This is a genomic window from Pseudoxanthomonas sp. CCNWLW251, from assembly GCF_037402255.1.
Taxonomy (GTDB): domain Bacteria; phylum Pseudomonadota; class Gammaproteobacteria; order Xanthomonadales; family Xanthomonadaceae; genus Pseudoxanthomonas_A.
The window spans coordinates 1,360,394-1,471,296 of record NZ_JBBEGA010000001.1; the positions used below are offsets into that span (position 1 = coordinate 1,360,394).

85 protein-coding genes and 1 pseudogene (1 of these 86 cut by a window edge) are annotated in these 110,903 nt (G+C 66.3%); 29 read left to right on the forward strand and 57 right to left on the reverse strand.

Annotation, left to right across the window (positions count from 1 at the left end; genetic code table 11):
* From xerC to WBN46_RS06440, 8 genes are all read right to left on the reverse strand, one after another.
* Positions 1 to 352: the beginning of a tyrosine recombinase XerC gene (gene xerC, locus WBN46_RS06405; protein WP_337730770.1), read on the reverse strand. The gene continues 524 nt to the left of window position 1, outside the view; only the first 352 of its 876 coding nucleotides appear in the window; the start codon lies at positions 350 to 352; the stop codon falls past the left edge of the window.
* Positions 353 to 492: 140 nt separating this feature from the next.
* Entirely contained in the window at positions 493 to 1,167 is a 675-nt protein-coding gene (locus tag WBN46_RS06410; RefSeq protein ID WP_337730771.1) for a DUF484 family protein, read from the reverse strand.
* On the reverse strand, positions 1,164 to 2,027 hold the full coding sequence (gene dapF, locus WBN46_RS06415; RefSeq protein WP_337730772.1) for a diaminopimelate epimerase: 864 nt from the start codon (positions 2,025 to 2,027) through the stop codon (positions 1,164 to 1,166). The genes WBN46_RS06410 and dapF overlap by 4 nt, the downstream gene beginning before the upstream one ends.
* Entirely contained in the window at positions 2,020 to 2,232 is a 213-nt protein-coding gene (locus WBN46_RS06420; protein ID WP_192200024.1) for a lipoprotein, read from the reverse strand. The genes dapF and WBN46_RS06420 overlap by 8 nt, the downstream gene beginning before the upstream one ends.
* Before the next feature lie 40 nt (positions 2,233 to 2,272).
* Positions 2,273 to 2,686, reverse strand: a complete 414-nt coding sequence (locus tag WBN46_RS06425; protein ID WP_337730897.1) for a YbaN family protein — start codon at positions 2,684 to 2,686, stop codon at positions 2,273 to 2,275.
* 195 nt (positions 2,687 to 2,881) lie between these two features.
* Positions 2,882 to 5,053, reverse strand: a complete 2,172-nt coding sequence (locus WBN46_RS06430) for a S9 family peptidase (protein WP_337730773.1) — start codon at positions 5,051 to 5,053, stop codon at positions 2,882 to 2,884.
* A gap of 158 nt (positions 5,054 to 5,211) precedes the next feature.
* Positions 5,212 to 7,317, reverse strand: a complete 2,106-nt coding sequence (locus tag WBN46_RS06435) for a prolyl oligopeptidase family serine peptidase (protein ID WP_337730774.1) — start codon at positions 7,315 to 7,317, stop codon at positions 5,212 to 5,214.
* 76 nt (positions 7,318 to 7,393) lie between these two features.
* Entirely contained in the window at positions 7,394 to 7,705 is a 312-nt protein-coding gene (locus tag WBN46_RS06440; RefSeq protein ID WP_337730898.1) for a hypothetical protein, read from the reverse strand.
* Between the two features lie 153 nt (positions 7,706 to 7,858).
* On the opposite strand from WBN46_RS06440, the gene WBN46_RS06445 reads away from it, so the two are divergent.
* Positions 7,859 to 8,437 (forward strand): lipocalin family protein, encoded by a 579-nt coding sequence (locus WBN46_RS06445; RefSeq protein WP_337730775.1) that lies wholly within the window; start codon positions 7,859 to 7,861, stop codon positions 8,435 to 8,437.
* Positions 8,438 to 8,621: 184 nt separating this feature from the next.
* Here the strand turns inward: WBN46_RS06445 and WBN46_RS06450 are convergent, their stop codons facing one another.
* Positions 8,622 to 9,593 (reverse strand): YafY family protein, encoded by a 972-nt coding sequence (locus WBN46_RS06450; RefSeq protein WP_337730776.1) that lies wholly within the window; start codon positions 9,591 to 9,593, stop codon positions 8,622 to 8,624.
* 356 nt (positions 9,594 to 9,949) lie between these two features.
* Here WBN46_RS06450 and WBN46_RS06455 point away from each other — a divergent pair, with 356 nt between their 5' ends.
* Complete coding sequence (locus WBN46_RS06455; protein WP_337730777.1) at positions 9,950 to 10,429, forward strand: hypothetical protein; 480 nt, start codon at positions 9,950 to 9,952, stop codon at positions 10,427 to 10,429.
* A gap of 231 nt (positions 10,430 to 10,660) precedes the next feature.
* Positions 10,661 to 11,542 carry a DUF481 domain-containing protein gene (locus WBN46_RS06460; protein WP_337730778.1) on the forward strand — a complete coding sequence of 294 codons (882 nt, stop codon included), beginning with the start codon at positions 10,661 to 10,663 and terminating at the stop codon, positions 11,540 to 11,542.
* A gap of 13 nt (positions 11,543 to 11,555) precedes the next feature.
* Here the strand turns inward: WBN46_RS06460 and hemC are convergent, their stop codons facing one another.
* The 4 genes from hemC to WBN46_RS06480 all read right to left on the reverse strand — a co-directional run bounded on the left by hemC (position 11,556) and on the right by WBN46_RS06480 (position 15,003).
* The gene (hemC, locus tag WBN46_RS06465) at positions 11,556 to 12,461 is read right to left on the reverse strand and encodes a hydroxymethylbilane synthase (protein ID WP_337730779.1); all 906 of its coding nucleotides are present in this window, start codon (positions 12,459 to 12,461) and stop codon (positions 11,556 to 11,558) included.
* Between the two features lie 38 nt (positions 12,462 to 12,499).
* Positions 12,500 to 13,231 carry a LytTR family DNA-binding domain-containing protein gene (locus WBN46_RS06470; protein ID WP_337730780.1) on the reverse strand — a complete coding sequence of 244 codons (732 nt, stop codon included), beginning with the start codon at positions 13,229 to 13,231 and terminating at the stop codon, positions 12,500 to 12,502.
* Between the two features lie 95 nt (positions 13,232 to 13,326).
* On the reverse strand, positions 13,327 to 14,013 hold the full coding sequence (locus tag WBN46_RS06475; protein WP_337730781.1) for an alpha/beta hydrolase: 687 nt from the start codon (positions 14,011 to 14,013) through the stop codon (positions 13,327 to 13,329).
* A gap of 36 nt (positions 14,014 to 14,049) precedes the next feature.
* Positions 14,050 to 15,003, reverse strand: a complete 954-nt coding sequence (locus tag WBN46_RS06480) for an energy transducer TonB (RefSeq protein WP_337730782.1) — start codon at positions 15,001 to 15,003, stop codon at positions 14,050 to 14,052.
* Positions 15,004 to 15,044: 41 nt separating this feature from the next.
* Here WBN46_RS06480 and WBN46_RS06485 point away from each other — a divergent pair, with 41 nt between their 5' ends.
* Positions 15,045 to 15,179 (forward strand): hypothetical protein, encoded by a 135-nt coding sequence (locus tag WBN46_RS06485; RefSeq protein WP_337730783.1) that lies wholly within the window; start codon positions 15,045 to 15,047, stop codon positions 15,177 to 15,179.
* Positions 15,180 to 15,346: 167 nt separating this feature from the next.
* Positions 15,347 to 17,551 (forward strand): EAL domain-containing protein, encoded by a 2,205-nt coding sequence (locus tag WBN46_RS06490; RefSeq protein WP_337730784.1) that lies wholly within the window; start codon positions 15,347 to 15,349, stop codon positions 17,549 to 17,551.
* Here the strand turns inward: WBN46_RS06490 and WBN46_RS06495 are convergent.
* The 6 genes from WBN46_RS06495 to WBN46_RS06520 form a co-directional block, all read right to left on the reverse strand.
* A complete protein-coding gene (locus WBN46_RS06495; RefSeq protein WP_337730785.1) occupies positions 17,526 to 18,377 on the reverse strand; it encodes an NAD-dependent protein deacetylase in 852 nt (283 codons plus the stop codon). The genes WBN46_RS06490 and WBN46_RS06495 overlap by 26 nt on opposite strands.
* Before the next feature lie 35 nt (positions 18,378 to 18,412).
* Positions 18,413 to 19,918: a tryptophan halogenase family protein gene (locus WBN46_RS06500; protein ID WP_337730786.1), complete on the reverse strand. Its 1,506-nt coding sequence runs from the start codon at positions 19,916 to 19,918 to the stop codon at positions 18,413 to 18,415.
* A 10-nt stretch (positions 19,919 to 19,928) separates the two neighbouring features.
* Positions 19,929 to 20,948 carry a cupin-like domain-containing protein gene (locus WBN46_RS06505; RefSeq protein ID WP_337730787.1) on the reverse strand — a complete coding sequence of 340 codons (1,020 nt, stop codon included), beginning with the start codon at positions 20,946 to 20,948 and terminating at the stop codon, positions 19,929 to 19,931.
* A complete protein-coding gene (locus WBN46_RS06510; protein WP_337730788.1) occupies positions 20,932 to 21,639 on the reverse strand; it encodes a SapC family protein in 708 nt (235 codons plus the stop codon). The genes WBN46_RS06505 and WBN46_RS06510 overlap by 17 nt, the downstream gene beginning before the upstream one ends.
* Before the next feature lie 124 nt (positions 21,640 to 21,763).
* Complete coding sequence (locus WBN46_RS06515) at positions 21,764 to 24,763, reverse strand: TonB-dependent receptor (protein WP_337730789.1); 3,000 nt, start codon at positions 24,761 to 24,763, stop codon at positions 21,764 to 21,766.
* Positions 24,764 to 25,114: 351 nt separating this feature from the next.
* The gene (locus WBN46_RS06520; RefSeq protein WP_337730790.1) at positions 25,115 to 26,125 is read right to left on the reverse strand and encodes a LacI family DNA-binding transcriptional regulator; all 1,011 of its coding nucleotides are present in this window, start codon (positions 26,123 to 26,125) and stop codon (positions 25,115 to 25,117) included.
* A gap of 4 nt (positions 26,126 to 26,129) precedes the next feature.
* Between WBN46_RS06520 and WBN46_RS06525 the strand changes: the two genes are divergently transcribed.
* The 3 genes from WBN46_RS06525 (at position 26,130) to WBN46_RS06535 (ending at position 28,805) form a co-directional block, all read left to right on the forward strand.
* Positions 26,130 to 26,390, forward strand: coding sequence for a hypothetical protein (locus WBN46_RS06525; RefSeq protein WP_337730791.1), 261 nt, complete (start codon positions 26,130 to 26,132; stop codon positions 26,388 to 26,390).
* A 144-nt stretch (positions 26,391 to 26,534) separates the two neighbouring features.
* On the forward strand, positions 26,535 to 27,944 hold the full coding sequence (locus WBN46_RS06530; RefSeq protein WP_337730899.1) for a glycoside hydrolase family 30 protein: 1,410 nt from the start codon (positions 26,535 to 26,537) through the stop codon (positions 27,942 to 27,944).
* Positions 27,945 to 27,968: 24 nt separating this feature from the next.
* The gene (locus tag WBN46_RS06535) at positions 27,969 to 28,805 is read left to right on the forward strand and encodes a polysaccharide deacetylase family protein (protein ID WP_337730792.1); all 837 of its coding nucleotides are present in this window, start codon (positions 27,969 to 27,971) and stop codon (positions 28,803 to 28,805) included.
* 38 nt (positions 28,806 to 28,843) lie between these two features.
* Here the strand turns inward: WBN46_RS06535 and WBN46_RS06540 are convergent, their stop codons facing one another.
* Entirely contained in the window at positions 28,844 to 29,860 is a 1,017-nt protein-coding gene (locus tag WBN46_RS06540; RefSeq protein ID WP_337730793.1) for a hypothetical protein, read from the reverse strand.
* Positions 29,861 to 29,918: 58 nt separating this feature from the next.
* Entirely contained in the window at positions 29,919 to 30,275 is a 357-nt protein-coding gene (locus WBN46_RS06545) for a hypothetical protein (RefSeq protein ID WP_337730794.1), read from the reverse strand.
* 410 nt (positions 30,276 to 30,685) lie between these two features.
* Here WBN46_RS06545 and WBN46_RS06550 point away from each other — a divergent pair, with 410 nt between their 5' ends.
* Both WBN46_RS06550 and WBN46_RS06555 read left to right on the forward strand, forming a co-directional pair.
* A complete protein-coding gene (locus tag WBN46_RS06550; protein ID WP_337730795.1) occupies positions 30,686 to 31,405 on the forward strand; it encodes a response regulator in 720 nt (239 codons plus the stop codon).
* Positions 31,402 to 32,814, forward strand: coding sequence for an ATP-binding protein (locus WBN46_RS06555; RefSeq protein ID WP_337730796.1), 1,413 nt, complete (start codon positions 31,402 to 31,404; stop codon positions 32,812 to 32,814). The genes WBN46_RS06550 and WBN46_RS06555 overlap by 4 nt, the downstream gene beginning before the upstream one ends.
* A 24-nt stretch (positions 32,815 to 32,838) precedes the next feature.
* On the opposite strand, the gene WBN46_RS06560 is transcribed toward WBN46_RS06555, so the two are convergent.
* The 3 genes from WBN46_RS06560 to WBN46_RS06570 form a co-directional block, all read right to left on the reverse strand.
* Entirely contained in the window at positions 32,839 to 34,908 is a 2,070-nt protein-coding gene (locus tag WBN46_RS06560; RefSeq protein ID WP_337730900.1) for a TonB-dependent receptor, read from the reverse strand.
* A gap of 540 nt (positions 34,909 to 35,448) precedes the next feature.
* Positions 35,449 to 36,042, reverse strand: a complete 594-nt coding sequence (locus tag WBN46_RS06565; protein WP_337730797.1) for a cytochrome b/b6 domain-containing protein — start codon at positions 36,040 to 36,042, stop codon at positions 35,449 to 35,451.
* Positions 36,039 to 37,121 carry a catalase family peroxidase gene (locus WBN46_RS06570; RefSeq protein WP_337730798.1) on the reverse strand — a complete coding sequence of 361 codons (1,083 nt, stop codon included), beginning with the start codon at positions 37,119 to 37,121 and terminating at the stop codon, positions 36,039 to 36,041. Before WBN46_RS06570 ends, WBN46_RS06565 begins: the two co-directional genes overlap by 4 nt.
* 153 nt (positions 37,122 to 37,274) lie before the next feature.
* On the opposite strand from WBN46_RS06570, the gene WBN46_RS06575 reads away from it, so the two are divergent.
* Both WBN46_RS06575 and WBN46_RS06580 read left to right on the forward strand, forming a co-directional pair.
* Positions 37,275 to 37,799, forward strand: a complete 525-nt coding sequence (locus WBN46_RS06575; protein ID WP_337730799.1) for a sigma-70 family RNA polymerase sigma factor — start codon at positions 37,275 to 37,277, stop codon at positions 37,797 to 37,799.
* Positions 37,796 to 38,554 carry an anti-sigma factor gene (locus tag WBN46_RS06580; RefSeq protein ID WP_337730800.1) on the forward strand — a complete coding sequence of 253 codons (759 nt, stop codon included), beginning with the start codon at positions 37,796 to 37,798 and terminating at the stop codon, positions 38,552 to 38,554. The genes WBN46_RS06575 and WBN46_RS06580 overlap by 4 nt, the downstream gene beginning before the upstream one ends.
* An 87-nt stretch (positions 38,555 to 38,641) precedes the next feature.
* On the opposite strand, the gene WBN46_RS06585 is transcribed toward WBN46_RS06580, so the two are convergent.
* The 17 genes from WBN46_RS06585 to WBN46_RS06665 all read right to left on the reverse strand — a co-directional run bounded on the left by WBN46_RS06585 (position 38,642) and on the right by WBN46_RS06665 (position 76,970).
* Complete coding sequence (locus WBN46_RS06585; protein ID WP_337730801.1) at positions 38,642 to 40,042, reverse strand: ATP-binding protein; 1,401 nt, start codon at positions 40,040 to 40,042, stop codon at positions 38,642 to 38,644.
* Positions 40,043 to 40,128: 86 nt separating this feature from the next.
* Positions 40,129 to 41,148, reverse strand: a complete 1,020-nt coding sequence (locus WBN46_RS06590; RefSeq protein WP_337730802.1) for an OmpA family protein — start codon at positions 41,146 to 41,148, stop codon at positions 40,129 to 40,131.
* Positions 41,149 to 41,159: 11 nt separating this feature from the next.
* Positions 41,160 to 44,570 (reverse strand): hypothetical protein, encoded by a 3,411-nt coding sequence (locus tag WBN46_RS06595; RefSeq protein WP_337730803.1) that lies wholly within the window; start codon positions 44,568 to 44,570, stop codon positions 41,160 to 41,162.
* The gene (locus WBN46_RS06600) at positions 44,567 to 54,085 is read right to left on the reverse strand and encodes an SdrD B-like domain-containing protein (RefSeq protein ID WP_337730804.1); all 9,519 of its coding nucleotides are present in this window, start codon (positions 54,083 to 54,085) and stop codon (positions 44,567 to 44,569) included. The genes WBN46_RS06595 and WBN46_RS06600 overlap by 4 nt, the downstream gene beginning before the upstream one ends.
* A 242-nt stretch (positions 54,086 to 54,327) precedes the next feature.
* On the reverse strand, positions 54,328 to 55,035 hold the full coding sequence (locus WBN46_RS06605; RefSeq protein ID WP_337730805.1) for a response regulator transcription factor: 708 nt from the start codon (positions 55,033 to 55,035) through the stop codon (positions 54,328 to 54,330).
* 155 nt (positions 55,036 to 55,190) lie between these two features.
* Positions 55,191 to 56,726 (reverse strand): PepSY-associated TM helix domain-containing protein, encoded by a 1,536-nt coding sequence (locus tag WBN46_RS06610; protein ID WP_337730806.1) that lies wholly within the window; start codon positions 56,724 to 56,726, stop codon positions 55,191 to 55,193.
* Positions 56,723 to 56,998, reverse strand: a complete 276-nt coding sequence (locus WBN46_RS06615; protein ID WP_337730807.1) for a hypothetical protein — start codon at positions 56,996 to 56,998, stop codon at positions 56,723 to 56,725. The genes WBN46_RS06610 and WBN46_RS06615 overlap by 4 nt, the downstream gene beginning before the upstream one ends.
* Positions 56,988 to 57,266 carry a hypothetical protein gene (locus WBN46_RS06620; RefSeq protein WP_337730808.1) on the reverse strand — a complete coding sequence of 93 codons (279 nt, stop codon included), beginning with the start codon at positions 57,264 to 57,266 and terminating at the stop codon, positions 56,988 to 56,990. The genes WBN46_RS06615 and WBN46_RS06620 overlap by 11 nt, the downstream gene beginning before the upstream one ends.
* A 36-nt stretch (positions 57,267 to 57,302) precedes the next feature.
* Entirely contained in the window at positions 57,303 to 59,588 is a 2,286-nt protein-coding gene (locus WBN46_RS06625) for a TonB-dependent receptor (RefSeq protein WP_337730809.1), read from the reverse strand.
* A 250-nt stretch (positions 59,589 to 59,838) separates the two neighbouring features.
* On the reverse strand, positions 59,839 to 60,867 hold the full coding sequence (locus tag WBN46_RS06630; protein ID WP_337730810.1) for a carbohydrate kinase: 1,029 nt from the start codon (positions 60,865 to 60,867) through the stop codon (positions 59,839 to 59,841).
* Between the two features lie 3 nt (positions 60,868 to 60,870).
* Complete coding sequence (gene fucP, locus WBN46_RS06635; protein WP_337730901.1) at positions 60,871 to 62,106, reverse strand: L-fucose:H+ symporter permease; 1,236 nt, start codon at positions 62,104 to 62,106, stop codon at positions 60,871 to 60,873.
* A 126-nt stretch (positions 62,107 to 62,232) separates the two neighbouring features.
* Positions 62,233 to 63,390, reverse strand: a complete 1,158-nt coding sequence (locus WBN46_RS06640; RefSeq protein WP_337730811.1) for a LacI family DNA-binding transcriptional regulator — start codon at positions 63,388 to 63,390, stop codon at positions 62,233 to 62,235.
* Between the two features lie 76 nt (positions 63,391 to 63,466).
* The gene (locus WBN46_RS06645) at positions 63,467 to 65,890 is read right to left on the reverse strand and encodes a GH92 family glycosyl hydrolase (protein WP_337730902.1); all 2,424 of its coding nucleotides are present in this window, start codon (positions 65,888 to 65,890) and stop codon (positions 63,467 to 63,469) included.
* 245 nt (positions 65,891 to 66,135) lie between these two features.
* Positions 66,136 to 69,276: a TonB-dependent receptor gene (locus WBN46_RS06650; protein ID WP_337730812.1), complete on the reverse strand. Its 3,141-nt coding sequence runs from the start codon at positions 69,274 to 69,276 to the stop codon at positions 66,136 to 66,138.
* Positions 69,277 to 69,620: 344 nt separating this feature from the next.
* Positions 69,621 to 72,980: a GH92 family glycosyl hydrolase gene (locus WBN46_RS06655; RefSeq protein ID WP_337730813.1), complete on the reverse strand. Its 3,360-nt coding sequence runs from the start codon at positions 72,978 to 72,980 to the stop codon at positions 69,621 to 69,623.
* On the reverse strand, positions 72,973 to 74,256 hold the full coding sequence (locus WBN46_RS06660; protein WP_337730814.1) for an AGE family epimerase/isomerase: 1,284 nt from the start codon (positions 74,254 to 74,256) through the stop codon (positions 72,973 to 72,975). The genes WBN46_RS06655 and WBN46_RS06660 overlap by 8 nt, the downstream gene beginning before the upstream one ends.
* A complete protein-coding gene (locus WBN46_RS06665) occupies positions 74,253 to 76,970 on the reverse strand; it encodes a glycoside hydrolase family 2 protein (RefSeq protein WP_337730815.1) in 2,718 nt (905 codons plus the stop codon). Before WBN46_RS06665 ends, WBN46_RS06660 begins: the two co-directional genes overlap by 4 nt.
* Positions 76,971 to 77,321: 351 nt before the next feature.
* Here WBN46_RS06665 and WBN46_RS06670 point away from each other — a divergent pair, with 351 nt between their 5' ends.
* The gene (locus WBN46_RS06670) at positions 77,322 to 79,676 is read left to right on the forward strand and encodes a GH92 family glycosyl hydrolase (RefSeq protein WP_337730816.1); all 2,355 of its coding nucleotides are present in this window, start codon (positions 77,322 to 77,324) and stop codon (positions 79,674 to 79,676) included.
* Here WBN46_RS06670 and WBN46_RS06675 read toward each other — a convergent pair.
* The 4 genes from WBN46_RS06675 to WBN46_RS06690 form a co-directional block, all read right to left on the reverse strand.
* Positions 79,673 to 80,404, reverse strand: coding sequence for a copper homeostasis protein CutC (locus WBN46_RS06675; protein ID WP_337730903.1), 732 nt, complete (start codon positions 80,402 to 80,404; stop codon positions 79,673 to 79,675). The genes WBN46_RS06670 and WBN46_RS06675 overlap by 4 nt on opposite strands.
* Before the next feature lie 14 nt (positions 80,405 to 80,418).
* On the reverse strand, positions 80,419 to 81,429 hold the full coding sequence (locus WBN46_RS06680; protein ID WP_337730817.1) for a N(4)-(beta-N-acetylglucosaminyl)-L-asparaginase: 1,011 nt from the start codon (positions 81,427 to 81,429) through the stop codon (positions 80,419 to 80,421).
* On the reverse strand, positions 81,426 to 82,436 hold the full coding sequence (locus tag WBN46_RS06685) for a glucokinase (protein WP_337730818.1): 1,011 nt from the start codon (positions 82,434 to 82,436) through the stop codon (positions 81,426 to 81,428). The genes WBN46_RS06680 and WBN46_RS06685 overlap by 4 nt, the downstream gene beginning before the upstream one ends.
* Before the next feature lie 414 nt (positions 82,437 to 82,850).
* Positions 82,851 to 83,786, reverse strand: a complete 936-nt coding sequence (locus WBN46_RS06690; RefSeq protein ID WP_337730819.1) for a LysR family transcriptional regulator — start codon at positions 83,784 to 83,786, stop codon at positions 82,851 to 82,853.
* Positions 83,787 to 83,885: 99 nt separating this feature from the next.
* Between WBN46_RS06690 and WBN46_RS06695 the strand changes: the two genes are divergently transcribed.
* The 4 genes from WBN46_RS06695 (at position 83,886) to WBN46_RS06710 (ending at position 87,648) form a co-directional block, all read left to right on the forward strand.
* Positions 83,886 to 84,215, forward strand: a complete 330-nt coding sequence (locus tag WBN46_RS06695; RefSeq protein ID WP_337730820.1) for a nuclear transport factor 2 family protein — start codon at positions 83,886 to 83,888, stop codon at positions 84,213 to 84,215.
* Complete coding sequence (locus WBN46_RS06700; RefSeq protein WP_192199976.1) at positions 84,212 to 84,994, forward strand: SDR family oxidoreductase; 783 nt, start codon at positions 84,212 to 84,214, stop codon at positions 84,992 to 84,994. Before WBN46_RS06695 ends, WBN46_RS06700 begins: the two co-directional genes overlap by 4 nt.
* Positions 84,995 to 85,140: 146 nt before the next feature.
* Positions 85,141 to 85,932: an alpha/beta hydrolase gene (locus WBN46_RS06705; RefSeq protein ID WP_192199975.1), complete on the forward strand. Its 792-nt coding sequence runs from the start codon at positions 85,141 to 85,143 to the stop codon at positions 85,930 to 85,932.
* 126 nt (positions 85,933 to 86,058) lie between these two features.
* Positions 86,059 to 87,648, forward strand: a complete 1,590-nt coding sequence (locus WBN46_RS06710; RefSeq protein WP_337730821.1) for a GMC family oxidoreductase N-terminal domain-containing protein — start codon at positions 86,059 to 86,061, stop codon at positions 87,646 to 87,648.
* Positions 87,649 to 88,039: 391 nt separating this feature from the next.
* Here the strand turns inward: WBN46_RS06710 and WBN46_RS06715 are convergent, their stop codons facing one another.
* On the reverse strand, positions 88,040 to 88,396 hold the full coding sequence (locus WBN46_RS06715; RefSeq protein ID WP_337730822.1) for a VOC family protein: 357 nt from the start codon (positions 88,394 to 88,396) through the stop codon (positions 88,040 to 88,042).
* Positions 88,397 to 88,410: 14 nt separating this feature from the next.
* A complete protein-coding gene (locus WBN46_RS06720) occupies positions 88,411 to 88,980 on the reverse strand; it encodes a TetR/AcrR family transcriptional regulator (RefSeq protein ID WP_337730823.1) in 570 nt (189 codons plus the stop codon).
* Positions 88,981 to 89,131: 151 nt separating this feature from the next.
* Here WBN46_RS06720 and WBN46_RS06725 point away from each other — a divergent pair, with 151 nt between their 5' ends.
* Both WBN46_RS06725 and WBN46_RS06730 read left to right on the forward strand, forming a co-directional pair.
* Positions 89,132 to 89,794 (forward strand): hypothetical protein, encoded by a 663-nt coding sequence (locus tag WBN46_RS06725; RefSeq protein WP_337730824.1) that lies wholly within the window; start codon positions 89,132 to 89,134, stop codon positions 89,792 to 89,794.
* Between the two features lie 38 nt (positions 89,795 to 89,832).
* Positions 89,833 to 90,330, forward strand: coding sequence for a GrpB family protein (locus WBN46_RS06730; RefSeq protein WP_337730825.1), 498 nt, complete (start codon positions 89,833 to 89,835; stop codon positions 90,328 to 90,330).
* A 333-nt stretch (positions 90,331 to 90,663) separates the two neighbouring features.
* Here WBN46_RS06730 and WBN46_RS06735 read toward each other — a convergent pair whose 3' ends face one another.
* From WBN46_RS06735 to WBN46_RS06745, 3 genes are all read right to left on the reverse strand, one after another.
* Positions 90,664 to 91,344, reverse strand: coding sequence for a L,D-transpeptidase (locus tag WBN46_RS06735; protein WP_337730826.1), 681 nt, complete (start codon positions 91,342 to 91,344; stop codon positions 90,664 to 90,666).
* Between the two features lie 157 nt (positions 91,345 to 91,501).
* On the reverse strand, positions 91,502 to 91,771 hold the full coding sequence (locus WBN46_RS06740; protein ID WP_337730827.1) for a hypothetical protein: 270 nt from the start codon (positions 91,769 to 91,771) through the stop codon (positions 91,502 to 91,504).
* Between the two features lie 407 nt (positions 91,772 to 92,178).
* Positions 92,179 to 93,108, reverse strand: coding sequence for a LysR substrate-binding domain-containing protein (locus tag WBN46_RS06745; protein WP_337730828.1), 930 nt, complete (start codon positions 93,106 to 93,108; stop codon positions 92,179 to 92,181).
* A gap of 98 nt (positions 93,109 to 93,206) precedes the next feature.
* Here WBN46_RS06745 and WBN46_RS06750 point away from each other — a divergent pair, with 98 nt between their 5' ends.
* The 6 genes from WBN46_RS06750 (at position 93,207) to WBN46_RS06775 (ending at position 100,171) form a co-directional block, all read left to right on the forward strand.
* Entirely contained in the window at positions 93,207 to 94,076 is an 870-nt protein-coding gene (locus WBN46_RS06750) for an NmrA/HSCARG family protein (protein ID WP_337730829.1), read from the forward strand.
* 33 nt (positions 94,077 to 94,109) lie between these two features.
* Positions 94,110 to 94,583 carry an AtaL-like protein gene (locus WBN46_RS06755; protein WP_337730830.1) on the forward strand — a complete coding sequence of 158 codons (474 nt, stop codon included), beginning with the start codon at positions 94,110 to 94,112 and terminating at the stop codon, positions 94,581 to 94,583.
* A 255-nt stretch (positions 94,584 to 94,838) separates the two neighbouring features.
* Positions 94,839 to 95,657, forward strand: a complete 819-nt coding sequence (locus WBN46_RS06760; RefSeq protein ID WP_337730831.1) for a transglutaminase family protein — start codon at positions 94,839 to 94,841, stop codon at positions 95,655 to 95,657.
* Positions 95,658 to 95,911: 254 nt separating this feature from the next.
* Positions 95,912 to 96,604, forward strand: coding sequence for a response regulator transcription factor (locus WBN46_RS06765; protein ID WP_337730832.1), 693 nt, complete (start codon positions 95,912 to 95,914; stop codon positions 96,602 to 96,604).
* Complete coding sequence (locus WBN46_RS06770; RefSeq protein ID WP_337730833.1) at positions 96,601 to 98,439, forward strand: ATP-binding protein; 1,839 nt, start codon at positions 96,601 to 96,603, stop codon at positions 98,437 to 98,439. The genes WBN46_RS06765 and WBN46_RS06770 overlap by 4 nt, the downstream gene beginning before the upstream one ends.
* A 148-nt stretch (positions 98,440 to 98,587) precedes the next feature.
* The gene (locus tag WBN46_RS06775) at positions 98,588 to 100,171 is read left to right on the forward strand and encodes a YadA-like family protein (protein ID WP_337730834.1); all 1,584 of its coding nucleotides are present in this window, start codon (positions 98,588 to 98,590) and stop codon (positions 100,169 to 100,171) included.
* Between the two features lie 399 nt (positions 100,172 to 100,570).
* Here WBN46_RS06775 and WBN46_RS06780 read toward each other — a convergent pair whose 3' ends face one another.
* Entirely contained in the window at positions 100,571 to 101,872 is a 1,302-nt protein-coding gene (locus tag WBN46_RS06780) for an MFS transporter (RefSeq protein ID WP_337730835.1), read from the reverse strand.
* An 81-nt stretch (positions 101,873 to 101,953) separates the two neighbouring features.
* On the opposite strand from WBN46_RS06780, the gene WBN46_RS06785 reads away from it, so the two are divergent.
* Positions 101,954 to 102,880 carry a LysR family transcriptional regulator gene (locus tag WBN46_RS06785; RefSeq protein ID WP_337730836.1) on the forward strand — a complete coding sequence of 309 codons (927 nt, stop codon included), beginning with the start codon at positions 101,954 to 101,956 and terminating at the stop codon, positions 102,878 to 102,880.
* A gap of 191 nt (positions 102,881 to 103,071) precedes the next feature.
* Positions 103,072 to 104,231: pseudogene (locus WBN46_RS06790) on the forward strand (IS30 family transposase).
* Positions 104,232 to 104,323: 92 nt separating this feature from the next.
* Here the strand turns inward: WBN46_RS06790 and WBN46_RS06795 are convergent.
* Positions 104,324 to 104,608: a hypothetical protein gene (locus WBN46_RS06795; RefSeq protein ID WP_337730837.1), complete on the reverse strand. Its 285-nt coding sequence runs from the start codon at positions 104,606 to 104,608 to the stop codon at positions 104,324 to 104,326.
* Between the two features lie 16 nt (positions 104,609 to 104,624).
* Here WBN46_RS06795 and WBN46_RS06800 point away from each other — a divergent pair, with 16 nt between their 5' ends.
* Both WBN46_RS06800 and WBN46_RS06805 read left to right on the forward strand, forming a co-directional pair.
* Positions 104,625 to 105,077 (forward strand): hypothetical protein, encoded by a 453-nt coding sequence (locus WBN46_RS06800; RefSeq protein ID WP_337730838.1) that lies wholly within the window; start codon positions 104,625 to 104,627, stop codon positions 105,075 to 105,077.
* Positions 105,078 to 105,855: 778 nt separating this feature from the next.
* Entirely contained in the window at positions 105,856 to 105,999 is a 144-nt protein-coding gene (locus tag WBN46_RS06805; RefSeq protein ID WP_337730839.1) for a hypothetical protein, read from the forward strand.
* A gap of 48 nt (positions 106,000 to 106,047) precedes the next feature.
* Here WBN46_RS06805 and WBN46_RS06810 read toward each other — a convergent pair whose 3' ends face one another.
* The 5 genes from WBN46_RS06810 to WBN46_RS06830 all read right to left on the reverse strand — a co-directional run bounded on the left by WBN46_RS06810 (position 106,048) and on the right by WBN46_RS06830 (position 110,346).
* Complete coding sequence (locus WBN46_RS06810) at positions 106,048 to 106,356, reverse strand: hypothetical protein (RefSeq protein WP_337730840.1); 309 nt, start codon at positions 106,354 to 106,356, stop codon at positions 106,048 to 106,050.
* 81 nt (positions 106,357 to 106,437) lie between these two features.
* Positions 106,438 to 106,842, reverse strand: coding sequence for a hypothetical protein (locus tag WBN46_RS06815; protein WP_337730841.1), 405 nt, complete (start codon positions 106,840 to 106,842; stop codon positions 106,438 to 106,440).
* A 571-nt stretch (positions 106,843 to 107,413) separates the two neighbouring features.
* The gene (locus WBN46_RS06820; RefSeq protein WP_337730842.1) at positions 107,414 to 107,878 is read right to left on the reverse strand and encodes a DUF4304 domain-containing protein; all 465 of its coding nucleotides are present in this window, start codon (positions 107,876 to 107,878) and stop codon (positions 107,414 to 107,416) included.
* Positions 107,879 to 109,605: 1,727 nt separating this feature from the next.
* The gene (locus tag WBN46_RS06825; protein WP_337730843.1) at positions 109,606 to 109,887 is read right to left on the reverse strand and encodes a hypothetical protein; all 282 of its coding nucleotides are present in this window, start codon (positions 109,885 to 109,887) and stop codon (positions 109,606 to 109,608) included.
* Positions 109,888 to 109,944: 57 nt separating this feature from the next.
* Positions 109,945 to 110,346 carry a VOC family protein gene (locus WBN46_RS06830; protein ID WP_337730844.1) on the reverse strand — a complete coding sequence of 134 codons (402 nt, stop codon included), beginning with the start codon at positions 110,344 to 110,346 and terminating at the stop codon, positions 109,945 to 109,947.
* Between the last annotated feature and the right edge of the window lie 557 nt (positions 110,347 to 110,903).

A 110,903-nucleotide genomic window follows, 5' to 3' on the forward strand; every position in this document is an offset into this window, starting at 1 on the left:
CCAGCCTGACGGCCTCGTCGGCATCCAGCACCTGTGGCAGCTTGCGCGCCGCCTTGGGTGCGCGCAGCGCCGCCGCAGGACTGGCCGCGATGCGGCCATGCTTGAGGAGCCATTGGTAATAACTGCGGCAGGCCGACAGGCGCCGCTGCAGGCTCTTCGGTGACAGTCCACGACGATGCTCGGCCGCGACGAAGCCACGCAGGAACTCCGCCTGCACCTCCGCAAGATCGAGCATGCCCTGTGCGTGCGCCCACTCCGTCAGCGCGGCGAGATCACGGCGATACGCATCCAGCGTATGCGCGGAGACGCGGCGCTCGACTTCGAGATGGGCCAGGAAGTCGGTGACGGACATGGTCCTTCCCTCCCCGTCATTCCGGCGAAAGCCGGAATCCATGTTGCCTGTGTGTTTGCTTCAGGCAGCCCGCCGCAAGAGCAGGAACGGAATGGATTCCGGCTTTCGCCGGAACGACGGCATGAGGCGATCGCCTCGCCTCAGCCATCGAACCGCTTCAATGCCGTCACCAGCGTCTCGCCCATCATGCGCAGGAACAGGGTGCCCATGCCGGGATAGAAGCGGTTGCCGTCACGGCTGCCCACGGCCACCAGGCCGATGCCGGGCAGCGGCAGCAACGCCGACGAGGCGACTTCCTCGGCGCGCGCGCCGTACAGCAGCACGTGTTTCTCGGGCTGCAGGCGGCCGCAGATCGGCTCGCCATCGCGCAGGCAGTCGCGGAACGGGGCCATGTGCGGATTGTCGGCCGGCACGATCTGCAACCAGTCGTTCTCCACCAGGCCGTCGACGGGCTGCAGCAGCACGATGCTGACGCGGTCGCCGTTGAAATCCTCGGCCAGCGAGGCCGCCATCGCCCGCAGCGTGTCAGCCGCCGTGCCCTGCTTCATGAGGGTGAGGGCAAGCTGATGGGTACGCACGGCCAGGCGCTCGTTTTCCTGCGCGTTGGCGAACAGGTCACCGAGGCGCTTGGACAATTCGCGGTTCTTGTCGCGCAGCACGTCCAACTGGTAGCTGGCCAGCGACGCGGTGGGGCCTTCATCGCGCGGCACCACCAGGCTCAGCGCCAGGTCGGGGAACTGTTTCAGGAAAGTGGGGTGCCGTCGCAGCCATGCTGCGATCTCGTGGGCGCCCAGCTTCTCTTGCGTGTCGCTCATGCTTTCCATTCCCCTTCGAATACGAATGCCGCCGGCCCGGACATGATGACCGGCGCGTCGTCGGACGGCCAGCGGATGCGCAGCTCGCCACCGGGCAATGCGATGGCCACGTCACGATCCACGCGCCCGCGCCGGATCAGCACGGCCGCCGCCGCGCAGGCGCCGCTGCCGCAGGCCAGGGTTTCGCCGACGCCGCGCTCGTATACGCGCAGGCGCACACGGTCGCGCGCGACCACTTCGGCGAAACCGACGTTGACCGACTCCGGGAAGTGGCGCGAGCGCTGCAGCAACGGGCCGTAATGCTTCACGGGCGCGGCATCGACGGATGGGACTTCGATGACCGCGTGCGGATTGCCCATCGACACTGCGCCGAACCGCAGGCGGAGTCCTTCGTCCACATCGGCGTCGTACTCCGGCTGGACATGGTCGAAACCGTGCAGCGGAATGCGCGCCGGCACGAATTCCGGCACGCCCATCGCGATCGCGTAGCGGTCGTCGCCGATGCGCTCCACCGCGTGCGTGGCCAGCGGACTGTCCACGTTGAAGGTGTCGCCACGCGCCGCGCCGTCGCGGACCAGCCAGGCGGCGACGCAACGGGCGCCGTTCCCGCATTGCTGCGAGGGCGAACCGTCGGAGTTCCAGATGCGATACGCGGCCACTGCGCCTGCGCTGCGCGGCCGTTCGACGGTCAGGATCTGGTCGCATCCCACGCCGACATGGCGATCCGCCAGCTGCGCCGCCAGCCGGGCATCCGGTGGCGGCGCGCCATCACGCAGGTCCAGCACGACGAAGTCGTTGCCGGCGCCGTGCATCTTGGTGAAGCGCATCGGCGTGGACCGTGCGTGGAGGGGCTCAGCCATTCCCGTCGGTGGCCGGCACCGTGGCCGGATCGATGGGCGGCTCGGCGGGCAAGGTGTCCGTGGCCGGCGTTTCGGGCGATGCGGCGGGGGCCACGGGGGCTTCCTCGACGGGCTTCTCCGGCAGGAACAGCGGGCCCTTGGCTCCGCAGGCGGACAGGGCCGCCATCAGGGCGGCAGCGGCGAAAAGACGGGCGTTCCGGTTCATGCCGCGAGTATAGCCACAGGCCGATGAATGCGCCGCGCCTTCACCGCGTGCGCGGGGGTTCCGGTCGCATCCACAGCCACGCCGCGACCGTCGCCATGCAGGCGACCGGCAGGGCGACCATCCACCACCGATGCGAGCCGGTCCACAGCATCAGTGCGAGCAGGATCGCCGCACTGGCCAGCATGGTCCAGGTGGCCATCCACTTCGCGCGTCGCGATACGGCACGGTGCAGATGCCAGTCATGGATCATCGGGCCGAAGCGCGGATGCGTCATCAGGCGGCGATGCAGCCGCTCCGAGCCGCGCGACGCCGCGTACGCGGCGATCAGCACGAACACCGTGGTCGGCAACCCCGGCACGAACACACCGAGGATGCCGAGGCCCAGGCTGGCATACGCCAGCAGCCACCACGCCCAGCGGAAGCGCGCGGGACGCCGGGCAGCGGGCTCGGGCAGCGAAGGAGACTTGTCTTCCACGGCGCCCTTGTACCCCAAATCCACCACCGGGCGCGAACACGCCCGGCGCGGCGGGAAACGCGGCGCGCCATCGACGCTTTCCGGCCCTGGAACATGGGCAGCGCCGGGGATGCGCCATGGTCCGCAACGAAAAGAGCCGGGTCTCCCCGGCTCTTTTCCTGCGCGTGCTGTCGCTTACTTCGAGGCGACGCCGAGCTGGTCCAGCATGAAGGCGAACATCTCGGCGCGTTCGCGGTACTGGCGGAAGCGGCCCGACTTGCCGCCATGGCCGGCTTCCATGTTGGTGCGGAACACCACCGGGTCCGTGCCGGTGTTCAGGTCACGCAGGCGGGCCACGTACTTGGCCGGCTCCCAGTACTGCACCTGCGAGTCCCACAGGCCGGTGCCGACGAACATCGCGGGATAGGCCTTCGCCTGCAGGTTGTCGTAGGGCGAGTACGTGAGGATGTAGTCGTAGTAGCCCTTCTCTTCCGGGTTGCCCCACTCGTCGTATTCGTTGGTGGTCAGCGGGATGCTGGGGTCCAGCATCGTGGTCGCCACGTCGACGAACGGCACCAGCGTCAGGATGACCTTGTACTTCTCCGGTGCCATGTTCGACACCGCGCCCATCAGCAGGCCACCGGCACTGCCGCCCATCGCCGCCACACGGTCCTTGGCTGCATAGCCTTCCTTGACCAGGTAGTCGGTGACGTCGATGAAGTCGGTGAACGTGTTGACCTTGTTGTACAGCTTGCCGTCGTCGTACCACCGGCGGCCCATTTCCTGTCCGCCGCGGATGTGCGCAAGCGCATAGACCACGCCACGGTCCAGCAGGCTGACATTGGTGATGCTGAAGTTGGGGTCCATCGACGCACCGTAGCTGCCGTAGGCGTACTGCAGCATCGGCGCCTTGCCGTCGCGGGCAACGTCCTTGCGGTACACCAGCGTCACCGGGATCTTCGTCTTGCCGTCACGCGCCGGCGCCCACACGCGCTCGGTGACGTACTTCGAGGCGTCGTAGCCAGGCACGGGCTGCTGCTTCAGCTGCCGGCGTTCGCCGGTCTTCGTGTTGATCTCGTAGGTCGTGGCCGGCGTGGTCATTGAGGTGTAGCTGTAGCGCAGCCAGTCGGTGCCGGTCTCGGGATTGGCGGACAGGCCCATCGAATACGCCGGCTCGTCGGCCTTGACGTAGTCGCTGCTGCCGTCGGCCTTGATCACGCGCAGGCTTTCCAGTGCGTTGGCGCGTTCGGCCACCACGCTGAAGCCGTCGAACAGTTCGAAGCCCTCGATGAAGACGTCATCGCGGTGTGCGATCCAGTCCTTCCAGTCCTTGCGGGAGACCGAATCGGTCGGCGCGATGACCAGCTTGAAGTTGGTGGCGCCATTGGCGTTCGTGCGGATCACCCAGCGGTCGCCGAGGTGGTCGGCCTGGTACTCGACATCGCGCTCGCGCGGCGCCAGCACGGTGAACACGCCCGGGCTGGCAGCCGGCGTGCAGCGCATCTCCGAGGAGACGGTGCTCTCCACACTGATGCAGATGAACTTGTCGTCGCGACTGCGGCCGATGCCCATGTAGAAGCTGTCGTCCTCTTCCTCGTAGACGAGCTTGTCCTGCGCGGCAGGCGTGCCCAGTACGTGCGACTTCACGCGCTTGCTGAGCAGGGTCTCCGGATCCTTGTCGACGTAGAACAGGGTGCGGCCATCGTCGGACCAGACCAGGTTGGGCTCGGCGTTGGTGATCGTGTCAGGCAGGATCTCGCCGGTTTCGAGGTTCTTGAAGCGGATGGTGTACTGGCGGCGGCCATTGGTGTCGTCGGCATAGGCCAGCAGGCGGTTGTCCTGGCTGACCTCGTAGTCGCCGACGTTGTAGTAGTCCTTGCCTTCGCCCAGCGCATTCACGTCCAGCAGCACCTGCTCGCCGGCGAAGTCCCCTGCGGCGTTGGCCGCCTGGATGGATACCGCATCCAAGCCCGGACCGTCCTTGCGGCGCGCATGCACCGGGTAGTCCTTGCCGGTCACGAAGCGGGCGTAATACCACCAGCCACGCTCGCGATACGGCACGCTGGCGTCATCCTGCTTGATGCGGGCGACGACCTCGTCGTAGAGCTTGTCTTCCAGCGGCTTCAACGGCGCCATCACCAAGTCGGTGTAGGCGTTCTCGGCGTTGAGGTACGCCAGCATTTCCTTGTTCTCGCGCTTGTCGTCGCGCAACCAGTAGTACTCGTCGTTGCGTTCGGCGCCATGCGGCGCCTTCACCACGTGCGGCTTCTTCGCCACGTCGGGCGGAGTGGCGGTGGCGGCGAGGGCGGAGGTGATCGGGGTGCTCATCAGGACGGTGGCGGCCAGCAGCAGGGAAGTCGGTTTCATGGATGGGGTCCGGGGATGCGGGATGCAATGGGAAGCGGTCTGCCCCCTCCTCCGCTTGCGGGGGAGGGTTGGGGTGGGAGCAAGCTCGTTGACTTACCGCGCCAAGAGCACCCCCATCCCCGCCTTCCCCCGCAAGCGGAGGAAGGGGCTGTGTACCGTTACTTGGCCAGCTGCTGCCAGAGGAAGGTGTAGGCGAGCGCGCTCATGTGCGCGGCCTGGGCGTTGTTCGCCGCACCGCCGTGGCCACCTTCGATGTTCTCGTAGTAGCGCACGTCCTTGCCCGCTTCCAGCATCCTGGCGGCCATCTTGCGGGCGTGGCCCGGGTGGACGCGGTCGTCGCGGGTGGAGGTCATGAACAGGGTCGGCGGATAGTCCTTCTTCGCGTCGAACAGGTGGTACGGCGAGAAGGTCTGGATGAATTCCCAGTCGGCGGTGTCGGGGTTGCCGTACTCGGCCATCCACGAGGCGCCCGCCAGCAGGTGGCTGTAGCGCTTCATGTCCAGCAGCGGCACCTGCACGACGACCGCGCCGAACAGTTCGGGATACTGCGTCAGCATGTTGCCGGTCAGCAGGCCACCGTTGCTGCCGCCCTGGATGCCCAGGTGCTTCGGCGAGGTGATCTTGCGGGCGATCAGGTCCTGCGCGACCGCAGCGAAGTCCTCGTACGCCTTGTGGCGGTTGGCCTTCAACGCGGCCTGGTGCCAGCGCGGACCGTACTCGCCGCCGCCGCGGATGTTGGCGACGGCATAGACGCCGCCCTTCTCCAGCCAGCCCTTGCCGACGCCGCCGGAATAGCCGGGGGTCAGCGAGATCTCGAAGCCGCCGTAGCCGTACAGCAGGGTCGGCGTGCTGCCGTCGTACTTCAGACCTTCAGGGCGAACGAGGAAGTACGGCACCTTGGTGCCATCCTTCGACGTGGCGAAGTGCTGTTCGATCTTCTTGCCCGAGGCGTCGAAGAACGCCGGCATTGACTTCAGCTGCTCAGGCTGCTTGCCGATCTCGGCCAACGACAGCGTGGTCGGGGTCAGATAATCGGTGGCCGTCAGCCACACCGCGTCGCTGTCGTCGCTGTCCACATCGTTGACGCCGATGGTGCCGAAGGACGGCGCGCCGACGAAGGCGCTGGTCTTCCAGCCCGAAGCCGACGGCGTGAGCACGCTCAGGCGGTTCTTCACGTCCTCCAGCACGTTGAGCACCAGGTGGTTCTTCGTCCACGTGAAGCCGGCCAGCGAGGTCTTGTCGGTCGGCGCGAACAGCACGTCGAAGTCGCGCTTGCCGGCCATGAAGTCATCGAACTTCGCGGCCAGCAGGCTGCCCGCGGCATGGGTCTTGCCGCCGACGGTCCACGGCTCGCGCAGTTCCAGCGTCAGCCATTCCTTGTGCACGCCCTTGTTGGCGGAATTGGGTGCATCGATCTTGGCCAGCGTGCCGTCGGCGCGACGCAGGTAGAGCTCGTCGTTGTAGAAGGCGATGGTGCGGCTGACGAAATCGCGCTGGAAGCCCGGCGTGTCGTCATGGTAGGCCGCGATGTACATGTCCTCCGCGGTGCCTTCGTACACGACGGCGGCCGATGCGAGCGGCGTGCCCCGCTTCCATTCCTTCACGATGCGCGGGTAACCCGAGCTGGTCAGGCTGCCGGCGCCGAAGTCGCTGTAGACGTAGACGGTGTCGGCGTCCTTCCAGCCCAGCGCACCCTTGGCCTCGGGGCGGTAGAAGCCGTCGGTCAGGAACTTCTTGTTGACCAGGTCGAACTCGCGGGTCTCGTCGGCATCGGCACCGCCGCGCGACAGCGCGACCAGGCAGCGCGCGTAGTCCGGCTTGCGGCAGTCGGCACCGTGCCAGACCCAGTTCTTGCCTTCGGCCTTGTTCAACGCATCCAGGTCCAGCACGGTTTCCCACTGTGGCTGGGCCTTGCGGTACTCGGCCAGCGTGGTGCGGCGCCAGACGCCGCGCTCGTGCTGCTTGTCCTTCCAGAAGTTGTAGTAGTACTCGCCGATCTTCTGCACGCCCGGGATCTTGGCGTCGGAATCGAGGATGGCGCGGATATCCGATTCCAGCTGCTTGAAGGCCGGGGTCGAGGCGATCTCGGCCTCGGCCCTGGCGTTCACACCCCTCACCCAGTCCAGCTGCTTCTGCCCTTCGACGTCCTCCAGCCAGGCATACGGATCGTTCGTCACGTCAGCCTCCTTGGCATGGGCAGGGGCTGACAGCGCGCCAGCGACAGCGAGGCCTGCGGCCAGGCAGGCATGGGTGAGTCTGGGCATCGGGTGCGGCTCCGGAGGTGCGTTTCATGAACATGGCACGCTAGCACAAGGCCCGGAGGGCACCCCCTGCCGAAGGTCAGGCCGCCCTGGGCAGGGCGACGCCCCTGTCGCGGATGCGGCGCGCCTGCGGGCTGCGACGACGGCGCGCCGTCCGATGCGCCCTGGCCCCACGGACCGGAAGCCGGAACCGGTGCAGGGCCCACCAGGCCACGGCAGGCATCCCGACCAGCCACAGGGGCAGCCAGCCCAACCAGTCGGTGCTGGCGCGGGCCAGCGGCAGCAGCAACACCAGCGCAACGCCTGACAGCACCACGCGGCGCAGGACACGATCCAGATGGACATCGGGGCGGTCCTGGCGGACCGCATGCGAAACCTGAAGCGAGGACATGGACATGGCGGAGGATTCCCTTGTGTGATGTCAGTACGACGTCACATTCACGCAGTGGCATCTCACGGGTTGCGACATCACCGGTTAACATCTCCGTCGCATCCTGATGACTAGCGTGTCCGTATGACAGGGAGAAGGGAGTCCCACATGCCCATGGCGTTGCCAATCCGCGTGGTCCGCATTGCACTGCTTGCGCTGCTGCTGGCACTGGCGGGCGGCTGTGCCAGCCGCGGCCCGGCGCGCGCGGCACCCGACGCGGTGGACCTGCCCCGCTTCATGGGCACCTGGCATGTCGTCGCGCATATCCCCTACTTCGCCGAGCGCGGACACGTGGCGGCGCGCTACGAGTACACGCTGCGCGACACCGACAAGGTCGGCGTGGCGTACCACTACCGCGAAGGCTTCAGCGAGCCCGAGCAACTGCGCGAGGCACGCGCGTCGGTCAAGGGGGAGTCCGGCAACCGCGAATGGACGCTGTGGTTCGTCGGCGTGGTGCCCGCCAAGTGGCGCATCGTCGAAGTGGCGCCCGACTACTCATGGGCACTGGCAGATTACCCCGGCCGCGACATGGGCTGGATCATGGCCCGCGATCCGCTCATGGACGACGTGCGCTACGAGGAACTGGTGAAGAAGGCGCGCGACCACGGTATCAACGCCCGCCAGCTGGTCCGCGTGCCCCAGGCGCCGGCGCAGGTGGGGAAGCCAGGCTTCGGCGAGCCGAAGGAGCCGTAGAGAGGTCCGCTGCAGGAAGCCCTGCGCGCGACGTCAGTCGCGATGGAAATCAGAGGGGCCGGGCGTGTCGCCTCGTGCGGGCAATCAAAGCTCCCTCGCCCACCCCTGCTTGCCCGGGATCCGGGACCCGTCCTCCACCGTCGCGACTCACGTCGCTCCCATAACCCTGCGCCCCGCCGCGAAACTACTTCTTCCCGTAGTTCGACAGCGCCAGTTCCAGCAGCGTTTTGGCCTGCTCGCGCAGCACGGCGGGCTCGACGATCTCCGCATCCGCACCGTAATGCAGGATGTCCATCAACAGCTCGCGCGAGACGCTGTAGGGAATCTTCAGTTCGTAACGGCCGTCCGGCAGGTGGCGGCCCTGCTGCTTGGAATGCCACTGCTCGTCGGCGACCCAGCGTGCGGCCTTGGCGCTGAAGAGGATGGTGGCCCAGCCCTTCGGTTCGCCCGAGAAGATGCCGTAGCTCGACGCCAGATGCTGGTTCAGCTCCTCGTTCGGCAGGTCGCGTGCCGGCTCGTCGCCCAGTCGCGCGTTGCCGATGCGATCCACCGCGAAGCTGCGCAGCGCGTTGCGTTCGTGGTCCCACGCATCGAGATACCAGTTGTCGCGGTAGTGGGTGATGCGCTGCGGCGATACCGCGCGTCGCGTGCGCTCGTCGGTGGAACGCGCGCGATATTCGAACTGCAGTTGCTTGCGCTCGAGTACGGCCGACGCCACGGTGCGGAAGCTGGCTTCATCCAGCGTGCGGCCGCGGTGCGGGATCACCCGCACGCGATCCACGGGCCAGTGGTCCACGCCCGCATGGTCGGCCAGCAGGCCTTCGATGCGCTTCTGCAGCGGCGCCAGTGCCCCGGAGAGCACGCCACCGCCTGTGCGGACCAGCAACTGCTGCGCGGCGAGCAACGCATACAGTTCTTCCGAACTCAGCCACAACCCCGGCAGTTCGAAACGATCGCTCTCGGCCGCGTGGTAGCGGAAGCCCGCTTCGCCATCGCCTTCGATCGGCGCCATCAGCGCATCGCGCAGGTAGGCGAGGTCGCGGTAGACGGTGGCGCGCGAACAACCCAACTCCTCCTGCAGCCGCTTCACCGTGACCGGATAGCGCGCCGCCTTCAGGATGCGGTGCAGGGCGGTGATGCGTTCGATCTTGTCCATGGGCAGCGTGGCAGCGGGGGGGGCGTGGCCGGATTATCGCCGACGGTTGGCCGTTTTCGCCGCCTGCCTGCCGTTGGAAGAGACACAGGGGACAAGCGCCGACGGCGCCTTGGGCCCGTGCGGTGCCTGGTGCCGTGGCGTGTCTTCGCCGCCGCGACGCCCTCAACGCACGGACCCAAGGCGCCGCCTCTTCCCGGGAGCATGCCGACCATGTCGCCGCGCGCCGTCCTGCCCCTGCTGTTCGCACTGGCCGCCTGCCAGCCCTCCCCGAACGGCGATACCGGAGCGCCCGCCGCCACCCCGCCACACCGCCCGTCGTCCCCGCGCGCGACGCCGTACGGGACGTGAAGGCGTCGATGCAGCGGTTCCTGGCCGCCCGCCGCTTCCACGCACGGATGCAGGTGGAGGGCGCCCGGCCGATGACCGGCGAGATGGACTACGTGGCGCCGGACCGCTACAGGATCGCGTTGCCCGGCGGCACGCAGACCGTCATCGGGAATGTGCTGTACATGCAGGTGAACGGCCGACGCACGCAGGTGCCACTGCCTCCGGAGACGCTCGCCCCGTGGCGCGACCCGCTCGCATTCCAGCAGGCCGGGCAGGGTTTGTCCGCCGAACACGTCGGCGACGACACCATCGCCGGCCACCCTGCCCGGCGTTACCGCGTACGCCACGACGACCCGGAAGCGGTGGCGTTCGACTATTGGATCGGTCCCGGCGGTCTGCCGCTGCAACTGCGCCACAGCGGTCGCGACGACGAGGGTCGCGCCTACACGGTGCTGTTGACGTATTCGCGCTACGACGACCCGGCGATCAGCATCGACGCGCCGCCTTGAGTGAAGGCGGAGGGCCACGACGGGAAGACGACGCGTCCCGGCGCAGGAATGCAGGCGACCGTGACACGCATCCTGAATCGAGCGCGTCCCCGTGGCAGAATGCATGTCGCAAACCTGAATCGGAACAAGCACTTGGGTTGTGGCGCCGTCGGCTCACATCTACCATGTAACCGCTTACATTCCCTCTCCATTTCCTCGAGACCCGCCATGTCACGCCCGACGCCTCCCTCCTTGCTGGCACTCGTCCTGATCGCCGGCAACGTTGCGCCTGCCCTGGCTGGCGAGGTGGTGCTGCCGCGTAACGAGAAGGGGGAAGCCATCCATGCAGGCAAGGGGTTCGGCAAGCAGGGCAGTGCGGCGCTGCCGGTCATCGCCATGGCGGTGCGCCCCATTCCCGAAGCGCCACCTGAGCCGGCACCGCCGACGCCCACGCTCACCGGTGGCGGTGAACTGGGCATCGCCGCCACCAGCGGCAACAGCAACACCGAGAGTTTCAACGGACGGTTGGACCTGACCTATACCGACGGCGGCGCATGGCGCCACAGCGCCAGCCTGTTCGGCCTGCATTCGCGCTCCGAATACACCCGGACCCAGGACGACGGCAGCGTCATCCGCGACAGCCGCACCACGGCCAACCGCTACACGGTCAACACCAACAGCGCCTACCTGATGGACGAACGCGGCACGCTTAACACCGCCGTGCGCCACGAAGAAGACGACTTCGGCACCTACAGCCGGCAGCAGTCCGTCAGTCTCAGCTACGGCAACCGCGTCCTCGAGGGTCAGCGCGGCCACCTCGACCTGCAGGTCGGTCCCGGTTATCGCCGCGCGTACGACACGCTCGATGACCGCACCGAAGCCGGCTTCATCGGCCGTGGCCTGATCGACCTGCGCTACGCGCTGAGCGAGAACACCGAGATCGTCAACAAGCTGCTGGTGGAATCCGGCGAATACAACACCTTCGCGCAGAACGACCTGGGCGTCTCGGTCACGATGAACTCGCACCTCGCGCTGAAGGCGGGTTGGCAGGCGCGACACAACAGCGATGTCGCACCCGACATCAAGAAGACGGACACCCTGACCACGATGAACGTGGTCTACCGCTTCAAGTAACCGCGCGCGCCGCTCAGGCGAGGAACGCGCCCGCGCCCTGCGCCAGCAGTTGGGCAGCGACGCGTTGCCCCAGCGCCTCGGGATCGCCGGCCGGGCCGGTATCTTCCGCGCGGATCACCTGCCCCTCCGCCGAACCCACCAGTCCCGACAGCGACAGCGCATCGCCCGTGCGCTGCGCAAACGCAGCCACTGGAACATGGCAGCTGCCGTGCAATGCCCGGTTCATGGCGCGCTCCGCCTCCACGCAAACGCGCGTCGCGGCATCGTCCAGCGCCGCGAACAGCGCATGCGTGGCGGGATCTTCCGCCCGGCACTCCACCGCGATGGCCCCCTGCGCGGGCGCCGGCAGCCAGCGCGGCGCATCCAGCCGCACGCGGATGCGCGAAGCGAATCCCAGGCGTTGCAACCCGGCGCACGCCAGCACGATCGCGTCGTAGTCGCCGGCATCCAGCTTGGCCAGTCGCGTATTGACGTTGCCGCGCAGGTCCAGCAGCTGCAGGTCCGGGCGCAATGCGCGCAGCTGCGCCTGCCGGCGCAGCGATGACGTTCCCACGCGGGCGCCATGGGGCAGCGCGGCGATGCCGTCGTAGTGATGGGAGATGAAGGCGTCGGCCGGATCCGCGCGCGGCAGGATGGCGGGCAGCGCGAAGGGACCTTCGAGCTCCATCGGCACATCCTTCAGCGAATGCACGGCGCAGTCCGCCTCGCCGCGCAGCATGGCCAGCTCCAGTTCCTTCAGGAACAGGCCCTTGCCCCCGATGGCGGCCAGCGAGCGGTCCAGCACCTCGTCGCCACGCGTGCTCATCGGCACCAGCTCGACCGTCAGCCCGGGATGGGCGGCGCGCAGCCGGTCGGCGACGTGTTCGCTCTGCCAGAGGGCGAGCGGGCTCTTGCGGGTGGCGATGCGCAGCAGGGTCATGCGGGCATTATCCCGCATGGCGCCACGTCCGCGCGCGTTCAGAGCGCCTTGACGGTCTCGCGCAGGCCCGCCACGCAGCGGCGACTCACTTCCAGCGGCTCCTTGCCATGGCGCAGGATGGCCTGGACATGGCCATCGCCGATGCGCTTGATCTCGACCAGTTCGTGGCGCGCGACCAGGCAGTTGCGATGGATCCGCACGAAGCGTCCACCGAATTCCTCTTCCAGCGATTTCAGCGATTCCTCGATCAGGTCCTCGCCGCGCGCGTGGTGCACCACCACGTACTTCTCCTCCGCCTGCAGGTAGTGCACTTCATCCACGGGAATCAGCCGCAGGCTGCCCCGCAGGCGTGCACACAGGTGGGTCCGCGGCTGGCTGCTCGATGACGCCGGCGCCTGGGTCTCGCGTCCGGCGATGAAGGTGCGCGCGCGTTCGAGCGCGGCGGCCAATCGCTCGGCGCGGATCGGCTTCATCAGGTAATCGATGGCGGCGGCCTCGAAAGCCGACAGCGCGTGTTCGTCGTAGGCCGTGCAGAACACCACGGCGGGGCGCGGGTCGAAGGCGGCCAGATGGCGGGCGGCCTCGAGTCCGTCCACGCCCGGCATGGCGATGTCCAGCAGGACCATGTCGGGGCGATGCTGCGAACAGGCCTGCAACGCGTCCAGGCCGTTCTCGGCCTCGGCGACCACGTCGATGCCGGGATGCTCGGCCAGCAACGCGCGCAGGCGCTCGCGGGCAAGGGGTTCGTCGTCGGCAATAACCACTTTCACGGCAAAGGCGTCCTCGGTGAACGTTGGCGTGATCCCCCGCGTCCTAGGTTACCCATGGCGGCGCCATGCGTCATCCTTCGGGGGGCGCGTGGGGATTACAACGCAAACCGCCGGCTCATCCAGTCACCCAGGTCACGGATTTCCTCCGCGCACACCTGGTGTGCCATCGGATAGCGGTGCCATTGCACGTCGAAACCCAAGTCACCGAGTGCGCGGGCGCTCTGTTCGGCATGGATGAGCGGGATCACCGGATCCCCCGTGCCGTGCGCCATGAACACCGGTTGCGCGGTGGCCGCAGCCACCAGGTGCGTGGCAGCCTGCGCCGCGCCCGGCAGGTAGGTGGAGAGCGCGATCAGCCCCGCCAACGGCACCTGCCTGCGCAGGCCGGCCGCCAGGGTGATGGCACCGCCCTGGGAGAATCCCGCCAGCAGCAACCGCTCCGGCGCGATGCCCCGCGCCTGCTCGCGCGCGATCAATGCCTCCACCTGCACCAGCGACTCCTCGATGCCGGCGCTGTCCGCCCGAGTGGGGAAGTCCATGCCCACGATGTCGTACCACGCACGCATGCGGACGCCGTTGTTGATCGTCACCGCGCGCACGGGCGCATGCGGGAAGACGAAACGCAGCGCCGGCCATTCCGGGCGCACCAGTTCGGGCACGATCGGGGCGAAGTCGTGGCCATCGGCACCCAGGCCGTGCAACCACAGCACGGACCACCGGGGCGCCGGGCCGGTTTCCTGTTCGACGGTATCGAGGATCGGAGAAGCGGAGGAGGTCGTCATGCCGCCATTCTCGCCGCAGACGCGGGCGGACACCAATCAGCCGTCGCTGGCCCCTGCGGCAGGCAACCGGAAGCGCACCGTGCGGCGTGATGCATGCGCCTGGCCGGTCGCCTCGAAACGCCAACGTTGCGCGACCGCGAGCGCGGGCGCATCGAACATGCCCGCAGGCGTCGATGACACCAAGCGCACGTCGCGCACGCTGCCGTCGGGCTGGATGGTGAAAGCGACTTCCGCCTGCCCTTCCACGCGCGCGCGCAGCGCAGGCAGCGGATATCGCGGCTGTGCGTCCTGCAGCAGGCGCGGCGCCCGGTTCTCCTGCACGACGCGCGACGGCACAACGGAAGGGCTGGTGGCCGGTGCTTCTTCCTGTCGCGCAGGGAGCGGCGCAGGCGAAGGAGCGACGTCGGGTGCGCGGACAACCGGTGCGGCGGCGACTGCGGGCGCAGGCGCGGGCGCGCGCGCTGTCTGTGCCGGCGATGCCTCCAGGGTCGAGGACGCGGGGGATATGGCCGGCAGTGCTGCCGCCGCGTCAGCTGCGGCAGCCTGCAGCGCCTGCTCGCGCAGCAATGCCGCCACCCCGGCGCCCAGTCGCGGCAGCGCGGGCGCCCGCCCATCGATGCGTTCGATCAGACCCAGCAGGCGCTGCGCCTCCCCTGCATCGCCACGCGCGATCGCCTGTTCGGCGGCGATCAGCACATAAGGCTGCAGTTCCGACAGCGCAGCCTGCGCACGTACGCGCTCCGCCGCATCGGCACGCGCCGCCAGGTAGTGTTCCACCGCGTTGTCTCCCGCCGGGACAAGCATCCGGTTTTCCGCCAGTGCCTGTGTCGCCCGCGCGTAGTGCGTCGCGGGCGCCGCTGCGTCCGGCCGAGTGTCCGCCGCGACCGGCAGTGCCGTACCGCTCTGCTTCGCGTCGGGCGCGGATGCGCCCTGGCACCCTGCCAGGCACAGCAGCAACCCGCCCCCCATCCACGTCCGTTTCGCTTTCATCTCCACCCCTGTCATGCGGGCGGCAAGCCTAGGCGGCGATCATGACGACGGTGCGTCAGGCCATCCCCACCCTCGACACCGCTCCTCGCACCCGGCACTTCCGCTCGGGAGTTGCCCTGCGAATGCGCGCGATGGCGGCATCGAAGGCGGGTTGCGGCCTGGCGGGCGGGCTGTAAGCGTTTGCAGGTGGGTCGACCCCCGCGCCACGTGAAACTTCAGGTAAAGTGCGGCGATCAGGGGCCGATACCGCATCGTATCTCCCCGTTTCGGGGATGGCTGAGCAGGGAGTGCCGTGGCGAACCCGGTCCATCAGGCGGAAACCGTTCTTGGGGAAGAACTGACCGTGAGGCCCACTGCCATCGCCATGCCGCCGCACTTCGCCAATGGCGCGCCCGACGTATCCTGGGTCATCGACCACAGCGACAACGCGGTCGTCGTCTGCGACGACGCAGCGCACATCACCTGGATCAACCAGGGCTTCACGCGCATGCTCGGCTACACGCTGGAGGAAGCCGCTGGCCGCCGCCCCAGCGATTTCCTGGCCGGCCCGCACACCGATCCGGAGACGGTCGAATGGGTGCGCGGCCAGTTGAATGTCCAGCAGGGCTACCGCACCGAACTGCTGGTCTACGCCAAGAGCGGCGTGCCGCTGTGGATCTCTGCGGTCGTCAATCCCGTCTTCGACCCCGAGCGCAACGTCCGCTACCTGCTCGGCGTCTATACCGACATCACCCACAGCAAACTGCACGAAGAGCTGCACCGCAAGGTGCTGGGCGCCATCGTCCGGGAGCAGCCGCTGCAGGAGGTGCTGACGCTGGTCTGCCGCGAAGTCGAAAAGGTCATGCCGGAAGCCGTGGCGTCGGTGATCGCGCTGGACGACTACGGCCGCCTTCGCCCGCTCGCGGCTCCCAGCCTGCCCGACGCCATCGGCGCGCTGATCGACGGCGAGCTCGCGGGTCCGATGGTCGGCGCCTGCGGCTCGGCCGCCTGGAGCGGGCAGCCCGTCGAATGCAGCGACATCGAACGCGACCCGCGCTGGCAGGCGTACAACGCCCCGTTCCTCGCGCTGGGCATCCGTGCATGCTGGTCGAGTCCGATCAAGGCCCATGATGGCCGCGTGCTGGGCACGTTCGCGCTGTACTACTGGGAAAACAGGGCGCCCGACGATTTCCACCAGCGCGTGGTCGATGTCTGCCTGCATCTGTGCGCGCTGGCGATGGAGCGCGAGCGCGCACGTGCGCGCATGCACCAGCTCTCGTTCTTCGACACCCTGACCGGGCTGCCGAACCGTGCGCTGTTCAACAGCAAGGTCGAGCAGATGCTGCTGGGCGCCGCGCGCCGCGACAGCGCCGTGGCGTTGCTGTTCATCGACATCGACCGCTTCAAGATCGTGAACGACACCCAGGGCCACACGGCTGGCGATGCGTTGCTGCGCGAGCTGGCCAAACGCCTGGGCAGCGAGCTGCGCGAAGGCGACGTGGTGGCGCGACTGGCCGGCGATGAATTCGTGCTGGCCGTTCCCGACCGCAGTGCGGAGGAAGCCGCCAACCTGGCCGATCGCCTGATGGCCCGGCTGTCCGAACCGGTGAGCGCAGGCCGGATGATGCTGACGCCCCAGGCCAGCGTGGGCGTGGCGATGTTCCCCGCCGATGGCTGGGATGTGGATTCGCTGGTACGCCATGCTGATATCGCGATGTACCGCGCCAAGTCCGAGGGCGGCGCGCGCATCGTGTTCTACAGCCTCGAGATGAACCAGGCGATGCAGGAGCGCCTCGCACTGGAGAATGCGCTGCGCGAGGCGGTACGCAGCGGCCAATTGCGCCTGCACTACCAGCCGCAGGTCGCGCTGGATGACGATGCCCGCCTGCATGGCGTGGAAGCGTTGCTGCGCTGGCGCCATCCGGAAATCGGCGAGATCTCGCCCGCCACCTTCGTGCCGATGGCCGAAGAGTGCGGCCTGATCGACGAGCTGGGCCGGTGGACGCTGGAAGAAGCCTGCACCCAGATGGCGGACTGGCGGCGGCGCGGCGTGCCGGTGCCGCGCGTCTCGGTCAACCTGTCGGCGATCAACTTCGAACAGCAGGACCTGCCGACCTTCATCGGCAATGTACTGGGCAAATGCGGGCTTTCCCCGTCCGAGCTGATGGTGGAAGTGACCGAGAGCGTCATGCTGGCGCAGAAACCCGAGGTACTGGCCAACATCGATGCGATCCACCGCATGGGCGTGAGCCTGTCGATCGACGATTTCGGCACCGGCTACTCCAGCCTGAGCCATCTCCACCGCCTGCCCATCAGCGAACTGAAGCTCGACATGAGCTTCGTGCGCGACCTGGAGCACAGCGAGTCCGCCCGTGCACTCACCACGTCCATCCTGCGCATCGGCGAAAGCCTGGCGTTGAAGGTGGTCGCCGAGGGTGTCGAGAACGCGGCGCAACGCGCCGTGCTGGCCTCGCTCAACTGCGATCTTTTGCAGGGCTATTACGTCTCGCGTCCCCTGTCCCCGCACTCGCTGGAACGCTGGATCAGCCTGCAACCACCGGTGGAGTGAGCGAAAGGCGCGCCTGGTCTTCCAGCAGGAAGCCCAGTGCGTCACCACAAGGGGCCGCCACGCGGAACCGCAGCAACTCATCGGCGCGCGTCCGCCCCAGATTGACGGCGACCACCGGGATGTCCGCACGCACGGCGGCATGCACGAAGCGCAACCCGGAGTAGACCATCAAGGACGAGCCGACCACCAGCATCGCATCCGCGCGCCGGAGATGCGCCATGGCATGGTCGACGCGCGCACGCGGCACGTTCTCGCCGAAGAACACCACGTCGGGCTTGAGCAGTCCGCCGCACGCTTCGCAAGCGGGTACGTGGAACGCGCTGAAGTCGCGCCCGTCCAGATCGGCATCGCCGTCGGGCGCCGCGACAGCATCGAGCGCCACCCAGTCGGGATTCGCGGACGCCAGGCGGGTCTGCATTTCCGCACGCGCAGAACCCGCGCCACATCCCATGCACACCACCTGGTCGAGCCGGCCGTGCAGGTCAACCACCGACTGGCTGCCGGCGGCCTGGTGCAGGCCGTCCACATTCTGTGTCAGCAGCATTTCCGACAGCCCGCGCGCTTCAAGCGACGCCAGTGCGTGATGCGCGATGTTCGGCCGGGCGCGTGCGATGCGCGGCCAACCGAGCAGACTGCGCGCCCAGTAGCGCTGGCGCGTGGCATGGTCGCCCATGAACGCCTGATAGGTCACCGGCGGCGTGCGCTTCCAGGCGCCGTGTTCATCACGGTAGTCGGGAATGCCGGAGCCGGTGCTGCAACCTGCACCGGTCAGGATGAACAAGCGCCGGTGCCCGGTCAGGAAGGCTTCGAGTCGTGGATCGCCCATGCCGGCAGCTTAGGCCATGCCGCCGGCTCCGTGTTTCACGGCTTGGGCGCGGGGCAATAGCTGCGCAGGTAATCCATGTGGGCGGGCATCTGGCGTGCCGTACCCAGCACGTTGCTGCGGATGTCGTCGAGGAAGCGCTGGAGATCCTCTTTCGACATGACATCGGCGGTCGGGTGATAGCCCTTCGGGACGACGCCCTGTCCCAGCATGACCTGTATCCACGAATTCTCGCCGAACAACTCGCCGGGCACGTGGAAGACCGTGCCCGTCTCGCGGAAGAGTTCGATCCTATGCCGGAGTGTCGCGGGGATTTCCATCTCCGCTATGTCGCGCCAGTAGGGCGTGTCGCGGCGGTCGCTGACCGCGTAGTGCATCACCACGAAATCGCGAACGTGCTGCAGCTCTTCGTCCAGGCGGGCGTTGTACTCGTCGATCGCCGGCTGCGTGATCGTATGCGGGAAGGTCTGCAGCAAGCGCACGATGCCGCGCTGGATCAGGTGGATGGTGGTGGATTCCAGCGGCTCGATGAAACTGCCGGCCAGCCCCAGGGCCACGCAGTTCTTCGCCCAGCATTGCTGCCGTTGCCCCGGCTTGAACCGGATCGGCCATGGTTGCTTGATGACCTCGCCCTCGACACTGGACAGGAACTGCTCGCGTGCCTCGTCGTCGCTGATGTGGCGACTGGAGTACACGATGCCGTTGCCCACCCGATGCTGCAGCGGGATACGCCATTGCCACCCTGCCGTCCCGGCGATGGCACGCGTGTAGGGCACGGCATCGCGCACCGCGGTGGTCTGGGTGGCCAGTGCACTGTCGTTGAACAGCCACCGGGACCAGTCGGTGTAACCCACGCCCAGCGTCTTGCCGATCAGCAGCGCACGGAAGCCGGTGCAGTCGATGAACAGGTCGCCCTCGATCACCTCGCCGCGCTCCAGCTTGATCGAGGAGATGCCGCCATCGGCATCGGTGGCGACATCGACGATCTTGCCCTCGACGCGCTTGCACCCGTGGCGCTCACTGAATCCCCGCAGGAAGCGGGCGTAGAGCGCCGCGTCCATGTGGTACGCGTAATTGACATGGTAGCGCGGCAGATGGGAGAAGCGGTCCTGCAGCGCGGCCTGCAGTTCGATGCAATAGTCGCTGTACTCGCTCGCCAGGCCTTCGGCCCTCCCGCGCAGCCAGAAATGCTGGAAGCCCGCCGACCAGTGGTCCTTGCCGCTGGTGCCGAACGAGTGGATGTAGCGGTGGCCGACGTCCTTCCAGTTCTCGAAGGAGATGCCCAGCTTCACGGTACCCTGCACCGCCGCCATGAAATCCTGCTCCTTGATGTCGAGCAGGCGATGGAAGACCACCAGCGTCGGGATCGTCGCCTCGCCCACACCGACCGTCCCGATCTCTTCCGACTCCACCAGGGTGATGTCCAGGGTCTTGCCCAGCGTCTTGGACAGTGCGGCAGCGGCCATCCAGCCGGCGGTGCCGCCACCGGCGATGACGACACGCTTGACGGTGCGGGGACTGGTCATCGGTTGCGACGTCTGCATGCAGGTTCACTCAACGGTTGAGGCGCTGCTGCAGCAGCGCGCGCAGGTGGCGGACACGGGCTTCGTCGAGGGGCGCGAGCACACGCCGTGCCGCTTCGGGCACATGGCCGGCATCCCGTTCCTCGTCGTAGTCGAAAACATAGTGGTCGAACACGTCCCTCCACACCGCGCGCTCGTGCGCGGGAAGGTCGCGCACGCTCATGATGGCCAGCATCAGCGCATTCATCGGCGTGTCCATCCACGCGGGCGACTGCCGCCACCAGTAATTCACCAGCACGTTGAACGCGTCCAGGCCCTCCACGTGGTGCCACCACATGCTGGGAATGAACACCGCGTCGCCCGGTTCGAGCACTGCGGTGCGTGCATGCCTCAGCGCCTCCTCGAAGCGCGGGAAACGCGCGAGGTCAGGCGCAGAGAAATCCACCAGGCTCACCGCCTGCCCCGCAGGCGTGTGATCCAGCGGACCGATGTAGAGATTCTCCAACTGGTCCGGCGGGAACAGCGTTACCTGGCGGCGACCCGCGACGACGCAAGCGAGATTGTCCGGCACATCCTGATGCGCAGCGATCCGGCTGCGATTGCCGATCCAGATGCTGGCCAGTGGATCGCGCGGACGGAGATCGACGTCGTTCTCGGCACGGAAGCCCGGCAGGAAGGTGTCGAGCGTGGTGGAGGCCACATAGATGGAAGGTGGCGCTGCCGCATCGAGATACTTGCGCAGCGTGTCGAGCGCGACGGACAGCGGCACCTGTTCACGACGGAAGTTGAAGCCGCTCAGGTCCTCGTTGTAGAACACGCGTCCTTTCGCCTCGGGTGGAGCAACGGTGGCCACGACGGGCATGCCGCCGTGGTCGAACCGCTTGAGGTAGTCGATGCCCGCCACCGCCGATGCACGTGCCGCCTGCACCATGGGCCAGGTCGAGACCAGCCCTCGCAGGACCACCGGCCGTGCCCCCTGCAGCACAGCCTCCGGCAGCGACTGCGGACTGCAGCCAGCGATCTCGTCGATGGACTCAGCGAGCGGAAGCACGGCGCCGGTTGGTCCGTTCGATCAGATCGCGGAAGCGCGACATCGATGCCAGCACCATGTAGACGGGCAGCAGATGGCCATCGCGCGCCAGCCGTTCCAGCGCATCCCCGGACAATGCCTGCAGCCGCGCCTCGTCGATGGTATGGAAGCCAGCCAGCCGGTTGTGCGAGCCATCATCCAGCTTCACGTCGAGCACGAATGATTCCAGCAGACCGTGCTCCAGCAGGGCATCAATGAAGGCGGGCGTGGCGACGACGCCATCATGCAGCGCCAGCAGCACGGACTTCACACGCTCCAGGAACTCCGTGGCGCCGCCATGGTCATGGAACAGCGGCTCGCCGCCTCCGTCGCGGGCACGCGGGTGCTCGAGATCGACATGCAGCAAACGCTCTTCGCCGGATACCCCGACCAGGAAGGGCTGCCGCCTGACGGACAGCGGGACATACGTGGCGTCCCAGCGCTCCCCATCGAGGAACAGGTTCTCGCCTTCCTGCAGGCCGAACAGTGCCAGCGGAACGAAGCGCCCCTCGCCGTCGCGCGCGAACACGATCGGGTAGTGCGCCTGCACGTCGCGGAACTCGGCAGGGAATGTCAGCGCCCGCATCACGGCGTCGCCGAGCGCGGCTCCATGACCGGCCCGCACGCGGAGCGTCCGGTGCTCGATATTGTTCAACAGGACGTGCTGGCTCATCGGCTCTCGCAGGCTACCGGGCGGAACAGCGCAACCCGTGGCATCGTGCCCGATCACATGGGGCAAAGAAAGACGGAGCCGCCGGACCTGCCGACGACTCCGTCCCTGGATCGCACCGCTGCGGTCAGAACTTGTACCGCAGGCCGAACATGTAGCGCGGGCCGGTCTGGGTGGCGAACCGCACCATGTTCTCGTGACGGGCGTGGGTACGCATCGTCTCGTCGGTGAGGTTGATGCCTTCCAGGCTGATCGTCAGTTGTGGCGTCACCTGGTAGCTCACGTTCATGTCGAACTGGCCGTACTCTTCGACGTAGTTCGGGTTGTTGCCCTGCCCGCCGACACCGTTGAAGAACTCGTCGCGCCAGTTGTATGCCGCGCGGACCTGCCACGGCCCCTTGTCGTAGAACGCCACCAGGTTGGCCGAATCGCTCAGGCCGACCAGCGGATACTGGTCACCCAGGTCGGTGTTGTCGAAGGTCAGGCCCGAATCCACCTTGGTGTAGTTCGCCGCCAGGCCGAAGCCGCTGTCGCCGAACAGGTGCTGGACGTTGATCTCGAAACCATCGAGCGTGTCCGATCGCTGGTTGGCTGGAACGGTGATGTTGAACCCGGCGATGGGGTCGGTTGGCAGGCCGGTGATGGTGCCCGCACCCACGTCAACACCGGGATCATTGGCATGGTTGGTGAAGATGTAGGTACGGATGCAATCGCCATCCGTCGGCAGGCACCCTGCCGCCAGTGCATTGTTCCAGTACGCGCCCCCCACCGGCGTGTGCATCGCGAACGGTTCTTCGCGCACGATGGTATCGCTAATGAAGTTCTTGACGTCCTTGCGGAAGTAGCCGACCGAGACGTAGCTGCCCGGGCTGTAATACCACTCGAACGACAGGTCGAAGTTGTCCGCCAACAGCGGCTCCAGTGCCGGGTCGCCACGGCTGCCATCGCCACCGTTGATACGCACGACCTCAGCCAGCTGCTGCCCGCCTCGGATGGCACCCCAGCCTGGACGGCCGATGGTCTGGCTGTAGCTGCCGCGCAATACCATGCTGTCGCTGATGTCCAGCTTCAGGTCGAGGTTCGGCAGGAAGTAGTCGTAATCACCCTCACGTCGCGCAAAGCTCTGGCCTGGCGCATAGTTGACGTAGAGCTCGTTGGCCGCCACCCATCTGATGCTCTGCCCAACGCGCTCAAGCGAGTCCGAGACGACTTCAGTTTTCTCGTAGCGGACGCCGAGTGCCACGTGCAGCGGCATCGACCAATCGAACATCGTCGTCCACTGTACGTAGGCACTCTTGGATTTCTCCGTCGTGCGCATGTCGTCGGTGAACTGGGTCGGCATCTGGTAGCAGGTGGCACAACCAGATTCGGTGATGGCCGCTTGGCGCAGGCGCTCGAAGTCGAATACAAGGAACGTATCGGACCAGTTGGGATTGTTGTGGTTGCCAAACGCGTCGAAGTACCGGGACATGTGGTCGGTATACCAGATGCTGTCGTCGTAGTCGGCCGGCGTACCGACGCCACCCCACGTATCACGCTGCATCACCGCGGAAGCCGACCGGTTGCGCACGTCGGTGGCCGAGACACCGAAGTCCAGTCCCGAGTATTCGCCGAACTCGAAGCGGCCCTTGGCCTGCAATTGCTCGACCTCGGACTTGTTGTAGCTGTTCTGGAACACCGAACCGGTCACCAGCGCCTGCGATGCCAGCACCTCCGTCTGACCTGGCGGAAGCACCACACTGACGATCGGGATCTCACCGCTATAGTCCACCGTGGTGGTGCCGCGCACGTAAGCGGCCACGCCCAACACGCCTGCCGAGCCGAGCGGGCTGTCGGGCTTCGACTCGGAACTGGAGTTGTGGTAGTCGAACTCGAAGTTGAGGTTGTCGTTGACCTCCCACTCGACATTGAAGCCCAGTGACTCACCAGTGGTCTTGGTGGCCAGTCGCATGCCGCCCATGGACAAATCCTGGGCACCCTGGGCGAAGTCGCGATCTTCGGAATAGATGATCGGCGCGGCAACCGGACCATCGGTCCATGAACTGTCGCCCGGACCGTAGTTGAACCACACCGACAGCTCGCTGCGCTGCTGCTGCACCTTGTTCTCGATGTAGTTGTAGTCCAGGGTGGTCGTCACATTGTCGGTCGGCGCCCACTGCAGCGTCACCTGGCCGTTGGTGCGCTGGCGCTGCACGCCGTTGACGCTGTAGCCGGTGTTCTGCGGACGCGCGTAGACATCGTCCGGTCCAGGGCGATTGTCGATGCGGTCGTAGTACGTCTCGCCGGGCAGCGGCAGGCGCTGCCAGCTGTTCGAGTTGTCGCCGTAGAACGTCAGCCAGCCATCGGCCACCGACGCCTGGTTGAAGCCGGAGTCGCGCTCCTGGTAGCTGCCGCTGAGCGCGATACCGAAACGGCCATCGGCATAGGTCTGGCTGAAGATGCCGGACATCTCGCCGGTGAAATCGTTGCCCTGCATGGTCTTCGGCAGGTTGCCGTTGGAGCTGTCGTTGACCGCTTTCAGGCCGAACGTCGCGACCGGTTCGGCCTGCAGCGGGCGCGCCGTCCGCACGTCGATGGTGGCGCCGATGCCACCGGTCGGATTGTCGGCGCGACCGGTCTTGAAGACGCGGATCTCGGACACCGATTCGCTGGCCAGGTTGGCGAAGTCGAACGAGCGCGACGTCGAGGATCCCGCACCACCGCTGCCCAGGTTGGACGCCGGCATCTGGCGACCATTGAGCAGCACCAGGTTGTAGTCCGGGCCCATGCCGCGCACGGTGACCTTGGAGCCTTCGCCGCTGGACGTGCGATCGATCGACACACCGCTGATGCGCTGGAGCGATTCGGCCAGGTTGGTATCGGGGAACTTGCCGATGTCCTCGGCGACGATGCCATCGACGACGCCCTGCGCATCGCGCTTGAGGTTCATCGACGATTCCAGGCTCGCGCGGATGCCCTTGACCACGACGGTATCCAGCGTGGCGGGATCCACCTCACCGGTGGTTGCGGGCGCCGGATCGGCATTGCCCTGGGTCTCGACCTGCTGGGCCCACGCGGGCCCTGCGAGTGCGAGCAACAATGCGGATGTAAGCACCCGCTTCCTTGGAACGGATTGCACTTGCTTCATGGACTTTCCCCTCTCCGGAAATTCACGAATGGCGTTGGTGTGTGTGCTCGAGGCCCCTGTCCCCTTTCACGTTGGGCCGAATTGGACGCGCGATTGACAGCGTTGTCAACTTTCTGTGATTCGACTAGTGATTTGAAGAAAAAGGCTTGTTTCAAGCACTATTCTTCATGCTGCGTCGCAGCTGAAACCGTTTTCTTTCCTGCGGGTCGCCGCAAGGAAACTGAAAAAATTCCTGCGCAACCACACGGAAGGTTTTCTATTGGTATGGAATGCGCGCGCGGCATCCATCCTTCCGGACGCGCGTAGCGCCACTGGAATCCAGGGCCGATGCAAATGAGGAACGCGCCCGCTTCAGCGGCGCGCGGGTGGCTGTGTCGATTCGCGGAACAGCACTTCATGTTCGACGTGCACCATGCTCCCCGCGTCCGCCGCGCGGATGCGCGCCAACAGCTGCAGCGTGGCCAGCCTGCCCATTTCCGACGTGGGCTGACGCACCGTCGTCAGCGCAGGATAGATGTGGCGCGCGATGGGCGTGTCATCGAAGCCGCACACCGAGATGTCGCGCGGTACCGCCAGTCCGCGCTCGCAGGCCGCGCGGATGACGCCGGCGGCCATGTCGTCGTTGGCCGCGAAGATGGCGGTCGGTGGCCGGCGCAGGTCGAGCAGCCGATTACCAGCCTCGATGCCGGACTCGAACGAGAAGGCGCCCTGCACCACCAGATCCGCGTCGTACTCCAGGCCCGACGCACGCAACGCGTCCTTGTAGCCCTTGTAACGCCACTGGCAGGCACCATGCGCAGGCGGGCCCTTGATATGGCCGATGCGGCGATGGCCCTGTGCCACCAGCCCTGCGATGAGTTCGCGCACGGCGGCGGTCTCGTCCATCATCACGCCGATGCGATCGTCCGGGTGCTTGGGCGCGATGCACGCGAACGGCACCTCGTGCTGTTTGAGGAATTCCAGCACCACGGGGTCGTCCGTCAGCGGAGGAATCAGCACCACGCCGTCCGGCGCGAAGTGCTCGAACACCACCTTCAGGTCGTCGGCCTTGCGCTGCTTCGGCGCACCGACCGGCGCCAGCACCAGGTTGTAGTGATTGTCGCGACAGGCATCCAGCATGCCGCTCTGGATCTCCATCAGGTAGTTGCGCGACGGGTTGTTGTAGACCAGCGCGATGACATACGAACGCTGCCCGGCCAGGCTGCGCGCCGACAGGTTGGGACGGTACTGCAGCTGGTCGACCGCCTTCATGACCCGCTGGCGCATTTCTTCGCGGACGTTCGGCTCGTTGTTGAGCACGCGCGACACGGTCTTCATGGACACGCCTGCCACCGCGGCCACGTCTTCGATCCGACTACGCATTGGGATGCTCCTGATCCACTCCGCCCACCCTCCCGGCACGACGCCGGATTCTGACAGCGATGCCCGCCGCTTGGATACCGCACGGCGCGACCGGCGGCAGGTACGACATGCCGCAAACCTCACGGATGGAAACCAGTGGCAGGCGGCGATCACGCGCAAACCGTTGCTGCATGGCAACACACATCCGATGCCCACACACAAAGAACGCGCAATGCATCCCGTCTTTCCGGCAACCGACGCACAATCGGTTGACAGCAAGATGTAGCAACGCTATGACAGCGCTGTCAACTACCGTGCATCCGATGCCGTCCAGCAGGGCTCCCGGCTGCACTCTTCTCCAAGAGGCACCGACATGCATTCCATCCGATTGTTCTCCGCCGCCACGCTCGGCGTTGCCATGGCCGCCGGAATGGCGGGCGCAGGTGCCGCCGGACCCCCGGAGACCTCCATGCAACCCGCCTCCAAGGTGACCATCTACACGACCGCCCAGGACTCCCGCCAGCGCCTCAGCGAGACGGGCACTGCCGTGCTCAAGCCGGGACACACGCTGACGGAAGTGGAGACATCGGTCTTCGTGGATCCCGCCGTGCGGTTCCAGTCATTGCTGGGCATCGGCGGCGCCATCACCGACTCGACCGCCGAGGTCTACGCCACGCTCCCGCCCGCGAAACAGGCCGAGTTCATGCGTGCCTACTACGACACGCGGGAAGGCATCGGCTATTCGTTGGCGCGCACCACCATCCACAGCTCCGACTTCAGCTCGGCCAGCTACACGTACATCAAGGAAGGCGACAAGGCGCTGGAGACGTTCTCGATCGATCATGACCGCCAGGCCCGCCTGCCGATGATCAAGCAGGCCATCGCGGCCTCCGGCGGCAAGCTGCCCTTGTTCGCCAGCCCGTGGAGCGCGCCCGCCTTCATGAAGACGAACAACCACATGCTGCGCGGCGGCGCGCTGCTGCCCGAGTACCGGCAGGCATGGGCGAACTATTTCGTCAGGTTCATCCAGGCCTACGAGAAGGAAGGGGTGCCGATCTGGGGCATCACCGTGCAGAACGAGCCGATGGCCACGCAGACCTGGGAATCGATGCTGTACACGGCCGAGGAAGAGCGGGATTTCCTCAAGCAGCACCTCGGCCCGACCATGCACGCGGCCGGCTATGCCGACAAGAAGATCATCGTGTGGGACCACAACCGCGACATGATGCTGTACCGCGCCCAGGTGATCCTCGGCGACCCGGAGGCGGCGAAGTACGCTTGGGGCCTCGGCTTCCATTGGTACGAGACGTGGGCGGGTTTCGACCCGATGTACCGCAATGTGGCGGCAGTGACGCAGGCGTTTCCCGACAAGCCGGTGCTGCTGACCGAAGCGGCGGTCGAGAAGTTCGACCCCGCGCGCTACCAGCACTGGCCGAATGCCGAACGCTACGGGACTTCGATGATCCACGATCTCAACAACGGCGCCGTCGGCTGGACCGACTGGAACATGCTGCTGGACGAGAAGGGTGGCCCCAACCACGTGGGCAACTACTGCTTCGCCCCGCTGCATGCGGACACCCGCACGGGGGAGCTCATCTACACGCCCAGCTACTACTACATCGGTCATTTCTCGAAGTTCATCCGCCCGCAGGCGCGCCGCGTCAGCGCTGCCACCAGCCGCAGCACGCTGCTCGCGACCGCCTTCGTCAATCCGGACGGGCAACTGGCCACGGTGGTGATGAATCCCACCGACAAGGAAATCACGTACAACTTCTACGTGGGCCAAGCGTCGGCGATGGTGACCATCCCGGCACGCGCAATCCAGACACTGGTGAACTGACCACACCGCTGCGGGGAGTCCGACATGCGTCCGTTGCTTGTCCTGTTGTTGCTGCTGCCGGGCGCACCCACCTCCGCCGCGGATGCTTTCGCATGGCCGGACGGACGTCGTGCTGCCGTGAGCCTGGCCTACGACGATGCGGTCCCGTCGCAGCTGGACAATGCGATCCCCGCACTCGACCGCCACGGCCTGAAGGGCACGTTCTACCTGACGCTGTCCTCCGACACGCTGCGTACGCGGCAACAGGAGTGGGCGGCCGCCGCACGCAACGGCCATGAGCTCGGGAACCACAGCCTGTTCCACCAATGCTCGGGCGCCCGGCCTGATCGCGACTGGGTGGAGGCACACCGCGATCTCGACAGCGTCACCGTGGCGCAGATGCGCGACCAGGTGCTGCTGGCGAATGTCATGCTGACCGCACTGGATGGCCGGCACGAACGGACCATGACCGTGCCCTGCGGTGATACGCAGGCGCGCGACGGAAACTATGTCGACGCCGTCGCATCGGCATTTGTGGCAATCAAGCTGGGGCAGGGTGGCGTGGTCGCGGACATGGCGACACTCGATCCGATGGCGGTGCCGGTGGACGTTCCGGTCGAGGTGACCGGCGAAGCGCTGATCGCACGCGTCGAAGAGGCCGCGCGACGGGGCACGATGGTCAACTTCACCTTCCATGGCATCGGCGGCGACCACCTGGCCGTCTCCAACGACGCACACGAAGCGTTGCTGCGGCACCTGGCTGCCCATCCGGATGTGTACTGGGTGGCGCCCTTCATCGACATCATGCGCCACGTCGCGTTGGAACGCCCATCGCCTGCGCATGCGTCGCGATCCGGCAGCACGCGCGCCGCCACGCCATGAACTTCCGCCTGCGATAAACGCTCGACGGGGCATCCCGTTCAGCGCGGGCACGACGACAACATCGCGCGCGCATGCCAAGCGGCGCGGCGCGCCAGGTTGTAGGCCATGTCGGCCTCCCGTGGCAACAGGTGTTCCACGCGCGTCGGGTCGGCTCCGTTCGCGAACGCATGCTCCACGCGCTCCAACTGCGACAGGTGCTGCTGGATGGGCCGCAGCAGTTCTGCATACAGCGACTTCCGGCAATGCGGAAAATCCGCACCGAGTGCCGCCAATTGCGCCCTGATCGCGCGGCTCGCGGCCCCTTCCAGGCCAGGAGCCGGTTCGGACGCGATGGGCGCCGCCTTGTAGGCGTCTCCTGTTGCTTCGCTGCCGAGATCCGCCACTCGCTCGTGGTATGCGGGATTGAAGCGGACCTCAGGTGGTGGGCGCGCGCGTGCGGGCTGATCGCGCGTCCCCAACGGAATGACCACCGTGCCGGTGACGGTTCCGTGCGCGTTCTCCAGCAGGCTGTCTCCGGCAGTGCCTTTCCCGAGCCAGGCCTTGTCGAACCGGGTCTCCCGGTAATCAACGGGATTGCGACGGTCGAAGGGACCCGGCGCGTTGTTGCGCGCCACACCTTCTCCCGCGCCCGGTGGCGGCCGCACCGGCACGGCGCGCCCTGCCGCATCTTCCGGCAGAAGCAAGCGTCCATCGCGTCCGTACAGCACGAGTGGGACGCGTTGGTCCGCATGGACCCGCACCGAGGACGTGGCCGGTGACGCGGTCCTGCGCAGCGCCGACGGCAGGCCCTGCTCGTCCTGGTCCGGGCGGAACGGACGCGCTGACGCGCGCGGGGCCCGTGTCACGGTCGCGCGTGCAATGAAGCGTATCTGCAGCGTGGATTCGGATGCCTCCGCACGCACGACAGGGCGGTGCAGCATCAGCACGCGTGCGGTCAGCGCCAGGACGATGACGCTCACCAGGCACGCAATCAGGCGGTCCTTGGCATCGGCCGGCACCTGCCACACGTAGCCTGCGGCGCGCGGTCGCGGACCTGTCGCGGTTGCGCCAGTCAATGCAGGAGCTCACGCGGTGGTGTCCGGGGCAAGCCGGACAGCCTATGCGGCGGCAGGATCAAACCGGGTCGTCCCAGTGGCTCTTTGCCGGCGGGGGTGGTGGATACCCTTGGTCTTCCAGGCATGCGTCCAGCAGGTCGTGCTGCTCCGGATCAAGCAGGGGCGGTTCATGCGAGGCATCCGCGGCAGGAAACGGCAGGTCGAGCTCGTCGGCGCAGCGCGCGATCGCGTCCCTGAGCTCCGGATCCGGCATCGGCGGCACGCTATACCCATCCGCATGCGGATGATGTGGCGGTCCGTCGTGACCGAAAGGTACAGGCGGCGGTGGACGATGCAGATGCGGCGGCGAGCAGCAGGCGGCGAGCCCGAAGGCCAGCAAGCCCAACAGGGCGGCGCGGGAGGGCGTGGCGAGCAACAAGGAAGCTCCTTGAGAAGGGGGTTGGCGGGCATGGTGTCTGCAGGCTCCGCAGCGGATGAATCCGTCGCACGCATGGAACTGCGGCCGCCGCCACACGGCCCTGCAAGGCGGAACGGATGGCATGGGCGAACATCGGCGGCGGGGAGTGGTGAGGATGGACGCGCCGTGTCGCTTGCCTATGTCGTCGTGTGTCACCTCGTGCCGGGGGCAGTGCCACGTCGCGACACACGACGACATACCGGCGCGAAGAACGCGTTGCACCCTGCGGTGGCGTTGGCGACAGACCAACCTTGTACTCTCCCCTGGAAATCCCCTGCCGCCATCCCTCATGGCGGCTCTTTTCCCCTGTGTCGGGAAGGACCGGGGAATGACGCATACTTCTCACGGACGCTGCACGCCCCCGCGCCATGGACCTGAGCTCCCACATCCTGGTGGTCGACGACGACCCCGAACTGCGCACGCTGATCGGCGGCTTCCTGCGCGAGCACGGTTATCGCGTGGACGAGGTGGGCGATACGGCCGCGATGCGGGATGCCATTGCGCGGCGGCGACCCGACCTGATCGTGCTGGACGTGATGATGCCGGGCGAGGATGGCTTGGTCGCCGCACGCCGGTTGGCCAGCGAGTCCGGCCCTCCGGTGATCATGCTCAGCGCGCTCGGCACGGATACCGACCGCATCATCGGCCTGGAAGTCGGCGCCGACGATTACCTCGCCAAACCGTGCAATCCGCGCGAACTGCTGGCCCGCGTGCGCGCGCTTCTGCGCCGTCGGTCTCCCGCCGGCGATGGCGGTACCGGCCCGAACGGCGCTACCGTCTTCGGTTTCGATGGCTGGAGCCTGGATGTGGCCCGCCGTGAACTGCGCGATCCTGCGGGCACTTACATCAATCTTTCCGATGGCGAGTTCGCGCTGCTGCGCACCTTCATCGAACATCCGCAGCGCGTGCTCAGCCGTGACCAGTTGCTGGACTACGCGCGCGGCCACAACGTGGATGTATACGACCGGGCCATCGACAGCCAGGTCAGTCGGCTGCGCCGGAAGCTCAACGAGCGTGGCGGCACGGAAATGATCCGCACCGTGCGCAACGAGGGCTACATGCTGCTGCCTTCCGTCGTGCGCCGATGACGAACCGTCGGCGCCTGCCGCTTTTCGCACGGACATTCCTCCTCCTGCTTGTCGCGCTGGTGGTCGCGTATACCGTCGGCATGGCGGTACTGCTGTACCGGCCGCCCGCGGATGGCATCGCCTTGAGCGAGCTGACGGCGTTGCTGTCTTCGCGCATGCCCGCAACGAGCCCCGACCTGCAGGTCTCCTACGCCGACCAGGCGCCGTCGCCCGACGCTGCGCGCTACCGTGCCTCGCCGCTGTTCTCCGCACTGCTCGCCCAATGGCTGGGCAGCGAAGTGGAACGGGTGCGCTTCTTCCACCTGCAAGGCCCCCGGCCACCCTTCTCGCTCGCGCCGTTTCCCGCGCCGCCTGCGTCAGCACCTCCCGTTCCCCCGCCCGGAGGCATGCCGGGGGAAGGACGAGCGCAGGGAGCCGTCGACGTGAAAGGCGGACCGCCGCCGTTCCCGCCCAACTGGCACCCCGACGCTCCCCTTCGCGGCGATTTCGTGGCGGCCTACCGTCAGGCCGACGGGCGCTGGCGGGTCGTCGAGAACACGCGCAATCGTGCTGCCTTCATCGCAAGGCTGGGCACCCTGTTCCTCGCGGGCGTGCTGGCGCTGACGCCGCTGGCATGGTGGTTCTCGCGTGCGCTGGCGTCACCGATCCACCAGTTCACGCGTGCTGCCAACCGGATGGGCCGTGACGCCGATGCTCCGCCCCTCCCCCTCACGGGTCCCAGCGAGATCGCCAGCGCCGCCACCGCCTTCAACGCCATGCAGGCGCGACTGAACCGCCTGCTGAAAGAACGCAGCGAGATGGCGGGCGCCATCGCCCATGACCTGCGCACACCACTCGCACGGCTGGCGTTCCGGCTGGATGCGCTGCCTCCCGATGCACGCGGCAAGGCGTCCGCCGACATCAACGAGATGTCGCAGATGATCGATGCCACGCTGGAGTTCATCCACGACCAGAATCGCCTGCGCGCGCACGAATCACTCGATCTTCGCCTGCTGGTGGAAAGCGTGGTCGACAACCTGCGCGATACCGGGCACGACGTGCAGCTTGCGGACGGCCCGCCCGCGCCGATGAAAGGCGACCCGTTGTCGCTGCGGCGCATGGTCGCCAACCTGGTCGACAACGCGCTCAAGTACGGACAACGCGCGCAGCTCACGCTGACGGCGGAGCCGGAAGGTTATCGCCTGCAGGTGGACGATGAGGGGCCCGGCATCGATTCCACGCAGGAAGAGCAGTTGTTCATGCCCTTCGTGCGCGGGGATGCCTCACGCAACCGCAGCACGGGCGGCATCGGGCTGGGCCTGGCATCCGTGAAATCCACCGTGCTCGCCCACGGTGGCGATGTGACGCTGTCGAACCGCCGCAACGGGGGCCTGCGCGCCAGTGTCCATCTTCCCCATCGATCGGCGTAGGCGCGCCAGGAGACCGATGCGCCGTCAGCGGTCCGCCCAATGCCAGCGCAGCCCCACGATGAACGTGCGCCCGGCCCCGGGCTCGTAGAAGCGGCCGTTGCCTTCGTTGACGATGACGGAACCGATATGGAAACGGTCCAGCGCGTTGTCGATGCGGGCGAAGCCCTGCAGGCGCCCGCTGCCCGCCGGCCAATCGCGCGCGAGTTCGAGGTTCAGCAGGCCATGGCCGGGGGCGCGTTCGCTGCCGGTATCGTTCACCGTGACGGCGCCGACGCCCAGCAGCTGGGCGGCCGCGCTCCACTGCTCGCCCTGCCAGCCCAGGCGCACCGATGCCTGCTGCCGGGCGACCCCGGGGATGCGCGTGCCGGCCGCGACCTGCACTCCCGGCGTGGTGCAACCGCTCGAGGTGCAGATGGGGAAGCCGTCGCGGAACGTCGCGTCCAGCCACGTGTAGGCCAGCTGCAGCTGCCAGGCGGCGTGCAGCTGCAGGCCCGCCTGCAGTTCCACGCCCTGGCGCCGTGCAGCGCCGGCGTTGCGGTAGCTGCTCCGGCCACCCACGTTGCGTGCGACCGCCAGCTCGTCGTCCGTATCGGCGCGGAACAGCGCAGCGTCGATGCGGGCGCCCTGCCCGCCACGCCACTTCATCCCCAGCTCCATGTTCCGGCTGATCGCCGGTCGCAGATCGAACGCCAGCCCGGCCCCGCCATCGGCGCGATAGCCGATCTCGTTGAACGTCGGCGTCTCGAAGCCGCGCCCGGTCGATGCGTACAACCGCAGCGCATCGATGGGCGCGTACACCAGCCCCGCCACCGGCATGGTGCGCTCGTACGTCACCTGGCCACTATCGTCGGGATTGGTAGCCGTGATGTAGGCATCCCGCGAGCGGAATGCGATGCGGCTGTGGCGCGCGCCGGCCAGCACGGACCAGCGGGATGCGAACTGCCACCAGGCTTGCGCGTACTGGTCGACATTCCACACCTGGTTGCGCTCGTCGCGACGCAACGCGCCCCGCACGCCCAGCGCCGGGCCGACGAAATTCTCGTAGCCGCGACGATGCTGGCGCTGCCGATCGGCATTCGCGCCTGCGCTGACCTCGAACGCACGCCCGGCAAGCTCGCCCGTCCATGACCAGCGCAGGTCGGCTCCGCCGTAGTCGTTGTCGAGATCGATCACGCCGCCGGCGTTGAGGGGATTGGCCTGCGCCGCGCCCGGCAACGCGAGATACTGCTCGACGTCGCGGCGTCCACCATAGGCCATCGCCCGCAACAGGTGTCCGCTGGCGAAAGGCCATTCGTACACGGTGCCCAGCTGGTCCTGCCGGACGGATTTGCGCGTGTCGAACTGGGTCGCCACCGACGTTGCCTGGCGCGGATCCTGCCACGCCTGCGCACGCGTGAGGCCGAGGGGGTCCTTGGCGTCGGGCGCGTCGAAATGATTGAGGACCAGGTCCAGCGTGGCACGGCCGGGCTTCAACCGGACTTTCGCATTCAGCGATTCGCGGCGCGCGGCGCTATGCGCGCGGTAGCCGTCCGTCTCCAGCATCGACGCCGCCACGCTGTAACCCGCCACATCGCCGGCACCGCGCACCCGTGCACCCAGCACGCGGTTGCCGTGGCTGCCCGCGCCTGCCTGCACTCGGGCCTCATGACCCTCCCCGGGAATGTCGCTCCACAGTTGGATCACGCCGCCTGAAGAGTTGCCATGCAAGGCGGAGAACGGACCACGCAGCACTTCCACGCGATCCGCGCCCTGCATGTTGAAGTGGGATACCTGGCCCTGCCCGTCGGGCATGGTCGCGGGCACGCCATCGGCGTACAGGCGCAGTCCGCGCACGCCGAAGGTGGAGCGCGCGCCGAAGCCGCGGATCGAAAGCTGCGTGTCCTGCGCCAGATTCTGCCGTTCGCGCGCACGCAATCCGGGGATGCCGTCCAGCGCTTCCGACAATGCGGAAAGAGGCCGCGCACCGCCATCGCCCAACACCACGGTATCGACGGAGGCCGGCACGTCGAAGGCATCCACCGATTCGAGGCGCGTGGCGGTGACCACGATGCGGTCAAGCGTCGCTGCAGCCACCCGCTGCTCATCCGCCGCCATCGCGGCGGCGCACGGGATCAGCAGCAGGGTGCCGGTTTTCCAACGGATTCGCGACATCGCTTGCATGCATGGACCGGAAGGCGGGGCGATGGCGCGGAGCACAGGCCAGCGAAAAGTCCGCTCCGCCCGCTCCAGGCGCGGAATACGCACGTTCAGCCCATCCTGTCGCTGCTGACCATCCACCAGGGATTGGTAGGCCTGCAACCGGATGAATCTGGCAGGCCGTCGCGTGTTCCGACATTCATCCGCGCATGAGACGTCAATGACCCGCTTGCGGACGCACTTTTTGCTTGAGAAGGATCACGCGGGACATCTTCGTACAGCCCGACGCCTTCCTGCAACAAGCGGTCTCATCCATCCGTTCAATCCGCACACAGGGGCAGACACCGGCTTGTACCTGCCATGCCGCGCATGGGTATCAACACGTGACGCCCGGTCGGCTGTTCCGGAGAGCATGCGAAGCATCAGGGCCATCGCCCGCGTGCTGGTCATGAATCCCGGGCCTGCGCTGCCCTCCGGATGGCGGCGCCACGCGGGAATTCAGTCTTCCGCGACATCGGATTCCCGCATGGCCGTCGCGTCCCGTGCCGGCACCGTCCGTGGCGCACCACTCCGCGCCATCGCTTCGAATACGCCATCACGACGTACCCAGGCGTGATACAGGGCGGCGCCCAGGTGCGCCATCACCAGTGCGAACAGCGCGTAACCGAGCACGCCATGCGCGCCGCGCAACCAGGCGTAGAGCGTCGGGTCGTGCGGGACGAGCGCAGGCAGTGCCAGGGTGCCGACCATCTGCACCGGATAACCGCCTGCCGACACCGTCGCCCAGCCCAGCAGCGGCATGGCCAGCATCAACGCGTAGAGCAGCCCGTGCGAGGCCTTCGCGGCGATCACCTGCGGACGTGGCAGGTCCGCAGGCAGCGGAGGCGGCGGACTGCGCCAACGGTGGTACAGCCGCACCAGCGCCAGCAGCAGGATGGCGATGCCGAGCGGCCGGTGCAGATCGATCAGCACGGGGCGCAGCGCCAACGAGGCGACCATGCCCACGCCGATGAACAGCATCGAGAGGATCAGGACGGCCATGCCCCAATGCAGCAGACGGGCAAGCGCATCGAAATGTCCGTGGCGATTCATCGCGCGGCCTCCCCGTCATCGCCCCGGGCGGTCTCGCGCTCTCGACGGTTGAACGACACCGCATAGGCCGCCGCGCGCGCCGCCAGGATCGGATCGCCGGAAAGCGCGATGCCTTCCGGCACCACCGTCGGGTCGTAGTTCACGTCGCGGCACGGGCCGGTGGCCTGCGGCTGGCTGCGCTCCAGCACCAGGACGCCGGCGACGTGCTGCGGGCGGTCTTCGGGCCAGGCCTGCGATGGATCGTCGACCGGATCGCCGGCTGCCGCCTCGGTGACGACCAGGTTCCAGCGCAGCGGACCCTGCTGCAGGCGCGCCTGGAGATCCTCATGCAGATAGTCCGCATCGGCGTGCTCGCGTTCTGCATCGCCCAGGGGTTCGAAGGGCGCCTGTGGCCGCATCGACCAGCGCACGAAGCGTTCGCGTCCGGCGGCATCGATGAAGCGGAACGCGTTGACCCCGTTGTAGGCCGTGTTCGCCCAGCTGCTCGACCAGGCGGCGGATTTCGCCCACGCCTGGAACCGCTTCGCCTCCGGATACTCGGCAAGGAACGCCGCCATCCTGGCCGGATCCGGCTTGCCCGTTGCCGGATCCGGACGCGATGCCACCAACTGCGCGTGGAATCCGGCCGGCGTGGCCACGGCGAAGAAGGGGAAGCTGTTCATCGCCATGCGCCACTCCTGTCCATCGTCGGTCTTCAGCAACAGCGCCAGGCTGCGTACCCGCGCCTGCGCGTCGGGCGCATGCGGATCGGCGCCCCCGATCGACAGCCGGCCCTGCACCGCCGTGCGTGGCTGATGGAACACCCGTGCACGCGACAGCCGCGCGGCTTGCGCTGAAGGTTCGAAATAGCCGGCCACGCAGACGCCTTTGCTGTGCGCGCGACGGAAGCCGGGATAGGGCTTGCCGCCCTCGATGGCATCCACCAGGCGCGGCGCTGTCAAGCGATCCCTGCCGATCCAGCCTCCCACCCAGGCGAACGCCGCGGCCAGGACCAGGAGGAGCGTGGCGATGGCGACCAGGGCTGGCCACGGCGCGGTGGAGGTTGTCGGCGGGAGCGGATCGGGGGGAGGGCTCGACATGGGGAGTTCCTGCAGCGTGGGATGACGGTAGGACGCCGCGTGGCGCGATTTATTCCCGCTGCCGCGGGTGTCGCGCCCCCTTGTCACGGGCCATGCGGAATAATCCTGCCTGCCCATGCGTCCCATCCCGGACCCCGCACCGCGTGCTTCCCCATGCCTGCTTCACCGCCACTGGATGATGACACCCTGCGCGTGCTGATCCCGCGCCTGCGCCGGTTCGCACGCTCGCTGGCGACCGACCCCGCAGCGGCCGACGACCTGGTGCAGGCCACGCTGGAACGCGCGTTGACCCGCGGCGACACCCGGCGCGACGAAGCCGCCTTGCAGCCCTGGCTGTTCTCGGTGCTGTACCGCCAGTTCGTCGACGACCATCGGCGCGCGGCGCGCTGGAAGCGCATCGCATCCCTGTTCGCCACCGAGGACGCGCATCGCCCGCCAATGCCGGATCAGGTCTTCGACGCTCGTACGTCGCTGTCCGCGTTCACGCGCCTGCCAGCGGACCAGCGCGCCCTGTTGATGCTGGTGAGCGTGGAGGGCCTGGGATATCGCGAAGCGGCCGAAGTCCTCGGCATTCCCATCGGCACGGTGATGTCGCGCCTGTCGCGGGCGCGGCAGGCATTGCGTGCGATGGACGACGAAAACGACCCTGCCGCTCCCGTGCTGAGGGCCCTGCGATGAACATCGATGCACTGCACCCCTCCCCCGACGACAGCGAGCTGCACGCCTACGTGGATGGCAGGCTCCCCCCTGCACGCCGGGCCCAGGTCGAAGCCTGGCTCACCGCCCACCCGGCGCATGCCGTCCAGGTGGAAGGCTGGAAGCAGGATGCCGAGCGGCTGCGCACCCTGCATGCACACCCGGAGCACTGGAGCTCGAACGCGGCGCTGGAACCGGCCCAGGTGCGCCGCCGGCTCGGCGCGCGCAGGCGTGCCCGCCTGGGCATCGCGGCGGCGATGCTGCTGGCCTTCGGCGTGGGTGGCGGCGCGGGCTGGCAGGCGCGCGACATGCGGCCGGGGCAGGCCGCGTTGCCGATGGCGGATGCCGTCGCCGCGTATCGCCAATACGTGGATGCCGATGCGCCGCCGATGGAGTTCGATGCCAGCCGCACCGACGATCTGCAGCGCTGGCTGCACCGCCATTTCGGCGAAGCGGGACGGGTGCCCGACCTGCGCGCGGCCGGCTACCGATTGATGGGCGGGCGATTGCTCTCCACCGAACAGGGCGCCGCCGCGATGCTTGTCTATCAGGATGGATCGGGCGCACGCGTGGGCTTCTACCTGCGTCCGCGCGGCCAGTTGCGTGGCCAAGGCCAGCGCCGCGATGGCGACCTGCTGGCGCGGTACTGGTCGGTGCGCGACACCAGCTTCGCACTGGTCAGCAATGCAGCCGACGCCGCGGCCTCCGGATTGCCCCGCCTGCTGGACAACGGGTGAAGACGTTCCGCGGCTTTCAGGGGCGACGTCCGGCCCGGATCCCACTGGCCGGGGCCAGCACTTGCCGGGATCGCCCCGGCAGGCGTTTCATCGTGCCGCTGCGGGGAGTACGACCCTGAACGTGGTCCCGACGCCCACCTGGCTCTGTGCCGTGATCGCACCGCCTGCCCGTGTCACCAGGTCGCGGATGACGGATAGGCCAAGACCGGTGCCCTCGCCCGCCGGCTTGGTGGTGAAGAAGGGGTCGAAGACACGCGCCAGCACCTCTTCCCCCATGCCGGCGCCGGTATCGGCGAACTCCAGCACGCTGCCACCGTCGTCACCTTGCGCGACGCCGATGGAGAAGACGCCACCATGGGGCATTGCATGATCCGCGTTGGCCGCGATGTTGAGGACCATGAGCTCGAACCGGTCCCTGTCCATCCGGATCGGCGATGGGGCATCGCCCAAGGCGAACCGCAGTTCCACCTCGGGCTTGAGCAACTGGCGCAGCATGGACTGGACGTCCGCCAGGGCGCTGGCGGCATCGAAGGTCTCTTCCGCGTAGTCGTCCTGGCGCGCGAACGTCATCAGCTTGTGGGTCAGCAGCGTCGCCCGGCGCGCCGCCGCCTCGATGCCTTCGAATGATGTCCTGCCGTCTTCGACCTGGCCCGCCCTGAGGCCCTTGCGCGCATGACCGCTGATCACGGCCATGATGTTGCCGAAATCGTGCGCCACACCTCCCGCCAGTCGACCCACCGCCTCGACCTTGCGCGCGTGGATGAGTTGCTCCTGTGCGAGCTCGCGTTCGTTGATCTCCTGCAGCAGGCGCTGGTTCGCCGCCGCCAGCTGGTTCCCGCGCTCCGTGGCTTCGCCCAGGCTCTGGCGCAACGCGGCCGAACTGCGATCGAGCACGATGGCGATCATCAGGAACATGGCGGCACTGAACGCGGCGTCGCCGTACAGCGCGGCGGCATCGCCCTGGCGGGACACATCCATCGAGATGCCCAGGAAGAACGCGGCCACGATGCAGGCGAACATCAGCCAGAGCGCCGCCCTGCCCACCACGAGCCCCGCGATCGCCATCCAGATGACCAGCACGGGCTGCTCGAAGCGTTGGGCACCGAACCCGGTGGCCAGGTAGGCAGGCACCACGGAGGCGGCGAACACCACCAGCAACAGCCGCGAAGCCCACGCGAAACGTCCATGCCGGATCAGCGCGAAGCTGATGGCGGCGGCGGCACACACCGACAGGCTCAGCGCCATGCTGGTCAATTCGCCCGGCCGCCACGGGATATCGACCGCAAAGGCGCGATACGCCCACGCCAGCGCAGGCAGCACCGCCAGCAGCGACGAGATCAGTTGCAGCATCGGCGCATTGCGCCTGTCGACCGGGTCGGCGATGGGTACATCGCGCCACCAGGCCATGGGCGCGCGCCACAGGCGGGCCAGACGCGATGCCGGAATACCCTGGCGCCCGCGGGCGACGAGGATGTCGCCCTCACTCATGAATCCGCTCTCCGGACGACCGGACGACGCGCAGGTTTCCCATCACTCCACTCCATCCATCCACGAAGACGGGTGAAGTATAGGCGTTACTGTGAGTCGACCCGGGCGGACTGGACGAGCAACCGCACTTCGACGCGACGATTGGGGATCAGGCATTCGCGCAGGGCCGCCTGGGGCTTCACACCCTCGCACTGCTGGACCTGCTCCACGTCACCCTTGAAGGTGTACGCGATCATGGCCGGATCAATGCCGCGCTCCATGAGCAAGGCCTGCACGGTCTGGGCACGCCGTTCGGAGAGCGCCTGGTTGTAGTCGAATCCGCGCCCCTGCAGACGGTCGGCGTGGCCCACCAGTTCCACGCCCGTCAGCGTCAGTCCTTCCTTGGGCAGGCGGGCCAGTTCGCGATCGAGGCTCCACAGCGAGTAGACCCGGATGTCGTCGCGACCGGAGCGATCGAACTCGAACAGCACGTTGACGGTCAGCGCGGTGCCGACGGGCACTGCGGCGGGTGCGTCGGGAGCGGCGCCGCATTGGCGCGCCATGGCTTCGGCGTCGCTGATCCAGTCCTCGGCGATCTGGATGTAGGGCTTGGCGTGGCGCCACTGCTGCTGGTTGAACTCGTTGCCCGCGTGCACCAGTTCCACTTCGCCACAGGCCACGGCCTGTTGCGCGCAGCTGAAGCCCGGCGTGCCGTGGATGGCACGCAGGCGTTGCCACAGATCCTCGCGCACGCGTGCGGCACCGTTCACCAGCGGGGTGTCGGTCGGCAGCGGTGACACGCCCTGTTCCATGCCGACGATGAGCTTCTCCGATTCGGTCAGCGCTTCCTGCGGGAAGTCGCTGCGGTCGTTGCGGCTGTATTCGTGGAAGGACACGTCCAGCCAGCACTGCGCCTTGGACAGGTGGTAGTCGCGCACCGGGCGGCCCGCATCGTTGAGCGCCTTGATGCGCCCCTGCGTGTGCTCGTAGCCGGACAGGTCGGCGTGGATGGCCTCGTCGGTGATCCGGTCGCGTTGCGGGGTGAGCACGGTCTGCTGCGCGCTGGCGCCGATGGCCAGGGTGGCGAGGACGGCGGCGGCGAGAAGGGTGGGCTTGGTGATGGTCATGTCGTGTTTCCTCAGCGCACCGGGTCGCGGTAGCGGACGTCGTCTCTACGGAAAAGGTCTTCGTCGAACTTGAAGCGCAGGCGGATGAACGCGCCCTGCTGCGTGTACTCGTAACCGGTCAGGTCCTCGTCGCCGCGGAAGCCCGTGGCGTTGTAGCCCGCCGACAGCCAGAGGTTCTGCCGCAGCAGCCGCCCCACTTCCACGCCGAACGCATACTGGTTGGCGCCGTCCTGGCCGCGGAACGCGGAACCCAGCACGCCGATGTCCCAGTTCTCGGTGATGTCGTAGACCACGCGGCCGGAGACCAGCACCGCGTTGAAGTCGTCATCGACGCGGCCGGTGTCGGCATAGAAGAAGCTGTCCTGCTGCCACTTCGCGGCCACGCGGCCGGTCAGCCACCACGGCCGCGACGGATGCCAGTCGGCATGCGCCGAGACGATGTGCGCGCTGGTGCGGATGTCCTGGCCCGTGTCCGAACCGAAGCCCGAGCTGTCCATGCCGCTCTCGTCCTTCTCCAGCTTGTACTCGTAGCGGGCCAGCGCGTTGACGCGGTTGGTGTCCGTGTCGCGGTACGCCGCACCGATCTGGAAACGGTCCTGCAACACGTCGCCGCGCGCGTCGTACTCGGTGCGCAGCAGGTAGTTGCGTGCCAGCAGCGTCCAGTCGCGGCTCAGCTTGCGGGCCGCCAGGAACTGCAGCAGCGTGGTGTTGTAGCCCTCGTTGGTCGGCGTGCCGGCCACGTCGTCGGAGATGCGATGCTCCACGCGCACGCTGCCGCGCCACATCGGATTGGCGGTGTAGTCCAGCGCGACGCCGATGCCGGTCGAATCGCCGACGTTGCCGGAGATCACGTTGGTATGTTCCAACGATGTATCCAGGCGCAGGCCCTCGCGCAGGTCCCAGCGGTTGCGGATGCCCGACGCGGCCTGGATGTCGCGGCCCGCGATGGCGTCACGCAGCCGGTACTCCGAGAACAGCTGGGTATCCTTGATGAAGCTGGTATCCACGCCCAGCGCGAGCGTGTCCGCTTCGCGGCCATCCTGGGTCAGGCCGTTGACGCCGCTGATGCCGGTCTGCTTTTCGTAGCGGCCATACACGCGACTGCGTTCGCGCAGCTGGTAGTCCATGCCGAGCGCCACGCGGTTGCGGTCCTCGCCATGGATGTCCTGCTCCACTTCGCCGCCCAGGCTGAAACGGTCGCTGGCGCGATAGCCCACGCCGATGCGCAGCATGTCCGAGGACAGTTCGGTGCCTACCGGCAGGCCGCTGGCCACGTCGTTCGGGTTGCCGCTGCTGATGATCGGCAGGCCGGTCAACGGATCGAGCGGTTGCTGGCCATAGCCCAGCGCACCACCGCCGGCGCCGGTGGCATAGCCGCCGGACAATCCGCCGATGTTGCCGTAGCCGCTGTTGGTGGCCCAGGTGTAGTAGGCGCCCACGGTCTCGCGGATGGCGCGGTAGCCGACATCCAGCGTCAGCTTGTCGGTCAGCTTCACCCGCGTGCCCGCGCTGGCGGCGTTGCGTTCGCCCCCATCGGGATTGCGGTCTTCGCTGCGCAGCCCTTCGGCATACAGCTCGAACCGGTCGTTGAGACGCCAGCGCGTGGTCAGGCTGTACTCGCCGCGGCCGCCGTACAGCGGCGAAGCGGGATTGTTGAACTCCGGATCGGACTGGCCGGCGAACAGCTTCAGGTCCACGTCCTCGCTGGCGTGTCCCAGCTCCACCCGCCACGCGTTGCCCTCCACAAGCCCGCTGAGGCCCTGCAGCGCGGGCGTTCCGTACTGGTTGACCGAGTTGGTGTTCACTTCGCTGCGCGTGCGCGCGGCTTCGGCCACCAGCCACGTGTTCGCGCCCAGGCGGTAGCCGATGTTCGCGCTGCCCATCTCGAAGGCGGCGAACGGATTGCGGTCGTCCACGTACGAGCCACCGATCTCGCCGTGCTCGCCCACGCGCAGCTGCGCATCCGCGCCCAGTACCAGGAACTTCTCGGTTCCCTGGTCCAGTTCGTAGGTGATGCGCAGCGAAACGGGGTTGAGATCGCTGTCGAACGACGGCAGGAAGCTGTTGAGCAGGATGCGCCCGGAGAACGGCTCGAAGCTGTAGTCCACCAGCCGCCCCAGCGGACGCACCGAGACGATGCGCGAAGGCTGGTTGCGATCGCGGACGACCACTTCCACGCGCTCGCTGCCTTCCAGCACCGCATTGTTGCGCAGGCCGTAAGGACCGCTGCCGGAGGCGGGCAGTTCCTCGATCACCTGGCGCAGCGAATCCTCGATGGCGAACACGTTGCCGCGCACGCGTGCATTTTCGAAGTGCCAGCCCAGGCCGGTGGCGGTGCGGTTGTAGGTGCCCAGCACGCGCGGCGCGGCGCGGGTGCCGGCATCCACGCCGGTCTGCGTCGCGAGGTTGTCGCCGGTCTGGAAATCGCCATACAGCAGGTAGCTGCGGCCCTTGTCCACGCGCACGTACAGGCGTTCGGCCGAACGCGCATCGAAGCCGCGCAGCGAGGCGTCGCCGTATACGGGGTAGAACTCTTCCGGCTGGATGTCGCGCAACAGGCGGGCACGCACCTCCTTGTCGGAATCGTAGGCCGCGGTGAGAAGGTATTCACCCTTGATGGTGCCCTTGGCGAAGAACGCCGCACGCGCCGCACCGTTGGCCTTGCCGCTGTTGAACTGCTTCTCCCAGCGACGGATCTCGCGCTCGAAGCCATCGCCGCGCTGGGTGCCGTTGATCAGCCCGTCGCCGTTGCGGCGGAAGTTGATCACGCCTTCGATCAGGCCGGTGGCGATCATGTCGCGCATTTCCGGCACGAAGCCGACCACGCCCTCGGCGCTGTGCGCGCCCGACGTCACCCGCAGCAGCACGTCCTGCGGATCATGCGGCGCGAGCAGTTCGAATTCGGCCCTGCCGTCGCGCACGGGAAGCTGCACGCCGGGCGTGGCCTTGTCGGCATCCAGCCGGCCGGGACCGAGTTCGTCGGTGCGTCCGTCCGGCAGCTTGATGCGCCCACCGGTGTGCTCGATGGTGGCGAACGCGTCGCCCGCCATCGGCTTGCCGTCGGCATCGAACAGCTGCACCACCACGCGCACCGGCGACTGGCCATCGGCCGGGACGCCGTCGCGGTCGACATCGACCACCACGCGGTCGACGCCCGCGTTGACGCGGTAGTCCACGTTGCCCGGCTGCGCGTACAGCGGTTGCGAGGCGGTGTCCTGCAGCTGCGGGGATTGCGGGAACAGGGGCGTGCCCTGCCCCAGCACGGGCGTGAAGCGCTGGTCGCCGGACACGGTCTGCGCCGTCGCCAGCGTGGGCACGATGGCCAGCGCGAGGGCGAGCGCCAGCGGATGGTGGGAATGACGCGTGACACGCATGGGCTTGGCTTCCGACGGGGCTGAGGGGCGGGAGGGGATGCGGCTCATGGCTGCACCTCCGTGCCTTCATCCCCGTCCGTGGCGGTCGGCCTCGGCGCGACGATCGGCTGCTGGTTGGCCGAATCGGTGGCCTGCTGCGGCGCGCGCGCCGGCTTGCTGTCGAAGCGCAACGGTTGCTGGTTGCGTTCGGTCTCCGGCGCGCGGATCTCGCCCTGCGTGCGGCGCGCCTTCACCTGTTCCATCACCGGGTTGGAGCAGCTGCCCTCGATGAAGTCCGCGCGGTGCAGCTCGCCGTTCTTCAGGTCGATGAAGAGGCTGTCCGCATCGCCCAGGTTGCGGTTGCTGCTGGTGGTCAGGCGCGAGCCGACCGGCAGCGTGGACGGATCGACCTTCAGCGTGTGGCTCTTCGGCGGCAGGCCGCAGTAGCTGTACTTGCCTTCCGAGTCGCTGACCATCCAGGTGCCGTCCTCGAAGTACATGCGTACGCCGGGGATGCCGATCTCTTCGCGGTCCTGCACGTGGTTGACGTTGCAGTCCACGAAGATCTTGCCCAGCACGCAGCCTTCGTCGGTGAACACGCCACCGCTGACGATCACGCGGTACTCGGCCGGATTGGACGGCACCACGCCGCCGTTCGGGTACGGCGCCAGCGTGGTCGGATCCACGCAACCGCCCTCGATGGAACAGCCATGGGCACGCGCCCGGTTGATGCCGTCGCCCTGCTGGCTGCCCACGCCGACGCGCACGCGGTAGCTGAGCGTCTTCTGCGCGCCCACCGCGAGCGGACCGACATCGAACACCAGCGTCGGGCCGGGCTTGCCCAGCGGATTGGCGATGCCCGCACCATCGACACGTGCGGTGCCGTCGATGAAGGTGAACCCGTGCGGCAGGCGGTCGACCACGTTGACCGTGCCCATCGACGCACCCGCCGTCTGGCGGATGGTGATGGTGTAGACCAGGCTGTCGCCCACTTCCACCGTCTTGCGGTCGCCGGTCTTGGTGATGACCAGGCCCGGTGCGACTTGCGGGTCGAGCGGGATGTGGTTGTGCACCGGCACTGCCACGCCCGAACCGAGCGTCAGCTCCAGGTAGTAGCGGGTTGCCGTACCCACCGGCGCCGTCGGCGCGGTGGCATTGGTCTGCACCGGATGCCCCACGCCCGGCGTGGACGGCGGCGACAGCGGCGCGGTTTCCGCCGGGATCATCCCGGACTCGAACGCGTAGCCGGCCGGCGGCGTCACTTCCAGCTGGAAGCGGCACGAGGCAGGCGCATCCGGACCGAGCAGGAACTGGTAGAAGCCTTCCGCACCGACCGTCATCGACACCGACGTGCCCTGCACGGTGTAGCCGCCCAGCGCGGCGTTCAGCACGTGCTGCTCGGGCGCGTAGCCCGCGCAGGTACCCACCGGCGTGAGCGTGACGCGTGAACCGGGGACCGGCGTGCGCGTGGTCGCGTCGTACACCACGCCACCGGGATTCAGCGGCAGGCTCTGCTGCGGCAGGTTGGCGCCCGGCGCCAGGACCACCGCCAGATGCGTGAAGCCGTTGTCGCTGCTGCGGCACGAACTGGCCGTGCCGTTGGCGACGGCACTGCCCGCATCGCACGGCACCGGCGGACCGGTGACGGTTTCGCCACTGACCGGCAGGCCCCAGACCACGCCCGTCGCCGGGTCGCGGAAACGGATGGCCAGCGGGATGCCCGGCACCTGGTCGGCGATCGAGTACGTACCGTCCGCGCCCGTGGTCGCCGTGCCGACGACCTGGCCGCTGCCGTTCACCACCTCCACCACCCAGCCGGACAGGCGACGGTCGCCGCCATCGATCAGGCCGAACTCGCTGCCCTGGTCGAACCACACCGTGCCCGACACCGACGCAGACAACTGCACGGCGGTGGGCAGGCGGCACGCGTTCTGCGTGATCGCCGGATCGCACACCGGCAGGTCGGCCGGATTGCCTTCGAAGTCGGCGCGCTCATCGGTGGTCGGCGTGCGGAACTCGTTCTCGCCGCCGCCTCCCACCAGCACGGCGTTGTTGACCGGCGAACCGGTCGCCGCCGACGCATCCACTCGGACCTGCGCGACGATGGCATCGGCCAGCGTGGCACCCGCCGCGATCACCGCACTGCTGCTGCAGCGGAAGCGGTTGTCGCCGGAAGCGCCGGTGCAGGTCCAGCCGTTGCCGGTCGGCGTGGCCGCCAGCGTGAGGCCGGCCGGCAGGCGGTCTTCCACCACGTACTCACCCGCGCTCGGCTGCTGGCCGATGTTGCGCACACGGATGGTGTAGCTGCCCGGGTTGTTGACGGTGAACGTGGTGGGCGTGGCGGTCTTGCTGACCACCAGGTCCGGCGAATCGCCGATCTCGCCGAAGTTGTTGTCGATGGAATCGCCGCCCGGCGGCAACACGATCCCGCTGATGGCCGACGGCGTGGTGCTCACCGGCGTGGCGACGCCCACCGGCGTGCCATCGAGGGTGCCCGGCGTGGTGATGCCGTTGAGGGTCTCCGCCGGCTGGGTGGGCTCGGTCACCGTGTAGGTGCCCGGGCGCAGGTCGTCGAAGCGGTAGCGGCCTTCGCTGTCGGTGGTGACGGTGACGTCGACCGTTTCGCCCAGCTCATTGGTGCCGGTCAGCACGACCTGCACGTTGGGGAAGCCGCCTTCGCCGGCATCGATCACGCCGTTGTTGTTGCCGTCGTTGTAGACGCGGCCGGCGATGCTGCCGGAAGGCACTTCACCGAAGTTGTTGCCGCTGGCCTCCTCGCCCACGCCCAGCACGACAGTGCTGATCACCGACGGTGTGCTGGTCGGCGGCGTGGCGGTGCCGCCCCCCGTGCCGGGCACGGTGGTGCCGTTGAGCGTGCCGGCCGGCTGGTCGGGCTCGGTGATGGTGTACGTGCCCGGCGGCAGTTCGGTGAAGGCATAGCTGCCATCCGGCTGCGTGGTCACCTCGCGGGTGATGGTGTTGCCGGCCAGATCGGTGCCGGTCAGGCGCACGACCACGTTGCCGATGCCCTGCTCGGACGGGTCGATGACGCCGTCGTTGTCGGTGTCTTCCCACACGCGGCCGCTGATCGCGCTGTTCAGCGGAATCTCGCCGAACAGGTTGTCGACCGATGCGCTGCCCGGCGTGGTCAGGTCGATGGTGCTGATCGCGCTGGGCACGGTGGCGATCGGTGTGGCGGTGCCGGTCGACGTGCCGCCGACGGTGCCCGCGACGGTCTGGCCGTTGCTGGTGCCGGTGGGCTGCTGCGGTTCGGTCACCGTGTAGGTGCCGGGACGCAGGCCATCGAAGGCGTAGTCGCCGTTCGCATCGGTGGTCGTGGTCACCGACACCGACGCGCCGGTGTCATCGGTACCGGTCAGGGTGAGGGTCACGCCTTCGATGCCGGTTTCGGCCGCGCCCGACTGCACGCCGTCGTTGTTGGCATCGAAGAACACGCGGCCGGACAGCGACACGCCCAGCGTTTCACCGAAGTTGTTCTGTACCGAATCGCCGCCCGCGGGCAGGACGATGCCTGCGATGGCGCTGGGCAGGGTCGTCACGGGCGTGGCGGTGCCGCTGCTGCTGCCACCGACAGTGCCGGCCACCGTGATGCCATTGAGCGTGGCGACGCCCCCCACGACGGGCTGCGCAGCCTGCTCGGTCACCGCATAGGTGCCGGCCAGCAGATCGCCGAAGCGGTACTCGCCATTGGCGTCGGTCACGGCGGCAGCGACGGCATTGCCCAGCGCATCCAGCGTGCCGGCAGGCAGGCTGACGCTGACACCGGCGATGCCGTTCTCACCCGCTTCGCGCACGCCGTTGTTGTTGGCATCCAGCCACACACTGCCGGACAGCGATGCCGCCAGTTCGCCGAAGTCGTTGCCGCTGGAACCGGCGGCCGGCAGGTTGGTCAGCGTGATGCGGTTGGAGGTGTTCTCCTGCCCATCGGCCAGGCCGGTGGGCTGCGTTTCGACGATGCGGTAGTTCTGCCCCGTGATCGCGCCGCCGTAGCTGTAGCCGCCGTTCGCATCGGTGGTCAGCGTGACCGGCGGCAGATCGTCGCCAGTGCCGAACACGCCATCCGGGCCGGCGCCTTCGATGACCACGGTGACGCCGGGGATGCCGGGTTCGCCACCATCCTGGTCGCCGTTGTCGTTGCGGTCCAGATAGACCGTGCCGCTGATGACGGCATTGGCGAGTTCGCCGAACAGGTAGCCGGTGGCCGCCTGGCCCGCAGTGATCGCGATGCCGTCGATCACGTTCGACGTGGTGGCACTGCCCGGCGTGGCGGCATTGCCCGGCGTGTGCCGGCCATCGATGTAGCCGGTGGGCTGCGTCTCGGTGATCGTGTACGTGGTGCCGGCCTGCGGCGGCAGCAGATCGCGGAATACGTACGCACCGGCCGCATCGGTCTGCGCGGTGACATTGACCGCATTGCCCAGCACATCGGTGCCGGTCAGCGTCACGGTGACGTTGGCGATCGGATTCTCGCCACCGTCGAAGATGCCGTTGTTGTTGTTGGCTGCAGTGGCCGAGAAATCCTCGAACACCAGGCCCGCCAGCGAACCCAGCGTTTCACCGAAGTCGTTGCCGGCGGAACCGGCCGGCGGCAGGTTGGCGATGTCGATGGCGTTGCTGGGATTTTCGGTGCCGTCGGCATAGCCCGCGGGCTGCGTTTCGCTGACGCGGTAGTCCTGCCCGACCACCAGGCCGGCGAACTGGTAGGCGCCATTGGCATCGGTCTGCACCGTCACCGGTGCCGGATCATCGCCATTGCCGAAAATGCCGTCGGCGCCCGCACCGGTCAGCGTGACGCTGACGCCCTGCAGCCCGCCGTTGGGACGCGAATTGACCGTGCCGGCGTCACCGCCGTCGAAGTTGCCGTTGCCATTGCGGTCCACGTAGACGCTGCCGGAAATACCGGCCACGGCGTCTTCGCCGAAGTTGAACACGGTGCCGTCGGTACCCGCACCCAGGTCGATGCCGCTGATGCGGTCGGTGGTGGCGGCATCACCCGCCACACCGGTGCCCGGCGTACAGCCCGTGGCGCACGGCGCGCCGCCGACCTGGCCGGGATTCACCGCCGTCGGACGGTTCTGGTAGCTGCCGGTGGGCAGCACTTCGCGCAGCGTGTAGACGATCAGCGGATCCAAATTGCTGAAACCGTAGGCACCGCTGCCATCCGTCGTCGTCGTCGCGACGACGGCACCAGTGCCGGCGTCGAGCAGTTCGACCGTGGCGCCGCTGATGGGCGCATCGCCCGCGTCGCGGATGTCGTTGAAGTTGCCGTCGATGTAGACGAAGCCCGACAGCGCCGGGCGGCGCACTTCAGGGAAGTCGTAGCGCACGCCGGCCTGGTCGGCGCCGACCGGGATGGCGGCGATGATCGAGTTGGGCGAACCGGCGCTGTAGGTGCCACCCAGCGAAGGCTCCGCGCCACCGCTGGTGGGCAGGGCCGCGGGACTGTTGACGAAGCCGGCAGGCTGCGTCTGCGTCAGTGTGTAGCCGGCGGCATCGGCCGGCGACAGATCGGTGAAGCTGTAACTGCCGTTGGCAGCGGTGATGGCACTGCGATTGACGGCGTTGCCGTACGCATCGATGCCGGTCAGGGTGATGGTCACGCCCGCGATGGCCGGCTCGGTGGCTGCACCCTGGTGGGTGCCGCCGTTGGCGCCGGTGCGGTCACGATCTTCGAACACCACGCCCGTCAGGCTGGAGCGCGTGACGCCGAGCGGCACGGTGGTCGTGTTGTTGCCCGGGACCGGATCGACCTGTTCGGTCGCGATGGTCGCGGTGTTGTTGCTGGTACCGCCCGCGGGATACGCATCCCAGCGCGCGGGCACGATGATGCGTGCGCGACCGGTGACCGTCATGTCGCCCAAGGTGCAGGTGACGGTGTTGCCCGCCTGACTGCAGGTGCCCGTCCCGACGGGTTGTTCGTCGCCGCCCGGATCGGGGCCATCCTTCCGCCAGGTGATCGGACCGGTGACGATGAGGTTCGCCGGCAATGTGTCGGTCACCACCGTGCCGGTGCCATTGAGCGGACTGGTACCCGTACGGTCGCGCGAGAGACTCGCGCCCGGACCGTTGTTGACCCCGCCGATCACGTAATAGAACGGCTGTCGCAGCGACACCGAGCCGATGGTGGGCGGCAGCGCCACGGCGGGATCCGGGTCGGGTGCCAGCGCGACCATGGTCTTGGTGACGGCCAGGTCGGCGCGCGAACGGATCGTCGTGTCCTGGTCCGCGGTGTTGTTGGCGAGGTTGGTGTCGGTCTCCGCCGAGCTGGCGGTGGCCGAGTTCAGCAGCGTATCGCCGGAGGCGCCGGGCGGCGTCTCGTAGGCATAGCGCAGGTAGAGCGTGCTGGTCTGGCCGGATGCCACCACACCCGGCAGGTTGGTGGAGAAGCCGATGCCCGGCATCACGCAATCCAGCACCAGCGGCGCACCCACCGCAGGGTTGCTGCCCGCGGTTACGCTGCAATCCGTGTCGACGAACGGCCCCGCTGTCGACGCGGACACGCCCAGGAAGCGCACGGTACGGCCCGCGAGCGGCGTCAACGTATCGCTGATGCGGACGTTCGTCGCCACCGACGGTCCGTTGTTGCGCACGGTCACGCGATACGTGATGGCGTTGTTGGCCGGTGTCACGGCGTCGTAGCCCAACGGATCCACGCCGCCGGTGAAGCCGGTATCCACCTTGTTGGTGATCAGGTCCACGCTGCCGCTGTTGAACGGCAGGCTGGCGCTGCGCTGGTCGTCGCCGGCGCTGCCGTCGGTATTGAAATCGAAGCTGCCATTGGCATCCGAACCACTGGCCGGATCGGGCGTACCGTCGTTATTGCGGTCGAAGAAGAAGTCCGCCACGTTGGTGAACACGCGTCCGGTGTTGCCGACGTTGACGTTCGGACGGATCACCACCGTCAGGCTTTCGGTCTGGCCATTGGCCAGCGACAGCGGCACGCAGGTCAGCGTGACCTGTGCGGTGCCCGCCGTCGGGTTGGCATACGACACACCACCTGCGGCAGGCGCCGTGGTGATGCCGGGACCGGGCGTGGCCGTGCACGTGGCGGTGCCGCCACCGGTGCGCGTGGCCGACATCAGCACGAAACCGGCATCGTCGGCGGGCAGCGTGAACACATCGCGGAACACCACGCCCGGCACCGTCGACGGCCCCTGGTTGCGGAACGACATCACGTAGGTCGTGTTGACGCCGGCCTGGCCGGTCGCGCCCGAGGTGATGCTCTTCGCCGTGGTCTGCACGTTGGCGACGCGATCGATCCGCAGCCAGTCCGACGCGTTGTTGTTGGCCGCGTTGATCTCGCCGACCGACCCCGCCACGGCGGCATCGATGCCGACCCCGGCGGTATTGCAGAACGCATTGGTCGTGGGCATGCCACCACAGGTTCCTGCCCCAAGGCCGGCACTGTCGAAGAGCGCGCGCTGCACCGTCAGTACGATGCTGGCACTGGCGCCATTCGCCAGGGCCGTGGTGCCGGAACGGCACACGACCGACGCGCCGGTCGTGCAGTTCCAGCCCGCGGGTGCGTTCGCGCTGACGGTGGTGCGGCCGGCCACGAAACCCGGGATTGCATCGTTCACGACGATGCCGGTGGTGCTGTCCGGGCCGTCGTTGGTGATGGTGAGCGTGTAGGTCACCGTGTCCTGCGCGGCGGTCAGCACGTTGTCCGCATCGCCCGGGCCATTGGTCTGCTTGGCGATGCGCAGGTCGGCGCGCTCGTCGGTGGTGCGGGTGCCCGCGCCACTGCAGTCGTTGCCGGTTTCCGGATCCTGGTCGATGCCGCCGGCCGTCAGCGGTTCGACCGAACCGTTGGAGCCGCCGGTGCACGCGGTATTGGTCAGCGCGCCCGCGGCACGCGCGCGGCTGATGATCTGCAGCTGCGGCGAGTCGCTGTTCACCGCCAGCGGAAGCGAACCGGCATTCAGGTCGCAGGTCACGCGCTGCCGCGCGGGCGGCACGGCGTACGGATTGTCGACCGCGCAGGTCCACGGACCGGACGCGGACACGAACTCCTCACCCGCTGCGAGTTCGTCGACCACCTGCACCTGCCCGCTGGCGGCGCGCGGCCCCAGGTTGCGTACGCGGATCAGCGAGGTCATGCGGCTGTCGGTGTCGGGGCCGATGCCATCCCACACCGCGACCAGCGCCGGCGACTTGCTCTTGGTCATCGACAGATCGGCACCGTCGGCCAGCACGGTGAAGGTGACGCTGCCATCGTTGTTGTTCACGCCCAGGACCGGACCGTTCGGATCCGGCGTGGTGGAGGTGATCGTCGCCGTGTTGGTGACGTCGCCGCTGCTGTTGGCGCCCGTGGAGGGCACGGTGGCGACGATGGTCAGTGTTTCCACCGCGCCGACCGGCATGCCCGCCGCGCGCGTGCATGTCCGCGTGCCGTTGGCACCATCGTTGCTGCAGTTCCAGCCACCCGGCTGGGTGCCGCCGGTGATCACGAAGCCCGCCGGCAACGCGTCGGTGAGGCTGACGTTCTGCGCCACGCTCGGGCCGAGGTTGCGCGCGGTCAGGGTGAAGGTGACGGACTGGCCCGCGATCGCGGGCGCGGGTGCCGCGGACTTGCTCAGTGCCAGGTCGGCACCCGGCGTGATGCTGGTGGTGACGTCGGCATCGTTGTTGCTCGGATCCGCATCCGGCGTGCCGATGGCTACCACCGTCGCCGCGTTGATGATGTTGCCGCTGCCGGCGTTCACGCGGGCACGGAAGGTGAAGCTGCTGCTCGAGCCCACCGCCAGCGTGCCGGCGTGGGTCGCGGTCATGGTGCCGCTGTTGAACGTCCAGCCAGCACCATTGAAGCTGCTGGCCACGTACGTCGTCGCTGCCGGCAGCGTGTCCACGACACGGAAGTTGGTGGATGCGCTCGGACCGTCGTTGAACACGGTCAGCGTGTAGGTGACTTCGGCACCGCCCACCACGGGATCCGGCGTGGCGCTCTTGAGCAGGCGCAGGTCGCCGGCGGTCGTCAGCGTGGTGGCTTCGTTGCGCTGGTTGTTGGCGGTGTTGGTGTCGCTGGCGAAGAATGCATCGCCCGGCGTGAGTGCCGTGATCGGCGTGCCGGCCGGCGGTACCGCGGAACCGAATCCGATGGCGCCACGCATCGTCACCGTGCCCGGCGCCTGGCCGCCCGTATCGACGCCGAGCTGGAAACTGACTGGCGCGCCCTGCGCCGTCTGCGTGCCCACCAGTTCGCCCACCGCGCACACCACGCGCGCGGGCACGCCGGCGTCGGCGCTGCAGAACGCCGGCAGCGTGCCGGCCACGGTGCCGGCAGGCAGGTCGAAGATCACCACGGCGTTGGGCACCGTATCGGCGGCACCGTTCTCGACCGTGACGTTGTAGACCACCTCGCCGCCAGCCGGCGTCGGATCGTAGCCCGTGTCGGAAAGGTCCGTGATCTGCAGGTCGGCAGCCAGTGCGGCAGGTGCCAGCAGCCATGTCGCCAGGGTCATCCAGCGCCACGCCCGGCTGCGATTCCGCAGCGACCACCCTGTCGAACCCGCGCGCGCGCGCGCGCATCCGCCGATCAACGTCGGCTCACCCTGCTTGTTCACTGACTTTCCCCTGTTCCGCTTGGCCGGATCGAACCCGGCAAGCCATCAGGACGGCCTTGCCCGCGTCGCGGCGTAAACCGTGGCGGCGGGCGACCCTCGGGATGGCGAGAAGACATCACCGCTCGCGCGGTGCGGTTCCGGTACCGATGTCGGCACCGGATGTGAGAAAAGTCTCTATTGCGCCGGGACGCGCATCAATGACGGTGACTCACCCAAACTCACCGTTTCTCACCGGAAGAGCATCAGGGTGCGAATACGTAGCCGATTCCACGCACGGCGCGCAGCGGCAGCGGCTGCGAAAAACGGCTGTTGACCTTGCCGCGGAGACGATGGACCAGAACGTCCAGCCGATGGGGATCGAAATCCCAGGGCTGATCGGTCAGCACGTCGATCAGGGCCGTCCTCGATACGGGAGTGCCAGGCTGCTCCAGAAGCCGTGCCAGGATCGTGCGTTCTGCCTCGCTGAGCGCCAGCGTCCTGGCATCGGGTCCGTGCAACGTCCAGCCCGCATCGGACAACGACCAGACCACCGCACGCGGGTCATCCGATGACGCGCCATTCAGGGCAGGCGCGAGCCGGCGATGGAGATTGGCGACGGCCACGGCCAGCACGTCGTAATCGACGGGCTTGGTCAGGAAGAGATCGGCACCTACCGCAAAGCTCTGCGCCATGAGCTTTTTGCCGCCGCGGCCGGTCAGCAGGATGATGCCCACCGAGGCAAGCTGCCGCAGGTGCGATGCCACCCCCAGCCCACTCTCGCCAGGCAGGCCGATGTCCAGGACCACGATGTCGAGCGCCTGGACACTCATGTGGCGATACAGGGCTTCCGCACTCGCCAGCCCGACAACGTCGTAGCCACGCTCGCTCAGCTCCTCAACGATCAGGCCTCGCAGTTCGTCTTCATCTTCGACAACGGCAACGCGTGGAGACGGCAAGTCGTGTTGGCTCATGGAAGGGGAAGTCGACGGCTCAAATGTAGCGTAACTCACATTTCACGGGCGATGTCGACCCCCACGAGGGGAAATCGCGCCGGGTAGCCTCCCCGCGCAACTGGGACCAGGCTGCCGCCTGTCCCGGGTCGCAGGTGCGGCAACCGCGCGCGCTCCTACTGCAACGACCACACGCTATGGGGATCGCCTTCGCGGCCCCGTCGCAGGGTCGCCGCCGCCATGCGCTGGAACGCCAGCGCCATGGCCAGCGCCGTTGCATCGGTCAGGGCGCGGTGCCAGTGGCCGTCCCACAGGGCTGCGAACAGGTGTTCACCCGACCCGATCCAACCGGCGACCGGGATGGCCGCGGTCAACAACGCGCACAACCAGAGCAGTTCGTGCGCTGCGCGTGCCGGCGGCCGCAGGAATGCCCATGCGATGGCCGCCAGGAAGACAACGGCATAGCTGCCCGCGATGGATACACCTGGCAGCAGCGCGGCGACGAGGAACACCGCCGATATGCCGGCGACGCACCCCAGGCACACGCCGATGGTCAGGCCGGCCACGAAGCGCGTTCGCCCGGGTTGTTCCACCTGCCGCCGCTTGCGCCGTGCCTCGATCCACAGCAGGTTGCCGCTGTAGAACAGGAACGCACCGGCGAGACCGAGCAGGAAGTACAGCCACTTCACCGCGAACCCGCCGAAATTGCCGTAATGCAGCGTCTGCAGGCCACGCAACATCGACATGCCCGGCGGAAAATCCTTCGGCCCGACGGCGGCGATGACCTCGCCGGTCACCGCGTTGACGGCCACGCCGCCGAATCCGTTGAGTCGACGTTGCGGCGCTTCGCCGTACGCCGTCACCTGGGCATTGGCATCGCCTGCGTCATGGTAGAAGAGACTTTCGGCGGTCATGCCGGGCAGTGCGGTCTCGACCCGCCGCACCAGGTCCGCGACAGGCAGGAAGGGTCTGGCGACCCCGGCCGGCTTGACATGCGGGGCGATCTCGAAATCCTGCTCCAGCACCGTCATCAATCTGTTGTCGAACACCAGGAACTGGAACGGCGCCAGCATCAGGAAGCCGATGGTCAGCACCGCCCCGCTCCAGGCGAAAATCACGTGGAAAGGCAGCGAGAGCACGCCGACCACGTTGTGCGCGTCCTGCCACAGCCGCTTGATGTTGCGGCCCACGCGCAGCGCGAATAGATCCTTCAGGAACACCGGCGCATAGATCACCACGCCGCTGACCAGGGCCAGCCCGTACAGGATGGACACCACGCCGAAGAGATACGTCCCCCAGGTGCGAGGCAGGCCGGCGGTGAAGTGCAGGTCGTAGATAAACTGGACGAACCCGCTGCGCCCGGGCATCTGTTCGAGCTCGCCATCGTCCCTGAACACGAACTTGTGCTGCGTGTCCGTCGCCGTTTCGTACCAGTACGCCGATGGTCGTGGGCCGTGATCGCCGGGGAGCACGAGCGTCAGCCCCTCCGCTGCCTTCGGTTGCTCGCGCAGCACGCGTTCGACCAGCGCCTGCGACACGTCCATGGCCTCGGCATGCGACAGCGTCGCCTGCGGCGCGCGTTCCCACCCCTGCAGCTCGTGCACGAAGACGGTGATGGCACCGGCGTAGAACGCGATGAACAGCAGCATGCCCGAGGCGAGCCCGACCCAGGTATGCACCGAGAGGAAGATCCTCAGCGTCGTCGCCTTCATGCCGGCAACTCCGCCGCCCAGCCCACGGACTTCGCCACATGGATCAGCGCGAAGCACAGCAACGTCGCGCCTCCCATCCACATCCAGGCGCGCCAACCGGTCCTGGCCAGGAACGCCAGCGACATCACCCCTACCCAGAGCGGGAATGCCATCAACAGCCACGGCAGGGTGATGCGCTGCAGTTCCCCCGGCCATACCAGCACCAGCAGACCGATGACGCCCACGGTCAGGGGCAACCCCAGCAATGCTGCGGCGAACGACTTACCCCACATGGGCCACCCCCTTGCGCGTGCGGCGCCAGGCATCCAGGTAAGGCAGCGCCACGACGCCGGACATCCAGGCGGTCAGCGCGGAGAACACGCCGGCCCAGACCCCCAGCGCCACGATGCCCATGGCAACCGCCAACACGGCGGACAGCCAGGCCGTTGCGCGCGCCAGCGTGCGGTGCGCTGCCATGCGCGCCCACAGCTGCTGGTGCGGGCTCGCCAGATAGAAGGCGCTCGCGGAGAACAGCGAGAGCAACAGGTAGAGCAGGGTCATCGCGAATGCCTCGTCGTCATGTCCGGATACCGCGCGCTACCAGCGCGCCTCGAATCCGATCCCCAGCACACGCGGTGCGCCGAGGATGCCGTGGGTCAGGTCCAGGCTCTGTTCGGTGTACCGGTACTGGATGTACTCCTCCCCGAACAGGTTCTCGGCGAACAGCCAGGCGCTCCAGTCCAGCGCTTCGTAGCCGAAACGGCCGTTGACCAGCGTGCGTGATCCAAGCTGGTCCTGCACGGTACCGGTGGTGCCATAGATAGCGCTGCGGTGATTGGCATTGAGGTTGGCCACCCAGTTGTCCGCGAAGCGCCAGTTGGCGCCGACGGCCAGCGTCCAGTGCGGTGCATACGCGAACTCGCTGCCGGAGTAGTCGTAGATGTTGCCGCCCAGGACCGGTTCGAAGTCATCGAACTGCGTGCGCGAATGACCGAGCGAGGCGTACCAGTCGAAACCGTCGGAGGGACGGTGCGTGGCTTCCAGCTCGAAGCCGTACAGGTGCGCGCGCCCGGCGTTGACGGTGTGGTAGTCGAAACTGCCCTGGCCGAAGTTGACGCTGACCTGCTTGTCCTTCCAGTCGATGTAGTACGCATTGGCATTGACCGTCAGCCGGTCATCGAACCATTGCGAACGCAGCGAGACTTCGTAGTTGTCGGTGTATTCCGGGTCGTAGGCGACCACCATGCTGCGTGCCAGATTGAAGCTGGAACCGCCCGACCGGTAACCCCGCTGCGCCACGAAAGCCAGCGAAACATCCTCGCTGATGTCATGGCGCAGGCCCAGCTTGGGCAGGAACGTGTCGAACGTGCGCGTGGAGTACGGTGAGGTGCCGTTGGCCGCGCCGACGAAGCCCAGCACGGCCTGGTTGATGCCCGCGATTACCGGCGCAAGCGGCGAACCGAACATCGCCGGATCGGGCAGCGTGCCGGTGAAGACAGCCGAGGTCCGGCTGCCGAAGCCATAGCGCTGGCGGTCGTAGCGGAAGCCGCCCAGCAACGTGAAGCGCGGGGCCAGGTCGAACTCGACATCGGTGAACAACGCCTTGTTCTCCGAACGCGAGGGGGACGCGCTCCGGTAGTCCACCGGGATCACGGGCAGTGCGGCGACATACTGCTGCGCGATGGCGCCGGCCGTTGCCGGGTCCAGCCCGATCGACTGCAGAAGGCCGGCGATGGTTTCGCCGGGCGTGTCGACGTTGGTCAGGCTGGCCGTGGCGTTGCGAGTGTCGCGCTCGGAGTAGTAGAGCCCTGCCAGGGCGCGCAGGCGCGCGCCTTCGTAGCGCACCCGCAACTCCTGCGACAGGGCCTGGGAATCGAGTTCAGCGCCACCGGCCGCACCGGGCGTGGCGGTGTAGTCGTTGTCGTAGCGCCGACGGCTGTCGGCATCGCTCCAGGCGGTGACGGAATTGAGCGACCACCGGCCACCGAGACCGTAGTCGACTTCCAGCGTGGCGCTGTTGGTGCGGGTGTCGTCGATGTTGGGTGCGTCGGAAAGGTTCACCCGGTTGTCGAAGTAGTCCGGCACATCCAGGCTGCTGTAGGTGAACGAATACGGCCCCGTGCGATCGAAATGGTTGAGACTCAGGCGCGCCGTCAGGCCCGGGATTCCCGCGGGCGTCCACAACACCTTGGCACGCACCAGCACCGACTCCAGCGCATCCTCGCCGACACCGCGGGTCGGATTGTCGACGAAGCCGTCGAAATCGCGCCGCTCCACGGCCAGGCGCACACCGAGCTCATCCTCGATGAGGGGTCCGCCGACCGCGAAAGCGAGCCGCTGGTCGGAGGGGTCCGACAACAGCAGGCGGGCCCGCCCACCCCATGCGTCGAGGTCCGGGTCCTGCGTGCGAAGCACGACCGCACCGGCCAGCGCATTCTCGCCCTGGATGGTCGATTGCGGGCCGCGGAAGATCTCGACCTGGGACAGGTCCCACAGCGTGCTCGGACCGGTGGCCGTCATGAAGTGCGACATCGCCGCCCCATCCAGGTAGATGGTGGACAGCGGCGATCCTTCGCCGTCGTTGTTGTTGATGCCGCGCAGGGTGAAGCCCGAATCGCCATAGGTCTTGCTGACATTGGCGGTGCGGTCGAACACCTGGTACAGGCTCACCAGGTTTTCCTGCTCCATGCGCACGTCCGTGGTGACCGCCACGCTGGTGGTGGTGTCCTGCAGGTCGCGATCGGACTTTTCACCCTTGACCACGATGGTGTCGAGCGTGGCAGGGCCGGTACCGCCGCTGTCGGGAGCGGACGTCTGGGCGTGGGCGAATGAAGCAGGCAACAGGGCCGCGCACAAGGCGGCGGCCAGGCGTGTGACGCGCATGCGAATCTCCGGCAAGCAGGTGGGAGGATTGGCATGGCGGCAGCTGTGCCGGCCGCAGAGCGGCCACGACCGATGGGATCGTGGCGGGGATTCTAGACGTGTTCAACGTCGTGTTGAAACCCCGGGGCACGCCAGCGGCGTGATTCGCCGGTGCGTGCGGGTCTTCCTCCGGTCCGCGGCTGTCCCTGCCGAGCCGGCAGGACCTACCTACCGCCGCGGGGAATCACGACGCTGCTTTCCTGGAGGCGCGTCAGCCTTCTTCTCCCAGAGCGAGGGCGGCGGGTTCATGGTGCTGCTCCCGGAGAAGCTGGTTCACTTCGGCCAACGACGGCATGGCGGCGAATGCGCCCTTCCGCGTCACCGCCAACGCACCCACGGCAGCGCCGAAGCGGATGGCGTCTTCAAGACCTTCCCGATGCTGGCAGAAGGCATGGAAACCCCGGCCATCGCCACCGAGTTCTCCCAACCGGAACAGCAGCCCGCCCACGAAGGCATCACCGGCCGCCGTGGTGTCGCGCGCTTCGACGCGGAAGCTGGGCGCGTGCCCGGACGCCTGCCGCGTGAACCACCGGATCTGCGCGGCGCCATCGGTGACGATCAGCCAGTGCGCCTTGCCTTCGAAGATGCGCGCCCGCACGGCCGCCTCGCCATCGGCGCCGCCACCCAGTGGCTGCGCCAGATAATCCAGTTCCTCCTGCGAGAGCTTGACCAGGTCGGCAGCCGACAGGGCCTGCCACAGGCGCGGGCCCGGATCCACGCCTTCGGGCCACAGCGCCGGACGCAGGTTGAGATCCAGGCTCACCATCGCTCCGGCATCCCGTGCGCGCGCCATGCCATCGAGGGTCGCTTCGGCGACACCGGCTTCGGTCAGGCTGTTGGAGCAGACATGGAAACTGCCGGTGCCACCAAAGCAGGCAGGCAGGAAATGCGCGCTGCGGAACAGCAGGTCGGCGGCGGGCGGGCGGTAGAAACTGAAGCTGCGCTCGCCCTGCTCGTCCAGCGCAACGAACGCCAGCGCGGTCTTGGCAGCGTTGGTGCGCACGATGCAATCCGTCGCCACGCCGGCAGCGACGAAACTCTGCAGCAGGAAGTCGCCGAACATGTCGTGACCCAGCATGCCCGCGAAATGCGCGTCGGCGCCCAGCCGTGCGGCGGCCACGGCCACGTTGGCGGGCGCACCGCCGGCGTACTGCAGGAATGCGCGCGGCGTGTCGGCGGTGGCAGGGGGCTGGGCCAGCAGATCAATGAGGGCCTCGCCGAAACAGACGATCTTCGACATCGCTTACGCTCCCTGCGCCTGCGTGGCCGGTGCCGGGCGCGAACCCGACAGGCCGTAGAACACGATGTAGCCATAGCACAACAGCGGCAGCAGGAAGGAAGCCTGCACGCCCACGCCATCCGCGAGCACGCCCTGCAAATAGGGCACTACGGCGCCACCGACGATGGCCATGATCAGCAGGCTGGAGGCCTTGTTGGTCAACGGTCCCAGGCGTTCGATGCTGAGCGCGAAGATGGTCGGGAACATGATCGAATTGAACAGGCCCACTGCCACCACGCTGTAGAGCGAGAGCTTTCCGCTGCCGAGCAGCGTCGTCGCCAGCAACACCACATTGGCCACCGCGAACAACGCCAGCAGTCGGCGCGGCGAGAAGCGCACCATGATCGCCGAACCGGCAAAACGCCCGATCATCGCCAGCGTCCAGTACGCCGCCACGTAGCGCGAGGCTTCCTGTTCGCCGAACCCGCCGATGGCCGGCATCGACAGGTAGTTGACCAGGAAGCTGCCGATGGCCACTTCCGCGCCGACGTAGAAGAAGATGGCGAGCACGCCGAAGCGCACATGGCGGTGGCGCAAGGCTTCGCCCAGCGTATGCCGCACCGGACCGGCCTGTTCGGTGGTCTCGCTCAGCGTGGGCAGGCGGAACAGGAACACGAACAGCGCCAGCAGGAACAGCACGACCGCGAGCCCCACATACGGCCCCTGCACCGCCTGCGCCTCCTGCGCGCGATACGCGACCTGCTCGACCCCCGGCAGCGCCGCGATCTGATCGGCGCTCTTCACCGTGTTGCCGAGGATCAGCAGGCCACCGATCAGTGGCGCGATGGCGGTGCCCAGCGAGTTCAATGCCTGCGCGAGCGTCAAGCGGCTGGAACTGGTCTGTTCTGGCCCCAGCAGCGCCACGTAGGGATTGGCTGCCACCTGCAACACGGTGATGCCGGTGGCCAACACGAACAGCGCGCCGAGGAAGGCTTCGTACACACGCAGTTCCGCTGCCGGCCAGAAGCCCAGTGCACCCACGCCAGCGATGGCGAGGCCGGCCACGATGCCCTTCTTGTAGCCCAGATGCGCGACCAGCCGGCCGGCCGGCAGCGACATCAGGAAGTACGCACCGAAGAAGGTGAACTGCACCAGCATCGCGCGTGCGAAATTCAGTTCGAACACGGCCTTCAGGTGCGGGATCAGGATGTCGTTGAGGCAGGTCAGGAAGCCCCACATGAAGAAGATCGTGGTCACCACGGCCAGCGCCGCGCGCGGCGTGACGGCCGAGGCGGACCCGCGGGAGGTCACTGTGGGTGGGGATGATGCGATCGGCATGCGGTCGTAGACCTCAACGGGCGAATGGGAAAGAAGAAAGGGGAAGCGTCATGGGCGCGGTACGCCGCTGCTTTCGCGGATGCACAGACGCACGGGCGCGATCGTGCGCATCGGGGCAGCATCGGGATCGGCCACGCGCTGCAGCAGCATGCGCGCCGCCTGCCGGCCGCGCTCACGCGGATCGACGGACAGCGTGGTCAGCGGCGGCGTGGTCATCGCCGCTTCGGGAATGTCATCGAAGCCGGTGACGGCGAAGCCCCGGCCCGGCTGGATGCCGCGCGAGGCCAGGCCCAGCATCAGGCCCAGCGCCACCGTATCGTTGTAGCAGACCGCGGCGGTCGGACTGGCGCGCTCACCGAACAGCGCACCGGTGCGCGTAGCCGCTTCCAGCCGGTTGGGCGCCGATTCGATCAGCCATTGCGGCTCCACCGGCAAACCCGCTGCGGCCATCGCCTGCGCGAAACCCGCGCGCCTTTGCCGGCACGAACTGGAATCGGCATGGCCGCCGAAGAAGGCGATGCGGCGGTGGCCCAGGCCGATGAGGTGTTCGGCCGCCATGCGTGCGCCGCGCTCGTTGTCCAGCGCCAGGAAGTCCCATGCGTCCGCGCCGGCCAGTTCCCGGTTGAACAGCAGCACATGGCTGCGTGCATCCAGCACGGTACGCAGTTCGGCGGCATCACTGCCTTCGGCGGGGGACAGGATCACGCCGGCAGGCGTGTGCTCCATCAGCGACGCAAGTACCGCCTGCTGGCGCTGCGGCGATTCACCCGTGCTGCCGAGCAGGGTGACGTAGCCCTGCCCGCCCAGCGCTTCATCCACGCCTGCGGCGAACTCCGCGAAGAACGGGTTGGACAGGTCATTGATCACCAGCGCCACGCTGGATGACGTGCGCCTGCGCAGGTTGGCCGCGCTGCGGTTGTAGACGTAGCGCTGGCGCTTCAGTTCGGCCTCCACCCGGGCGCGCGTGTCGGCATGCACCAGCGGACTGCCACGCAATACCAGCGACACGGTCGCGCGCGACACCCCGATGGCATTGGCGATATCGGTGACGGTGACCACGCGCTGGCTTTCACGCTTGCGCTCGGGCGCGGCCGGCTTGGCTTCACCCGCCTTCTTCGCCGTCTTTTTCACCGGCTTGCCCGCCTTGGGCGACGAGGACCCGGCCTTGCCGGTGGCAGCCGTGCGCGAGGGACGCTTCTGGCTCATATGGATCGATTCATTCCAGAGAAAGTCCGCAGCGTAAACCATTGCACCGGCACGCTCGCCAGGGCGGCAGGAAGACTCATCGACCCGCCCCGGGCAGCGCGGCCGGATCCGCGGCGCAGGGCGATGCGGGCAGGTCGTCCGGCCGCGTACCCCAGCCCTGCTGCGGCGGTGTGCCGGTCAGTTCCACGTGCAGGCGACCGCCCTGCTGCAGGTCTTCCCAATCCACCCACACGGACGGATGCGCGCGTCCCCGCAACGACACGTTGTCGATGTACTGCAGCTTGTCGTCGTCCGCCTGCGGCGCGTCGATGCGCAACGTGCGGCCCTGCCCCAGATCGATGTCGATGCGCGCGAAACGCGGAGGATGCAGCACGAACTGGCCCGTGCCCGGCACCACCGGATACAGGCCCATGGCACTGAAGAGGTACCACGCCGACATCGTGCCCAGGTCATCGTTGCCGGTGACGCCATTGGGCGCATTGGTGAACAGCCGCTGCGCCGCATGCAGCACCGTGGCGGTCTTCCACGGCTGGCCGATCAGCGTGTACATCCACGGCGCGTGCAGGTCGGGTTCGTTGTTGGGGTTGTAGCGGAACTGGTTGTAGTAGCTGTAAGGCCCCACCACCCATGCCTTGCGTGCAGCCCCGGCGGGATCGGCCAGCAGCGCATCGTAGGCAAAGAACGTATCCAGGCGCCGGGCCGCCTGGTCGCGCCCGTGCATCGCCTCGACCAGGCCCGGGACGTCCTGCTGTGCCAACCACTGGTACTGCCAGGCCGTGCCCTCGTGGAAGCCATGGTGCGAGCGCGGGCCATAGCGGCCGTCCGCCGGCGTGTACCACTGGCCGTCCTCGGTGCGCGGACGCGGAAAGCCGCTGAATCCGGCTTCCTCGTCGCGGATGTCCGCATCCCAGAGCGTGCGCCAGTTGCGGCCCCGCCGCTTGAGCACGGCAGCGTCATCGCCATGCCCCAACGCATCGGCCATCAACGACAGGGAGCAATCGGCCAGCGCGTATTCCAGTGTCGCCGAACCGCCATGGTGCGGATCCACGTCCATGCCCTTGGATGGGAACGCGCGGTCGTACTGCACGAAGCCGTGCTCGAGATAGTGGGGATTGCCGGAACGGCCGGCATGCCGCGAGTTCAACGGCGGCACGCCGAATGCGTTCTCGCGCAGCGCCGCATACGCATCCGCCTCGCGCCCCTTCATCGCACCGAAACGCCACAGGTCGACGAGGAACGGGGTCACCGGATCGCCGGTCATGATATTGGTCTCGAAACTGGCGTAACCCCAGCGCGGCAGCCAGCCGCCCTGCTCGCGTATGGCCAACAACGACCGGCCGATGTCGGCGGCGCGCTGCGGTCGCAGCAATGCCACCAGCTGGTTCTGCGAGCGGTAGGTGTCCCACAGCGAGAAGTACTCGTAGTAGGTCCAGCCATCGGCACGGTGGATGCGGTCGTCGTAGCCGCGATAGCGGCCGTCGGCATCGCTGCCGGTCAACGGCTGCAGCAGCGCGTGGTACAGCGCGGTGTAGAACACGGCACGGTCGTCGGTACTGCCGCCATGCACACGCACGCTGGCCAGTTCCTTGTCCCACACCGACTGCGCGCGCGTGCGCATGGCGTCGAAGCCGAGCAGCCGTCCGCCCTGCATGCCTTCGCTGCGCAGGTTGTTGCGCGCACCGTCCGCATCGACATGGGAAATGGCCGAGACGGCCGTGACGGAAGAATTGCCTTCCAGGTCGAAGGTCAGCCATGCCCCGTTGGGCTTGCCCTCGCCTTCCATGCTGTGGCGCGCATTCACTACGCCTCCGGCTTCACCCCAGGTACCGAACGCTTTGAACGGGCGATCGAACTCCAGGCGGAACCAGGTGGTGTACTGATGACCACCGCAGAAACTCTTGGTAACCAGCTTGCCTTCCACCACGCGGTCGCCCACGACATTGATGGCACTGCCGGTGACCGCATGGCGTTCATTGGCCTGCCCTACGTTGACCAGCACGTGGCCCTCGCCGCGGCTGGAAAAGGTGTAGCGTTCGGCGGCGGCGCGGGTCAGTGCGGTCGTCTCGGCATCGATGCCGCCGTAGTCGGTCAGCCGCACTTTGTAGTAGCCCGCCTGGCCGTTCTCGCCGTCATGCCGGTAGCGCGAACCGTAGCGCTTGTGGTCGAACGTCTTGGCGTCGGCCGTGTCGAATTCGCCGCCCGGACCGATGCGCCCGGTGACCGGAAGCACCGATACCTGTCCCCCTTGCTCCCAGCAGCCCGCGCCGGAAATGAAGGAGTGGCCGAAGCCGCGGATCTGCGGGTCGTCGTAGCGCCAACCGGAATAATGCGAACCGATCGGGCTGACCTGGATCTGGCCGAAAGGCGCGGACGCTCCAGGAAACGTGTTGCCGTCGTCCTTGCTGCCGATGAAGGTGTTGACCTCTTCGGCCAGGCTTCGCGGCGCCGCTTCGGCTGCCCATGTGGTCGTTGCCAGGAGCAGGAACAGCGAGCGGAACATCGCGTTGATCGTCATGTCTTTCATGCGTTCACTGGTCGTCGTGGGTCGGCAAGGGTGGCACTGGCGGGGAGCAGCATCTGCACGATGCCGACGGGAGCTGGCATCGTGCGGGCCTCACCGGATGTGGCGGCGTCCATGCCCGCCACGATGAATGGAAAAGTGGCCCGGCCGTAGCCGGGCCGTCGGCCCCAAGCCGCCTGTCGCCAGGCGGGAGAGAAGGCAAGGGGCGAACAGGGGACACGTCCTCAGAACTTGTAGGTCAGGCCCAGGTACAACTGGCGGCCGGAGTAGTTGTTGGAAAAGAAACGGTCCTTGGTGTCGTTGCCCAGGTGCATCCGCTGCTCCGACTTGGTGACATTCAATACCGAACCGGTCACCGCCAGGTCGTCCGTGATGTCGTATGCCAGGTTCAGATCCAACTGATCGTACGGTTCGGAGTAGATGGTGAAGCCGTTGTTCAAGCCGCCGACCACTTCACCACGCCGGTTGTACGAAGCTCGCGCCAGGAACCTGGTGGTCTCGTAGAACACCGTGAAGTTGGCCTGGTTCTTCGCACTGCCCACCAGCGGCGACGAACCTATCTCCTCGCCATCGATGACCACCGAGGCCAGGTTGGTGTCGTTGTAGGTGTAGTTGGCCTGGAAGCCCAGGCCGAAATCGAACGTGTACTGACCGTACAGCTCCACACCCTGCGACACGCCATCCTGACCGTTGGCCTGGGTCGAATAGTCCTGCACCGTCACCGACTGCCCGCCGACCACCATCTGCTGGTCGCGCACCACCGGCACGATGAAGTTGTCCACATCCTTGCGGAAGAGGCCCACACCCGCCACCGCGCCCGGCTGGAAGTACCACTCCAGGCTGAGGTCATACTGGTTAGCTTCGAACGGCTCCAGGCCCTTGTTGCTGCCCGAACCGTACCAGCCGGGGTTGGGTGCGCCACCGGCGACACGACGGTCATTGCTGTATTCGTCGGTGTAGTAGCTCAGACCACCGGGGTAGGCGATGTCGGTGTAGCTGGGGCGGGCAATAACCTTGGACGCGGCACCGCGCAGCACCAGGTTCTCGGTGATATCCCAAGCGATGTTGAAGCTGGGCAGTATGTCGGTATAGGTCTTGTCCAGCGACGCCATCTCGTAGCTCTTGGCCCTGGCCAAGCCATCCGGCAGCCGAACGAAGTCGCTTTCGCAACTGTAACCGGTGTTGGAGCCCAACAACGCGACACCGGCAGGGTCGTTGCAGGCCATGGGCGAGCCAGTGGCATTGTCGACGAAGTAGTCGTTGAAGCGTTCGACCGAGTCGCTCGATTCGGCGTGCTGCTTGGTGCGGGCGACACGAATGCCGATGTTGCCGCGCACGTTCTCGGTACGGAAGTTGGCCTGGAAATAACCGGCGTAGATCTTCTCACCGACGTTGTAGACGAAATCTTCTTCGCGGCGGTTCTGCATGCCGCCGTAGCGCTGGTTCAAGTACTCGATGTACGCCGGGTAGTTGATGCCCGGGAATACGTTGGCGTTGAACCCTCCGGCGATGTCACCCAGCGGCTTGGACAGGAAGAAGCCCGGCTGCGCGATGCCCGCCGTGGAATCACAGCCGGCCTGGTAGCGCATGCTGTAGTCGCCGGGATCTGCACCCTGGCACACCCAGTAGGTATTGCCGGTATTGCGGTGGACCTTGCCATCGCTGTACTTGGCGCCGAACTGGATCGAATCCAGCCAACCGGTTTCGAACAGCTTGGTGAAGTCGCTCTGGAAGTGGTTCTGCTCGATGCTGGTCTGCATCCACGACGAATCGGTCGAGCCGGTATCGATCTCGGCGATGCCGGCCATCAGCTGTTCCTGCAGGTTCGGCGAGAACGTGGCCGACGGCGTGCCGGTCAGGTCCCAGGCGCTGTAGGTGTTGCCGGGCTGGTACACGCCATTGACCTTGCGGCGCGGCTTCGCGGACATGCGGAAGTTCATCGACGGGCCACCTTCGGACCAGGTGCGGCCACCTGCGAACGAGGCCTTCCACAGGGGGCTGATGTCCCAGTCGATGCTCAGGTCGGCGGTCTGCGACAGCGCCTTCTCGCGACTGTAGCCGCCGGTGAGCTGCGGGGTGGGAATGGTGCAATCGTCCGCACCCCAACCGCCGGGCGGCAAGCCGGCAGCCGCTGCCTCTTCTTCACTGCAGTAGTAGGTCTTGCCAGGCAGCATTTCATATTCGGCGCCGGTGACGATGGTGCCGCTGGGATCGAAGGTGAAGCCGTTGAGCAAGCGGCCTGTCGTCCAGTTGCCGTCGCCGGCAACGCGGGCCAGGTTCCACTCCGGAATCTTCAGCATGTTCTGGGCGTAGTCACCCTGCAGCTCGAAGCGGAAGTAATTGCCGGTCAGGGTCAGGTTGTCGATGGGCTTGAACTGGAAGGTCAACTGGCCGCCGGTACGCTCGCGCTTCTCGTCACGCACGGCGAAGTTGACCGAGGTCGGCATGAAGAAGCCCGAGTAATGCCCGCCGTTCTGATCGTAGATGCCCGACCGGCCCCAGAAATGGGAAGCATCGGGCAGCGGGTTGCCATTGACGTCCACCGCCGGATGCCGGGTCCTGCCGCGGACATTCCAGACGAAGTCGTTGATGATGTTGCCGTTTGCATCGACGCGATCGCTATACCACTGCCAGTCCTCGGTGCTGACTTCCATGCTGCGATTGTTGCGCTTCTGCTTGGTCGCGCCGACCAGCACGCCGAAGCGGCCGTCCTCGCTATGCCAGGAATACAGAGCCGACATCTGTGGATCGACACCGCTGCTGGTGTCGGACGACGTGCCTTCCAGCGAAGCGAAGCCCGAATTGGCTTCCATCTCCAGCGGACGACGGGTGCGCAGGATGACGGTACCGCCGATGCCGCCTTCGTCGATCCGCGCTTCCGGCGACTTGAACAGTTCAGCGCTGGACAGCATGTTGGCCGGCAGCAGCGTGTAGTTGAACGAACGCGAGGCCTCGTTGTTGGTCTCTGACGAGGCGATGTAGTTGCCGTTCAACTGGGTCAGGGTGAGACCTGGAGCCAGGCCTCGCACGCTGACGCTCTTCCCCTCGCCGCCACTGCGGGTGATCACCACTCCCGGCACGCGCTGCTGCGCGTCGGCCACGTTCTTGTCGGGGAACTTGCCGACGTCTTCGGCGGTGATCACCTCGACGACGGCATTCGCATTGCGCTTCTGGTCCAGGCTCTGCTCGATCGAGTAGCGGTAGCCGGTGACGGTAACCTTGTCTAGGTCCGTGGCGGCGGAACCGCCCTGTTCCGTCGTCGCCTGTTGCGCGAGCGCGATGCCCGGCAGTACGGCGGTGGCCAACGCAACGGCGATGGCGGTGGATAGAGAATTGCGGATGCGTACGTGTGGCGTGCCTTTCATTTCAATCACCCTCTCCCAAGATTGATTAGCTGCTGACGCAAGATTGTTTGGATCGATCCAAAATTCCGATGCGATGAATCTGTTTTCAATGGAAGGCCGTACGTCCACACAATCCGGCAGGCGCACCCTTCCGCTGCGCCTCCCCTTCCCACCTGCCAGTAATCCCGGAATTAGATCGTTCTAATTCCGCCGCGCGAATAATTACCATAATGTTTCAGCGCATGCATGCTGCCGCGCAGCATCCCGTTCCGCCTGATGGATGGCGTATGCAGGGCGCCAATGCACAACGCCGGCACTGCGCCCTTTCGTCCCTCATCGGTGCACGACAAGGGACGGTGACCACCCTATCGCTCGGATACGCTCAGGACCGTGGTCGGCGTCAGCAGTTCCAGCTCCGCAACGTCGATCACCGCACCGTTCGTGAACTGCAGCCGGTACTCCCGGTAGTCCCCGGGCTTGCCGATGCGGAATGGCCGAAGCTGCCGCGCCCACTTGAAGTCCTCGGCATCACGTTCGTCCAGCGTCGTCCACGAATCTGCTCCGTTGCGACCCTGCAGCGCCCAGGCCAACCCCGGCAACGGCGCGCCGCCACTGGTGATGGTGTAGTGACTCACGCGGGTTGCCGCACGGAACCGGACATCGACCGCCGCCTGCGCAGGCAATGGCAGCGAAGTGGCGGCATCGTCGTCGAACAATCGCGGCGATGCTTTCCCGGCCAGCGCGATGACCTCCGCGTTGCGCGACGCATCCGTCAGGCCCGCAGGCGCCGTACCAGCCGCGGTCATCGAGGGAGGAAGCGCGTCGGCCCCGCTTCCCCACTTGGACGGCGTGCTGCCCATGACGAATTCCAGGACGCCGCCGTTGGCGATGTCCTCATGCCGGAGCCAGGCGCGGTCCCACGGGCGACCATTGAGCTTCAGCGACTGCACATAGACGTTGCGGTCGTCGTTGCCGTGGGCAATGACGGTAAGGGTGCGCCCATTCTCGAGCCGCACGTCGACACGCTTGAACGCGGGCGAGCCGATCACGTACTCCGGCGCTCCCATCCGCAGCGGATACAGCCCCATCATGCCGAACAGGTACCACGCCGACATCTCGCCGTTGTCTTCATCGCCGGGATAACCCTGGCCGATCTCGCTTCCCAGATACAGCCGGCGCAGCACGTCGCGGGTGATGCGCTGCGTCTTCCAGGGCTGGCCGGCGGCGGCATACATCCAGGGAATGTGGTGCGAGGGCTGGTTGCTGTGCGCGTACATGCCCATCCGCACGTCACGCGCTTCGGTCATCTCGTGGATGACATTGCCGTAGGTGCCTGCGAACTCGCGGCCTGCGGTTTCCGGCGTGGCGAAGAATTCGTCAAGCCGATCCGCCAGCGCCTTTTCCCCGCCCAGCAGCGTTGCCAGCCCGGCTGCGTCGTGCGGCACGGTGAACGCGAAGGTCCATGCATTGGCCTCGGTATAGTCGCCACCCCACATGCGCGGATCGAAGTCCGGCGCCGGCTGCCCCCATGCGCCCTTCGCATCGCGCCCGCGGAAGAACCGGGTCGCCGGATCGAACAGGTGTGCATAGTCGCTGGCGCGGGCCTGGAAGTACTCGGCCTCCTCGCGATAGCGCTGCGCGCGCGCAGGATCGCCTTCATCGGCGGCCAGCGCCCGGCCGAACTGGGCCAGGCCGAAGTCGTTGATCGCGCCCTCGAGGGTCCAGGACAGTCCCTCGTGCACGGCGTTATCCGCGTAGCCGCGATACATCGAATGCACCAGGCCCTTGCGCCCGACATTGGACACGGGCGCAACGACGGTGGCGTTGCGCAGTGCGGCCTCGTAGGCTTCATCGGCGTCGAAGCCACGCACGCCCTTGAGCCACGCGTCAGTGAACGCGACGTCGGAGCTGGTACCGACCATCAGGTCCGCATAGCCCGGCGACGACCAGCGGGCGATCCAGCCGCCATCGCGGTACTGCTGCAGGAAACCGTCGATCATCTCGCCGGCGCGCCCGGGGGCGAACAGCGCGTACGCGGGCCAACTGGTGCGGAACGTGTCCCAGAAGCCATTGTTGACGTAGATCCGGCCGGCCTTGATGGATGCGGAGGTGCGCAGCGGGTCGCCGCCTGCATGGTCCTTCGACCAGCTGTTCTGGTCGGCGTGTCGCCAGTCGGGACGCTCGACGCTGCCCACGTTCTCGTGCGCGATGTTCGGATACAGGAACAGGCGGTAGAGATTGGAATAGACCGTCGTCAGTTGGTCTTCGCTCGCGCCGTCTACCTTCACCCGACCGAGCAGCGCATCCCATGCTGTCTGCGCACGCTCACGCACGGTGTCGAAACCCTCGGCCCCGATCTCCTGTTCCAGGTTGCGCCGCGCCTGTTCCACCGAGATCAGCGACGTGGCGATGCGCATGTTCACTTCATCGCCGCCGCCACGCGCGAACTTGATGTAGTGCGTGGGGCGTCCGGTCTCGATCGCACCGCTGCCGGCCCACGGCCGGTCGAACGTCGCGTAGACGAACATCCGGGTGGCGCCATTCGACAGGCCGCTGCGGGTCTCGGTGTAGCCGTGGAGTGTCTGCGTGCGGGAATCCAGCGTCAGGCCGGCGCGCGCATCGACGTTGTCGAACAGGAGATTCGCGTCCCCGCCTTGCGGGAACCGGAACCGGAAGATCGCCGCGCGCTCGGTCGGCGCGATCTCGGCCCGGATGCCGTTGTCGAAGTCGACGCGGTAGGTGTGCACCCTGGCGAGCTCGTTCTCGTGCGAGAACGACAGCGCCCGGCGCTCCCGGTCGGCTTCGGGCACGCCGCGCGTGGAGGACGGCATCACCTGGAAGGTCTGGCGGTCGCCCATCCACGGGCTGGGTTGGTGGCTGATGGACAGCGCCTGCAGGCGCGGCCGGTTGTCGGCACCGTTGTGCTCGCTCCAGCGATAGAGCCATGCCAGCGTGCCCGCATCGGTGACGGGTACCCAGAAATTGAAGCCATGCGGCATCGCGGTCGCGGGGATGTTGTTGCCGCGAGAGAACGTACTGTTGGACTGCGTGCCGCGGTTGGTCAGCACCAGGTCGCTGGGGCGCCGCGCCGACATGCGTGGCGCCTCTTCGATGGCGATGTCGTCGATCCAGCCGCTCGCGCCAGCGCGCGAGCCTGGCTGCAGCTCCAGCTCGATGGCCTTGATGCGTCGCCCGTGCAGGGCAGGCAGGTCGCCCAGGCGGACCTGCTTCCGTGTCCACTGCTGGGGATACAGCGTCATGGAAGCCGCCTGGCCGGTCGCACCAATGGCGGCTCCTTGCTGATCACGCGCGCCGGCATCGGTCAGCCGCGTGCCGTCGTCGAGCACCAGGTCCAGTGAAACGCCCGTGGACGTGGAGACATCGCCTTCGACGATCTCGGGCAACACCATCCACGACAGGGTCGTGTCCGTGCCGATTCCGATATCGACGGTGTAGAGATGCACACGACCTGCCACGTCGCCGCTGTATTTCAACGCATGCATCCCGCTGTAACCCATGCCGCGCTTTGCCGCGTACGGTTGGTCGGGTCCGTTGCCCACGGCCGTGCGGACGCCGCCTGCTTCCGTCAGCACGGGGGCGGGCTGGCCAGGTTCGAACGATGTCGAAAACTGCGCCTCGCGCGCGCCTGCGGCGCCGGAAGCCAGGAGCAGCAGGGTGGCAAGGACGCTTGCGGATGCACCACGGCGGCGGGCGGCGTCAGACATCGCGGCGCAACACTGACAGGACGTCATGGCAAGCCCCCATGGTGTGGTAGTCGGTTTTTCCGGCGGGACTCTTGTCGTCGTCGTACTTGCGGTTCTCGCGATCGAGGATGCGGAACCACGCACCATGCTGATGGTCGATCATGTGCCGCCAGGCGTACTCCCACAGCCGGTCGTACCACGCCCAGTAGCGCGCCTCGCCGGTGGCGCTGGCCAATCGCGCCGCACAGGCGAGCGATTCGGCCTGTACCCAGAAGTACTTGTCGTCGTCGCAGATGAAATGGCGGCCATCGGGCAGCGATGGACCCGCGACGTCCTTGCGCAGCGACTCCGGGGCGAAGCCGTAGACCAGTCCGCCGAACTCAGGGTCCCACGATGCTTCCATCGAGCGGTCGAACAGCTCCGCGGCACGCGGCACCAGCCAGTCGGCGGCCGTCGCGCCTGCGTCGCGCAGGTGGCCATCCAGGATCAGCAGCAGCTTGGCCCATTCGGTCTGGTGCCCGGGCTGGAAACCCCACGGACGGAACAGATGCCGGGGATCGTCGCGATGGTAGTCGGTGTCGACCTGCCAGTTGGTGTCGTAGTGCTCCCAGACCAGGCCTTCGCTCTGGGCGGCCTGGCGCCGGGTCATATGGTCGGCCAGCTGCCGTGCACGCTCCAGGTAGCGACGCTCGCGGCTGGCCTCGTACGCGGCCAGCATGGCCTCGCACATGTGCATGTTGGCGTTCTGTCCGCGGTAGGGACTGAACTGCCAGTCGCGCGTGGCTTCGTCACGGTACAGGCCGTACTCCGGTTCCCAGTAGCGCGTTTCCAGCAGGTCCCAATGGGCGTCCATCCAGGTCCGGCACTCTTCCACGCCTGCGCGCAGCGCAATGGAGTACGCCAGCAGGACGAAGGCGGCGCCGTAGCAGTGCTGCGTGGTGTCTTCCGGCACGCCGTCGCGCAGCGTCCAGAAGTAACCGCCACTCTGTGGATCGAGGTGCCGTTCGCGCAGGAAGGCAAGCCCGTGACGCACGGCCTTCATGTACGCATCGCGCAGCGCAGGATCTTCCTCGCCGAACTCGCGGGCCGCGGTGGCGTAGTTGAAGACGAACCGGGTGCTGCTGACCAGATGGCGATGGGAAGCGTCGTAGACGCGCCCGTCGTCCTTGAAGTAGTGGAAAAAACCGCCTGCCGGATCGATGCAGCGGGGATGGTAGAACGCCATCGTCCTGCGGATGTGGTCGCGCAGGAAGGTTTCGCTGCGGAAGTCGTCGTGCACGGGAACGGACTGCGTCATGGCGTCGGCATGCTCCGGGGAATGGGGGAATCGGAGGGAAGCGCATCGGCCAACGAACGTATCCGTAGGGCACTGCGCAGGGTGTCGGGATCCGCATCGGAGGCCACATGCAGCGAGATGCGTTCGCCGGGAAGCAGGATCAGCGCGTTGTCGGCCAGGTCGGCGTCGACTTGGCCGAAGTCGACCCACACCGCGCGGGCCAGCGCCGCGGCGGTGATATCGAGCACGTGACGGTCGCCTTCCTGGCGCAGGTGGGTTTGCAGGCGGGGATCGGGCCACTGCATGTCCTTGGCCGCCGCGGGATAGACGACCTCGCGCGCGGCGGGTTCGCCATCGGCGGCCAGATCGAACACCGCGACCGTCGACGATGGCGGCGCGCCACCGAACAGCTCTGCATCATCGTAGGTGGCGATGCGCGACGCCGACAGCGGCGCGATCTCGACCCGTCGCGTCTCATCCCGCAACACTCGCCCCTGCAGCGTCATGACGCGCAGGCGCAGCGTGCCGCCACGCGGCGTGGTCCGGTCCGAAACGATGCTGACGGTGGTTTGTCCTTCCTTGCGCAGGGCAGCGACGGTGACCGGCGCGAAGAACCGGCGCGCATGGAACTGCAGCGCCTTCCAGCGCCCGAACCAGTCGATGCCCGACCACGAAGCGCCGGGCCACACATCGTTGAGCTGCCAGTACAGCGAACCCATCGTGTACGGCCGGCTGGCGCGATGGTGCCGCGCCGCCAACCCGATGCCTTCGGCCTGCATCACCTGGCTCAGGTAGACGAAGTCCGCGAAGTCGCGCGGCTCGCCGAACTCCATCCGCACGTAGTGCAGCAGACGCTCGTTGCCCTTGCCGGCCATGAACTTCTGGTGGGCCTCGATCACCGGCGCATCGACACGCTGTTCATCGCGCGCCGCAAAATGATCGATCGTGCGCTGCACGGGCCACGCCTGCAGGCCGTACTCGGACACGAAGCGCGGCGTCACGCCCAGGTAGGCCGAGGGCGGGCGCGCCGGATTGCCCCAGACCTCCCAGTAGTGCATGTCGCCGCTGGCCGGCGTGTTCGCCACCTCGGCCATGTCGTCGCTCGGCGAGCTTGGCCAGTAGGCGATGCCACCGGCCTCCTCCTCCACGACCTCGCGCAGGTCATGGCCGAACAGTTGCGCGTAGCCTTCCCAGACGCGTTGCGCGAACACCGGATCGGCTTCCTTCAGTGTCTTGCCGTGGCCCCAGTATTTCCAGGCGATCTCTTCCTCGTTGTTGCCGCACCACAACACGATGCTGGGATGATTGCGCAGCCGCTGCACCTGGTCGCGCGCCTCCGCCACCACGTTGGCGCGGAACGCGGGGTCATAGGCGGGCTGCATGCCGCCGCCGAACATGAAGTCCTGCCAGACCAGCAGGCCGAGTTCGTCCGCGATGTCGAAGAACGCATCGCTTTCGTAGTAGCCACCGCCCCAACTGCGGATCATGTTCATGTTCGCATCGACTGCCGACTGCAGCACGCGCCGCAGCTGCGCGGTGGTCACCCTGGGCTGGAACATGTCGAACGGGATCGCGTTGGCGCCCTTGGCGAAGATTGCGATGCCATTGACGTTGAAGGCGAACCCCCTGCCCTGCGCATCCGGGTCGCGGCGCAGCACCACACTGCGCAGGCCGGTCCGTTCGCCCCGCGCGTCGATGACCTGAGTGCCGTCAAGCAGTTCCAGCTCGAAGCGGTACAGCGGCTGCGACCCATAACCGACCGGAAACCAGCGCTGCGGCTTTTCGATGCGGATCGCCTGCGAGATGCGATTGACGCCGGCCGCCAGCGACACGCGTTGGGTCGCCGCGAGCACGCGTTCGCCATCGGGCGCGGTCCGCCACAGGCGCGCGAGGTAGCGGCCGGCGCGTACGGCGTCGACTGTCGCCACCGCGGTCACGTCCGCGCGCGCTTCCGTCACACGGTCCTGGCGCAGCCGCAGATTGTCGATCCGCGCGCGGTCCCAGCTTTGCAGGCGCACCGGCTTCGAGATGCCCGCCGTGACATAGCGCGGCCCCCAGTCCCAACCGTAGTGGTAACCCGGTTTGCGCACGAAGTTCGCGGTCATCGCGTCCTTCGGTTCGTCGCCGTAGGGCGAGGGATAGTTGCCGGCGATCCGGTGCGGCATCGCCTGCACCTGGGGCAGCAGCTTCGCGATCGGCGAGCGCAGGATCACGCGCAGTTCGTTCCTGCCCGCGCGCAGCCGGCCATGGACGGGCACGCGCCATGTCCGGAACGCGTTGTCGGCGTCGAGCACCTTCTCGCCATTGAGGAAGACCTCGGCGAAGGTATCCAGTCCTTCGAACACCAGGTCGCTGCGCGCGGCATCACGTGTGTCGCGGGATACGTCGAAGTTCGTCCGGTATTCCCAGTCGGCGAGGCCGATCCATTGCAGGCCGGCCTCCGGTGCACCCTTGTAGGGATCTGCAATGAGGCCGTTAGCGAGCAGGTCGGTGTGCACGGTGCCGGGCGTCGTGGCGCGATGCCATTGTCGTGGTGCCTGTGCGGGACCGGCGCCGGGCGCGACCTTGCCATCGGTCAGTTGCCGGAATTCCCAGCCGCCTTCCAGCGTGCGTTCGCTTGCCGCCTGCGCCATGGCGGGGACGGCCCCTGCGACCAGCGCAAGCACGAAGAGCACATGCACCTGCCATCCGCGACACAGGATGCGGCCCGTGTGGTGCGTGATGAAGTGCGGCATGTGGACTCCCCGGTTGATGATCGATGCGTGCATTGTTCGACACCTGCGCGGCCACCCGCACACGCGGGGCCTTCCCGTGAACGACGTTCCGGAATTCCGACGGCTGACCATGGCGCGCGTGCGGCGCCGATGGCATTCCGTGCGAATAAGCCCTAGTTGGATCGATCCAATTTCGCAGCCAAGATGTAGCATGCCGGGCGCGACGACGCATGCTGCTGCGCAGCAGGAAGCGATCGGCACCCTTGTCCGGCGCGCGGTGCGTTCACGCCGCCGACCACGGGGAGCCCGAGTGACCGGTCTCGCGGGCGTGTGCTAGCTTCGCCGAATTCGACCGATCCAAAAGGGTGCAGGATGAACACGCGGGACGCGACGAAGGTCTTGATGCTGGCGGGTTTCGCAGCGTGCGCGATGACGGTGGCGGGAAGCGCGTGGGCGGCATCGGCAGACATCGGCGAGGCCGCGTACAAGGCGGTGGATCCCTTCATCGGGACGGGGGGTGAAGGCCATACCTACCCCGGCGCCACTGTTCCGTACGGCATGGTGCAGCTGTCGCCCGACACCCGTATCCAGCCACGCAAGGACGGTTATGGCTGGGCCGCCGGCTACCGCTACGACGACACCACCATCGTCGGCTTCTCGCACACGCATTTTTCCGGCACCGGTCATTCCGACCTGGGCGACCTGCTGCTGATGCCCACCACCGGCGAGCTGAAGCTCGAACGCGGCGACCCCGACAAACCCGGCAGCGGCTATACCTCGCGCTTCCGCCACGCCACCGAAACCGCCCAGCCCGGCTACTACGCCGTCACCCTGGACGACTACGACGTGCGGGCCGAACTCACCGCGAGCGCGCGCGTGGGCATGCATCGCTACCACTTCCCCGCCGGCAAGCCCGCGCATGTGGTGCTGGACCTGCGCACCAGCATGTACGACTACCCCGGCAAGGTGTCGTGGTCGCGCGTGCGCGTGCGCGCCGACGACACGGTCACCGGCTTCCGTGAAACGCGCGGCTGGGCGCCGGGCCGCCAGGTGTATTTCGCCCTGCGCTTCTCGCAGCCGGTCACCGGCCATGCGCTGCACAACACCGAACAGGACATCCCGTACAAGGGGTTTCCGCCGCCCGGCGAGAAAGACCCGCGCCAACGCGCGCAGATCGAAGGCCGGCAGCTGGTTGCGGCATTCGACCTCGCCCCGGGCGCCGGCAAACCCGTGCTGGTGAAAGTGGCCATTTCGCCGGTCAGCGAAGACAACGCCATCGCCAACCTCGATGCCGAATCGCCCGGCTGGGATTTCGACGGCATGCGCGCGTCCGCCAAACAGCAATGGAGCGAAGCACTGGGCGCAGTGGATGCCCAGGGCGACCCGGCGCAGCGCACCCGCTTCTACACCGCGCTGTACCACACGCTGCTCGGCCCGACGCTTTTCATGGACAGCGACGGGCGGTACCGCGGCCCGGACAATGCCGTGCACCAGGCGAAAGGCTGGACAAACTACTCGACCTTCTCGCTATGGGACACCTATCGCGCCCTGCATCCGCTGGCCACACTGGTGCAACCGCCGCAGCGCACGAACGACTTCGTCAATTCGCTGCTGGCCGCGCGCCGCGAGAGCCCGTACGGCGTGCTGCCGGTATGGTCGTTCCATGGGCAGGAAACGTGGTGCATGATCGGTTACCACGCGGTGCCGGTGATCGCCGATGCGTACATGAAGGGCATCCGCGGCTACGACGCCGAGGAAGCGTTGCAGGCGATGGTGGCCAGCGCCAACTACGGGCCGTACGACGGCATCGCGCAGTACCGCGAGCTGGGCTACGTGCCCATCGACGAGGAAGGCGAAGCGGCCAGCAAGACGCTGGAATACGCCTTCGACGACTGGACCGTGGCGCAGATGGCGCGTGCGATGGGCAAGGCCGATGTCGCCGCAACGTTCGACAAGCGCGCCGCCAACTGGAAGCATGCGTTCGACGCCGACACCGGCTTCATGCGTGCGCGCAAGCGCGATGGCAGTTTCCGCACGCCGTTCGACCCCAGCGCCAGTGGCTACGGCACCGATTACACCGAAGGCAATGCGTGGCAGTACTCGTGGTACGTGCCGCAGGACGTCGCGGGCCTGGCGGAGGCGCATGGCGGCGACGATGCGCTGCTGGCGCGCCTGGATGCGGTGTTCGATGCGAAGGTGGATGCGTCGGTGTTCGCGCACATGGAGGACATCACCGGCCTGATCGGCTGGTACGCGCACGGCAACGAACCCAGCCACCACGTGGCCTACCTGTATGCCTACGCGGGCCAGTCATGGCGCACGCAGGCACGGTTGCAGCAGATCATGTCCAGCCAGTACGCGGCACGTCCGGATGGCCTGGCCGGCAACGACGACCTGGGGCAGATGTCGGCGTGGTACGTGTTCACCGCACTCGGGTTCTATCCGGTCACGCCCGGCAGCAACCAGTACATCATCGGCCGGCCGTTCCTGCCACGCGCGACGCTGCACCTGCCCAACGGCAAGCGCTTCACCATCGTTGCCGACGGCCTGGACGATGCGCATGCCTACGTGGGCAGCGCCAGCCTCAACGGCAAACCGCTGACGCGCGCGTACCTGACCCATGACGAGATTCTCGCCGGTGGCGAACTGCGCTTCGTGATGCAGGCGAAACCGCACACCACCTGGGCCACCGATTCGGCCCAGCGACCGTACTCGATGTCCCGCTAGCGCCGGCTCACGGCATCCAGCGCTGCGCGAAGTGTGCGTACGCGCGCCGGATCGGTTTCCGACCAGTCCGGCGCCAGCCCTTGCAACGCCGGATTGCGGAACCCCATCGAGGAAGCGCGGGGCCCTTTCGCCGAGGCATGGAACTCGCGTGCACCGGTCTGCATCGCCAGCGCGGTGACGTTGCCGGCATCGATGCCGGCACCCGGCATCACCGTCACGCGGCCCGCGGCCAGGCGCACCAGGGCGGCGATGCGGTCCGCGCCTTCCATCGCCGTGGCCTGCCCGCCGGACGTCAGCACGCGCTGGCACCCGAGGGCAATCACCTGTTCCAGCGCCTGCGCCAGGTCACGCGCCGCGTCGAAGGCGCGGTGGAACGTCACCTGCAACGGCCCCGCCGCGGCGACAAGTCGTTCGCATAACGGCAGGTCGATGGCGCCATCGGCCTGCAGCGCGCCGATCACCACCCCGTCGCAGCCCAGGCGCACGCACATCTCGATGTCACGCAGCATCACGTCGGCTTCGCGGGCGTCGTAAAGGAAATCGCCCGCACGTGGCCGCACCAGTACGAACAGCGGAATCCGCACGTGTTCGCGCGCGAGCGCCAGCGTGCCGTAGGACGGCGTGGTGCCGCCGGACGACAGGCCTTCGCACAGTTCCACCCGGTCGGCACCGGCCGCCTGCGCCGCCAGCGCGGAGCCCAGCGAGCCGGCAGCGATCTCCAGCGCCAGCGGCGGGGATGCACTCACGCGCCTTCACCGTAGACGGCGTCGGAGGCGAGCAATGCGTCCTGCCGCTGCGCGTCGCAGACCGCGTAGATGAAGCCCTGGTGCAGCGCGAATGCACCCACTTCACCGTGCTTGTTCAACGCCAGAAAACAGACCTGCAACGCCTTGCTGGCTTCCGGGCGCTTGCGCACCACCCGCGCGATGGCCTCGCGGCACGCCTCCATGGGCGAACGGCCCTGCCGCATCAGTTCCACCACCAGGAAGCTGGCCGCGTTGCGGATCATTTCCTCGCCCACGCCCGAGGCGGTGGCCGCGCCAACCTCATTGTCCACGTAGAGGCCTGCACCGATGATGGGGCTGTCGCCCACGCGACCGTGCAGCTTCCACGCCATGCCGCTGGTGGTGCAGGCGCCCGCCAGGCGCCCGTGGCGGTCGATCGCCAGCATGCCGAGCGTGTCGTGGTTGTCGCGGTCGCCCGGCCGCTGCCTGCGCTCGGCATTGATCTCCGGCTTGTACTCGGCGCGCGCACGCCACTCGCGCCATGCCTGTTCGGCCTGCGGCGTCAGCAGGCGTTGTTTACTGAAGCCCTGTTCCACCGCGAACTGCTGCGCGCCACCGCCGACCAGCATCACGTGCGGCGTTTTCTCCATCACGCGGCGCGCCACGCTGATGGGGTGGTCGATGTCCTCCAGTGCCGCCACCGCGCCACAGCGGCCATCGCCATCCATGATGCTGGCGTCCAGGGTCAGGATGCCGTCGCGATCGGGGTTGCCGCAGCGGCCGACCGTGGGATTGCACAGATCCGTCTCGGCCCAGCGCGCGCCCTGTTCCACCGCATCCAGTGCGCCACCGCCCGCCGACAGGATCTTCCACGCCGGCTGATTGGCCTGTACGCCGAAATCCCAGGTGGACACCACGCGCGCGCCCATCGGCGTGCTGCCCGCCGGCTGGCTCGCCGACCGGCCGGACAAGGCCAGCGCACCGGCCGACAACGCCGCCTGGCCCAGGAATTTTCTTCTGCCGTTCATGCCTGCTCCTCATGTGCTGGTTCGGCGCGCGCGGGTCGATGCGTGCGCGCATGCATCGCGGCACCCACCAGGCCCAGTTGCCCGTGGTCGATGCGCCACAACGGTGGTGGCGTGCGTGCGCCGGTGAATTTTTCGGCATATCGCCGCGCAAAGTCGCCCTGGTGCAGGAACGGCGCGATGTGGCGGGTCACGCCGCCGGCCAGGTAGGCCTGGCGTGCGCCGACGGTGAGCACCAGGTCGCCGATCAGGCTGCCGAGCCAACCGCAGAATACCTCCAGCGTTTCCCGCGCCAGCGCATCGTCGCCACGGGCGGCTTCCACCAGCGGTGCGACCTGCTTCCAGCGCGGCACGGCGCCGCGCACATCGGCCAGCGCATCGTAAAGATGCATCAATCCGTTGCCGGACAACACGCGTTCGTTGTCCACGTGCGACCAGCGTCGCGACAGGCGCTGCAGCACGTCCAGTTCGACGGCAGTGTGGGCGGCCAGCGCCGCGTGGCCGGCTTCGCTCAGCAGCACTTCACGGCCCCGTGCATCCAGGCACAGCGCCGCGCCCAGCCCGGTGCCCGGACCCAGCACGAGAGCCGGCGACTGCATGCCGAGGTCGTCCTGCGCAAGCAGTGCCACCAGCGCGCTGCGCTGCACGCCGGGGATGGCACGTGCGACGGCTTCGAAATCGTTGATCACCTCCAGCGACGCCAGCCGGGCTTCCTGCGCCGTGCGCCGCACGGACACCTTCCACGGCAGGTTGGCGTTGACCAGGCGGTCGCCATCGAGAAAACCGGCGATGGCGACAACACCGGACGCCACCCGCAGGCCCGGCCGGGTCGAGTGGAGGCGCAGCAGGTAGTCTTCCAGGATGGCGGCAAGCGACGCGTGCTCCGCGCAGCGGTACATCGCCATGTCCCGCACATCGATCGGATCGCCCTCGGCACACCAGCCCAACCGGGCATGGGTGCCCCCAACGTCGGCCACGAGGCAAGCGATCCGGTGCTGCGAAGAATCCATGGGAAAACTCGGCCGATGCCGGGATCACGTGTGGAGACGCAGCACTATACGTTCGATTTGGATCGTTTCAAAAGGGAAGGAAGGCCGCGCCCGGACTCGCCCGGAAACATGCTTGCGCGCAACGGCCGGCTCGTGGATCGCCGCCTCATCGGAGGGCGAATGCCGCCGTGTCCGGCGAGGAGGTCCCGAACGGAGTTGGGGTGCCGATCAAACAGGGACACGATCCGATGCAGGGACCTGCCCAGTTGCCAGCGATCCCCCCTCCGCGCCTTCTGACCGTCGGTGCCATGGATCCTCTTCCCGTGCCTCATCTGCAACATGCCTGCTGGCTGCGCAGCCTTCAGTGCATCGCATCGATCATTTGAATCCGCAGCCGTAGACGGACATGGCGAGGCCAGCAATTCCCTCGACCTGTCAGCTGGCACTTCCTGACGTTGATTGACCCTCGCTGCCGAGATCGCGATCCAGCAGGCAATCGATGAAGGCACGGAGTGCCGGCAGCATGTACCGTCGACTGGAGTAGTACAGATACAGGCCTGGCACGGTCGGCGACCAGTCGGAAAGGACCCGCTTGAGCCGCCCGTCCTGCAGGGCATCGGCAATGCCCTCGTCGTTGTAGGCGTAGAAGATTCCAAGCCCCTGGAGTGCCGCGGGCACGACGATGTCCTGGTGATTGCCGATCACGGTCCCTTCGCCAAGGAACTCGACCGCTTTTCCCTTCTTCCGGAATTCCCACCAGGCCACTTTCCCGCTGCCCGGGAATCGCCAGTTGATGCAGACGTGATGGCCCAGGTCGGCAGGTGTCCTGGGCTCGCCGTGCCGGGCGAGGTAGTCGGGCGATGCTACCGCCAGCAGTTCGATGTCGGGCGTGAGCCGCACTGCGACCATGTCCTTCTGCAGGCGACCGCCCACGCGGATGCCCGCATCGAAGCCTTCTCCCGCAATGTCGCTCAGGCCATCGTCGACCACGATGTCGAGCACCACCTCCGGATGCGCGTTCGCGAACCGGCCAAGCCGGGGTGCGATCACCTTCTTCGCCGCCATGCTCAGTGTGTTGATCCGCAGCGTTCCCGCAACGCGCGCATTCGCGCCGACCGCCTGCGCAACGGCCTCGTCCATCTCGCGCAGCATCGGGGCGATCCGCCCATGGAGACGCCGCCCCGGTTCCGTCGGCGAGACGCTGCGCGTGGTCCGGTTCAACAGGCGAACGCCCAGCCGTGATTCGAGTTGTCGAATGATCTGGCTGAGGGCCGACCGGGACAGCCCCAGGTGATCAGCCGCCCGGGCGAAGCTGGCCCGGTCGACGACGGCCACGAAGGCCTTGAGTTCGGCAAATTCGGTGCCGCGCATTATGTGCTGATCCCTACATAGCCTGATCGGATAATAGGCGATTCTCTTATCCGCCAGGACGGATCAACCTAGCTCCACAGACCCCACCGGAGCATTGCGATGAAAGACCTGAACCTGCCCGAGCCCATCGCGGCCTACTTCGAGGCCGACCACCAGGGCGCCCAGGCCGTTGCCCGCTGCTTCACCAGGGACGGGCGGGTGCTGGATGAGGGCAAGACCCACGCCGGGCTGGCGGCGATCGAAGCGTGGAAGGCGGACGCATCTGCCAAATACACCTACACCGCCACACCTTATGCGTGGGAGAAGCAGGGGCGCAGCTGCACCGTGACCTGCCGCGTGTCGGGCAACTTCCCCGGCAGCCCCGTGGACCTGCGTTACACCTTCACCCTGGAGCGCGGAAAGATCGCCACGCTGGAGATCGTCCCATGAGCTTCGACCTGCAGTTGGCCGGCAAGCGTGTCCTGGTCACGGGCGGCACGCGTGGCGTGGGTGCGGCGGTGGTCGGGCTGTTGGCCCGACTCGGTACACGGATCGTGGCGACGGCGCTCTCGCGCCCGGAGCACGCCATCGATGATGTCCGCTATGTCACGGCAGACCTTGCCACCGCAGAAGGCGCCCGCCTGGCGGCAGCCGCGGCGCTGCACCACCTCGGCGGCATCGATGTCCTGATCAACGTGGTGGGCGGATCGTCGGCACCCGCAGGTGGGTTTGCCGCACTGGATGACGCGCAATGGGCGAGGGAACTCGACCTGAACCTGATGTCGGCGGTGCGGCTGGATCGTGCCCTGCTCCCGACGATGATCGCGCAGGGATCGGGGGTGATCCTGCATGTCACTTCGATCCAGCACACGTTGCCGCTGCCCGATGCCACGACCGCCTATGCCGCCGCCAAGGCCGCGCTGTCGACCTACAGCAAGGCGCTGTCGAAGGAAGTCACTCCGAAAGGCGTGCGTGTGGTGCGTGTATCGCCCGGCTGGATCGAGACCGAGGCATCGGTGGCGCTGGTCGAGCGCGTCGCCGCACAGGCCGGCACCGACTATGAGGGTGGCAAGAAGCTGGTCATGAACGAACTGGGCGGGATCCCGCTGGGACGCCCGGCCAGGCCGGGCGAGGTGGCGGACCTCATCGCGTTCCTGGTGTCGCCCCGCGCGGCCTCCATCTCCGGTACGGAGTACACGATCGACGGCGGGACCGTACCGACCGCGTGATGGCGCCCCTCAGGCTGCCCGGCGAGTCAATAGCACGATTGATCAAGTTTTCAGGACTTGAAGCAACCGATAGTCCTGCCGTGCGCCGCACAGTAGCCCTGCCGGCCGACACGCCGCACACCCACCCAACGCCCGAGGATACGACCATGTTCAAGCTGATCCCTGCAGTGCTCGCGGCCGCTCTCGCGGCCACCATCTCCCCCTCCGCACAGGCCCACGACGCTACGCCCGGCCACCACGGCGCGCAGGTGAAGAATGTCGTGCTGGTGCACGGCGCCTTCGCCGACGGTGCCGGCTGGCGCCCGGTCTACGACGACCTCACCGCGCGTGGCTATCGCGTCTCGATCGTGCAGAACCCGTTGACCTCGCTCGCCGATGACGTGAAGGCGACCCAGCGCGTGCTCGACCGCCAGGACGGTCCCGCCATTCTGGTCGGCCATTCCTGGGGCGGCACCGTCATCACCGAAGCCGGCGTTCACGACAAGGTGGCCGGCCTGGTCTACGTGTCCGCCCTGGCGCCGGACGCCGGTGAAACCACCGCCCAGCAGTACACGGGCTTCGCACCCACGCCCGAGTTCGTGATCGAGACGGGCAGCGACGGCTACGGCTTCATCAGTCCCGCCAAGTTCAAGGCCGGCTTCGCCCACGACACCACCGATGCCGACGCGGCATTCCTGCGCGACTCGCAGGTGCCGATCAACATGTCGGTGTTCGGCACCACGCTGACCCACGCAGCCTGGCGCACGAAGCCCAGCTGGGCCGTGATTGCCACCGAAGACAAGGCGTTCGATCAGGCCATGCTCATCCACATGGCCGAGCGCATCAACGCGCGCATCACCAAGGTGTCCGCCAGCCACGCGGTCTTCATGACGCAGCCCAAGGTGGTCGCCGATACGATCGATCGCGCCGCCAGGGAAGCCGGCCAACCGGCCAGGTAAGCGTCGCTCGCGGGCGCGCCGGACGGCGCGTCCGCAGCTTCCCCATCGCACCTCCTCCCCACGACGGGCGGCCGCACCCGGCTGCCTGGACGCCCTACTTCGCCTTGAGTATCCGCCGCCGTGTCCATGTCCAGCTCTCACCGTCCTTTCCATGCTTCTCACGCGACCGACGCACGACATCCGGGTCGTCATGACTTCATTGTCTGCGGCGCCGGTCCTGCCGGCTGCGCCCTGGCCGGCAGGCTCGCGGAAAATCCCGCCGTGCGCGTGCTGTTGATCGAGGCGGGCGGATCCGATGAGCTGCCTGAGGTGCTGGAGCCCACGCAGTGGTCACTGAACCTCGGCTCAGATCGCGACTGGGCCTTCGTGGCGCAGCCCAATCCGCACCTCAATCACCGGGCCATTCCGCTGAACATGGGCAAGGTGCTGGGAGGCGGATCCAGCATCAACGTGATGGTGTGGGCGCGGGGGCACCAGAGTGACTGGGAGCACTTCGCCGAAGAAGCCGGCGACGAGGCGTGGGGCTATCGTGCAGTCCTCGACATCTATCGACGCATCGAGGACTGGCGCGGTGTGCCCGATGCCGTCAGGCGCGGCACCGGTGGTCCGGTGCACGTGGAAACGCCACCGCACCCCCAACCGGTGGCGACTGCCATGATCGAGGCCGCGAAAACCCTCGGACTGCCGACGTTCGACAGTCCCAATGGCGTCATGATGGAAGGGCGCGGCGGCGTCGCACTCAACGACCTGATCGTGAAGGCGAGCCGAAGATCATCGCTCTTCCGCTCCTACATCTTCCCGAAGCTGGGGCAGCCCAACCTGACGGTGATGACCAACGCCCAGGTCAGCAGAATTGTCCTGGATGGCACTACGGCCATCGGCGTCGAGGTCATGCAGGGCGCGCGCAGCATGCGCATCATGGCCGACCGCGAGGTGATCCTGTCGATGGGCGCGATCAATACGCCCAAGGTGCTGATGCAGTCCGGCATTGGTCCGGAAGAGGAACTGACGCCTCATGGCATCAAGGTGATCCAGCACCTGCCCGGCGTCGGACGGAACCACCAGGACCACGTGTCCTTCGGCTGCATCTTCGAGTCGGGCGCGCCGGTGGGCGTGGGCAACGGCGGGTCGGAGGCCACGCTGTACTGGAAGACCGATCCTGCGCTGGCTGCTCCGGATGTATTCCATTGCCAGCTGGAATTCCCGGTGCCGACACCGGAGACCGCGCATCGCGGCGTGCCGGCACATGGCTGGATGACCTTCGCCGGGCTTTCCCATCCCAAGAGTCGGGGTTCGGTACACCTGACCGGCGCCGACGCGGGCGCACCCTGCCGGATCGAAGCCAATACGCTGTCGCATCCCGACGATGTGCGCAGCGCCGTAGCGACCATCGCGTTGGCACGCGAAATGGCGCACGCCTCGCCGTTCAAGAAGCTGTTGAAGCGCGAGGCCATGCCGGGAAGCCTGGATGCGTCCGGGATGGAAACCTACATCCGCGACTCGGCAGTGACCTTCTGGCATCAGGCCTGCACGGCGAAGATGGGGCGCGACGCGATGTCGGTGGTCAACGGCAACCTGCAGGTCTACGGCATCGATCGGTTGCGGCTCGCGGATGCATCCATCATGCCCAACGTCCCGAGCGGGAACACGATGGCACCCTGTGTAGTGATTGGCGAGCGGGCCGCAGAGATCATCAAGAAAGCGCATGGACTTTGAGCAATGATGCGATCCCTGCTTGAGTCCAGGGCCGCGAGCGGACCGACGCGTTGTCGTTGGCCGGCGAGCATGGAGCGTTCCATGGCGGACAATCCTGCCGGACGTCCGTCATGGTTTGGCCATCCCGGAAACCTGTACTTGATCGCACATCGAGACACCGACCATGTAGCCACCCGCAACCGGATTGAACCGCTGCGCCACCGTCCTTGCTGAAATACAAGCATCAAGAAAGCAGCGACGACTCACTTCCTGGCTCACTTTCCGGCTGACTGTCCCTGGACTACGAAGGACATCCCAACGTGTCGAGGATTTCCATCGGCTCCCTGCCAGAAGCGGACATCATCGAACCCGTGGATGCGTTCCGATGAACGCCGTACTCCATGCGGGAAGCTCAGTTGCCAGTCCGCTGCCCGATCCACAGCCGATTGCCGTCGGGGTCTTCAATGCGGAACTCGCTCATGCCGTAGAAGGGATGACCGATCGAAGGCACGTCCAAGCCGCGCCTCCGCACGTCGCGGTGGTAGGCGAAGATGTCGTCGGGGTACAGGTAGACCACCGAAGTGCGTGGTGCATCCGGCGGCTGGTTGATCGATTCGTCCACCATCAGCCGGCACTCGTCCAGCACCAGCATCGCCCAGCGCCATTCGTCGTTGCGCTTTTCCACCGCAAAGCCCAGCTTTGCGTAGAACTCGACGCTCGTCGGCATATGGCGGACGGGCAGCATCGGAATCACGCGCTGCATCTTCATTCTTTTCTCCTTGGCTAATCGTCGGCGGGGGCGCCGGTCTGCAGTGCGCGCGTGGCCGCCGCCATGGACAGCTGCAACGCCACGGCGAGTTCCTGCGCACTGCACTTGGCGTCGCCCAGCAACCACGCCACCACCGGCGAGAACAGACCATCGGCGAGCCCATGTGCGGCAAGGCGCACGGGAATGCGCAGGCGGCTGCGCTGCGCCGGAGACAGCGTGTTCTCCACGTGCATGACCAGCGTGTACCGGACAATACGCAGCGCAGCGCCCTGGAAGAGGCTGCGTGCGAGTGCACGGTTCTGCCAGAAGTGGTCGAGAATCGCGCGCACTTTGTTGACGTCCGCCTGCCCTCCCACCAGATTGGCCAGTGTCTGGAACGGCCCCTCCAGGCTGGCGGCAAGCAACTCGTCCTTGTTGCGGAAGTGCTCGTAGAACGTCGAGCGGCTGACGCCCGATCGCGCCAGCACATCACCGACGCGGATCTCGTGGTAGCGCTGACTGAGCACCAGCGAGAAGAACGCCGCCATCAGGTCCTGGCGCGTGCGCCGCCTGCGGGGATCCTCGTTGGGCTCAAGCTGTGTCATGCGCTGGATCATCCCACGAACCCTGCCGGACATTGGGCCGCGATTGTCCGGAAACCGGCGGCGATCGCCTCGCTAGCCTGTACCCTCTTCTTCGCAAGGGCATCGCATGACCACGACTTCCTCCCGCGCGCCGAGCGCTGTGCTGCCCGGCGTGCTGCTGATCGCGAGCGGGGTGCTGGCGCCGCTCATCATGATCTTCCATCCTACCGCGCAGGGCGCCGACATGGCGGCGCGGCTCACCCGCCTCACGGAGATCTCGGCACTCAGCCGGCACGTGCACCTGGCGATGATCGTATGCATCATCGCCCTCTGGCTGTCATTGGCCCACCTCGCACGGCGCTGGCCAGGCAACGGCTGGGTGTGGGCCGCAGTGCGCCTCTACACCCTGGGCGCAGCTGCCATGCTGGGCGCGGCACTGATCAGCGGCTTCCTGATCGGTGACTATCTGCAGCGCGTCCTGCCGCTGATCCCGCTTGCCGAGGACGCGCTGCCTTCGGTGCTGCTTGCCTTCTCCGCCAATCAGGTGCTGGCGGGATTCGGCACGCTCGGCATGTCGGCGGGAATCGTGCTGTGGTCGGTCGCGATGCTGCGCCACGCCGGGCCGCTGGCGATCGCATGCGGCGCCTACGGCGCGATCGCGGGCCTGCTGTGCCTGATCGGCTATGCCAAGGGAATGATCTCGCTCGACGTTCCTGGCATGACCTTCGTGGTCGTCGCGCAGAGCCTCTGGTACTGCCTGCTGGGCCTGTGGATCGTGCGGGCTTCGCCGGACGTCACGACAACGACATCCCCCGATGACGGCCAGCGCGTTTGACGCCTGGTCCACCTTCCCTCGATCCACGGACCCGCATCATGCTCGTACCCTACTCTCCCACATGGCCGCTGGTCTTCCAGGATCTCCGGCAGGCACTGCTGCCGGTTTTCGCCGGTACGCCGATCGAGATCATGCACATCGGCAGTACCTCGGTCCCCGGCCTCGCGGCCAAGCCGGTCATCGACCTCCTGCTGGGCGCGCCAACACTCGCCGTGATCGAGGCCCGCGTCGCGGACATCGTGAGGCTGGACTACATCTACCGGCCTCATTACGAAGCCGCGATCCCGCAGCGTCGCTACTTCGTCAAAGACATCGCGGGCGACCTGCGCATCCACCTGCATGGCGTCGAACAAGGCGGTCGACTCTGGCGGGAACATCTCCGCTTCCGTGACCTGCTGCGCGTCGACGATGCACGCCGGTCCGAGTACGAGGCCCTGAAGCGACAGCTCGCCATCGTGCATGCCGGCGACAAGGCTGCGTATACGCTGGAGAAGGGTGCCTACATTCGATCCCTGTTGTCTTCCATGGACGACTAGATCCTCCGACAGTGCAATGCCGCATGGAGGCCTGCCAAGACGAACCAACCCGGTTCACCCTTGCAGAACAACTCTAGCGATGTCCGCTCCGGCTTGAATGATCGCCAGACCTGCCCACTGGGCGAACGGGACGCAGCAATGCCGAGGAGACGAATGTCCGAGTTACGGACGTATGCGTGTGGACTTTGGTGGGTCGAGAAGGTGCCAAGATCCGACGAAATGCCTGATCGGACCCTCACTTCATGGAGGGCACGGCATTGTGCTGCACTGGCAGAAGTAGCAGCAGCCTCCTCTGCGCTGCCTTGCACCAAGGGCAGCGCGCCGACGCGCCCTTCACCGGCGGGCGGGTCGTGCGCGTCTTCCGTCGTGGCGTTCCGCGGTCTCGCGACTTTGCACGAACTCCGGGAAGGTCTCCGCCAGCGGCGCCTTGTCCGGGAGGATGTAGAACACCCCGCCCTTCTCGAAAGTAGGCTGCATGATCCGCTCGTAGAACTCCGGCGAGACGTTGATGCAGCCATGCGTGATGCGATTGTCATCGGGCGTCGGCGATGCCAGGCGCTCTTCACGCTTCTCGGCGGGGACGCCGGTGGCGGTAGGATGGATGGAGACTGCGGAATCGTAGTCCACCCACAGTACGCGCCCCGCGTCGATGGACGGGCCGAAACCGCCCACGAAGCGACCCGCAGGCGTCGTGCGATCGCGCCCCGGAATCTCGCGAAGCGCGAGACCGGCGACACCGGGGGCCGTGTGGTCGCCGACCGCCGATCCGAAGAGTCCGGGTGCCGCCCCGCGGGGCCGGCCGTCGCCGCCGAACACCAGGATCTGGGCAGAGGCCTTGTCGATGATTGCGAAGGGATAGCCTTGACTGTCCTTGGTCGCGACGATCCAGCCTGCGAGCTCGATCACCGTGTCGGACACCTCTTGCCCTTCCGGAAGCTGGTCGGCGACGGTCGCCGCTTGTTTGTCGACATTTTCGGCACTGGACGCCCCGAAGCTCGCGAACGCCAGCGCCAACAGCAGCGCGCCAGAGGCTGCGCGGATCGCAGGGTGTATGGACGTACGAATGGCGTGGATCCTCGGGACAAGATGGGGGCAAGAAAGGATCCCGGTGGCCAGCAAGGGCCACCGGGTCCCGGGTTCACACTGCGCGTAGCGAATCGTGCAAACGCGATCAGCCGCGCGGCACGCGGCGCGGTGCCGCTTCGAGCTGCCGCACGCGGCCTTCAATCTGATCCAGCCGCTGATTTGCCTGCTGCGCGGATTGATTCGCGGATTCGGCGCTCTGGGCAGCGCCCTGCACCTTCGTATCGAGCTGATCGAGACGCGAGTTGATCCCTGCAAACTCATCGTCGTAACTGGCGCAGCCGCCAAGACCCACGGCCGCAACCATCGCCACGCCGAGCACGCGTGCCGTCTTGAGATATCGCTTGTTCTGGAACATTACAATTCTCCTTCGTCTTGGGGACTCGGAATATAGCGGCCTTTCTTGCCAGCGCCGCAACATATCTTCAGCTAACGTTGGAGTACGTAGATGGAGCGTGAAAATGCAGAAATTCGTGTGCATCCCGGCTCGAATCTGTCAGTCGCAGGGACGAATCGCAGTTTGTAATCCGGGATCACAACGAATCTGCGCCACCGATCCCACCTGAGGTAGACCGCAGGCCGCAACATGCGGGCGGTGTTTGCACCGACTGATCTTCAAAGACGTCCCCGACGCCTGCCATTCGTCGGCGAGGAAGCCACGCCGTCACTCCCATGCCTCCGGACGATCGAGGTCGTGTCGCCCGGCATCACTCCCTCACTGCGCGCGATGTCCACTTCGATCGATAGTGGATATCGGGGGACGTCCTACGGCAAGCCAGTCTTCACTGTCTGCGTCGTGATCTCTTCACTCGTGAGATAGGCCGCCAGCTCTTCTGGTTGTCCCTGAGGGAATGCCTCCTTCAGGAACTCCAGGAACGCGGATACGCGTGCGCTCAGCAGACGCCGGGATGGGTACAGCGCCCAGATCTCGATGGGTCGCCCCTTCACGTCGCCCCACGGCACGAGCGCGCCTGAGTGCAGGTCGCCGGCCACCAGCGACAAGGGCAGCACGGCGGCGCCTATTCCCGTCCGAACCGCATCGCGGATCATGATCAGCGATGCCAGGCGCAGGACCGGTTCGATAGGCACGCGCACATCACCGCCCTGTGTCGCCAGATCCCACGCGGATTGATTGCTGGAGGCACGCACCACCGCACGCGCAGCAACGTCTGGCTCCGGCCTCCCAAGGTCAGGGACGGCCACCGCAACCAGGCGATCACGGAGCAGGACACGCCCGATCAGGCGCTCGTCGGGATCGGGATTGACCCGGATCACCAGGTCATAGCCCTCCTCCACCATTTCAACGGCGCGGTCCTCGGTGGTGATCTCCACGCGCACCTCGGGGTAACGCAACGCGAAGCGGGCCGACAGCTTGCCCAGTGCCATCTGCGAGAACAGCAGCGGCGCGCTGATGCGCAGCCTGCCGCGTGGCGTTTCGCCACCCGAGGCAACCGCCGTGGCGGCTTCGCCGATCTCGGCCAGCAGGGTTTCGGTGCGCTCGAACAGCGCACGCCCTTCCTGCGTCAGCTTCAGGGTGTGGGACCCGCGCTCGAACAGGCGCACGCCCAGGCTCGCTTCCAGGTCCGCGACCCGTCGCGACAACGTGGCCTTGGGTCGTTCCGCGGCCCTAGCCGCCCGGCCGAAGCCGCCATGACGTGCCACCAGGTTGAAGTCGGCCAGGGCCAGGAGGTCCACGTGTTCCACCAGTGAGACGGGCAGTCCAAGTATATGCGCTATCGACCCGGATCCGGATCAACAACTATGGGGTCTCCTCACCCACCCGGAGCACTCCCATGACCATCCTCGTAACCGGCGCCACCGGAACTGTCGGCCGCCACGTCGTGCAGCACCTCTCCCAGCGTGGCGCCAAGGTGCGCGCCCTGGTCCGCAACTCGGCCAACGCGAACCTCCCCGCCGGGGTCGAGACCGTCCAGGGCGATCTGCTCGATGTCGATGCCCTGCGTCAGGCCTTTCAGGGCGTGTCCACGCTCTTCCTGCTCAACGCGGTGGTGGCCGATGAATTCACCCAGGCGCTGATCACGCTCAATGTCGCCCGCGAAGCCGGGGTGAAGCGGGTCGTCTACCTCTCGGTGATCCACAGCGACCGCTACGTGAACGTGCCGCACTTCGCCGGCAAGTTCGGCGTGGAACGCATGCTCGAACAGATGGGCTTCAACGCGACGATCCTGCGCCCGGCCTACTTCATGGACAACGACCTGACGGTCAAGGACGTGGTGCTCGGCCATGGCGTGTACCCGATGCCGATCGGGAGCAAGGGCCTGGCGATGATCGATGCGCGCGACATCGGCGAGATCGCGGCGATCGAGCTGCTGTCCCGCGACCAGTCACCCGAGGGCGGTGCGCCGACGCGCCTCAACCTGGTCGGCCCGGACACGCTGACGGGTGCGGAGGTCGCGGCCATCTGGTCCGCGACGCTGGGCCGCGACATCGCATACGGCGGTGACGACACGGCGGGCTTCGAGCAGAACCTGCGCCAGTTCATGCCGGCGTGGATGGCCTACGACATGCGCCAGATGGCCGAACGCTTCCTCACTGACGGCATGGAGCCCGAACCCGGTGACGTCGCGCGGCTCACCGAGCGACTGGGACGCCCACTGCGCTCGTATCGCGACTTCGCCGCTGAAACCGCCGCGGCCGGCTGACTTCTTCCAACCTCATCCATCACGGAGCCCACCATGATCTACTCGACCGCCACCTTGCCGGTGAACGCGCCCGGCCAGACACGACTCACCCGTTCCCAGGCATGGGAGGGGCTGGTGCAGAAGGCACGCGACGCCAGGCTCTTCTTCCCACCAGACGAATGCACCCGCAGCGAGATCGTCGGGGAGAGCCCATCACACCTGGTGCGCGAAGCGACCATCCTTGGCAGTGATCTCACCGAGATCATCACCTTCGAGGCAAACACGAAGATCACCTTCTTCCAGGCCATCAGCCCACGCGAAGGCGCGATCATCAACGCGTTGTTCGAAGACGAACGCGGCGAGCTCCAGCTTCGCTTCTATGGCTACCTGGGGTTGCGCGGCAAAGTGCCCAACGGCCCGGAGGAACAGGCAGCCCAGGCCTGGATGGATAGTGAAAAAGGATTCAAGGCCGCAATCCAGTCGACGCTGAAACGCACTCGCGAGCTGGTCGCGGAAGGGCGCATCTGACCAGCCTTGTACGAAGTCGGCGTCTGGTGTCCGCTCCCGACCCGATGCGGACATCTTCTGCCGTACCATGCCCGGGTGTCGATCGACGCGCGGGGGACATGGATTCCCATGCTGACCCATGACTTGTGCACCGCGCGTTTCATTGGCACGTAACGCCGGACGTGTGCGAGATGTGGGAGGCGACGTGCTGCAACGTCGGCCAAGCCTTGAACTGACCGCGCGCACGATGAACTCCCACCTCGCATCGGACCGAACATGCGCCTGCTAGCCGGATGCGAACTGACTGTCGAATCCAACGAGGACTGCGCGGTGGTCGCAATGTTGCGACCGCGCAACGGCGAAGCGCAATGGATGATCAGCGAAACCTATACGTTCGACCCCCATGTTCGCCCGACCGAGTTCGTCGATGTATTCGGCAACCTGTGCCAGCGTTTCGTGGTCCGGCGTGGACGCATGCGAATCCGGGCAGAGCTTGAGGTCGAGACCGAGCGGGATATCGTCATTGCGCCGTGGATCGCGCCGACACCGGCCGCATTCCTGCCCGATCACGCGTTGCAGTACCTGCTGCCGAGTCGCTACTGCCCGAGTGATCGTACGTTCGACCAGGCGCAGGCCATCGTGGCTGCGGCCGCCCCCCGCAGTGGGCAAGTGGGGGCAATCGTGGAATGGATCCGCACCCATATCGCGTACCGGTACGGGGTTAGCGACGCCACCACGGATGCACTCGGCACCATGGAAGCACGTGCAGGGGTCTGCCGCGACTACGCACATGTCGGAATCACGCTATGCAGGAGCCTGCGCATTCCTGCCCGGATGGTCGTCGGATATCTGCACGGACTGGAACCGATGGATCTGCATGCATGGTTCGAGGCTTACCTGGACGGCCGCTGGTACACCTTCGACCCGACGCAGGCCGCACCCCGTGGGGGTCGGATCGTGGTCGCTTACGGCCGCGATGCTGCCGATGTGGCTTTTCTGACCAATTACGGCTGGTTGCAGACTTTTGAAATGCAGGTATGGGTAGGCGAGCGAACTGGCGAAGTGCCACTTTTACTCACGGGCGGAAGCCTGTAGCGGTCGAGCAGCCGCCAAACCGGCATTGCTCTTTCTGTCGAAGCAGAACCCATTTCCGCTTCCGGCCAGAAGCGGACGTCGCAGCTTCGCTAGCAGAGACGCGCCACCACGGACGACAGGTCGCTCTGGCTGGTTCTTGCCTTCGCGTTGTGGATTGGCTGCCAGTCGCGTGAGGATGGCGGGCTTCATGCGGCCGCGGGGCTAGCCATGTTCGTAGCCCGTCGAGTGGCCGGCGGTCAGTGGCACAGCTAGACTTGATTGAGTTCCAGCGCTGGGGTTTGATCGAGATGCAACCGATCGCTATGTCGGATGTGTTGATTGTGGAAGACAACATCCATGCCGGTCACCGCCTGCAACGCCTGGTGGCAGGTCTGGCCAGCGAGGCGCGGATCGACGTAGTCGATACGCTCGACGCGGCGCGATCGCGACTGCAGGCGCATCCCTACACTCTGGCGCTCGTCGACATGTACCTGCCCGATGGCGACGGCAATGGTTTGATCGCGTGGATGCGATCGCACGCTCCCGAGGCTGCCGCAGTGATCGTCTCGTCGTTCGCGGAAGAGGAAAGCGTGTTGACGGCCTTGCGCAGCGGCGCTGTCGGCTACCTGTTGAAGGAGCGCGACGACGAGGAACTGGTGGTGTCGCTGAAGAGCCTGCAACGCGGCGGAGCTCCCATCGATCCTTCCATCGCGCGCCGCATTCTGGCGCTGCTGCCTGTCGGCGCCGATCCGGCGCTGCGGTCCTCGCCCGTGCCGCCGCTGTCGCAGCGCGAGATGGAGATCGTGCAGCTGGTGGCGCAGGGGTTCACCAATCGCGAGATCGCCGAGCTGGTCTCGCTGTCGCGGCTGACCATCGAAAGCCACGTCAAGAACATCTATCGCAAGCTGGCCGTCGGGTCACGGACCGAGGCGGTTTACGAGGCGCGGGCACGGGGCCTGCTGAAGTGAGGCGCATCGTCCGGTGCCTGATCGTCCTGCTGGCGATGCTTGCCATGCTTCCCGTGCAGGCGCAGCACGTGACGCGGATCGAGCGGGCGGATGCCGTGCGGTCGGACTGGTCGGCGCAGGCGCCCCCGCGGCAGGGCTGGGTACCGGTCAGACTGCGCGACCTGTGGGAGAAGCGCTGGCCCGGCCATGATGGCGTGGTGTGGTACCGCGTCCGCTGGCAGCAGGCGGATGCATCGCAGCCGGTCGGGCTGTTGCTCGACTACACCTGCCTGGCGGCCGCGGTCTCCCTCAATGGCCAGCCGATCGACCGGGACGCCTCACTGGTGGAGCCGCTGTCACGCAAGTGGCACGTGCCGCGTTACTACACAGTGCCGCCGGCGCTCCTGCGCGAAGGGCAGAACGAACTGCTCGTGCGGGTTTCCGGCCTGGCCGCCTATCAGCCTGCGTTCGGTACCGTCAGTGTGGGCGATCCATTCGTGTTGCGCGGCCAGTACGAGCGGGAGCGTTTTGCACGTCGTGACATGCAGATATTCGACGCCGCCGTGGGATTGGTGCTGGCGGCGATGATCGGCATCTTCTGGCTGCTACGCCCGCAGGACACGCTGTATGGCTGGTATGCGTTGAGCGCAGTCTTTGGCAGGCTCTACGACTGGAACTTCATCGCCGGCAGTCCTTGGCCGTTCCGCACGACGGACGGATGGCAGGCTTTCATCGCGGCGGTCTTCGTGGCCTCCGCCGCCACCCATACGATCTTCCTGCTGCGGTTCTCGGAGCGACGATGGCCGCGCTTCGAGCGAGCGCTGCTGGCGCTCGCGGGCGCGGGCATGGTGCTGGGATTATCGTTTCCGCACTGGATGGGGCCACTGCGCAATCTGTACGTGACTCCCGCCATCCTGTTCCTGTACGTCGTCAGCGCGGTCTTCGTCGTCTTCGCGCTGCGCAGCGATCGCCGCGACTACAAGGTGCTTGCGGCCTGCATCAGCGTCCCGTTGCTGGTGTCGCTGCACGACCTCGGTGTGTACATGGGCTGGTACGGCGGCGTGAGCTACCTAGGGTCGTTCACCTCGCCGGTCATGCTGTTGGGCATGGGGTTCGTGCTGGCCTATCGCTTCGCGCAGACCATGAAGCGGGTGGAGGGCTTCAACGCCGAACTCCATCGCGAAGTACAGGCCGCCACCGTGACCCTGGCCGACACACTCAACCAGCAGCACGCGCTGGCGCTGGCGCACAGCCGTGCAGGCGAGCGCCTGCAGCTGGTGCGCGACCTGCACGATGGCTTCGGCGGTACGCTGGTGGGGGCGATCACCCGCCTGCAGCAGGCGCCGGACGAGACCTCAAGGGCGGAGGTGGTGGATCTGCTGAAGGACATGCGCGACGACCTGCGGTTGGTGATCGATACCACCGCGCAGGAGCAGGCCGACCTGGCCACGCTGATCGCCCCGCTGCGCCATCGCGCCAGCCGCCTGTTGGAAGCGGCGGACATCGATGCGCATTGGCGGGTGGAAGGTCTGGAGGGTCTGCAACTGGGGCCCGGCCGCAGCCTGGACCTGCTGCGCCTGCTGCAGGAGGCATTGACGAATGTGTTCAAGCACAGTCGCGCGGCGCGGGTCGACGTCCATCTGCGCCGTGCCGGTGATCGCCTTGAGCTGCGCGTGCGGGACGATGGCGTCGGCCTTGCCGGGGCGGCACCCGCGGCCGGACAGGCCCGGGCCGCAGGTGCCGGCTTGGCGAGCATGCGCCACCGCGCCCAGCGACTCGGGGCGGAGCTGCGCATCGCGGGCGCTTCCGATGGAAAAGGCACTGCGCTGGAACTGGATCTGCCATTGGCCGCGTGAGCGCGGCCTTGAGGGCGGATCGGGAGTGCTTTACCTGATTTCAGGGATACCCGGGGCGGGATGCGGCACCTACCGTGTGCGCCATCGTCGCCGGTGGGTGGCCGCGTCATGGCGTGGCGGCCGGCGGCATGCCACAGGGGGCATCGCCATGCGTAGGTATCGCCGCAACATCAATACTGTCCGTCATTTCATGCTGATGCTGGCTGCGGGTGGCGGCCTGCTTTTGTCAACGACGTCGGCCGAAGCTCAGGTGGTGGGTGGTACCGCACCCACGCAGCCATGCAACCAGAACCCCACCACCGGCGGCATGGCGTGCATGCCGGGCAGTACGGTGGGCGTGAATGGCAGCAATGGCCCTGCTCCTCCAGGCTGGACGGCCGGGGCTGGCGGGCCGGGCGCCGAAACCGGCAACGTTGCAATAGGCCAAAACAGCAGTGCAGGCAATGGCGGTCAGGGTGGGATCGCCACTGCCGGAGGCATCGCCGGCACGGGTGGCGCGGGCGGCGCAGCGAACCTCGCGCTTGGCGCGAACAGCAGCGCAGGCAATGGCGGTGCGGGAGGAACTGGTAGCGCAGGTGGCACCGGCGGCGCTGGCGGGACAGGTGGCAACAACAACATCGCCATCGGCAATGGCAGCAGCGCCGGCACGGGCGGACGGGGCGCGGATATGTGCTGTGGTTTCCCGGGCCCCTCGGGTTCCAGCGGCACCAACAACAACATCGCGCTCGGCACCGGCGCGTCGGCCAACGGGGGTGGATCGGTCGCCCTGGGCTACAACAGTAGTGATCAGGGTCGCGCGAACGTGGTCTCGGTCGGTTCTTCAGGCCAACAGCGTCAGGTCACCAATGTCGCGGCGGGTACCGCCACCACTGATGCGGTCAACGTTGGCCAGTTGAATGCGGTGGCGAACACGGCCAATTCGGCGCTGGACGCAGCAGGCGATGCACAGACGACCGCCGACATGGCACTTTCCACTGCGGACACTGCCCAGGCGACGGCCGATGCAGCATTGGACGCGGCAGGTAACGCGGTGGCCACGGCGAACGACTACACCGACACCCGCGAAGCTGCGGTGCGCAGCGACATGGCGGCGGGCGACGCGGCCACGCTGTCGACCGCGAACGGCTACACCGACACCCGCGAAGCTGCGGTGCGCAACGACGTGGCCGCGGGCGATGTGGCCACGCTGTCGACCGCGAACGGCTACACCGATACCCGCGAAGCTGCGGTGCGCATCGATATGGCAGCCGGCAACGCTGCGACGCTGGCGACGGCCAATGGCTATACCGATACCCGAGAAGCCGCCGTGCGTAACGACATCGCCGCGGGCGATGCGGTCACGCTGGCGACGGCGCAGGACTACGCCGATGCTGGCGACGCCACGACACTCGCTTCGGCCAATGCCTACACCGATGCCCGCTTCACCGAACTTACCGGACTGAGCGACGACTTCAACGCCTTCCGCGGCGACGTCGACCGCCGCTTCAGCCATCTGGATCGCCGCATCGACACCATGGCCGCGATGAGCGGTGCTTACGCCGGCATGGCGATGAACACAGCAGGCCTGGCGGGCAAGAACCGCGTGGGCATGGGCATCGGCGCGCAGGGCGGTGAGCAGGCCATGGCGGTTGGCTACCAGCGTGTGATCGGCAACCGCGCAAGTGTGTCGTTGGGTGCCGCTTTCGGTGGCGGCGAGAAGAGCGTGTCGGCGGGCGCCGGCTTCAGCTGGTGAAGCGGTGTTCGCGCGTCGCTTGCCTTTAGAGGACTGCGACACTTGCCCCGCATCTGGAATTCGCGCGCTTTAATCTCTGGCCACACCAACGACGGATGGATCTTGGCGCCAGCCCAAGCTCCATTCGCAACGGCTGGAGAAATCGAGTGCGGGACACAGTCGTGATCGCCATACGCTCAGACCCTGGCGATGCTCGTCTCTTTTGTCTCCCATGGGTGTTGGGTCTAGCAATTCAGGCCGAACGCGCATTTGGGGTCGGCCTGATTGTCAGACGTTCGATGTCCGCTTCTGGCCGAGAGCGGGCACCCCGCTCCCACGGCAGCTAGCGGCCAGAAGCGGACCTCTTTCCCGGCATGTCAGCTATCGACCAATCCCAGAAGCGGGTACCGACACCCCGCATTACTTAGCCAATTCGCCGTAGCCTCGGCGTGCGGCGAAGAACATCACCGCGAGCAACGCAAACAGCCAGCCGCTCCAGATGGCACCGGGCAGGCCCACCCAGGTGATGAGGCCGCCGCCGACGGCGGCGCCGAACACCACGCCGAGGTTGGCTGCGGAGATGTAGATGCTAGTGACGAACTCCGGCGCCTCCGGGGCAGCGGAGGCCATCCAGACCTGGCTTACGATCAGGCCACTGGTATGGGCGGCACCCCACAGCAGGCAGATCGGTAGCATCACCGCAAACGACGCAGAGCCGAAGATCTGCAGCACCGCGTAAGCCAACGCCAGCGCGATGGGATAGCCCAGCACGGTGCCGAACAGGTTGCGACCCAGCCACCGGCCGGCAAGCAGATTGCCGAGCAAGCCGCCAACACCGAAGACCACCAGCAGCACGCTGATCGCCTCACCACCGAGGCCGGTTTCGCGCGCCAGGTATTCGGCCGCATAGCTGTACACCGAGAACATCGCGCCAAACACGCAGACTGCCATCCCGATCGACAGCCACAACGCCGGCTTGCGTAAGACCGCGTACAGATCCACCCGACCACCCGCTGCTGAGCCGCTCCGTGGCGGCAGCATGATCCAAACGCCGACTGCAGCCGCCAGGTTGATGATCGCGCAGAAGTAGAACGATGCCTCGTATGAGGCCCGGGCTTCGATCCACGCCGTCAGTGGCACGCCCAGCACCAGTCCCATACTGGTGCCGACGAAGGCCATCGTCGTGGCGTGCGTGGCGCGCTCGCGCGGGTAAAGCGACACCGCAGCGGCAAAGGCCACCGAGAAAAACACCGGATGTAGCAGCGCTGAGGGCGCGCGCAACGCCATCAGCACGCCGAAGTCCGGCGCCCACGCCGACAGCAGGCTGCACAGCGCGAATGCCAGCAGCGAGCCGACCAGCACCTTGCGGCGATCAAAGCGCGACAGCCACAGCACCATCACGGGCCCACAGACCGCGACTACCAGCGCGAACAGCCCGACCAACCAACCCGCTTCGGCAACCGTGATGCCGTAACGCTCGATAATCGACGGCAGAATGCCGACCACACCGAACTCAACCGCGTACAGCCCGAACAAGCCCAGCGCGATAAAGAACAGTGCACGGCCGCCCCCGCTCGCGTGTGTTGGCGCAGCCGTCATCGCGCCGCTCCGCGCGTACAGATGTTCAAGCCACCAGCTGCCGCGGTTCGCGACAGCACGGGCGTGCCCGTTGCGGATACGGAAATGGACAAGGCGGTTCCTCCAGACGTGACTGGCCGTCACGATAGGAGCCGCTCCATTGCAGAAAAAGTAGGCTAGAGTTCCGCGCTATGCGGACATCAACGTCCGCAATTGGGACCTCGTATGGACAGCCTGAGTGGCTTCATCGTCTTCGTGCAGGTGGCTGAGACGCGCAGCTTCGTCGCCGCCGGCCGGCTGCTGGGCGTTTCGGCCTCGGCCGTGGGCAAGCGGGTGGCGCGGCTTGAAGAGAAGCTCGGCGTGCGCCTGTTCCATCGCAGCACGCGCAGCGTCACGCTGACGGCTGAGGGCACGCTGTTCCTGGAGCGCAGTCGCCGCATCCTGACCGAGATCGAGGCGGCCGAACAGGAACTTTCACAGGCCTCCGCCACACCACGTGGCCGCCTGCGTGTCAGTCTGCCGCTGGTCAGTTCGCTGGTGCTGCCGGTGCTGGGCGACTTCATGGCCGCCTATCCCGACATCGAACTGGACCTGGACTTCACCGACCGGATGGTCGACGTGATTGAGGAAGGCTTCGACGCCGTCGTTAGAACGGGAAACGCTGCCGACTCGCGCCTCACGGCGCGCCGGCTAGGCGCCTTCCGCTCGATGCTGGTCGCTTCGCCCGAGTATTTGGCGCAACGCGGCGTGCCGCGAACGCCGGATGATCTGCTCGGACACGCCTGCCTACATTACCGTTATCCGAATAGCGGCAAGTTGGAGGCTTGGCCAATACGCCGCGCCCCTGGCGAGCCGGAACTGTCGCTACCGACCACGATGATCTGCAACAACATTGAGACCCGCGTATGTTTCGCATTGCGGGGCCGCGGCATCGCCTGCCTTCCCGAGTTCGCGATCCGTGAGGCGCTGACCGACGGCCGATTGCTACCGGTGCTAGCCGAGTACGTCGAGCGCACTGGCTTCTTCCACGTGCTGTGGCCAGCCAGCAGGCAACCGTCGCCGAAAGTGCGAGTGCTCGTCAACTTCCTTGCCGCGCGCGTGTTTCCCACGCCCGAGACGCACCTAGAAAGTTCTCGACTTAGAAGCGACTAAGGCAGTGCGCGGAACCGCTCTGCGTCTGCACAGCAATCATCTCAAAAAAAGGCCCACTCTTGGCATTTGGAGGCTTAAGCCTCATCGCGACAGCCATAGCTGATCACCGCTACACATGTCCACTATCGGCCGCGGATTCATATGATCGATGCAACACACGGATAGCTGCATAGGCTGCAGGAGTGTTGCGGATGAAGCGCAGGAAAAGGATCTACTACACCGACACCCAGAAGGCACTGATGTGGGACCGTTGGCGGCAGGGCGAGTCGCTGCACCAGATCGCCTCCCTGTTTGACCGGCACCACAGCTCGGTCCGGAACATCCTGGCCGAGCACGGCGGCATTCGTCCGCCGCCAAGGCGACGGTCCGCGAGGGTGCTGAGCTTGGCCGAGCGTGAGGAGATCTCCCGTGGGCTGGCGGCGGGGCGCTCGATCCGAGCGATCGCTGCATCGCTCGGCCGGGCGCCTTCCACGGTGAGCCGAGAAGTCGGCCGCAATGAGGGTCATGAGGGCTACCGCGCCAGCCGGGCGGACCAGGCTGCTTGGGACCGGGCGCGACGCCCCAAGCCCTGTAAGCTGGCGCTGCATCGAGCCTTGGCCGCTCGCGTGGCAGAGAAGATCAGCGGCAGTGGTCGCCTGAGCAGGTGGCCGGCTGGCTCAAACGCACCTATCCCGATGATGCGAGCCGTCAGGTGTCCCACGAGATCATCTATCGTACGCTCTACATCCAGTCACGCGGGGCGCTGAAGCAGGAACTGCTCGCCCATTTGAGGCGCACGCGGGCGATGCGTCGATCACGACACCACACTCAGAAGACAGAGAACCACGGCCGGATTGCCGACACCGTCTCGATCAGTGAGCGGCCGGCCAGTGCCGAAGATCGGGCCGTGCCGGGGCATTGGGAAGGCGACCTGCTGTTCGGTGACCGGAACAGTCAGGTCGCTACGCTGGTGGAGCGACAGACCCGCTATCTAATGCTGGTGAAGGTGGCAGGCAAGGACACTGAGACCGTGGTCAATGCACTGATCAAGAACGCACGCCGTCTGCCGAAGCAGCTGTACCGGTCGCTGACCTGGGATCGGGGCAAGGAGATGGCGGCTCATCGCCGCTTTACCTTGGCTACCGACATCCAGGTCTACTTCTGCGACCCGCATCATCCCTGGCAGCGTGGCTCCAACGAAAACACAAACGGCCTACTGCGGCAGTATTTCCCCAAGGGGATCAATCTGGCCGACGTCTCGCAGGCCAGACTGGATGCCGTGGCACGCCAGCTCAACGAACGGCCACGCAAGACGCTCGGCTACGAAACACCAGCAGAGCGATATCGACAAACTGTTGCGTCGATCGGTTGAATCCAAGGCCAGAACCGGACATCGCCCAAAACACCTTGAGTTAAGCCGACCTGCGAAGCGGGTTCGGCTTGAATGAATTGTTAGGTGGCGTGCTAGCTGACACGGTCCACCATCAGATTGTCACTGTGAGCTGCCAACGAGTAGATGACAAAACCAAGAATCTGATCGAAGAGTCGCCCGCTACCTTGCCCTGCAACCGAAATGTACGGTGATTCGTCATCTGGCTCGATAAGACGGACAGCTACCTTCTCGCGGGAGTCCGATAGGTCAACCTGATACTCGTTGCCGCCCTGAAACTCGGGCCAGCTCTGTAACGACGCAGCCAAATCAGTCGGTAGCGAGAAGTACGAGATTATGTGCACTTCACGGGATGTCATGGCAGCCACCTAACGCTTGAATTATGCCGCGCCGCGAAGTAGCGTCGGCTTGAATGAATTGTTAGGCGGCAGCTCGCTACTGCAAGAATATCTGCTCATCGTTACCTGCCTCTTGAACAATACTGATGAGCACCTCTACTCCGTCCCCGGCGAGCCTCAGCGCAGCGCTCCACCCTTTTGGAATAGCCTCGACTGGAGCTGCCCACTTACTCAGCGTTATCTCCTCAATGAGCAGGCCTACTGTCGCAACTTGACCTTGGTCGATACGGTGGATGTCAGGGAGGGCAAGGGTAACCTGATGCTTGATGATCCGAGTAAGCCGCGTACCGACCGAAATCTCATGGCCAAAGCAGTTCGTCACGACCACCAGGCCATTCCGTTCGATTCGTCCTATCAGCAGACCGGTAGTGTCCATTGCCGCCTAACACCGGAATTAAGCCGACCCGCGAAGCGGGTTCGGCTTGAATGAATTGTTAGGCACCAGCCTACCCACTGAGAACCGCAGTGAAAAGCCGGCCACGAGACGACTCTAGACGGGCGGCTACTTGGCAGGCGTAACCATCGGCGCCAAGCAGAGGGAACTGAAACCTTAGAGTTGCTGCGGCTACATCTGAGGGCCCGAAGCCATTTGCCGCGAGTATGGCGAGGAACTTGTTGTGCAAAGCGGTCAGGGACAGCCCCAGTGGCTCGATCCGCGGGAGCCCGGGTGGGTACGGGGCGTCCTCCAAGAGATCGACTGTGGCCTCTCGAACCCCCGCGGCCCGGCAAGCTTGATAGAGGTGCGGATGAACATAACTCAAACCGCTGCCAGCATGATGGGCTATGTCATGCGTCACACCAGCAAGTGCACGTTGCGAGGACATTGATATGGTGCCTAACACCTGAATTAAGCCGACCCGCGAAGCGGGTTCGGCTTGAATGAATTGTTAGGCCCCGGCCACATAGGCACTTGGTGGCATTTTTCGGTCAATGAGGAGCTCGGTGAAGTAATCAGGGTCTGCCATCGCGTCCCAGGGGCTGAAGCCATGATATGCCTCCATGAACTGGTGGATGATACCGGAGCCCTGAATCGAGACGCCGACCCAATGGACGTCACGGAAGCCCTCCCACGTTAGACGATCGGCTGAAACCATCACAGGGCGATTGCCTAGAATCGGCCAATAGCTTCGCTGAAGTAGGTCTGCGGTCGAAAGAACTACGGAAGTAGGCTGGCCCAATGGTGGTACCGGGTGAGACGGACGATGTGTATGATCAAACAAGGCGCATCCAACAGCTCCGAGATCCTCGACCCAAGCAACAACCTGTCCGAGAGCTTGATCGCCGTCGGGCAGCGGGATGGCAAAGACATCGCCAATTTCAGGTTTGAGCAGTCTTCTTCCCAAGGGGCCTAACGCCTGAATTAAGCCGCGCCGCGAAGCGGCGTCGGCTTGAATGAATTGTTAGGCACCGCCCCGCAGACCGGAAAAGCCTGCGCCCAACAGAGCGATGCCTACGGCAAGATGCAAAAGCAGCAGGGTCCAGTCTCGGCGGTCCCAGGCGGATAGGTAAGTAAGGCTGAAACTAAAGTCATCAGCCGTACCCAGCCTGGTCCGCACGCGAGTCCGAACTCTGTAGCCACCGACCACAATCATAGTGAACCCCGCCAGCACTAGTGCGGTGGTGAGCACTGACTCGCCGGAGGCAAGCATCATGCCGCCGGTGAGAAGGCAGAACATGAGGATGAGTGCGGTGCGTGCAGCCTTGATCACAGGAAACTCCGTGTCACTTGCATAGGTGCCTAACACCTGAATTAAGCCGACCCGCAAAGCGGGTTCGGCTTGAATGAATTGTTAGGTGCCGGGCGGTGATGCCTCATTGTCGAGGTCGTGACCAAACCAGACACCTCCGATAGCGCCCATCAGTACTGCAATTCCCAACACAAAAAGCCCAGTATCAACGAATTTGGCTCCGAGCAACTCTGGACTGAAAAGGAGGATGCAGCAGGTAAAGAAGGTAACCATGACGGCCGCCCCGACTAGAGCATCTCCGATAGCGCCAAGTCGTTGGTGAAGTCCTTTGCCCGACCATGCCACGACGCCACAAAGAAATCCCATGAAGAATACGGCGAGTGCAACGCCGAACACATCAGTCCAAATGACGTCGCGGACCCCGCCCAGAATCGCGGAAATTGCATTAGCAACCGTAGCGCCAGAGAGAACGATGCCCCCTATCATCCCGCACTCCCACCAGCGCATATGCTTATTCCCGTGCACCTAACGCCTGAATTAAGCCGCGCCGCGAAGCGGCGTCGGCTTGAATGAATTGTTAGGCCTGACCGTCATGTCCCCCAACGAATTGCTGCATAGAGTAGCGATACCAATAACGTTACAGGGAGCAGGAGGTAAACGGAATATCCGAGGAGACGACTCCCGGGTAGCCAGTACTGAAATTCACTCCATGACTTGAGGCGAACCACAAGAGGCCAGAAGCCGAAGTAGTAACCTGCCATGAGACCAAGTATCACTAGCATTATTTGCCACTTATGCAGCGGGCTGGGTAACAGCGTCATGACAACAGCAAGTAGCGGAAGCAGGCTGACTACTACGGCTGCTGCTAGGAGCCGGGACTTAGCTGTGACACGCAACACCTCGCCGCAGCATGGGCAGGCAATCTTGGCCGGGCTAGACTCGCCAGGGTAAGGATGCACGCCAAGCAGCGCCTTGTAAGAGAAGTGCGACTTGTGGCAACGAGGGCAAGACGGTCTCATGTGAGGCCTAACACCTGAATTAAGCCGAACCGCGAAGCGGTTTCGGCTTGAATGAATTGTTAGGCCCCGGCTGCAATCGCTGGAACTAGCAAGCCAGAAACCCGTTTGGCGAGAAAGTTGGCCCGAGCATCGTCTGGTGTCAACAGAAGCTCGAAGGTGGGTAGTCCACTAATGAGTAGCTCAGTGATCTGCTCTTTCCAAGCTGCGTGATCAGTGTCGGCGTCTGACGCCTCAAGAACTTGCCGCCAACGAGATTCTTCGGAAAGCGTCCGTGATTCCAATCGAGTCGAGAAGTGAAAGGTGCCTCCATTGACCGGTGATGGCAAGGTGCCTTGGCTTTTGAACCAAACCATCTGATTTACATAGGTCAGGGCACTATATCGCGAGCCCTGGAAGTTGACGATCTGGTAGCAGTGAGCTCCCTCGCGCACAAGGCTACTGCCGGAGCGAACGAATCCAAGTGGTGCCAGAATCTCGCTGGCAATCTTGGCTAGGTTTTGCCTGGTCTTCTTGACAGTTTTCACGGGGCTTAACACCAGAATTAGGCCGACCCGCGAAGCGGGTTCGGCTCGAATGAATTGTTAGCCCCCGACCTCATGTGGCCAAGTTGGCTCGCGCTTGATTGGATAGACTATCTTCAGCAAAGGAACATCAACCAGCGACTTGGAGTCGATATCCAAAATCAGGGGCCATGATCGTTGCGAATCAGTGTAAGCAGATACGGACACTCTCTTAAGAACACCGTTGCAGCTATCGCCTCCCAAAGCTGACGGGCCTGAGTACGTGTTGAAGCTGACAGGAATGGAGTAGCGACCTGCCGAATCCGTGAACGACATGGCGGGGCCACCTGGCGTGGAGCGTTCCGACCAGGCAACGCCCACTAGCGCAGATTTGACAGGACTGCCTTGCTGGTCTGCGACAGATCCAGAGAAGACAAGGAATCTGTCGCCACACTTTGCAGCCAAGGGCGCGATAGGCGTCCAGAGAAGCATCAGAAGAAGGATGACTTTCATTGGGGCTAACACCTGAGTTAAGCCGACTCGCGAAGCGGGTTCGGCGTGAATGAATTGTTATACCTCAAGCAATGATGCATCAAACCACACATCCTCGTAGTCCGCCCCGTCAACCAGGAACCGATAGCCGGGTGGTAGAGCAAGGTACTCGATTGCTGCGGGAAGATACTCGGCGAGATGCTCAACATGCAGCGGAGAGAAGAAGTCATCCGCCTCGGATAGCTCTCCGCACCAGATATACCAGCCACTCGCTCCATCCAAGGGTGGATGGCGCAGCCCGTGGATGGAGCCCGTCGTCAGACTCCCGACGGCAAGGCCGAGTTTGGAGCCGAGAGCTGGAGGTGACGGCTCCGCTCCGATCCACTCACATATGGTTTGATGCTTGGCTATGCGCATGCCGGGCTGAGGTATAACACCTTGAGTTAAGCCGACCCGCGAAGCGGGTTCGGCTTGAACGAATAGTTATACGCCAAGGTAAGCCCGAAGCCTGCGGCCTGCAACGGGGCCGGAACATCCGGGAGCAGGAAATCTCTCGCCGCCAGCCCGTAGCAGGATGGGGCCCGTAAAGACCGAAGCCGACAGCGACGCCGGTCCGCAAGTCGGGAGGTCATCCGGAGGCCGCGCGGCGCGAGAGCGATGTGTCCGAAGCCGAGTGAAGCGAGGTCAGAAGGACGCGATTGGTTGCTTTGCATCAACAATCGATCAGCACCGAAGCCGCTGGCGCCGCATGATCGACCCGCAATCGAAGCCGACACGACCAAAGCCCCACCCACGTATAACGCCTGAATTAAGCCGAGCCGCGAAGCGGCTTCGGCTTGAATGAATTGTTAGGTGCGCCCAGCATCGGGCGAGATCCAACGCGCCTCTAGGCCCCGATAGTACTGCTCAACGCGAGCGATGACCTCCGAGACTGACGCCGGCGCATTGGCTCCAGCCATGTTCCATCCCTCAATCCCTAAGACATTCCAAGACTCGTCGCAGTGCAGCACTACCAGTTCAGAGGATTGGGTAAAAGTGCATATCGCAAGGCAAGGAACTCGTCCAAGCCACTCGCCTCCGACATTGAGACGCAAGCGGCCAGTGAACACGGATTCACCGGTGCTGGCATACGCCAGAACTTGGCAGCCATTGAGAGTTGCGGGTGGTCGATCTATCAGCATCCGTAGCGCGCCTAACGCCAGAATTAAGCCGACCCGCGAAGCGGGTTCGGCTTGAATGAATTGTTAGGCCGCAGCCGACTATGCAGCATGTGCGGCCAGTACTATCAGCAGCACAGAAATGGCAATGACTGCCGCCAGCAGCAGCCACTCTCGCAGGTTGAAGTCAGTGATCGGAAAGCTGGCTGGGTTGATTAGTGATCTAAAGATTGGCTTACCAACGCGGCGGTAATGAAGTGCAAACACGCCATTCCCCGCAAGAATTGTGAAAGCAAAGAAAAGCACGACCAACGCTGTTTGTGATGCGGGCATGAAACGCACACTATCCAGAATCATTTGCCAGGGTTGTGACGTTGTATCCATGCGGCCTAACGCCTGAATTAAGCCGACCCGCGAAGCGGGTTCGGCTTGAATGAACTGTTAGGCCCCATAGTTGATCTTCCACGGAACACCAAAGCGATCAACCACGATTGCGTAGCATGGTGACCAAAATGTCCGCTGTGGCGCAAGTACTACGTGACCGCCCGTTTGCAGTGCATTGAAGAAGGATTTGACCTTCTCTTCTGAATCAACCCCAAGCAAAATATAGAAGCCTTTTGGGCTCTCGTATCTGTCTGGATCTACGTCCGCACCGGCGATATCCACCCCGTCTATGCAGATGTTTGCATGAACAATCTTTTGCCCACGTGACTCTGAGAATGCCGGGACAGGGGAGTCCTTAACCCGAAGCATGGTTCCGATTCTTCCGCCGAGGTTCTTGGCGTAGAAGCTAAATGCCTCCTCGCATTGACCGTTGAAGTCGATATGAAATGACAAACTCATTGCGGAAGCATCCTGATCTGTTCGTGGGGCCTAACACCTGAATTAAGCCGACCCGCGAAGCGGGTCCGGCTTGAATGAATTGTTAGGCGGCGCACCTCGAATGCGAGCCAACGCGGCATCTAACCACGGAGTGTCTTGATCAAAGCGCGCCGCCAGGGAAGCCATCGCGGTCTCGACTATGGCAAGCGATTCGTTGGTGCGCTCTGGCGTGGCAAGGCGGAGATGCTTACGAACGTCAAAATCGGGCCAATGCAGCAGACCTACGTGTAGAAGAACTCGGTATTCCGTTAGGGGTCGAACTTGCGGGCCAAGCTCCAGGACGATCTTTCCGACGCCGCCGAAGCTAAATCGGCTAGGGATAGAGCGACGTATCTCGATCTCGATCGGATCCCAGATGGGGAGCAATTGCTTGTAGGGCTCCCGATCATGTTCCCGGAGAACAAGCTGAAAGTCGCGCAGATATGGCATAGCCGCCTAACGCCTGAATTAAGCCGACCCGCAGCAGGGCGGCGACTGGGTGCGAATATAGCCGAAGGCGTGCACTCAGGCGCCGCCCT

Coding starts and splice junctions, on each gene's coding strand:
- dapF (WP_337730772.1), bottom strand. CDS start 2,027: ATGGCTGAGCCCCTCCACGCACGGTCCACGCCGATGCGCTTCACCAAG.
- WBN46_RS06520 (WP_337730790.1), bottom strand. CDS start 26,125: ATGCGTAGTCGGATCGAAGACGTGGCCGCGGTGGCAGGCGTGTCCATG.
- WBN46_RS06560 (WP_337730900.1), bottom strand. CDS start 34,908: ATGGCGGCGGATGAGCAGCGGGTGGCTGCAGCGACGCTTGACCGCATC.
- WBN46_RS06630 (WP_337730810.1), bottom strand. CDS start 60,867: ATGTCGAAGATCGTCTGTTTCGGCGAGGCCCTCATTGATCTGCTGGCC.
- WBN46_RS06660 (WP_337730814.1), bottom strand. CDS start 74,256: ATGACGCAGTCCGTTCCCGTGCACGACGACTTCCGCAGCGAAACCTTC.
- WBN46_RS06705 (WP_192199975.1), top strand. CDS start 85,141: ATGTTCAAGCTGATCCCTGCAGTGCTCGCGGCCGCTCTCGCGGCCACC.
- WBN46_RS06550 (WP_337730795.1), top strand. CDS start 30,686: ATGGACCTGAGCTCCCACATCCTGGTGGTCGACGACGACCCCGAACTG.
- WBN46_RS06625 (WP_337730809.1), bottom strand. CDS start 59,588: ATGCGCGTCACACGCCTGGCCGCCGCCTTGTGCGCGGCCCTGTTGCCT.
- WBN46_RS06685 (WP_337730818.1), bottom strand. CDS start 82,436: ATGGATTCTTCGCAGCACCGGATCGCTTGCCTCGTGGCCGACGTTGGG.
- WBN46_RS06435 (WP_337730774.1), bottom strand. CDS start 7,317: ATGCCCAGACTCACCCATGCCTGCCTGGCCGCAGGCCTCGCTGTCGCT.
- WBN46_RS06420 (WP_192200024.1), bottom strand. CDS start 2,232: ATGAACCGGAACGCCCGTCTTTTCGCCGCTGCCGCCCTGATGGCGGCC.
- WBN46_RS06795 (WP_337730837.1), bottom strand. CDS start 104,608: ATGACATCCCGTGAAGTGCACATAATCTCGTACTTCTCGCTACCGACT.
- WBN46_RS06665 (WP_337730815.1), bottom strand. CDS start 76,970: ATGCCGCACTTCATCACGCACCACACGGGCCGCATCCTGTGTCGCGGA.
- WBN46_RS06670 (WP_337730816.1), top strand. CDS start 77,322: ATGAACACGCGGGACGCGACGAAGGTCTTGATGCTGGCGGGTTTCGCA.
- WBN46_RS06755 (WP_337730830.1), top strand. CDS start 94,110: ATGATCTACTCGACCGCCACCTTGCCGGTGAACGCGCCCGGCCAGACA.
- WBN46_RS06530 (WP_337730899.1), top strand. CDS start 26,535: ATGGCGGGCGCAGGTGCCGCCGGACCCCCGGAGACCTCCATGCAACCC.
- WBN46_RS06730 (WP_337730825.1), top strand. CDS start 89,833: ATGCTCGTACCCTACTCTCCCACATGGCCGCTGGTCTTCCAGGATCTC.
- WBN46_RS06615 (WP_337730807.1), bottom strand. CDS start 56,998: ATGTGGGGTAAGTCGTTCGCCGCAGCATTGCTGGGGTTGCCCCTGACC.
- WBN46_RS06440 (WP_337730898.1), bottom strand. CDS start 7,705: ATGTCCTCGCTTCAGGTTTCGCATGCGGTCCGCCAGGACCGCCCCGAT.
- WBN46_RS06695 (WP_337730820.1), top strand. CDS start 83,886: ATGAAAGACCTGAACCTGCCCGAGCCCATCGCGGCCTACTTCGAGGCC.
- hemC (WP_337730779.1), bottom strand. CDS start 12,461: ATGACCCTGCTGCGCATCGCCACCCGCAAGAGCCCGCTCGCCCTCTGG.
- WBN46_RS06515 (WP_337730789.1), bottom strand. CDS start 24,763: ATGAAGCAAGTGCAATCCGTTCCAAGGAAGCGGGTGCTTACATCCGCA.
- WBN46_RS06535 (WP_337730792.1), top strand. CDS start 27,969: ATGCGTCCGTTGCTTGTCCTGTTGTTGCTGCTGCCGGGCGCACCCACC.
- WBN46_RS06455 (WP_337730777.1), top strand. CDS start 9,950: ATGCAGCGGTTCCTGGCCGCCCGCCGCTTCCACGCACGGATGCAGGTG.
- WBN46_RS06785 (WP_337730836.1), top strand. CDS start 101,954: ATGGACAGCCTGAGTGGCTTCATCGTCTTCGTGCAGGTGGCTGAGACG.
- WBN46_RS06450 (WP_337730776.1), bottom strand. CDS start 9,593: ATGGACAAGATCGAACGCATCACCGCCCTGCACCGCATCCTGAAGGCG.
- WBN46_RS06495 (WP_337730785.1), bottom strand. CDS start 18,377: ATGGGCGATCCACGACTCGAAGCCTTCCTGACCGGGCACCGGCGCTTG.
- WBN46_RS06500 (WP_337730786.1), bottom strand. CDS start 19,918: ATGCAGACGTCGCAACCGATGACCAGTCCCCGCACCGTCAAGCGTGTC.
- WBN46_RS06645 (WP_337730902.1), bottom strand. CDS start 65,890: ATGTTCCGCTCGCTGTTCCTGCTCCTGGCAACGACCACATGGGCAGCC.
- WBN46_RS06605 (WP_337730805.1), bottom strand. CDS start 55,035: ATGAGCCAACACGACTTGCCGTCTCCACGCGTTGCCGTTGTCGAAGAT.
- WBN46_RS06445 (WP_337730775.1), top strand. CDS start 7,859: ATGGCGTTGCCAATCCGCGTGGTCCGCATTGCACTGCTTGCGCTGCTG.
- WBN46_RS06475 (WP_337730781.1), bottom strand. CDS start 14,013: ATGACGACCTCCTCCGCTTCTCCGATCCTCGATACCGTCGAACAGGAA.
- WBN46_RS06640 (WP_337730811.1), bottom strand. CDS start 63,390: ATGAGCCAGAAGCGTCCCTCGCGCACGGCTGCCACCGGCAAGGCCGGG.
- WBN46_RS06595 (WP_337730803.1), bottom strand. CDS start 44,570: ATGAGCCGCATCCCCTCCCGCCCCTCAGCCCCGTCGGAAGCCAAGCCC.
- WBN46_RS06740 (WP_337730827.1), bottom strand. CDS start 91,771: ATGTTCCAGAACAAGCGATATCTCAAGACGGCACGCGTGCTCGGCGTG.
- WBN46_RS06430 (WP_337730773.1), bottom strand. CDS start 5,053: ATGAAACCGACTTCCCTGCTGCTGGCCGCCACCGTCCTGATGAGCACC.
- WBN46_RS06690 (WP_337730819.1), bottom strand. CDS start 83,786: ATGCGCGGCACCGAATTTGCCGAACTCAAGGCCTTCGTGGCCGTCGTC.
- WBN46_RS06775 (WP_337730834.1), top strand. CDS start 98,588: ATGCGTAGGTATCGCCGCAACATCAATACTGTCCGTCATTTCATGCTG.
- WBN46_RS06830 (WP_337730844.1), bottom strand. CDS start 110,346: ATGAGTTTGTCATTTCATATCGACTTCAACGGTCAATGCGAGGAGGCA.
- WBN46_RS06480 (WP_337730782.1), bottom strand. CDS start 15,003: ATGAAAGCGAAACGGACGTGGATGGGGGGCGGGTTGCTGCTGTGCCTG.
- WBN46_RS06620 (WP_337730808.1), bottom strand. CDS start 57,266: ATGACCCTGCTCTACCTGTTGCTCTCGCTGTTCTCCGCGAGCGCCTTC.
- WBN46_RS06680 (WP_337730817.1), bottom strand. CDS start 81,429: ATGAACGGCAGAAGAAAATTCCTGGGCCAGGCGGCGTTGTCGGCCGGT.
- WBN46_RS06565 (WP_337730797.1), bottom strand. CDS start 36,042: ATGAATCGCCACGGACATTTCGATGCGCTTGCCCGTCTGCTGCATTGG.
- WBN46_RS06590 (WP_337730802.1), bottom strand. CDS start 41,148: ATGACCATCACCAAGCCCACCCTTCTCGCCGCCGCCGTCCTCGCCACC.
- WBN46_RS06815 (WP_337730841.1), bottom strand. CDS start 106,842: ATGCGCTGGTGGGAGTGCGGGATGATAGGGGGCATCGTTCTCTCTGGC.
- WBN46_RS06485 (WP_337730783.1), top strand. CDS start 15,045: ATGACGACGGTGCGTCAGGCCATCCCCACCCTCGACACCGCTCCTCGC.
- WBN46_RS06805 (WP_337730839.1), top strand. CDS start 105,856: ATGATCAAACAAGGCGCATCCAACAGCTCCGAGATCCTCGACCCAAGC.
- WBN46_RS06575 (WP_337730799.1), top strand. CDS start 37,275: ATGCCTGCTTCACCGCCACTGGATGATGACACCCTGCGCGTGCTGATC.
- WBN46_RS06750 (WP_337730829.1), top strand. CDS start 93,207: ATGACCATCCTCGTAACCGGCGCCACCGGAACTGTCGGCCGCCACGTC.
- WBN46_RS06555 (WP_337730796.1), top strand. CDS start 31,402: ATGACGAACCGTCGGCGCCTGCCGCTTTTCGCACGGACATTCCTCCTC.
- WBN46_RS06410 (WP_337730771.1), bottom strand. CDS start 1,167: ATGAGCGACACGCAAGAGAAGCTGGGCGCCCACGAGATCGCAGCATGG.
- WBN46_RS06715 (WP_337730822.1), bottom strand. CDS start 88,396: ATGAAGATGCAGCGCGTGATTCCGATGCTGCCCGTCCGCCATATGCCG.
- WBN46_RS06510 (WP_337730788.1), bottom strand. CDS start 21,639: ATGAGCCAGCACGTCCTGTTGAACAATATCGAGCACCGGACGCTCCGC.
- WBN46_RS06610 (WP_337730806.1), bottom strand. CDS start 56,726: ATGAAGGCGACGACGCTGAGGATCTTCCTCTCGGTGCATACCTGGGTC.
- WBN46_RS06570 (WP_337730798.1), bottom strand. CDS start 37,121: ATGTCGAGCCCTCCCCCCGATCCGCTCCCGCCGACAACCTCCACCGCG.
- WBN46_RS06585 (WP_337730801.1), bottom strand. CDS start 40,042: ATGAGTGAGGGCGACATCCTCGTCGCCCGCGGGCGCCAGGGTATTCCG.
- WBN46_RS06700 (WP_192199976.1), top strand. CDS start 84,212: ATGAGCTTCGACCTGCAGTTGGCCGGCAAGCGTGTCCTGGTCACGGGC.
- WBN46_RS06710 (WP_337730821.1), top strand. CDS start 86,059: ATGTCCAGCTCTCACCGTCCTTTCCATGCTTCTCACGCGACCGACGCA.
- WBN46_RS06525 (WP_337730791.1), top strand. CDS start 26,130: ATGCTCCTGATCCACTCCGCCCACCCTCCCGGCACGACGCCGGATTCT.
- WBN46_RS06650 (WP_337730812.1), bottom strand. CDS start 69,276: ATGAAAGGCACGCCACACGTACGCATCCGCAATTCTCTATCCACCGCC.
- WBN46_RS06825 (WP_337730843.1), bottom strand. CDS start 109,887: ATGGATACAACGTCACAACCCTGGCAAATGATTCTGGATAGTGTGCGT.
- WBN46_RS06760 (WP_337730831.1), top strand. CDS start 94,839: ATGCGCCTGCTAGCCGGATGCGAACTGACTGTCGAATCCAACGAGGAC.
- WBN46_RS06655 (WP_337730813.1), bottom strand. CDS start 72,980: ATGTCTGACGCCGCCCGCCGCCGTGGTGCATCCGCAAGCGTCCTTGCC.
- WBN46_RS06580 (WP_337730800.1), top strand. CDS start 37,796: ATGAACATCGATGCACTGCACCCCTCCCCCGACGACAGCGAGCTGCAC.
- WBN46_RS06720 (WP_337730823.1), bottom strand. CDS start 88,980: ATGACACAGCTTGAGCCCAACGAGGATCCCCGCAGGCGGCGCACGCGC.